The sequence below is a fragment of the Marinobacter mangrovi genome (assembly GCF_016798325.1).
GTDB classification, from domain to species: domain Bacteria; phylum Pseudomonadota; class Gammaproteobacteria; order Pseudomonadales; family Oleiphilaceae; genus Marinobacter_A; species Marinobacter_A mangrovi.
Genome location: NZ_JAERVO010000002.1, coordinates 286,372 through 398,747 on the forward strand (window position 1 = coordinate 286,372; position 112,376 = coordinate 398,747).

111 protein-coding genes (2 of these 111 only partly in view) are annotated in these 112,376 nt (G+C 61.2%); 61 read left to right on the forward strand and 50 right to left on the reverse strand.

Features of this window, described 5'->3' with window-relative positions; all coding sequences use genetic code 11:
* Positions 1–806, reverse strand: partial view of a sterol desaturase family protein gene (locus JL474_RS07280; protein WP_203141534.1) — the 5' portion only. 64 nt of this gene lie to the left of the window's left edge; 806 of the gene's 870 nt are visible here — the first part of the coding sequence; its start codon is at positions 804–806; the stop codon falls past the left edge of the window.
* An 87-nt stretch (positions 807–893) separates the two neighbouring features.
* Here JL474_RS07280 and JL474_RS07285 point away from each other — a divergent pair, with 87 nt between their 5' ends.
* Together JL474_RS07285 and cysQ are read left to right on the forward strand one after the other, a co-directional pair.
* On the forward strand, positions 894–1,799 hold the full coding sequence (locus JL474_RS07285; RefSeq protein ID WP_203141535.1) for a LysR family transcriptional regulator: 906 nt from the start codon (positions 894–896) through the stop codon (positions 1,797–1,799).
* A gap of 99 nt (positions 1,800–1,898) precedes the next feature.
* Positions 1,899–2,675 carry a 3'(2'),5'-bisphosphate nucleotidase CysQ gene (gene cysQ / locus JL474_RS07290; protein ID WP_123632820.1) on the forward strand — a complete coding sequence of 259 codons (777 nt, stop codon included), beginning with the start codon at positions 1,899–1,901 and terminating at the stop codon, positions 2,673–2,675.
* Positions 2,676–2,721: 46 nt separating this feature from the next.
* On the opposite strand, the gene JL474_RS07295 is transcribed toward cysQ, so the two are convergent.
* The gene (locus JL474_RS07295) at positions 2,722–4,071 is read right to left on the reverse strand and encodes an 8-oxoguanine deaminase (protein WP_123632818.1); all 1,350 of its coding nucleotides are present in this window, start codon (positions 4,069–4,071) and stop codon (positions 2,722–2,724) included.
* Between the two features lie 400 nt (positions 4,072–4,471).
* Here JL474_RS07295 and JL474_RS07300 point away from each other — a divergent pair, with 400 nt between their 5' ends.
* Positions 4,472–5,863, forward strand: coding sequence for a uracil-xanthine permease family protein (locus tag JL474_RS07300; protein ID WP_203141536.1), 1,392 nt, complete (start codon positions 4,472–4,474; stop codon positions 5,861–5,863).
* 35 nt (positions 5,864–5,898) lie between these two features.
* Here the strand turns inward: JL474_RS07300 and JL474_RS07305 are convergent, their stop codons facing one another.
* Complete coding sequence (locus JL474_RS07305; RefSeq protein WP_203141537.1) at positions 5,899–6,126, reverse strand: hypothetical protein; 228 nt, start codon at positions 6,124–6,126, stop codon at positions 5,899–5,901.
* 326 nt (positions 6,127–6,452) lie between these two features.
* On the opposite strand from JL474_RS07305, the gene JL474_RS07310 reads away from it, so the two are divergent.
* Positions 6,453–7,613: an AI-2E family transporter gene (locus tag JL474_RS07310; RefSeq protein ID WP_203141538.1), complete on the forward strand. Its 1,161-nt coding sequence runs from the start codon at positions 6,453–6,455 to the stop codon at positions 7,611–7,613.
* A gap of 44 nt (positions 7,614–7,657) precedes the next feature.
* Here the strand turns inward: JL474_RS07310 and JL474_RS07315 are convergent, their stop codons facing one another.
* Positions 7,658–9,064: a sodium-dependent transporter gene (locus JL474_RS07315; protein ID WP_203141539.1), complete on the reverse strand. Its 1,407-nt coding sequence runs from the start codon at positions 9,062–9,064 to the stop codon at positions 7,658–7,660.
* 305 nt (positions 9,065–9,369) lie between these two features.
* Positions 9,370–10,470: a Glu/Leu/Phe/Val family dehydrogenase gene (locus JL474_RS07320; RefSeq protein ID WP_123632807.1), complete on the reverse strand. Its 1,101-nt coding sequence runs from the start codon at positions 10,468–10,470 to the stop codon at positions 9,370–9,372.
* A gap of 884 nt (positions 10,471–11,354) precedes the next feature.
* On the opposite strand from JL474_RS07320, the gene JL474_RS07325 reads away from it, so the two are divergent.
* The 4 genes from JL474_RS07325 to JL474_RS07340 all read left to right on the forward strand — a co-directional run bounded on the left by JL474_RS07325 (position 11,355) and on the right by JL474_RS07340 (position 16,455).
* Entirely contained in the window at positions 11,355–12,128 is a 774-nt protein-coding gene (locus JL474_RS07325; protein WP_203141540.1) for a sulfite exporter TauE/SafE family protein, read from the forward strand.
* 365 nt (positions 12,129–12,493) lie between these two features.
* Positions 12,494–13,366, forward strand: a complete 873-nt coding sequence (locus JL474_RS07330) for an MBL fold metallo-hydrolase (protein WP_203141541.1) — start codon at positions 12,494–12,496, stop codon at positions 13,364–13,366.
* Between the two features lie 79 nt (positions 13,367–13,445).
* A complete protein-coding gene (locus JL474_RS07335; RefSeq protein WP_203141542.1) occupies positions 13,446–14,693 on the forward strand; it encodes an NAD(P)/FAD-dependent oxidoreductase in 1,248 nt (415 codons plus the stop codon).
* Positions 14,694–14,697: 4 nt separating this feature from the next.
* Positions 14,698–16,455 carry a SulP family inorganic anion transporter gene (locus tag JL474_RS07340; RefSeq protein ID WP_203141543.1) on the forward strand — a complete coding sequence of 586 codons (1,758 nt, stop codon included), beginning with the start codon at positions 14,698–14,700 and terminating at the stop codon, positions 16,453–16,455.
* Positions 16,456–16,846: 391 nt separating this feature from the next.
* Here the strand turns inward: JL474_RS07340 and JL474_RS07345 are convergent, their stop codons facing one another.
* From JL474_RS07345 to JL474_RS07355, 3 genes are read right to left on the reverse strand one after another with little or no spacing between them, the layout of a single operon-like run.
* Complete coding sequence (locus tag JL474_RS07345; RefSeq protein WP_203141544.1) at positions 16,847–17,950, reverse strand: DUF4340 domain-containing protein; 1,104 nt, start codon at positions 17,948–17,950, stop codon at positions 16,847–16,849.
* A 3-nt stretch (positions 17,951–17,953) separates the two neighbouring features.
* The gene (locus tag JL474_RS07350) at positions 17,954–20,848 is read right to left on the reverse strand and encodes a Gldg family protein (RefSeq protein ID WP_203141545.1); all 2,895 of its coding nucleotides are present in this window, start codon (positions 20,846–20,848) and stop codon (positions 17,954–17,956) included.
* On the reverse strand, positions 20,841–21,749 hold the full coding sequence (locus JL474_RS07355; RefSeq protein ID WP_123632792.1) for an ABC transporter ATP-binding protein: 909 nt from the start codon (positions 21,747–21,749) through the stop codon (positions 20,841–20,843). The genes JL474_RS07350 and JL474_RS07355 overlap by 8 nt, the downstream gene beginning before the upstream one ends.
* Positions 21,750–22,137: 388 nt before the next feature.
* On the opposite strand from JL474_RS07355, the gene JL474_RS07360 reads away from it, so the two are divergent.
* The 4 genes from JL474_RS07360 (at position 22,138) to JL474_RS07375 (ending at position 27,521) form a co-directional block, all read left to right on the forward strand.
* Positions 22,138–23,118, forward strand: a complete 981-nt coding sequence (locus JL474_RS07360) for a helix-turn-helix transcriptional regulator (protein WP_203141546.1) — start codon at positions 22,138–22,140, stop codon at positions 23,116–23,118.
* A 226-nt stretch (positions 23,119–23,344) separates the two neighbouring features.
* The gene (locus JL474_RS07365) at positions 23,345–25,369 is read left to right on the forward strand and encodes a TonB-dependent siderophore receptor (RefSeq protein WP_236012104.1); all 2,025 of its coding nucleotides are present in this window, start codon (positions 23,345–23,347) and stop codon (positions 25,367–25,369) included.
* Positions 25,370–25,531: 162 nt separating this feature from the next.
* Positions 25,532–26,086, forward strand: coding sequence for an isochorismatase family protein (locus JL474_RS07370; protein WP_203141548.1), 555 nt, complete (start codon positions 25,532–25,534; stop codon positions 26,084–26,086).
* 76 nt (positions 26,087–26,162) lie between these two features.
* Positions 26,163–27,521, forward strand: a complete 1,359-nt coding sequence (locus JL474_RS07375; protein ID WP_203141549.1) for a nicotinate phosphoribosyltransferase — start codon at positions 26,163–26,165, stop codon at positions 27,519–27,521.
* An 18-nt stretch (positions 27,522–27,539) separates the two neighbouring features.
* On the opposite strand, the gene JL474_RS07380 is transcribed toward JL474_RS07375, so the two are convergent.
* The 8 genes from JL474_RS07380 to JL474_RS07415 all read right to left on the reverse strand — a co-directional run bounded on the left by JL474_RS07380 (position 27,540) and on the right by JL474_RS07415 (position 37,615).
* Entirely contained in the window at positions 27,540–27,815 is a 276-nt protein-coding gene (locus tag JL474_RS07380; protein WP_203141550.1) for an ACT domain-containing protein, read from the reverse strand.
* Positions 27,812–29,533 (reverse strand): acetolactate synthase 2 catalytic subunit, encoded by a 1,722-nt coding sequence (ilvG, locus tag JL474_RS07385; RefSeq protein WP_203141551.1) that lies wholly within the window; start codon positions 29,531–29,533, stop codon positions 27,812–27,814. Before ilvG ends, JL474_RS07380 begins: the two co-directional genes overlap by 4 nt.
* Positions 29,534–29,834: 301 nt before the next feature.
* On the reverse strand, positions 29,835–31,673 hold the full coding sequence (locus JL474_RS07390; RefSeq protein WP_203141552.1) for a protein kinase domain-containing protein: 1,839 nt from the start codon (positions 31,671–31,673) through the stop codon (positions 29,835–29,837).
* 67 nt (positions 31,674–31,740) lie between these two features.
* Positions 31,741–33,339, reverse strand: coding sequence for a dihydrolipoyllysine-residue acetyltransferase (locus JL474_RS07395; protein WP_203141553.1), 1,599 nt, complete (start codon positions 33,337–33,339; stop codon positions 31,741–31,743).
* Between the two features lie 26 nt (positions 33,340–33,365).
* The gene (locus JL474_RS07400; RefSeq protein WP_123632776.1) at positions 33,366–34,343 is read right to left on the reverse strand and encodes an alpha-ketoacid dehydrogenase subunit beta; all 978 of its coding nucleotides are present in this window, start codon (positions 34,341–34,343) and stop codon (positions 33,366–33,368) included.
* A gap of 1 nt (position 34,344) precedes the next feature.
* On the reverse strand, positions 34,345–35,541 hold the full coding sequence (locus JL474_RS07405; protein ID WP_203141554.1) for a thiamine pyrophosphate-dependent dehydrogenase E1 component subunit alpha: 1,197 nt from the start codon (positions 35,539–35,541) through the stop codon (positions 34,345–34,347).
* Between the two features lie 274 nt (positions 35,542–35,815).
* Positions 35,816–36,991, reverse strand: a complete 1,176-nt coding sequence (locus JL474_RS07410; RefSeq protein ID WP_203141555.1) for a GNAT family N-acetyltransferase — start codon at positions 36,989–36,991, stop codon at positions 35,816–35,818.
* A gap of 66 nt (positions 36,992–37,057) precedes the next feature.
* Complete coding sequence (locus tag JL474_RS07415; protein ID WP_203141556.1) at positions 37,058–37,615, reverse strand: Spy/CpxP family protein refolding chaperone; 558 nt, start codon at positions 37,613–37,615, stop codon at positions 37,058–37,060.
* Between the two features lie 210 nt (positions 37,616–37,825).
* Between JL474_RS07415 and JL474_RS07420 the strand changes: the two genes are divergently transcribed.
* A complete protein-coding gene (locus JL474_RS07420; RefSeq protein WP_203141557.1) occupies positions 37,826–38,512 on the forward strand; it encodes a response regulator transcription factor in 687 nt (228 codons plus the stop codon).
* Positions 38,509–39,855 carry a sensor histidine kinase gene (locus JL474_RS07425; protein WP_203141558.1) on the forward strand — a complete coding sequence of 449 codons (1,347 nt, stop codon included), beginning with the start codon at positions 38,509–38,511 and terminating at the stop codon, positions 39,853–39,855. The genes JL474_RS07420 and JL474_RS07425 overlap by 4 nt, the downstream gene beginning before the upstream one ends.
* Here JL474_RS07425 and JL474_RS07430 read toward each other — a convergent pair.
* Positions 39,811–40,023, reverse strand: coding sequence for a hypothetical protein (locus JL474_RS07430; RefSeq protein ID WP_203141559.1), 213 nt, complete (start codon positions 40,021–40,023; stop codon positions 39,811–39,813). The two genes, JL474_RS07425 and JL474_RS07430, sit on opposite strands and share 45 nt — an antisense overlap.
* Positions 40,024–40,108: 85 nt before the next feature.
* On the opposite strand from JL474_RS07430, the gene JL474_RS07435 reads away from it, so the two are divergent.
* The 9 genes from JL474_RS07435 to JL474_RS07475 all read left to right on the forward strand — a co-directional run bounded on the left by JL474_RS07435 (position 40,109) and on the right by JL474_RS07475 (position 46,346).
* Positions 40,109–40,729, forward strand: coding sequence for a YigZ family protein (locus JL474_RS07435; RefSeq protein ID WP_203141560.1), 621 nt, complete (start codon positions 40,109–40,111; stop codon positions 40,727–40,729).
* 92 nt (positions 40,730–40,821) lie between these two features.
* Complete coding sequence (locus JL474_RS07440) at positions 40,822–41,343, forward strand: DUF4136 domain-containing protein (protein WP_203141561.1); 522 nt, start codon at positions 40,822–40,824, stop codon at positions 41,341–41,343.
* A gap of 13 nt (positions 41,344–41,356) precedes the next feature.
* A complete protein-coding gene (locus JL474_RS07445) occupies positions 41,357–41,707 on the forward strand; it encodes a putative signal transducing protein (RefSeq protein ID WP_203141562.1) in 351 nt (116 codons plus the stop codon).
* Between the two features lie 44 nt (positions 41,708–41,751).
* A complete protein-coding gene (locus JL474_RS07450) occupies positions 41,752–42,111 on the forward strand; it encodes a translation initiation factor Sui1 (RefSeq protein ID WP_328797805.1) in 360 nt (119 codons plus the stop codon).
* A 26-nt stretch (positions 42,112–42,137) separates the two neighbouring features.
* Complete coding sequence (locus JL474_RS07455) at positions 42,138–42,896, forward strand: glutathione S-transferase family protein (RefSeq protein ID WP_203141564.1); 759 nt, start codon at positions 42,138–42,140, stop codon at positions 42,894–42,896.
* A 77-nt stretch (positions 42,897–42,973) separates the two neighbouring features.
* A complete protein-coding gene (locus tag JL474_RS07460; protein WP_203141565.1) occupies positions 42,974–44,227 on the forward strand; it encodes a D-amino acid dehydrogenase in 1,254 nt (417 codons plus the stop codon).
* 91 nt (positions 44,228–44,318) lie between these two features.
* Entirely contained in the window at positions 44,319–45,185 is an 867-nt protein-coding gene (locus JL474_RS07465) for a DMT family transporter (protein ID WP_203141566.1), read from the forward strand.
* Positions 45,186–45,286: 101 nt separating this feature from the next.
* Positions 45,287–45,952, forward strand: a complete 666-nt coding sequence (locus JL474_RS07470; protein ID WP_123632762.1) for a glutathione S-transferase — start codon at positions 45,287–45,289, stop codon at positions 45,950–45,952.
* On the forward strand, positions 45,939–46,346 hold the full coding sequence (locus JL474_RS07475) for a hypothetical protein (RefSeq protein WP_203141567.1): 408 nt from the start codon (positions 45,939–45,941) through the stop codon (positions 46,344–46,346). Before JL474_RS07470 ends, JL474_RS07475 begins: the two co-directional genes overlap by 14 nt.
* 46 nt (positions 46,347–46,392) lie before the next feature.
* On the opposite strand, the gene JL474_RS07480 is transcribed toward JL474_RS07475, so the two are convergent.
* The 3 genes from JL474_RS07480 to ppnP form a co-directional block, all read right to left on the reverse strand.
* A complete protein-coding gene (locus JL474_RS07480) occupies positions 46,393–46,911 on the reverse strand; it encodes a DUF2780 domain-containing protein (protein WP_203141568.1) in 519 nt (172 codons plus the stop codon).
* A gap of 189 nt (positions 46,912–47,100) precedes the next feature.
* Positions 47,101–48,747, reverse strand: a complete 1,647-nt coding sequence (locus JL474_RS07485) for a fatty acid--CoA ligase (protein ID WP_203141569.1) — start codon at positions 48,745–48,747, stop codon at positions 47,101–47,103.
* 155 nt (positions 48,748–48,902) lie between these two features.
* Positions 48,903–49,184 carry a pyrimidine/purine nucleoside phosphorylase gene (ppnP, locus tag JL474_RS07490; RefSeq protein WP_123632758.1) on the reverse strand — a complete coding sequence of 94 codons (282 nt, stop codon included), beginning with the start codon at positions 49,182–49,184 and terminating at the stop codon, positions 48,903–48,905.
* Between the two features lie 66 nt (positions 49,185–49,250).
* On the opposite strand from ppnP, the gene JL474_RS07495 reads away from it, so the two are divergent.
* On the forward strand, positions 49,251–49,757 hold the full coding sequence (locus JL474_RS07495) for a DUF4112 domain-containing protein (RefSeq protein WP_203141570.1): 507 nt from the start codon (positions 49,251–49,253) through the stop codon (positions 49,755–49,757).
* 15 nt (positions 49,758–49,772) lie between these two features.
* Here the strand turns inward: JL474_RS07495 and JL474_RS07500 are convergent, their stop codons facing one another.
* From JL474_RS07500 to JL474_RS07525, 6 genes are read right to left on the reverse strand one after another with little or no spacing between them, the layout of a single operon-like run.
* Positions 49,773–50,105 (reverse strand): Na+/H+ antiporter subunit G, encoded by a 333-nt coding sequence (locus tag JL474_RS07500; RefSeq protein ID WP_203141571.1) that lies wholly within the window; start codon positions 50,103–50,105, stop codon positions 49,773–49,775.
* Between the two features lie 17 nt (positions 50,106–50,122).
* A complete protein-coding gene (locus JL474_RS07505; protein ID WP_203141572.1) occupies positions 50,123–50,392 on the reverse strand; it encodes a K+/H+ antiporter subunit F in 270 nt (89 codons plus the stop codon).
* Positions 50,389–50,880 carry a Na+/H+ antiporter subunit E gene (locus JL474_RS07510; protein ID WP_407944051.1) on the reverse strand — a complete coding sequence of 164 codons (492 nt, stop codon included), beginning with the start codon at positions 50,878–50,880 and terminating at the stop codon, positions 50,389–50,391. The genes JL474_RS07505 and JL474_RS07510 overlap by 4 nt, the downstream gene beginning before the upstream one ends.
* A gap of 5 nt (positions 50,881–50,885) precedes the next feature.
* Entirely contained in the window at positions 50,886–52,409 is a 1,524-nt protein-coding gene (locus JL474_RS07515) for a monovalent cation/H+ antiporter subunit D (protein ID WP_123632753.1), read from the reverse strand.
* Positions 52,406–52,777 (reverse strand): Na+/H+ antiporter subunit C, encoded by a 372-nt coding sequence (locus tag JL474_RS07520; RefSeq protein WP_203141573.1) that lies wholly within the window; start codon positions 52,775–52,777, stop codon positions 52,406–52,408. Before JL474_RS07520 ends, JL474_RS07515 begins: the two co-directional genes overlap by 4 nt.
* The gene (locus JL474_RS07525) at positions 52,777–55,572 is read right to left on the reverse strand and encodes a monovalent cation/H+ antiporter subunit A (protein ID WP_203141574.1); all 2,796 of its coding nucleotides are present in this window, start codon (positions 55,570–55,572) and stop codon (positions 52,777–52,779) included. The genes JL474_RS07520 and JL474_RS07525 overlap by 1 nt, the downstream gene beginning before the upstream one ends.
* Before the next feature lie 531 nt (positions 55,573–56,103).
* Between JL474_RS07525 and JL474_RS07530 the strand changes: the two genes are divergently transcribed.
* Together JL474_RS07530 and JL474_RS07535 are read left to right on the forward strand one after the other, a co-directional pair.
* On the forward strand, positions 56,104–56,478 hold the full coding sequence (locus JL474_RS07530) for an EF-hand domain-containing protein (protein WP_203141575.1): 375 nt from the start codon (positions 56,104–56,106) through the stop codon (positions 56,476–56,478).
* Between the two features lie 334 nt (positions 56,479–56,812).
* Positions 56,813–57,133, forward strand: a complete 321-nt coding sequence (locus JL474_RS07535) for an EF-hand domain-containing protein (RefSeq protein ID WP_123632749.1) — start codon at positions 56,813–56,815, stop codon at positions 57,131–57,133.
* An 84-nt stretch (positions 57,134–57,217) separates the two neighbouring features.
* On the opposite strand, the gene JL474_RS07540 is transcribed toward JL474_RS07535, so the two are convergent.
* The gene (locus tag JL474_RS07540) at positions 57,218–58,030 is read right to left on the reverse strand and encodes a crotonase/enoyl-CoA hydratase family protein (protein WP_203141576.1); all 813 of its coding nucleotides are present in this window, start codon (positions 58,028–58,030) and stop codon (positions 57,218–57,220) included.
* Positions 58,031–58,117: 87 nt separating this feature from the next.
* On the opposite strand from JL474_RS07540, the gene JL474_RS07545 reads away from it, so the two are divergent.
* Entirely contained in the window at positions 58,118–60,172 is a 2,055-nt protein-coding gene (locus JL474_RS07545; protein WP_203141577.1) for an NADPH-dependent 2,4-dienoyl-CoA reductase, read from the forward strand.
* Between the two features lie 4 nt (positions 60,173–60,176).
* Here JL474_RS07545 and JL474_RS07550 read toward each other — a convergent pair whose 3' ends face one another.
* The 9 genes from JL474_RS07550 to JL474_RS07590 all read right to left on the reverse strand — a co-directional run bounded on the left by JL474_RS07550 (position 60,177) and on the right by JL474_RS07590 (position 67,557).
* On the reverse strand, positions 60,177–61,721 hold the full coding sequence (locus JL474_RS07550) for a polyamine aminopropyltransferase (RefSeq protein ID WP_203141578.1): 1,545 nt from the start codon (positions 61,719–61,721) through the stop codon (positions 60,177–60,179).
* Positions 61,722–61,724: 3 nt separating this feature from the next.
* Positions 61,725–61,949, reverse strand: a complete 225-nt coding sequence (locus tag JL474_RS07555) for a hypothetical protein (protein ID WP_123632745.1) — start codon at positions 61,947–61,949, stop codon at positions 61,725–61,727.
* 18 nt (positions 61,950–61,967) lie between these two features.
* On the reverse strand, positions 61,968–62,546 hold the full coding sequence (locus tag JL474_RS07560; protein WP_123632744.1) for a hypothetical protein: 579 nt from the start codon (positions 62,544–62,546) through the stop codon (positions 61,968–61,970).
* Positions 62,547–62,549: 3 nt separating this feature from the next.
* Entirely contained in the window at positions 62,550–63,404 is an 855-nt protein-coding gene (locus JL474_RS07565; protein WP_328797799.1) for a DUF350 domain-containing protein, read from the reverse strand.
* Positions 63,401–64,024 carry a DUF4178 domain-containing protein gene (locus tag JL474_RS07570; RefSeq protein WP_203141579.1) on the reverse strand — a complete coding sequence of 208 codons (624 nt, stop codon included), beginning with the start codon at positions 64,022–64,024 and terminating at the stop codon, positions 63,401–63,403. The genes JL474_RS07565 and JL474_RS07570 overlap by 4 nt, the downstream gene beginning before the upstream one ends.
* A gap of 9 nt (positions 64,025–64,033) precedes the next feature.
* The gene (locus tag JL474_RS07575) at positions 64,034–64,756 is read right to left on the reverse strand and encodes a PspA/IM30 family protein (protein WP_203141580.1); all 723 of its coding nucleotides are present in this window, start codon (positions 64,754–64,756) and stop codon (positions 64,034–64,036) included.
* A complete protein-coding gene (locus JL474_RS07580) occupies positions 64,753–65,163 on the reverse strand; it encodes a YbjN domain-containing protein (RefSeq protein ID WP_123632741.1) in 411 nt (136 codons plus the stop codon). The genes JL474_RS07575 and JL474_RS07580 overlap by 4 nt, the downstream gene beginning before the upstream one ends.
* Positions 65,164–65,205: 42 nt before the next feature.
* Entirely contained in the window at positions 65,206–66,309 is a 1,104-nt protein-coding gene (locus JL474_RS07585; RefSeq protein WP_203141581.1) for an ion channel, read from the reverse strand.
* A gap of 180 nt (positions 66,310–66,489) precedes the next feature.
* A complete protein-coding gene (locus JL474_RS07590; RefSeq protein ID WP_203141582.1) occupies positions 66,490–67,557 on the reverse strand; it encodes a YeiH family protein in 1,068 nt (355 codons plus the stop codon).
* Between the two features lie 105 nt (positions 67,558–67,662).
* Here JL474_RS07590 and JL474_RS07595 point away from each other — a divergent pair, with 105 nt between their 5' ends.
* On the forward strand, positions 67,663–68,571 hold the full coding sequence (locus tag JL474_RS07595; protein ID WP_203141583.1) for a LysR family transcriptional regulator: 909 nt from the start codon (positions 67,663–67,665) through the stop codon (positions 68,569–68,571).
* Here the strand turns inward: JL474_RS07595 and JL474_RS07600 are convergent.
* Complete coding sequence (locus JL474_RS07600; protein WP_203141584.1) at positions 68,554–69,528, reverse strand: GlxA family transcriptional regulator; 975 nt, start codon at positions 69,526–69,528, stop codon at positions 68,554–68,556. The genes JL474_RS07595 and JL474_RS07600 overlap by 18 nt on opposite strands.
* A gap of 125 nt (positions 69,529–69,653) precedes the next feature.
* On the opposite strand from JL474_RS07600, the gene JL474_RS07605 reads away from it, so the two are divergent.
* From JL474_RS07605 to JL474_RS07625, 5 genes are all read left to right on the forward strand, one after another.
* Positions 69,654–71,459 carry an acyl-CoA dehydrogenase gene (locus tag JL474_RS07605; RefSeq protein WP_203141585.1) on the forward strand — a complete coding sequence of 602 codons (1,806 nt, stop codon included), beginning with the start codon at positions 69,654–69,656 and terminating at the stop codon, positions 71,457–71,459.
* Positions 71,460–71,587: 128 nt separating this feature from the next.
* On the forward strand, positions 71,588–71,830 hold the full coding sequence (locus JL474_RS07610) for a hypothetical protein (protein ID WP_123632735.1): 243 nt from the start codon (positions 71,588–71,590) through the stop codon (positions 71,828–71,830).
* A gap of 217 nt (positions 71,831–72,047) precedes the next feature.
* Positions 72,048–72,365 carry a hypothetical protein gene (locus tag JL474_RS07615; RefSeq protein WP_123632734.1) on the forward strand — a complete coding sequence of 106 codons (318 nt, stop codon included), beginning with the start codon at positions 72,048–72,050 and terminating at the stop codon, positions 72,363–72,365.
* 190 nt (positions 72,366–72,555) lie between these two features.
* Positions 72,556–72,960: a hypothetical protein gene (locus tag JL474_RS07620; RefSeq protein WP_203141586.1), complete on the forward strand. Its 405-nt coding sequence runs from the start codon at positions 72,556–72,558 to the stop codon at positions 72,958–72,960.
* Between the two features lie 108 nt (positions 72,961–73,068).
* Positions 73,069–74,700, forward strand: a complete 1,632-nt coding sequence (locus JL474_RS07625) for a methyl-accepting chemotaxis protein (protein WP_203141587.1) — start codon at positions 73,069–73,071, stop codon at positions 74,698–74,700.
* On the opposite strand, the gene JL474_RS07630 is transcribed toward JL474_RS07625, so the two are convergent.
* The gene (locus JL474_RS07630; protein WP_203141588.1) at positions 74,697–75,605 is read right to left on the reverse strand and encodes a LysR family transcriptional regulator ArgP; all 909 of its coding nucleotides are present in this window, start codon (positions 75,603–75,605) and stop codon (positions 74,697–74,699) included. The two genes, JL474_RS07625 and JL474_RS07630, sit on opposite strands and share 4 nt — an antisense overlap.
* A gap of 88 nt (positions 75,606–75,693) precedes the next feature.
* On the opposite strand from JL474_RS07630, the gene JL474_RS07635 reads away from it, so the two are divergent.
* Positions 75,694–76,326 carry a LysE/ArgO family amino acid transporter gene (locus JL474_RS07635; RefSeq protein ID WP_203141589.1) on the forward strand — a complete coding sequence of 211 codons (633 nt, stop codon included), beginning with the start codon at positions 75,694–75,696 and terminating at the stop codon, positions 76,324–76,326.
* A gap of 49 nt (positions 76,327–76,375) precedes the next feature.
* Positions 76,376–76,738 (forward strand): DUF4870 family protein, encoded by a 363-nt coding sequence (locus JL474_RS07640; RefSeq protein ID WP_123632729.1) that lies wholly within the window; start codon positions 76,376–76,378, stop codon positions 76,736–76,738.
* A gap of 40 nt (positions 76,739–76,778) precedes the next feature.
* Here JL474_RS07640 and JL474_RS07645 read toward each other — a convergent pair whose 3' ends face one another.
* Positions 76,779–77,099 carry a DUF6316 family protein gene (locus JL474_RS07645; RefSeq protein WP_203141590.1) on the reverse strand — a complete coding sequence of 107 codons (321 nt, stop codon included), beginning with the start codon at positions 77,097–77,099 and terminating at the stop codon, positions 76,779–76,781.
* Between the two features lie 795 nt (positions 77,100–77,894).
* Between JL474_RS07645 and JL474_RS07650 the strand changes: the two genes are divergently transcribed.
* Together JL474_RS07650 and JL474_RS21770 are read left to right on the forward strand one after the other, a co-directional pair.
* Positions 77,895–78,899 carry an OmpA family protein gene (locus tag JL474_RS07650; RefSeq protein WP_203141591.1) on the forward strand — a complete coding sequence of 335 codons (1,005 nt, stop codon included), beginning with the start codon at positions 77,895–77,897 and terminating at the stop codon, positions 78,897–78,899.
* Positions 78,900–78,919: 20 nt separating this feature from the next.
* Positions 78,920–80,407: a thrombospondin type 3 repeat-containing protein gene (locus tag JL474_RS21770; RefSeq protein WP_236012105.1), complete on the forward strand. Its 1,488-nt coding sequence runs from the start codon at positions 78,920–78,922 to the stop codon at positions 80,405–80,407.
* Positions 80,408–80,496: 89 nt separating this feature from the next.
* Here JL474_RS21770 and JL474_RS07675 read toward each other — a convergent pair whose 3' ends face one another.
* From JL474_RS07675 to JL474_RS07695, 5 genes are all read right to left on the reverse strand, one after another.
* Complete coding sequence (locus JL474_RS07675; RefSeq protein WP_203141592.1) at positions 80,497–81,804, reverse strand: MFS transporter; 1,308 nt, start codon at positions 81,802–81,804, stop codon at positions 80,497–80,499.
* Between the two features lie 85 nt (positions 81,805–81,889).
* Positions 81,890–82,993 carry a DUF1513 domain-containing protein gene (locus JL474_RS07680; RefSeq protein ID WP_203141593.1) on the reverse strand — a complete coding sequence of 368 codons (1,104 nt, stop codon included), beginning with the start codon at positions 82,991–82,993 and terminating at the stop codon, positions 81,890–81,892.
* Between the two features lie 3 nt (positions 82,994–82,996).
* Positions 82,997–84,031, reverse strand: a complete 1,035-nt coding sequence (locus JL474_RS07685; protein ID WP_203141594.1) for an imelysin family protein — start codon at positions 84,029–84,031, stop codon at positions 82,997–82,999.
* 16 nt (positions 84,032–84,047) lie between these two features.
* Positions 84,048–85,451, reverse strand: a complete 1,404-nt coding sequence (locus JL474_RS07690) for a di-heme oxidoreductase family protein (protein ID WP_203141595.1) — start codon at positions 85,449–85,451, stop codon at positions 84,048–84,050.
* Positions 85,452–85,604: 153 nt separating this feature from the next.
* Positions 85,605–86,903 (reverse strand): imelysin family protein, encoded by a 1,299-nt coding sequence (locus JL474_RS07695; protein WP_203141596.1) that lies wholly within the window; start codon positions 86,901–86,903, stop codon positions 85,605–85,607.
* A 166-nt stretch (positions 86,904–87,069) separates the two neighbouring features.
* Between JL474_RS07695 and JL474_RS07700 the strand changes: the two genes are divergently transcribed.
* The 5 genes from JL474_RS07700 to JL474_RS07720 are packed head-to-tail and all read left to right on the forward strand — an operon-like array spanning position 87,070 to position 91,440.
* A complete protein-coding gene (locus JL474_RS07700; protein WP_203141597.1) occupies positions 87,070–87,912 on the forward strand; it encodes a 23S rRNA (adenine(2030)-N(6))-methyltransferase RlmJ in 843 nt (280 codons plus the stop codon).
* A gap of 39 nt (positions 87,913–87,951) precedes the next feature.
* Positions 87,952–88,362 carry a DUF1330 domain-containing protein gene (locus JL474_RS07705; protein WP_203141598.1) on the forward strand — a complete coding sequence of 137 codons (411 nt, stop codon included), beginning with the start codon at positions 87,952–87,954 and terminating at the stop codon, positions 88,360–88,362.
* A gap of 1 nt (position 88,363) precedes the next feature.
* On the forward strand, positions 88,364–89,563 hold the full coding sequence (locus JL474_RS07710; RefSeq protein ID WP_203141599.1) for a hypothetical protein: 1,200 nt from the start codon (positions 88,364–88,366) through the stop codon (positions 89,561–89,563).
* Between the two features lie 21 nt (positions 89,564–89,584).
* Positions 89,585–90,385: a mechanosensitive ion channel family protein gene (locus tag JL474_RS07715; RefSeq protein ID WP_203141600.1), complete on the forward strand. Its 801-nt coding sequence runs from the start codon at positions 89,585–89,587 to the stop codon at positions 90,383–90,385.
* 29 nt (positions 90,386–90,414) lie between these two features.
* Entirely contained in the window at positions 90,415–91,440 is a 1,026-nt protein-coding gene (locus JL474_RS07720) for an META domain-containing protein (protein ID WP_203141601.1), read from the forward strand.
* An 83-nt stretch (positions 91,441–91,523) separates the two neighbouring features.
* On the opposite strand, the gene JL474_RS07725 is transcribed toward JL474_RS07720, so the two are convergent.
* A complete protein-coding gene (locus JL474_RS07725; RefSeq protein ID WP_203141602.1) occupies positions 91,524–92,642 on the reverse strand; it encodes a TRAP transporter substrate-binding protein in 1,119 nt (372 codons plus the stop codon).
* Between the two features lie 66 nt (positions 92,643–92,708).
* Here JL474_RS07725 and JL474_RS07730 point away from each other — a divergent pair, with 66 nt between their 5' ends.
* Positions 92,709–93,452 carry a TRAP transporter small permease gene (locus tag JL474_RS07730; RefSeq protein ID WP_203141603.1) on the forward strand — a complete coding sequence of 248 codons (744 nt, stop codon included), beginning with the start codon at positions 92,709–92,711 and terminating at the stop codon, positions 93,450–93,452.
* A gap of 43 nt (positions 93,453–93,495) precedes the next feature.
* The gene (locus tag JL474_RS07735; protein WP_123633032.1) at positions 93,496–94,776 is read left to right on the forward strand and encodes a TRAP transporter large permease; all 1,281 of its coding nucleotides are present in this window, start codon (positions 93,496–93,498) and stop codon (positions 94,774–94,776) included.
* Between the two features lie 71 nt (positions 94,777–94,847).
* On the opposite strand, the gene JL474_RS07740 is transcribed toward JL474_RS07735, so the two are convergent.
* Positions 94,848–95,228: a DUF4168 domain-containing protein gene (locus JL474_RS07740; RefSeq protein WP_123632714.1), complete on the reverse strand. Its 381-nt coding sequence runs from the start codon at positions 95,226–95,228 to the stop codon at positions 94,848–94,850.
* A gap of 271 nt (positions 95,229–95,499) precedes the next feature.
* Between JL474_RS07740 and JL474_RS07745 the strand changes: the two genes are divergently transcribed.
* Positions 95,500–96,402, forward strand: coding sequence for a DMT family transporter (locus JL474_RS07745; protein ID WP_123632713.1), 903 nt, complete (start codon positions 95,500–95,502; stop codon positions 96,400–96,402).
* Complete coding sequence (locus tag JL474_RS07750; RefSeq protein ID WP_203141604.1) at positions 96,399–96,677, forward strand: GIY-YIG nuclease family protein; 279 nt, start codon at positions 96,399–96,401, stop codon at positions 96,675–96,677. Before JL474_RS07745 ends, JL474_RS07750 begins: the two co-directional genes overlap by 4 nt.
* On the opposite strand, the gene JL474_RS07755 is transcribed toward JL474_RS07750, so the two are convergent.
* Entirely contained in the window at positions 96,678–97,445 is a 768-nt protein-coding gene (locus JL474_RS07755) for an SDR family oxidoreductase (protein ID WP_236012106.1), read from the reverse strand.
* A 2-nt stretch (positions 97,446–97,447) separates the two neighbouring features.
* The gene (locus tag JL474_RS07760; RefSeq protein WP_203141605.1) at positions 97,448–98,344 is read right to left on the reverse strand and encodes an alpha/beta hydrolase; all 897 of its coding nucleotides are present in this window, start codon (positions 98,342–98,344) and stop codon (positions 97,448–97,450) included.
* Between the two features lie 302 nt (positions 98,345–98,646).
* Between JL474_RS07760 and JL474_RS07765 the strand changes: the two genes are divergently transcribed.
* Positions 98,647–99,681, forward strand: a complete 1,035-nt coding sequence (locus JL474_RS07765) for an alpha/beta hydrolase (protein WP_203141606.1) — start codon at positions 98,647–98,649, stop codon at positions 99,679–99,681.
* 25 nt (positions 99,682–99,706) lie between these two features.
* A complete protein-coding gene (locus JL474_RS07770) occupies positions 99,707–100,366 on the forward strand; it encodes an OmpA family protein (protein ID WP_203141607.1) in 660 nt (219 codons plus the stop codon).
* A 219-nt stretch (positions 100,367–100,585) separates the two neighbouring features.
* Here the strand turns inward: JL474_RS07770 and JL474_RS07775 are convergent, their stop codons facing one another.
* Positions 100,586–100,870: a sll1863 family stress response protein gene (locus tag JL474_RS07775; protein ID WP_203141608.1), complete on the reverse strand. Its 285-nt coding sequence runs from the start codon at positions 100,868–100,870 to the stop codon at positions 100,586–100,588.
* Positions 100,871–101,077: 207 nt separating this feature from the next.
* Positions 101,078–102,307 (reverse strand): phosphoglycerate dehydrogenase, encoded by a 1,230-nt coding sequence (serA, locus tag JL474_RS07780; protein ID WP_203141609.1) that lies wholly within the window; start codon positions 102,305–102,307, stop codon positions 101,078–101,080.
* Positions 102,308–102,530: 223 nt separating this feature from the next.
* On the opposite strand from serA, the gene JL474_RS07785 reads away from it, so the two are divergent.
* The 13 genes from JL474_RS07785 to JL474_RS07840 all read left to right on the forward strand — a co-directional run.
* Positions 102,531–103,925, forward strand: a complete 1,395-nt coding sequence (locus tag JL474_RS07785) for an FAD-binding oxidoreductase (protein WP_203141610.1) — start codon at positions 102,531–102,533, stop codon at positions 103,923–103,925.
* Between the two features lie 155 nt (positions 103,926–104,080).
* Positions 104,081–104,761, forward strand: coding sequence for an SIR2 family NAD-dependent protein deacylase (locus JL474_RS07790; RefSeq protein WP_203141611.1), 681 nt, complete (start codon positions 104,081–104,083; stop codon positions 104,759–104,761).
* A gap of 266 nt (positions 104,762–105,027) precedes the next feature.
* Positions 105,028–106,536, forward strand: coding sequence for a hypothetical protein (locus JL474_RS07795; protein WP_203141612.1), 1,509 nt, complete (start codon positions 105,028–105,030; stop codon positions 106,534–106,536).
* A 364-nt stretch (positions 106,537–106,900) separates the two neighbouring features.
* Positions 106,901–107,599 carry a hypothetical protein gene (locus JL474_RS07800; RefSeq protein ID WP_203141613.1) on the forward strand — a complete coding sequence of 233 codons (699 nt, stop codon included), beginning with the start codon at positions 106,901–106,903 and terminating at the stop codon, positions 107,597–107,599.
* Between the two features lie 91 nt (positions 107,600–107,690).
* Positions 107,691–108,068 carry a hypothetical protein gene (locus JL474_RS07805; RefSeq protein ID WP_203141614.1) on the forward strand — a complete coding sequence of 126 codons (378 nt, stop codon included), beginning with the start codon at positions 107,691–107,693 and terminating at the stop codon, positions 108,066–108,068.
* 125 nt (positions 108,069–108,193) lie between these two features.
* Positions 108,194–108,454, forward strand: coding sequence for a DUF7683 domain-containing protein (locus JL474_RS21790; protein ID WP_456238191.1), 261 nt, complete (start codon positions 108,194–108,196; stop codon positions 108,452–108,454).
* Between the two features lie 99 nt (positions 108,455–108,553).
* The gene (locus JL474_RS07810; protein ID WP_203141615.1) at positions 108,554–108,949 is read left to right on the forward strand and encodes an ester cyclase; all 396 of its coding nucleotides are present in this window, start codon (positions 108,554–108,556) and stop codon (positions 108,947–108,949) included.
* Between the two features lie 107 nt (positions 108,950–109,056).
* Positions 109,057–109,401 carry a VOC family protein gene (locus JL474_RS07815; RefSeq protein ID WP_203141616.1) on the forward strand — a complete coding sequence of 115 codons (345 nt, stop codon included), beginning with the start codon at positions 109,057–109,059 and terminating at the stop codon, positions 109,399–109,401.
* A 196-nt stretch (positions 109,402–109,597) separates the two neighbouring features.
* Positions 109,598–110,416: a prolipoprotein diacylglyceryl transferase gene (gene lgt / locus JL474_RS07820; protein WP_203141617.1), complete on the forward strand. Its 819-nt coding sequence runs from the start codon at positions 109,598–109,600 to the stop codon at positions 110,414–110,416.
* 212 nt (positions 110,417–110,628) lie between these two features.
* Positions 110,629–110,847: a hypothetical protein gene (locus JL474_RS07825; protein WP_203141618.1), complete on the forward strand. Its 219-nt coding sequence runs from the start codon at positions 110,629–110,631 to the stop codon at positions 110,845–110,847.
* 190 nt (positions 110,848–111,037) lie between these two features.
* On the forward strand, positions 111,038–111,520 hold the full coding sequence (locus tag JL474_RS07830; protein ID WP_123632696.1) for a cupin domain-containing protein: 483 nt from the start codon (positions 111,038–111,040) through the stop codon (positions 111,518–111,520).
* A gap of 54 nt (positions 111,521–111,574) precedes the next feature.
* Positions 111,575–111,826, forward strand: coding sequence for a YciI family protein (locus JL474_RS07835; RefSeq protein WP_203141619.1), 252 nt, complete (start codon positions 111,575–111,577; stop codon positions 111,824–111,826).
* Between the two features lie 241 nt (positions 111,827–112,067).
* Positions 112,068–112,376 carry the 5' portion of a septal ring lytic transglycosylase RlpA family protein gene (locus JL474_RS07840; protein WP_123632694.1) on the forward strand. The gene runs 84 nt beyond the window's last position, so the window shows 309 of its 393 coding nt (coding positions 1–309); its start codon is at positions 112,068–112,070; its stop codon lies off the right edge, out of view.

Consider the following 112,376-nt stretch of genomic DNA (forward strand, 5'->3'; position numbering starts at 1 on the left):
TTCTCGGACTGGCGCCAGCCGTAGATCTCCGGCCGCTGGGTCTCGATGGCCAGGGTATCGAACACCAGCCAGTCGTACAGAGCCAGCGAGCCGCAGACGTTCCTGGCGGAATTGCGGCCGCGCGCATGGTGATGATGGTGCTGGGTGGGGAAGGTAATCACATGGGCCAGCGCCCACATGATTTTTCGTACCCAGGCCCACTTGTGGTTGTGGAAATACAGGTCGTAGTTCCACGCGGTGTGGGTGTGCGCGGCCCAAAGCCCCTTGATCGCGGTGCCCCAGAGGAAAACTTCCGTCAGCCCCAGGTACAGGCACAGCAGGCTGAACCAGTAGTTGGGCATGATCAGCCACCAGAGGAAACCGTTGGTGAACGTCTGGGTGGCGGTCAGTTTGCCGCGATCGTCGTCCCCGCTGAAATGGTGGGGGCGATGGGAATGTTTGTACACCGCTTGCACCTTCTGGGCCCAGCGCCAGCGCGGTCGACGGCAATGAGCAAAGTAGTGGCCGGCGCCGTGGATAAACTCTTCCAGACAGAAATACACCACCAGGGTGATCCAGAAATGCTCGTGCTCCAGCCAGGCCAGTGAGCCCGCGCTGCCGGGCAGGGCCAGGGTCATCAGGTAGCCGATCAGGAACAGCACCAGCGGACGCTGGATACCCACCATCATCGCGGTCGTCAGACCAGCAATCTTCCAGTCCCGGGCGGTGCGGGCGCCGTTGGCACTGCGTCCACTGAGCCGCTCGAACAGGGCAGACATCAGGACCAGGAAGAGGACGGACAGGCCGATGAGATTATTTTCGTTCATTGTTGTTCTCCGATAATTCACCTCAGGCCTCATCGTCGCCCGTTCCACTCTTTTTTGGCCAATCAATATCCTGTATATGTAATATCCATGAAGCTGAATTTTAGGTCTGTCGATCTGAACCTGTTGCCGGTCTTTGCCGCGGTGGTGGAAGAAGGGCAGTTATCACGCGCTGCTGATCGTCTGGGTATGAGCCAGCCGGCGGTGAGCGCGGCCCTCCAGCGCCTTCGACTGACGGTGGGGGATCCGCTGTTTACCCGCAGTCGCAGCGGCCTGAACCCGACGCCGCGGGCGCGGGAGCTGTACGAGCAGGTCAGCAACGGGCTGGGAGCGCTGGCGGATGCGCTGGAACCCGGGCAGGCGTTCGATCCCTCCCGGTCGGCCCGGACCTTCCGGATTGTTGCCATCGACTACTTCGAGTCCCTGATGCTGGGGCCGGTGATCAGCGCGTTGCGCGAACACAGTGCCGGCATGGGCATCCAGATTCTGCCGCAATTGGAGAACTGGTCGGCGCTACTGACCAGTGCCGAAGCGGATCTGGCATTCGACACCCGGCGTCCCGCCGACGAGCGCCTGACTGCCGAGCAGGTGGCGGAGGAGTCGCTGGTGGTGGTAGCCCGGCAGGATCATCCGCACATCCGGGGCGAGTTGTCGCTGGACGACTATCTGTCCGCCGAGCATGTGGTGCTGCCCGAGCGTGAACAGCGGACCCTGCCGCTGGACCTGATCCTGGGGCGGCCCGGATGGCAACGGCGCATCGGGGCACGGGTGGTTCAATACAGCAATCCGCTCTGGGTGGCCGCGTCCAGCGATCTGATTGCGACGGTGCCGTTGCGCCTGGCCGAGCGTCTGGCAGACACCCTGCAATTACAGATCCTGCCGTTCCCCACGGAAACGCCGACGGTTCCCATCTTTCTCATCTGGCCTGTGGCGTTGGACAAGGACCGGGCGCACCAGTGGTTTCGCGGGTTTCTCAGGGACAATCTGCCGTTCTGAAGAATGACAGCGACCGCGGGTCTGCGTCGCAGTTGCTATCCCGTTCCGTTAAACTCGGGCCTGATCCCAATGACATTTGCCAGCCAGGAACCTCTACACATGGCTTCGAACTCTTCACTGCTTCCCGAAGTGGTCCGCATTGCCGAAGCGGCCAGCGCCAAGGTGCTCGACATCTACGAGACGGACTTTTCCGTCGATCACAAGGCGGACAAATCGCCGATCACCGAAGCGGACATCGCTTCCCACCACGTGATTGTCGAGGGGCTGCAGTCGCTGACCCCGGAGATTCCTATCCTGTCGGAAGAGTCTGCCAACGCGCCCTGGGACGAGCGCAAACACTGGACGCGTTTCTGGCTGGTCGATCCGATCGACGGCACCAAGGATTTCGTCAATCGCAGCGGCGAGTTCACCGTCAATATTGCGCTGATCGAGAATGGTGAGCCGGTGATGGGCGTGGTGACCGCACCCGCATTGGACGAGGTTTATTGGGGGCTGAAAGGCGAGGGCGCCTGGAAGCGCAATGGCGCCGGTGAGACGCGCCAGCTCAGCGTGGTCGAGCCGCCGCAAAGCAAACGGGTCGTCGCCAGCAAGAACCACCTGAACGACGACACCCGGGCCTTCATCGAGGCGCTGGGGGAGCACTGCCTGGTCCAGGCTGGCAGCTCGCTGAAATTCTGCCGGATCGCCGAGGGCGAAGCGGACATCTACCCACGTCTGGGGCCGACCTGCGAATGGGACACCGGCGCGGCTCAGGCGGTGCTCGAAGCCGCCGGCGGCAAGGTGCGCAAGCTGGACGGCTCGCCCATCGAGTATGGCAAGGAAGACGTGCTCAATCCGTTCTTTGTGGCGTCCGGCAGTTGGTACAGCCACGACTGATTGATCGAAAAGCCGGAGCCCGGTCCGGGCTCCGTCGTTCATTCGATCAGCCGTTAAAAAGTCGCCGCGCAGCCTCCCGGTGCCGGGCCATCAGTGCCTGGGTGTCGCCACCGAGCCACTGTCGATCCCGCACCTTCCATTCCCCGCCAATCATGACCGCATCGGCCTGACTGGCGCCGCAAAGCACCAGGGCGGCTAGCGGATCATGGGCGCCGCTGAAGCGTGGTTCGTCCAGTTTGAACAGGGCCAGATCGGCCCGTTTGCCCACCGCCAGTTCGCCGATATCATCCCGCCGCAAAACGTCAGCCGACCCCTTCGTGGCCAGTGACAGGGCATCGGTGTGCGTAAACTCGTCCGCCTCATAACGCAGCCGCTGGATCAGCAGCGCCTGCCGAATTTCCTGCATCAGGTTGCTGTGGTCGTTGGAGGCGCTGCCGTCCACGCCCAGCCCGACCGGCGCGCCAGCCGCCTTGAGCTCGTTGATGCGGCAGATGCCCGAAGCCAGCACCATGTTGGAGGACGGGCAGTGGCAGATGCCGGTACCTGCCTCGCCGAGTCGGGCAATCTCCTCGTCGTTGAAGTGAATGCCGTGGGCCAGCCAGGTCCGGTTGTGCAGCCAGCCGACGCTGTCCAGGTAGTCCAGCGGCCGCTGGCCAAAGGTTTTCAGGCAGAAGTCGTTTTCGTCCCGGGTCTCCGCCAGGTGCGTGTGCAGGCTGACGCTATATTGGGCAGCCAGCTCGGCACTCGCCCGCATGAGGTCCGGCGTCACGGAAAAGGGTGAGCAGGGCGCCAGGGCCACTTCCAACAGGCCACCCGCGTCCTGCTTGTGGTACTGGCGGATCAGGCGTTCGCTGTCTTCGAGAATGGTCGCCTCATCCTGCACCACACGGGGTGGTGGCAGGCCACCGTCATCGGTGCTCAGGCTCATGGAGCCGCGCGTCAGCGTGGCTCGCATGCCCAGCCGGGTCGCGGTTTCCGCCTGGATGTCGATGGCGTTCTCGAGTCCGTCCGGGAACAGGTAGTGGTGATCGGCCACGGTGGTGCAGCCGGACAACAGCAACTCGACCATCGCCAGTTCGGTGGCTGCAGCCAGGGCATCGGGCGTCAGGCCGGCCCAGATCGGGTAGAGGGTTTGCAGCCAGGGAAACAGTTTCTTGTTGAGCGCCGGCGGACAGGCCCTAGTCAGCGTCTGGTAGAAATGATGGTGGGTATTGACCAGGCCGGGCAGGAGGACGTGTTCGCTGGCGTCCCAGTTGAGATCGACCGGTTGGCTCGGATAGGTCCCGGACGCGACAAGCTCGGTGATCACGCCGTTCTCGACGACGATGCCGTTACCGGCGTCCTGGTCGTTGGCCGTCCAGGCGGCCATCGGGTGGCGTATCCAAAGTGCACTCATTGCAATGCTCCGTATGCCGTGAGCATGGCTTCACGCAGACACCATGCACACTGAGGGTCAGGTACATGGCAGTGACTTGGGGAGCTTCTGGTGAACTCCGGCGTGTTAATCTGCCAACCGCGTCGATGGTACCACGTTCCCTCCTGCTGGAAAGGCCCATCCAGACCGCTGGGGGGCGAATGTGCATAAACGGTGCGATGTGCTACCCAAAGGCACTGTTCTGGTACGTATTTTCACGTACCGGCACAATTTTTGTTCATTTGTTGTCCAGTCGATTATTTTTAATTTGCTGAAATTTAAGGATTAATAATAAAAGTTAACCGGTTGGTCAGGTTGTTGCTTGCAGTTTGCACGACAAATGCAGACGACTTTTGCTGAACCATCAACCGGAGACCCGCTCATGGCCTCAAACGCCGACACACCCCCGGAACTACTCTACGGACTGAACGACCGTCCGCCGCTGCCTGCCACCCTGCTGGCCGCGGTCCAGCACATGCTGGCGAGTTTTATCGGCATCATCACGCCGACGTTAATCATTGGGGGGGTGCTCGGGCTGGGCAGTGAGGTGCCCTATCTGATCAGCATGGCGTTGATCGTCTCCGGTGTGGGGACCTTTATCCAGGCGCGTCGCATCGGGCCGATCGGTTCAGGGTTGGTGGCGTTGCAGGGCACCAGCTTTGCGTTCCTGAGCTCGATTCTGGCGGCCGGCTTTATTGCCAAGGCGAAGGGCGGCGGACCGGATGAGATTCTCAGCCTGATCTTTGGGGTGTGTTTCTTTGGCGCCTTTATCGAGATCGTACTGAGCCAGTTCCTGCACAAGCTGAAGACGTTCATCAACCCGCTGGTGACCGGCATTGTCATCACCACCATCGGGCTGTCGCTGATCAAGGTGGGCATCACCGACCTGGCCGGCGGCTTCAAGGCCCCGGATTTCGGCAGTCTGACCAATCTGGCACTGGGTGGCGGCGTGTTGCTGCTGATCATCATCATGAACCAGAGTCGCAATCTTTATCTGCGTTCCGGCGCGATTTTTTTTGGTCTGGTGATTGGCTTTGTCGTGGCCATGGGGCTCGGCAAGGTGGATTTCTCCGGGCTGTCCAAGCTGGATTGGTTCGTCCTGCCGGTGCCGTTCAAGTACGGTATTTCCTTCGACTTCGGGGCGTTTCTGCCGGTCGCCCTGATCTATCTGATTACCGCTATCGAGTCTTCCGGCGACCTCACCGCCACGTCGATGATCTCCAAGGAACCCATCCGTGGCGATGTCTATCGCAAGCGCATCCGGGCCGGGGTTCTGGGTGACGGTGTCAATTCGATGCTGGCGGCCATCTTCAACACGTTTCCCAACACCACGTTCAGCCAGAACAACGGTGTGATCCAGCTGACCGGCATTGCCAGTCGCTACGTGGCGTATTGGGTGGCGGGCATCCTGGTGTTGCTGGGTCTGTTCCCGATGATCGGCGGGGTATTCCAGCAACTGCCCAAGCCGGTTCTGGGCGGCGCCACGCTGGTGATGTTCGGCACGGTGGCTGCGGCGGGTATCCGCATCCTCGCGACCGTGAATCTCGATCGGCGCAGCATGCTGATCATGGCCGTCTCGTTCGGTCTTGGTCTGGGTGTGGCGGCCGTGCCGGACCTGTTCCAGCACTTTCCCAAGATGGCCCAGAATGTTCTGGGATCAGCCGTGACCATGGGTGGCCTGACGGCGATCATCCTGAATACCGTACTGCCAGGCCGGGCTGTGGAGGATGCCGAGCCGGAAGCCGACAGGGCCTCGCTTGCGACATCGGTCTGATGCCGGAACCAGGCGGACCGCCGGGTCCGCCATCGTCACTCCTTTCGCAGTTGGCGCTCCCTTCTGCCAATGATGTAGAACATCAGGGCGCCAACCCCGATCAGGATCAGGAGCCAGCCGACGTTTTCGGCCATATCGGTGTGTCCTGAACCTGGCGACAGCAGCGCCACGATGCCAATCACGATGCTGAACACCGCCCCGAGAAAGAGAACAATCAGACTCTTCCTGGGTTCCCCGGTCACGACTTTCCTGGGACTGTCCATATTGACCTCCATCCGCTGTTGGCCGAATTGCGGCCTCCAGCGATACTGAGAGCGACAGATGGCAATCGACTGCCGGATCGATCCCTGACCCCTCTACCATCGGCGGCTCCTGCTAGTCATTGTTGTATCGACGGCGCGTTATTCAAGGGTTCCTGCGGCACCGCCTGGAGCTACCATACCGCGGTGCCGGGCCCTTGAGAGCAGGGATGACGTAACCGAAATGTTGTTACCGGTCGTTAAGCAGTACCGTGTGTCGTTATATCTGACGGAAAGATAAGCAGTTAGCCGGAAGCCCAAGCCGGTCGCTGCCAATCGAGGGTGGATAAATGGACACGAAGGCCGAAACACGCCGTGCGGAGGAGGCTGGGGCGGAGGGTAAAGAAGCGCCAGCCCTGATGGATGCGATCAACATCCGCAGCACGGCTTTACTGATCCTGACCAGTATTGCTGCCCTGTACTTCATTGACTGGGCCCAGCCCATTCTACTGCCGCTGGTGGTCAGTGTACTGATCAGCTATGCGCTGGATCCACTGGTGTCCCTGCTGGACGCGATTCGCGTCCCGCGGCCGGTCGGTGCCGCAGTGGTGCTGGTGGCGATGATCGGGGTACTTGCCGGCGCCAGCGTGCCGTTGCAGCAGGAAGCCACCGCCATCCTCGACAAGGTGCCTGCGGCGGTCCAGAAGCTGCGCCACGATGGCGATGCCCGCGACAGCGAAGAGGGCATGATGGAAAAGGCCCAGAAGGCCGCCAAGCAAATTGAGGAAACTGCCAGCCAACAGTCTGCCCGGACGGCCAACGTGCCCGCTGGCGTGACGCCGGTGCAGATCATCAACAAACCCCTGGATATCCAGGCCTACCTGCTGCAGGGCTCGCCGGCTGCGCTGGTCCTGATTACCCAGTGTTTCTCGGTACTGTTGCTGGTGTATTTCCTGCTGGCGGTGGGCTCGCTCTACAAACGCAAGGTGGTGCGGATTTCCGGGCCGTCCTTCGGCCGGATGCGCAAGGCGACTCGCATCATGAACGAGTTTCATCACCAGGTGCGCCGGTTCCTGTTCGTGATGCTGCTGGGGGCTATCTTTGTCGGCGTGTTGACGTGGTTGGCGTTCCTGATGATCGGCATGGAACAGGCGGCTTTCTGGGGCGTGTTGGCGGGGGTTGCCAGTGCGATTCCCTACCTGGGGCCGTTCCTGGTTCTGATTGGTTGCAGCATCGCGGCGTTCATCCAGTTCGGCGGCATGGACATGGCGGTCATTGTCGGCGGCACATCGCTGATCATCACCAGCATCCAGGGTTATCTGCTGACGCCCTGGCTCACCAGTCAGGTGTCCAGCCTGAATGCGGTGGCGATCTTCATCGGGCTGTTGGTGTGGGGCTGGCTGTGGGGGCCGGTGGGGCTGATTATCGCCACGCCGCTGCTGATGATCGTGAAGACGCTGTGCGACCACGTGATCAATCTCAGGCCCTTTGGCGAACTGCTGGGGAAATAGGGAAGGGGAAGACCGGGACCCGGACGGGTCCCGGTGAAACCGGCTTACACCAGGTTGTAGATAAAGACGATGGCAACGGCCACCGGCGTCAGGAACCGGATGGTGTTGTACCACAGGTTGAAGCCGGAAGCCGGCAGGCTCAGCTCATTTTCCAGCGCCTGGCGGGACATGAACCAGCCGGTGAAGACCGCCACCAGCAGGCCACCCAGAGGCAGCAGGATGTTGGCCGTCAGGAAGTCCAGCAGATCGAAGATGGTCTTGCCTTCGAACATGGTGAACATGCCCAGCGGATGCACGTCGGACCACAGGTTCAGGGACAGGATGGAAGCAATGCCCAGCGCCCAGCAGGCGATGCCGGCACCCAGGGTGCTGACGGTGCGGTTCATGCCTTTCTGCTCTTCCAACCACTCCACCAGCGGCTCCAGCAGGGAGATGCCCGAGGTCCAGGCGGCGAAGATCAGCAGGATGAAGAACAGCGTGCCGAAGAAGCTGCCCATCGGCATCTGGCCGAAGGCGAACGGCAGGGTCTGGAAAATCAGGCCTGGACCGGCGCCCGGTTCGAGGCCGTTGGCGAAGACCACCGGGAAGATGGCCAGACCGGCCAGCAGCGCCACGACGGTATCAATGATGGACACCGTAATGGACGTCTTGGCAATGGAAATGCCCTTCGGCAGATAGGAGCCGTAGGCCATCATGACCGCCATGCCCAGGCTCAGGGTGAAGAACGCGTGGCCGAGGGCAATCAGGACGCCCTTGGTGGTCAGCTTGGAAAAGTCAGGCTCGAACAGGAACGCCACGGCATCGCCGAAATGACCGGACGTCATCGCGTAGCCAACGGTGATCAGCAGGAGCACGAACAGGGCCGGCATCAGGATGCTGACGGCTTTCTCCAGGCCGGCGCTGACGCCGCGGGCCACAACCACCATGACCAGCGCCATGAACACCGTGTGCCACAGCAACAGGGTGCCGGGATCGCTCACCAGGCCTGAGAAGATGGCGCCGATGGCGTCCGCGTCCTTGCCCGCCAGTTGGCCCGTGGCCGCGGTGCCCACGTAGGACACGGCCCAGCCGCCGATGACGGAGTAGAACGAGAGGATCAGGAAGGCAGCCAGCACGCCGACGGCGCCGACAAGCGGCCAGGCTTTGGACAGGCTGTCACGCTCGGCAATCGCGCGCAGGCTGTTGACCGGGCTGTGCCCACCGCGGCGACCGATCATGACTTCCGCCATCATGATGGGAATGCCGATAGCGGCGATACAGACCAGATACACCATAACGAAGGCGCCGCCCCCGTTCTCACCGGTGATGTAGGGGAACTTCCAGATGTTCCCGAGACCGACCGCGGACCCCGTAGCGGCCAGGATAAAGGCAAGACGTGACGACCAGTGGCCGCGTTTCTCTGCGTTGGCTTCCATGACGCCCTCTGCGTTGCCGGAAGAAGTGGTAGACATAAGCATAGTCTCCTGCGAATGCATTGTTGTTGTAGGTCATCCCCGGAAGTTGCGGGCAAACGGTGGGCAAAACCGCCCGGTCAGTGGCACGACAACTTCCTGCTCTGTGCGCTCCTGCTGCGAGGGAAGCACCCTAGAGGGCTTCCGGGTCCAGTGTCTGTCAGGGATTCCCAGGGGACTCAGCGTTCCGTCCGGTTAACCCGTCGCCCGACGGCGCGGCGAACGCCCAGTCGGGCGACGGGTTGGTCTTGAGGAACACCAAGCCGGGTGTAGCCCCGGCCTCATCAACGGCTAACTCAATGATTTCAGCTCACTTTGGACAAGGTCTCCTTGGTGTGCCGAGGTTGAGCGGGGGTGTGGCGGAAGCGCTCCTCCGCCAGAAGGTTCGCGATGGTACCCGTTGGCAGGCCCTCGCGGCTAGAGCGTCGGAAAATTTCGTCCAGGGTGTCGCCAATGGATTCCACGTGGGCACGGACCTGGTTGTGGTCATGGTCGGTGCGTTCGTGGAAAACATCGATGATACCGCCGGCGTTGATGACGAAATCCGGCGCGTACAGGATGCCACGCTTGAGCAGCGCCGCATCGTGTTCCGGGTGTTCGAGCTGGTTGTTGGCGGCACCGGCGACCACCTTGGCCTGCAGCTTCGGAATACTGCGGTCGTTCAGGACGGCGCCCATCGCGCAGGGCGCCACCACATCCACCGGCAAGGTCAGGATTTCTTCAGCGGACACCGGCGTCGCGCCCAGTTCATCGACCGCGCGCTGCATCTGGTCCTGGTGAATGTCATAGACCCACAGTTTGGCGCCGGCGTCCTTGAGATGGCGCGCCAGACGGAAGCCCACGTTGCCGATGCCCTGGACCGCAACCTTCAGGCCTTCCAGGTCGCTGCGGCCCAAGCCGTGCTGCACGGCCATGCGCAGCCCCACGTAGGTGCCGTAGGCGGTAGCCGGTGAGGGATCGCCGTTACTGGGCAGACCGTCAAAGCCAATGTGTTCCTTGATGCCGGCTACATGACTCGTGTGGCGGCCCATAACCTTCAGGTCGGGCACGCTGGTGCCGGAGTCCTCGGCGGCGATGTATTGGCCGCCCAGTTGTTCGAGAAACTTACCCATGGACTCGAGCAGGGCTTCGCTCTTGTGCTTGCGCGGATCGCCGATGATGACGGACTTACCGCCGCCCAGGTCCAGGTTGGCCAGCGCGGACTTGTAGGTCATGCCGCGGGACAGGCGCAGCACGTCACGCAGCGCCTCTTCGTCGCTGGCGTAGGGGAACATCCGGCAACCGCCCAGGGCCGGACCGCGGGAGGTGTTGTGGATGGCGACGATGGCCTTGAGGCCGGTTTCCGGATCGCAGAAAAAGGACAGGTGTTCGTGGTTGTCGAACTCGGGATGGCTGAATACGTTCATGGCGTTTCACCTTACTTCCGGGGCCATCTGTACCCTTGTGGGGCTGACAGGAGGCTGGTGGTTTAACGAGCGGCAGTGGGATTGCCATCTGCCGCCTGCTTTTAAGTTTAGTCCGCGTGAGCTGCTCAGGGTTCAGGCGGCCGCGCTGGCTTTGTGGCGATGTCGCTGGCTATTCGGGCCGGGCAATGCAGAACATCGGTAGCGACGGGCGCGGAGACACGACCGGTCGTTGCCGGGTGTGTCGATACAAAAACCGGGCGCATCAACTGCTGGAGGTGATGTCCGCGCGTTGATCCGGTGTTATTCGCGATGAGGCGATAAGCGGTAGAGCATCGTTCAGGGGTAATCGGCGAGCGATCAGGGGCATACGGGGTGCGGTAGAGAGTGCGGTAGAGCGTGCTGAGGAAAGCGCCCTGGCCAGGCACAGTCCCATCAGGGGTGCGGTCAATTGACTCATTGTTGAAATCCTTTCCACGTCGCCGGATCTCGGCTGCCGTGGTCGTGTTGTTTTTGTAGACCCGCTCGTGGCCGGGTGTTCGATTTCAGGGGCCGGCTTGATGCCCTTGTGGGGCGCCGGCCAGCCAACAACCTAGAGGGTTCGGCAGTCGGCGTCAATGCCCAAAAACTGACCAGTCTGTAACGCATCGTGACGGTGTCGCCGGGTTCATGGGAATAGTTTCAGTGAATACAGATGGTTAGAAAAATGAACGACTCGTCGGCGCTTTTCCGGGCCGCACCAGATTGGACCAAAGGCGAATAGGGCCGCGGCAGGTCGGCGGGCATCGGGCAAGTGGTTTCGGGATAGTTGCCGATGTGAATATCAATCACCGGCAACCGCCGATACACTGCATTGTTTTCATTGGGGTTGTCGGCGCCGGGGTGTTATGTCTGATCTTACCGCAGTCCAGTATGTCCTGATTGGTCTGATCTTTGTCTGGAGTGGGTTCGTGCGCTCCGGGCTGGGGTTCGGCGGGGCGGTCCTGTCGTTGCCGTTCCTGCTGCTGGTCCACGACAATCCGCTGGCTTTCCTGCCGATCATCGCCATTCAGCTGTTGGTGTTTTCCGGCCTGACCATCGTCATGAACAACCGTAAGAGCCAGGCGGCCAGGCAGCCGGACGGTGGAACCGTGGACTGGCGCTATCTGGGCCGCATCCTGGCCATCATGATCGTCCCCAAGCTGATCGGCGTGTTCGGGCTGGTGACGCTTCCGCCGACCGTCATGAGCACGATCATCTTCGGCATCGTGACCGTGTACTCGATTTCCTACCTGCTGGACCGCCCCTTCCGCAGCAAGAACAAGGTGGTGGATGTCGTCTTCCTGATGCTCGGCGGCTACGTCAGCGGCACGTCGCTGATCGGCGCGCCCCTGGTGATTGCCGTGGTGGCCCAGCACCTGCCCAAGGAAAAGCTGCGGGATACCCTGTTTGCGCTCTGGTTCATCCTGGTCACCATCAAGATGGCGGCGTTTATCGCGGTGGGGGTCGATCTTGAGTTGAAACAACAACTCTGGCTCTTGCCCTGTGCCGCGGTCGGCCATGTGATCGGCCTGCGGTTCCACGACTACATGCTCAAAGCTGAGACGCCGGTCTTCTTCCGGGTGCTGGGCGGTGTTTTACTGGTGGTCAGCTGCGTTGGTCTGTGGAAAGGGCTGGGCTGACCCGTCCAGTGTGCGAATGCCGTTTTCGGGTCATCCGGATTCGTCGGCGATTCGGGATCCATTTTCAAGACCCTGAAGCGGGTCTTCCTGTCTAAAATTCAGTCAGGCGCTCTACCACTCCTGATCGGGTGGCGTGGTTTCAGGGTGCCCTATTATTGATCGTTAAATCAATGTGTTGTGATGTTTTTGGGCGGCTTTCATTCGGATGGAATCTGTCCCTGAATCTTTATATTCATTTTGGGAATATATTAATTCTAAAAAATGATTTGACACATTGAAAAATGCAATTTTACGTGTTATTCATAATTCATCTAAGCTTATAACATCGAAGCAAGCGTTGGCCCTGGCCAGCAAGGTGAATAGCCATGACGACACAGAAACCTCAAGTACAGATGTTTTTCGACGAGCCAACGAACACGTTCAGCTACGTCGTACGCGATCCCGACAGCCGCGCCTGCGCCATTGTCGATTCGGTCCTGGATTTCGATTACGCCGCAGGCCGGACGGACGTGCAGTCGGCGGATGCGATCATCGACTACATTCGCACCAACGACCTCTCCGTTGAATGGATCCTCGAGACTCACGTGCATGCGGATCACCTGTCCGCGTCGCCCTACCTGCATGAAAAGCTGGGTGGGCAGACCGGCATTGGGGCGCACATCATCGAGGTCCAGAACATTTTCGGGAAAGCCTTCAACGCCGGCACCGAGTTCGCCCGGGACGGCAGTCAGTTCGACCACCTGTTCCGCGAGGGTGATACGTTCCGAATCGGCGGTCTGGAAGGTCGGGTCCTGCACACGCCCGGTCACACACCGGCCTGCCTGACCTACGTGATCGGTGACGCGGCTTTCGTGGGCGACACGCTGTTCATGCCCGATTACGGTACTGCGCGCTGCGATTTCCCGGGCGGCGATGCGCGCACGCTGTACCACTCGATCCAGAAAGTGCTGTCCCTGCCACCGGAAACCCGCCTGTTCCTCTGTCACGACTACAAGGCGCCCGGGCGGGAAGAGTATGTCTGCGAGACCACCGTCGCTGAGCAGAAAGCCAGCAACGTCCATGTGCACGATGGCATTTCCGAAGATGATTTTGTGAGCATGCGTCGGGAGCGCGACGCCACCCTGGGCATGCCGCGACTGATCCTGCCGTCAGTCCAGGTCAACATGCGGGCCGGTCACATGCCCCCCGCCGAAGACAATGGGCAGGTGTACCTGAAGGTGCCACTCAACCTGTTCTGAACCAGCCTTGTCCCCATCGACCTGAAGCGGGCCCGGTCGGCGATCGGGCCCGCCCTCACAACAACAAGGAACCCTCATCATGAACACAGCACAGCGGCGACACGATGTTGTCATCATCGGCGGTGGATCGGCGGGCATCTCCATGGCCGCGAGCCTTCATCGACGGCGTCACAGTCTCGATATCGCCATCATCGAGCCCTCCGAGCGCCACTGCTATCAACCGGGTTGGACGATGGTCGGCGGCGGGGTATTCAGCCTCGCTGAAACCATCAAGCCGATGAAGTCAGTGATGCCGGAGCACGTCACCTGGTACCGCGCCGAGGCCCGGGCCTTCCGGCCGGACGAGGACCAGGTGGAGCTGTCGGATGGCACGATACTGGGATACCAGAGGCTGGTTGTGGCCCCGGGCCTAGAGCTCAACTGGGACGCCGTTGAAGGGCTGTCAGAAACCCTGGGAACCAACGGGGTGACTTCCAACTACCACCCGGATACCGCGCCCTACACCTGGCAGCTGATCCAGAACCTGAAGTCCGGGACAGCGCTGTTCAGCCAGCCGCCGATGCCCATCAAATGCGCCGGAGCGCCACAAAAAGCCATGTACCTGGCCTGTGATCACTGGATGCGTCAGGGGGTGCTTGGCAGTATGGACGTGCATTTCAAGAACGCCGGCGGCGTGATGTTCGGGGTGCCGGACTATGTTCCCGCCCTGGAACGTTATGTCGAACGCTACCACATTCACAAGGACTTCCAGCAAAACCTGATAGCGGTCAACGGGCCGGCGAAAAAGGCGACCTTCCGTGACCTGTCGGTTGAGGGCGAGGAGCGTTTCATAGAGTGCCGCTTCGATATGCTGCACGCGGTACCGCCCCAACGGGCGCCGGCGTTTGTCAGGGAATCCGTTCTGGCCAATGAGGCCGGCTGGCTCGATCTCGACAGCGAAACGCTCCAGCATCCCCGCTACCCGAGGATCTTTGGGCTGGGGGATGTGAGCGGCACCGCCAACGCAAAAACCGCGGCCGCCGTGCGCAAGCAGGTGCCGGTGGTGGCGGACAATCTGTTGGCCAGCCTGGATAACCAGCCCCTGACGGCAGCGTACTACGGTTACGGATCCTGTCCGCTGACCGTCGAGCGTGGGCGCATCGTGCTGGCCGAATTCGGCTACGGTGGTCAGCTCCAGCCGACGTTCCCGAAGTGGATTAATGACGGCACTCAGCCCACCAGGCTGGCCTGGATGCTGAAGGCGAGATATTTGCCCTACATATACTGGCACGGCATGCTCAAGGGCCACGAATGGCTGGTGAAGCCCGGCCGGCGCAACGCCGCGTAATGCCATGAAAGTAGCGCGCTATCTTCCGTTCCTGCAGTGGCTGCCTGAATACAACCGCTCGGTGTGCGTCAGCGATGCGCTGGCGGCGGTGATCGTCACCATTATGCTGATTCCGCAGTCGCTGGCTTACGCGCTGCTGGCCGGTCTGCCACCGCAGGTCGGGCTGTATGCCTCGATCCTGCCGCTGATCCTGTACGCCCTCTTCGGCACCAGCCGCACGCTGTCGGTGGGGCCGGTGGCCGTGATTGCGCTGATGACGGCGGCGGCCCTGGACGGTATCGCCGTACCGGGGAGTCCGGAGTACCTGGTCGGCGCGATTCTGCTGGCGGTAATGTCGGGACTGATTCTGGTGGTGATGGGATTGCTTCGCTTGGGCTTCCTGGCCAATTTCCTCAGCCACCCGGTGATCTCCGGGTTCATCACGGCGTCGGGTATTGTCATCGCGGCCAGCCAGCTCAAGCACATCCTCGGGGTCGACGCGGACGGTCATAACCTGATCGAGCTTGGTCGCGGCCTGTTTGGACAACGCCATGCCATCCACTGGCCCACCGTGCTGATGGGTGTGGGCACCCTGGCGTTCCTGATGCTGTGCCGCAAGCGGCTGAAGCCCTTGCTCAAGCGCTTTGGAGCCGGAGACCGGCTGGCCGATATCGTGTCCAAGTCGGCGCCGATCCTGGCGGTGATGGTAACGACGCTGGTTACCTGGGGGTTGGGATTGGCTCAGCAGGGGGTGAAAGTGGTCGGGCATGTGCCGGCGGGATTGCCGGATCTGAGCCTGCCCTCAATGGATCCGGGGTTGTGGCGGGAGCTGTTCGTCGGTGCGCTGCTGATCAGTATCGTTGGCTTTGTGGAATCCGTTTCCGTGGGCCAGACCCTGGCTGCAAAGCGTCGGCAGCATATCGACCCGGACCAGGAGTTGATTGGTCTGGGTATGGCCAACCTGGGGGCGGGGGCCTCCGGCGGCATGCCGGTAACCGGTGGTTTCTCGCGTTCCGTGGTCAACTTCGATGCCGGTGCCGAAACGCCGGCTGCCGGCGCGTTCACAGCCGTCGGCATTGCCCTGGCGACCGTCACCCTGACGCCGGCCATCGCCTTCCTGCCCAAGGCCACGCTGGCCGCCGCGATCATCGTCGCGGTGTCGACCCTGATCGACCTGAAAGCCCTGGTGCGCACCTGGCGGTACTCGGCGGTGGATTTTGTGGCCATGCTGGCGACCATCGTGCTGACGCTGACCTACAGTGTTGAGGCGGGCATCCTGGCGGGTGTGGGGTTGTCCGTCGGGTTGTTCATGTACCGCACCTCCCGCCCGCACAGCGCGGTGGTCGGCCGTGTGCCCGGCACGGAGCACTTCCGGAATGTGCAGCGCCATCAGGTTGAGACTCACCCCCGCGTGGCCATGCTGCGGGTGGATGAGAGCCTGTATTTTGCCAATGCGCGCTTTCTGGAGGAGTGCGTGATGGACTTGGTGAGCCGGCAGCCGGCATTGCAGGATGTGGTGCTGGTGTGCGCCGCGGTGAACCTGATCGATGCGTCGGCTCTGGAGAGCCTGGAAGCGATCAACGAACGTTTGCGGGACAGCGGCGTGCGTTTGCACCTGACGGAAGTGAAGGGGCCGGTGATGGATCGGCTTGGGAAAACCGACTTTCTCAAGGACCTCAGTGGCCGGGTGTTCCTGAGTGCCTATGAGGCTTGGGAGGCGTTGACGCATGAGACGCTGGTGGAGGCTGAATCCAAGAGTGTGCCGTTAGCGGTGGGCCCATAAGGCGCTGGAGATTCGTAGGTTGGGCTGACGCAGGAAGTCCAACATCGAGTGGCCCATTCCCAGGCTGGACGGCTCTCAACGCGACTTGTGTGGCTAAATCCAGGATGGAATCAGGTAGCCCGTTATTGTTGGGCTTCCTGCGTCAGCCCAACCTACGCGCTACATGTTGAGGAGACCTCGAGGCCGGTTTTCGGCAGCCTTGCAGGCTGCTCCGAAGCTAAAGCATCGGCTACATTTTGAGAAAACCTCGAGCGTGTAGCAGACGCTTTAGCTTCTGAGGCGCCGAAGGTGCCCCTAAAAGACACGCCGTGGATAACATCGATACCAAAAGAAAAGCGGGTGCCCACCCTCGATGGTGCACCCGCTTTCTGTTTGTGGGAACGGGGCCGGCTTATTCTGCCGGTTCGTCGTCCGCTTTCTTGGCCGTTGATGAGGCCGTTGCCGTATCGGCGGCCGGTTTATCATCTTTGGCGGCCACCAACAGCGTGTCCGGTGACGCCGCTTTCACCAGCGTTTGCCCCAGAGCGGCCGTGATCCGGAATGTCCGGTCCTGATCGGACACGGACAGGAACCACGGCTCATGCTTTGGCGCCTTGCCGGGCTTGGACTTTGCCTTGGCGTCGTCCGCGGAGTCTGGCTTCGACTCTGCCTTGGCAAACGTGTAGGTCACCGTTTTACCGTCTGACTTGTCGAGCTGGATCGTCAGCGTCTGGTCGGCCAGGGCCTGTTTGGCCGCATCGGCATCCGCCAGGGACTGGATCCGCAGACCGGACAGCTGCCCCGCGAGGGTCGCCGCCGCCTTGGTGTCCAGCGTCTTGCCGGCGGGCAGGTTATCCACGTGCCACGGCGCCGGTGCTTTGCCTTTATCGGTGTTTTCGCTGTCTGACTTGTCCGCCGGCTTCTTGGTGGTTTGCGTCAGCTTCAGGTCACCGACTTCCACCGCGGCGATCTTGTCGATCGGCGTGGTCAGGATCTCCTTGTCCAGCCAGCTGTCGCTTTCCACCGGCGCCTGGTAGGCGGCCAGCTTCACCCGGTAGATGTTGCTGTCACCCTTGAGGCGCGCGTAGGACTGGTCGGTTCCCGGCGAGCTGCCCAGGTAGACCGTGGCCACATCCTGGCCGTCGCGACGCAGCACCAGACGACGTTTGAAGTCGTCCTTGGCCACCTTGAAGCGGCTTTGGGCGCTGGGCGAGGTCGCCACCGGAATGCCCTGTTTGGCCGCGACCAGCGCGTCCACCAGTTGGTTTGCCTGATCGCTGCTGGCCGGAAAGCCATCCAGGGAGGGCAGTTGCCACTGGTCGCCCTTACGTTTGATGGTCAGGGACGAGTCCGGCCCGTCCGCGATGACCATCTCGTCCAGGTCATCCAGCGACGCGCTCAGCAGTGGCTGGTCCGGCGATACATCACTGATGTCTTTGTGGGACATGTTCAGGCCGAAGGCCAGCAGGACCTGGACCCCCAGCAGAACGGCGAGTATTCGAACTGTTTTCGCCATCACTTAAACCTCCGCAAGAATCCGTTGATAGCGACGACGGTCGCCGGCTCGCACGCTACGACGCCACAGCCAGACCAGCAGCAGGGCGAGGGCCGCCAGGCCGTAGTTCAGGTACTCCCAGAAACGCTGGGTGTCGTTGTCCATCGGCACCAGGGTGCGGGCAAACTGGGTCTGGCCACGCAAGGCGAGCAGGCCCGGATCTTCCAGCGACCAGTCGATGGCGTTCTGCACCATGTCGATCGGCTTGGTGTAGACCGTGCCGAGTTCCTGGGACACCAGGTTCACCATGGTGTCGGACGCAAAGGCGTTGCTGGCGATCAGCACCAGCCGCGACGAATCCGGCGACTGCTTGATCACGCTGGTGAAGGTCGGCTTGTCAGCCTGCTTCTTGCCCTGGGCGTTTTTCGCGTTCTTGCTGCCTTTGTCATCCGCAGACTGGGCCAGCGGCGACTGGCGGTCGGCGTAGTAGGACTGGAACTGCCCCTTGATCGCCACGGCCAGCGTCTGCGCTTTGGGCTCGCCGTGGGTGGCGAAGCCAAGCTGCGGGTACTGGTTCATGTTGGGGATGGCCTGGGTGCTGTCGGTGGTCCAGGTCTGTGGCGAGCTTTCCAGCAGCCGGGTGACGTTGCGATCGCCCATCGCTTTCTTGTCGATGGTGATCGGTGACGCCCAGCCGAGGGTCATCTGGTCCAGCGAACGGGTCACCGGATGCTTCGGATTCAGCTCGTCGCCGCGCAGATCCGGGAAGGGCGCGTAGGGCACCATCTGGATCTCGCGGAAATTCATGCCGCCCACGTTGCGGGTGACGGGCACCGGCAGCGAGGAACTTTGGGCATCCAGCACCATCTTCGGCTGGATGGTGACGCCCATCCTGGCGAGCCAGTCTTCCAGGCCGGACTTGGTTTTCTCCATGCTCAGGGAGCGGCCCGCGCTGACCTTGAACGGGGAGGTGGCCATCACGATCCGGCCGCCACGCATCAGGAACTGGTCGATGGCAAAGCGCTGCTTGTCGTCCAGGTTCTGCGGGGCGAGTACCAGCAGCAGGTCGGTTTCCGCCGGGACCTTGCCGTCAGACAGCTGGCTCTGCTTGACGCGGACATTGTCCTTCAGCGCCGTCATCAGCTTCTGGTACTGGGACTGCGGCGGCATACCCCGCATCTGGCGCATGCGGGCCATCGGGTCCTGCGGTGCCACCACGGTCACCGTTTTCAGCACGCCCGGTGTGAGACGCTGCAACGCGGACTTGATCGACCGCTTCATGGCGGCCTTGTCCAGCGTGTCGGGCAGGGGCACCGGCACCACGTTGTCACCGCTCTGCAGGGTCATGTTGAACCAGAACGGCTGCGGGTCGGTGAGGCTGGCGATGCGCGGCTGGTAACCGTACTGCTCGGTGAGCTGATCGCCGAGCTTGCCGCCGTTGGCGTCCGGATCCTCAATCTGGACCGAGAGCTTGTCCTCGTGGCCCTTGGCCATGTCCTTAAGGATGTCGGTCACGTTGCCTTTCAGCTGAACCAGTTCCTTCGGCAGTTTCTGCTCCGACGAGAAATAGCCGTGGAAGGTGACCGGCTGGTCGATCGACGCGAAGGCGTTATCGCCGGCCCGGTAGGTACTGACCAGTTTGTGGATGGTGCGGGTCAGTTCGTATTCCGGGCTCTTCAGGGCGACGTCGAGCTTGTTATCGCTCTGGGATTTCACGTCGATCAGGTCGCGGAAACCGAGCACCTGGTACTGGTCGCCGTAGGACACCACCACGTTGAAGTAGGCGTTGACCACCGACGACTGGTAGCGGCTGGCGGTCTGGAACGGCACCGGCTTGATGCCGTACTGGGACGCGGCCTGCTCTTCGACGTCGTGATCCTTGGTGGGATCGAGGAACTGCACCTGGACGTTCTTGCCGCCGGCAATGGCGTATTCCTGCAGCAGGTCGCGGATGCGCGGCACCAGCGGCGCCAACAAGGGATGCGTCTTGTCCGAGAAGTAACCGCGAATCACCAGCGGTTCGTGCAGCTGGTTCAGCTCATGGTAAGTGGCGTCGGACAGGGAATACATCTGGCTCTGAGTGATGTCGGCGCGGGCGCTGCTGACCGGCGTCAGCCAGGCGTTGGCGACGACGAAGTTGGCGATGGCCAACGCACAGACCCAGGTCCAGCCCCGGTGACGGCGATTCGGCGGGTTGCCGGCCCAGCGCATGCGCTCCAGGCTCAGGCGGTTCAGCACCAGGAATACGCCGGTGATGGAAACGTAATAGTACAGGTCACGCAGATCGATCACGCCGCGGGTGATGGAATCGAAGCGGCTGCCGGTGCCGATTTCCTCCAGGAAATGCGCGACCTGATGACCGAACAGGTTGGTCAGCAGGCTGGAGCCCAGCAGGTAGAAAATGCCGCAGACCAGCGTGGTCAGGATCAGCGACACGATCGGGTTGTCGGTGCGGCTGCTCATGAACAGGCCGATCGACAGGTAGGCCGCGCCCAGGAACAGGGTGGCCACGTAGCCGCCGATGACCGGGCCCCAGTCCAATGGGCCGATGAAGGACACGGTGATGGGCAGCGGCAGCGTCATGGCCAGCGCCAGGGCCAGCAGGCCCATGCCCGCCAGGAACTTGCCGCCAATCAACGGCAGCGGACCGACCGGCGAAGTCAGCAGACTTTCCACGGTGCCGGATCGGCGCTCCTCGGACCAGCTGCGCATGGTCAGCGCGCCAATCAGGAAGATCAGCAGGACGGGCATCCACTCGAAGAGGGGGCGTACATCGGCGATGTTGCGGGCAAAGAAAGCCTCGCCCCAGAACACCACGAACAGGGTGACCGCCAGGAAAACGCCCAGGAACAGGAAGGCGGCCGGCGAGGCAAAGAAGCCCCGGAATTCCTTGCGGGCGATCGTCATCAGATCATGCATGAGCGGTCTCCTCGTTCACCTCGGCAAAGACTTTTTCCAGGTCGCGGCGCTGGGGTTCGAGTGCGTGCAGCGGAATGCCGGCACGGGTCAGGATTTCGACCACTTTGGGGGCGCAGTCCAGCGGGGCATCCAGGTGGTAACGGCCGGGCTGGTCGTCCACCGCTGTCAGCGCCCGGATCTCGTCCAGGGACTTCAGGTGCGGGCGCGGGTCGCCCTCGACACTGAGCAGCAGGCCGCCGGATTGCTGCAACTCTTCGAGCTTGGCGTCGACCACCAGTTCGCCGGCGCGCATGATCAGCACCCGCTCACACACCGCCTGCACTTCCTGCAGGATGTGGGTGGAGACGATGACCGTGGCGTGCCTGGCCAGGTCCCGGATCAGGTCCCGCATCTGGCGGATCTGGGTGGGGTCGAGGCCATTGGTGGGTTCGTCGAGGATCAGGATGTCCGGCGAATGCAGCAGCGCCTGGGCCACGCCGACACGCTGGCGATAACCCCGCGACAGGGTCTGGATGCTGGCGGTGGCCTTGGCCTTGAGATCGGCCCGGCGGATGGCGTTGGCGATGGCCTTGTCGCGCTTGTCTTCCGGCACGTCGTGCAGGGCGGCCTGGAAGGCCAGGTAGTCGATGACCGTCATCTCCGGCCAGACCGGGCAGTTCTCCGGCAGGTAGCCGATGCGTTTCTGCATCATGCGGGTGTCGGGGCCGAGCACGAGATCGTCGATCTTCACAGTGCCGGCCGTGGGTTCGAGATAGCCGGTCAGCATCTTCATGATCGTGGTCTTGCCGGCGCCGTTGTGGCCGAGCAGGCCGACCACTTCACCGTGACCGATCCGGAAGCTGACATCCCTGACCGCGGTCAGGTCGCCGTAGCGGCGTGTCAGGTTTTCCACCTGAATCATGTTGGTTTCTCCGTTGATTCCTGGAATGGGGTTGCGTTTCGCCCTGCCAGCGCAGGGTGGCGGTCAGATGGGCGGTGGAGGATGGTGGTTGAGGAAGCAACGGTTTACCGGATGAACGGTCGATCTCGCATCAGTCATTGCAGATTCCGTATGTCCTGTTGTTTGAATGGGATTGCTCGAAAAAGTCCCGACGCGGTTCCGGGAACGGTCCGGTTTGGAAGGACTGACGCGTGTCACTGAAGTTCCGACCGGCAATTGAGCAAGATCAACTGTCGTCGGATGCGGGAGGCATTGATCGAACACACTTAAAAATGAGAATTATTTGCGGTAAATTGTGGCGCTCGGATCAGAGGCTGATAGGGCCGTTGTGACTGGCGAGGCGTCTCTCATGAATTCTGCGAACAGTGCGATTGCAGCGCGTTCTTTCCGGGTTCGGGATTTTCTCGATTTCGGGAAGCAGTACGGTATGGATTATTGCTTCGATGGTCTGCCTTCAGGTGGGGACTATGTCGATAACGGGGCGGGAGAGACTGTCGTGGCCCGGGGGCGGATTCGGGAGCTGGCCCTGCCATCGGGGTTCCGGTTTACCGGATCGGAGCTGGAGGTGTTCCACCGCTACCGTTCGATCTCGTTGGGGCATGCGCCTCTGCTGATCGTCGTCGTCCTGGAAGGACGCATCGATCTGTCCGTAGGTGCTGTGCGTCGTTCGCTGCACGCTGGCGAGGCCGTCAGTCTGCAACTGCGTCCGGAGCACGCGCTGGAAGCCTCCCAACCGGCGGGGCAGATATTGAAGACGCTGACCCTGGCTTTCGATCCGGCGTGCCTGCATCGGGCCAGTCCCGAAAGCAGCACCCTCACGTCCTTGCTGCAGGGCATCCGGCGTCCGGTGTTGGGCTGGCGGGTTTCGTCAGCCTTGCTCTCCCAGTTGGAGCATGGTCTGGATATGGCCGTACCGGCGCTTCAGAAAAACCTGATCCTCGAGGGACTTGCGCTGCAGCTGGTCGGCCACGGTTTGCCGGAAGAGGGCGAATTTCCGGACCGCGACCAAAACGGAAGCGCCCGCGAACGCCAGCGACTGGAAGCCGTCCGGCAATTGCTGGAGTTTGCGCCGACGGAGGAATATACCCTGGAGGGGCTGGCCCAGCACGCCGCCATGAGTGCCAGCAGTCTGCGTAGCAAGTTCCGGGCGACTTACGGTGTCTCGGTGTTCGACTACCTTCGCCAATGCCGTCTGGAACTGGGTAAACGCTATCTGGAGCAGGGCTACAGCGTCCAGCAAGCCGCCCATCGCGCCGGCTACCGGCACGCCACCAACTTTGCCACGGCCTTCCGCCGTGTATTCGGTGTGTCTCCCCGCGCACTGCACTGACCAGGGGCTTCTCGAGCCCATTTTGTCATCAGGCATACAAACCCTGTCATTCCGCATACCTATCTCAGATAAAAAAGAGAATAATTCGCATTAACGTTTTTTCATTGAAAATGAGGTATGCATGTTCCGACCTTCCAGTTTGTCCCTTGCCGTCGCAGTTGCTCTCTCCGGTATGACCGGTGCGACTGCTGTTCTTGCCGCCGGGAATCAGGACGATTCCGTTGCGTTGGATGCATTGGAAGTGACCGCCACCCGCGGGGCGACCAAAACGGAAACCCCGTTTGTTGAAACCCCGCAGTCCATCTCCGTCATCACCGACGACCAGATCGAAGAACAGGGCTCCAAAAGCGTCCAGGAAGCCACCCGTTACACCGCCGGTGTCTTTACCGAACAGTATGGCGCGACCGCCAGCCGTTACGACGCCATCAAGCTGCGGGGGTTCGGCAGCGACAGCATCGACAACCAGTACCTGGATGGCCTGAAGCTGCTGAACGACAAGGGCACCTACAGCATCATGCAGATCGATCCGTACTTCCTGGAGCGGATCGAGGTGGTGAAGGGGCCGTCGTCCGTCCTGTACGGTCGTGCGGCGCCGGGCGGCATCGTGGCCCTGACCAGCAAGAAGCCCCTGTTCGAATCTCACTATCAGGTCCAGGCGGGCGTGGGGACGCAGGGGGAGGCCAGTCTCGGCTTCGATATTGGCAGTGAAGTCGGGGACTCGGGCAATGCGGCCTATCGACTGGTGGGGCGCGTCTATCACTCGGACACCCAGTGGGACAAGGTCCAGGAAGAGCACTACACGCTGGCGCCGTCACTGACGCTGGATCTCAGTGATGCCACCACCCTGACGCTGATGGCCTACCTGCAGAAAGACCCGGAAGGCGGCTTTTATGGCGGCTTCCCGGCGGATGGCACCCTCTACAGTCATAACGGCCAGAAGATCCCGACCGATTTCTACGACGGCGAACCGGCCTACGAAGAGTTTGATCGCGAACAGGCGATGATCGGCTATCAGCTCGAACACCGTTTCAACGACGTCTGGTCCGCTCGTCAGAATTTTCGCTATCTGAACAGCAAGGTGGATTATGGACAGGTCTACAACTCAGGCGTCTGGTCCGGCGATGAGCTGCCCCGGACCTATTTTGGCGCCGACGAAGAGCTCAATGCCCTGGCCATCGATAACCAGTTGATCGCGGAGTTCGGGTGGGGCGCAACCGATCATACCGTCCTCACCGGGCTGGACTACCAGAAGCGCGACACCGATGCCGACTGGTCCTACGGTTCCGGATTCGCCGCCATCAATCCGTTTGACCCGGTCTATGGCAGTTCCGGCACCGTCGTACCCTATCAGGACAACGATCGGGAGCTGGAGCAGACCGGCGTCTACCTGCAGGATCAGGTTGCCCTGGATCATTGGCGTGTGACACTGGGCGGTCGCTACGACTGGGTGGACATCGACAACACGAGCGACTACCTCCTGACCGGTTCATCCACGCGCCAGAGCAAGGACGACGAGCAATTCAGTGGCCGTGCGGCCCTGATGTACCTGTTCGATAACGGTGTTGCGCCGTACGTCAGCTACTCCGAATCGTTCAGCCCGAGCGCGAACCTGGATGAGAATGGTGATCTGCTCGACGCGACCGAAGCGGAGCAGTATGAGCTTGGCCTCAAGTACCAACCGGTCGGTACGGCGGATCGCTACAGCGTTGCCGTGTTCCAGATTGACCAGGACAATGTGGCCAACCTGATCCAGACCGAAGGCAACAACCCCAGCTATTACCGTCCGATCGGCAAGGTTCGGTCACAAGGGCTGGAGCTGGAGGCCGCGACACGGGTTACCCAAAACGTCACGCTTCAGGCCAGCTACACCTACACCGACGTGGAAGTGCAGAAATCCACGACGGGCACGGAAGGCAAGACACCGGTCGCTACGCCGGAACACATGGCTTCTGCCTGGGGTTCCTACGAATTCCTGGACGGTGTGCTGAACAGTCTCAGGACCGGGTTGGGTGTCCGTTACATCGGCACCAGCTGGGCCAACGAGTCCAACACCCTGAAAGTGCCGCACTACACGGTGGTGGATGCCAGCATCAAGTATGATCTGGCGAACGTCGGACTCAAGGGCGTAACGGCGCAACTGAACGCCAATAACCTGTTCGACAAGGACTATGTGGGGGCCTGCTACAGCGAGTATCGCTGCTATTACGGCGCCGAGCGCAGCGTCAAAGCCACCGTAACCTACGATTTCTAATTCCGTCCAACTCAGGGCCGGGCAACGGACTGTCCGGCCAGCCGATCCCGCTGCCAACCGGCTTGCAATTTCCCCGCAAAAACCCAACGCTGTACTCAGGGACAAACGATATCCACTTATAAACCTGTCGAGCCCTCCCCGTTTGGGGGCAAGGAGTTCAGCATGGTTGGTTCCAACGATTCGGCATTGCTCCTGGTCGATATCCAGAACGATTTCTGCTCCGGCGGCAGCCTGGCGGTTCCCGGTAGCCAGGAGATCTTTCCCGTCGTCAACGCGGCCATTACCGACGCCCAGGACAAGCACTGGCCCATCATCGCCTCCCGCGACTGGCATCCGGTGGACCATTGCAGCTTCAATCACCGCGGCGGCCCGTGGCCGGTGCACTGCGTGCAGGACACTCACGGTGCGGCTTTCCACCACGAGCTGGATTTGCCGGCCACGGCCATTCGCGTCAGCAAGGGCACGGCTTTCGAGACCGACGCCTACTCCGCCTTCGATGGCACCCAGCTTGAGCAGTTTCTGGCACGTCGTGGCATCAAGCACCTGCAGGTGATGGGGCTGGCACTGGACGTGTGTGTACGGGCGACCGTGCAAGATGCGCTGCGGCTGGGGTTTGGCGTGGAGTTGCTGGCGGCAGGCACCCGCGCGGTGGAATCCGGCCAGACCGACGATGTCCTGGATCAATTGGCGGAGGCCGGAGCCAGCGTGAGCCGCTGATTCGCTTCTGATACCCCATCCAATCGACAAAGCGACTGACAGACACACCCGACACCGGACCCGGAGGAACACGTTTATGGTCGAAGAGAAAGACCTGGCATTGCTGGTTGACCTGTACGAGTTGACCATGGCCCAGGCCTACTGGGCGGAATCCATGAACGACACCGCCGTTTTCAGCCTCTTCTTCCGTAAGCTGCCGCCGCATCGCAATTTCATGCTGGCCTGTGGACAGCAGCACATCGCCCACATCATCGAATCCCTGCGTTTTTCACAGGAACACATCGACCGCCTGCGCCGTCTGGATCGTTTCGACAACGACTTCCTGGACTGGCTGCGCCGGTTCCGTTTCACCGGTTCGATCCATGCCTTGTCGGAGGGAACGCCGGTGTTTCCACAGGAGCCGCTGCTGGAAATCGAGGCGCCCATTGCCGAGGCCCAGTTACTGGAAACCCTGGTAATGAACTACGTGCATCTGGAAACGGTGCTCGCGTCCAAGGCCGCTCGCCTGACCCTCGCCGCCAATGGCAAGCCGGTGATCGATTTCGGCACCCGCCGAATGCACGGCACAGATGCCGCTTACCGGGGCATCCGCGCGTTCCGGATGGGAGGCCTGTCCGGCACCAGCAACGTGCTGGCCGGCCTGGATTTCGACCTGCCCATCCGCGGCACCATGGCGCACAGTTTCGTTCAGGCCTGTGGTGACGAGATGGCGGCCTTTCGCACCTACGCCCGCTTGTATCCGGGGACAACGCTGCTGGTGGACACCTACGACACAGAAAGGGCCGTCGCCGACATTATCGACTGGCTGAAAGCCGAGCCGGAGGTGGACATCGGCGCCATCCGGCTGGATTCCGGCGACATGGCGGAGATGGCCATTCGCTGTCGCCGGATGCTGGACGACGCCGGGCTGACGCAGATCCGCATCCTGGCCAGCGGCGGGCTGGACGAATACAGGATCGATGACTATCGCCGCAACGATGTGCCCCTGGATGGCTTCGGGGTTGGCACCGCCGTAGGCGTGTCCAACGATGCCCCGACGCTGGAGCTGGCCTACAAACTGACCGAATACGCCGGCAAGCCGCGCATGAAGAACTCGCCGGGCAAGCAATCCTACCCCGGGCGCAAGCAGGTCTATCGTCGCCAGGACGCCGATGGCCGGTATCTCGGAGACCACATTACCCACCGTGAGGAAGCGGCTGACGGCACACCGTTGCTCGTCCCCACCATGCGGGCCGGCCGCGCCATCGTGGACGCGATCCGGCCGCTGGCGGAGGCCGCCGAATACTGTCGCGATGCGGTTGCGGCCCTGCCGCCGGCCCAGCGTGCGCTGGAGGACGCCGAGCCCTATCCGGTGGTCATCAGCGACCGCCTCAGGGATCTTCAGTCCCATACCCTGCAACAGGTGCGGCCGCACCCGCCGGCCTCCGATCAGTGACCCGGAATTGATGGGGCGTCAGGCGCTCTGGCGGATGCCCGTCAGGGCCTGCTCCGGGCTTCGCAGGGAACACACCGTGTGCAGCTTCTCGATCTGGCGCCGCAGCATGTCGATGGAGCGCTGGCCGCTGAGCACCATGTCGATGGCCAGACCGTCGGCGTCGGTGCGCACCTGCATTTCCTCGATCCGGAAGCCCCGAATGCGGGCCACCTGGCACAGGCGCTCCAGCGCGGCCGGTTCCGGCTGCATGCGGCAGGAGAGGGTATGGGTCGTGTGATCGGCTGAGGCGGTCATGCTGCACTTTCCTTGTTTTTCGCGGTGGTTGAGGTTGGGCGCTGGCTCTCGTCCAGCATGTCCCGGTTGGAGGCACCGGGTTTGACGATGGGCCAGACGTTTTCCGAGCGATCGATGCTGACATGCAGGAGCATCGGCCCGTCGTAGGCCAGGATAGTCTGGATGCCCCGGCGAACCTGATCGGTGCGCTGGATGGCCAGGGTCGGGATATCGAAGGCCCGGGCCAGGGCCAGGAAGTCCGGGTTGTCGTCCAGGTTGATCTGGCTTTCCCGGTTCTCGTAGAACAGTTCCTGCTGCTGACGGACCATGCCCAGGCACTGGTTATCCATGATGATCAGCTTGATGGGCAGACGATGGCGGCGAATGGTGGCCAGCTCCTGGGCGTTCATCATGAAGGACCCGTCGCCGGTGACGTTGATGACCGGTCGGTCCGGGAACGCAAACTGGGCGCCGATGGCGGCCGGCAACCCGAAACCCATGGTGCCGAGACCGCCACTGCTCAAGTGGTTGCGGGGGTGATCGAAACGACAGTATTGCGCCACCCACATCTGGTGCTGGCCCACATCGCAGGCGACGATCGCATCCCGCGGGGCAATATCGGTCAACTGGCGCATGAATTCGGGACCGGAAATCGGCGCATGCGGGTCTTCGTTGATGGCCGCCTGGAAGCCCTGGGTCTTGCGCCAGGTGGCGCACTGCTGGCGCCAGTTCTCGATGGTCAGAGGCTGGCGGACCAACGCGTCGGCCATGCCGTTCAGGATGGCGCCCAGCTCGCCGCGAATGGCCAGGTCCGCGGCCCGGAGCTTGCCGAATTCGGCCGCGTCCGTATCGATATGGATGACTTTGGCGTTGGGTGCGAAGGTCGATACCGCACCGGTGGCCCGGTCATCCAGCCGGGCCCCGACGACCATCAGCAGGTCGCAGGTGTCGACGGCCATGTTGGCTGCCTTCGAGCCGTGCAGGCCGAGCATGCCCATCTGGTCCGCGTTGTCGTAGCCCGGGTTGCCGATGCCCTTGAGTGTGACGACGTTGGGCAGGCGCGACGCTTTCGCAAACCGTCGAAAGGCCGATTCGGCATGGGCCAGGCTAACGCCGCCACCGCTGTAGAGCAGCGGCATGTTAGCCTCGCGCAGCATGGCGAGCGCTTCGTCGATCTCCGCCGTCGGGTCCGGCAGTGGGGTGGCGGTGGTCGGCGCCGGGGCTGTCGGCTCGCCGATATCGGTCAGCAGGATGTCCTTGGGAATATCGATCCAGACCGGACCCGGCCGACCGGACTCGGCCAGTTGCAGGGCTTCTTCCATGATCGCCGGCAGGTCGGACGCCTCGGTCACCAGGTAGCTGTGCTTGACGATGCCCAGCGTCATGCCGAGCACGTCCGTCTCCTGGAACGCATCGGTGCCGATCAGGCTGGAGGGCACCTGGCCGGTGATGACCAGCATCGGGATCGAATCCCGATGGGCGTTGGCCACACCGGTGATCAGGTTGGTGGCGCCGGGGCCGGAGGTGGCAATGCACACGCCGGTGCGGCCGCTGGCCCGGGCGTAGCCGTCGGCGGCCAGGGCACAGGCCTGTTCATGCCGGCAGAGCACATGCTCGACACCCACATCCTCGGCGACCAGTGCGTCGTACAGCGGCATGATGCAGCCGCCGGGATAGCCGAATACGGTGTCGATCTGGTGACGCTGGAGCGCGTCGAGTATGTGCTGTGCGGCGTTCACGTTCGTCTTCCTTCTTTCAGTTTTTCGAAGCCAAAAAAAAGCCCCCGGGACCTTTCGGTGCCGGGGGCTTTCGGTGTTCTGACTGGTTGTGGTTTAGCTCATCCTGTCATCCACGCAAAAGCCCCCGGTTGGCACCACGACCACCAGGACTAGCTTTACGATGACGACGACAGAATTGAAATTCATGGAATCAGTCTTTTGACCACAACAGTTTGATTGGCAAAAACATAACCTGAGGTTCTGCCTGGGAGCAACCCTTTTTTTATAGAAAGGGAAAATTTGGGACATTGCGCAGATGGCATCAGGCTTTTTCAGCCCTTGGATTCTTAGGGTAGTAACGGTCCGGCAGGCGCTCGATGTGGGGGAAGAAGCGCGTGTCCTTGTAGGGCATCTTCATGAAGCCGGACACGCCCAGCCCGGTGATCTGGTCGACGGCGGACAGAATATCGTCCAGATACCGGCGGAATTCCGCCTCCCGGTCGGGATCCAGCAGCCGGTAGTGGCTGTGGATCTTCAGGTGGCGGGGCAGGGCCTCGAAGATGATCATGCCGGTGTGGTGGATCGTGTTCAGGGCTTCCAGGGCCTGGATGATGGTGTCCGGCAGGACCAGGAACTCCTCCGGGTCCGGGCCGTCCTCGAAGTAGGAATGCACTCTCGAGTCGTCCTCGATCTCCGGGGCGGCGCTGACCTCGTAGGGCAACTGCATCTCCGGTGCAATCCGGAAGGGCTGCTCGGGATTGTCCCGGTCGACGTGCAGGGTGTCCCGGGCGTTGAACAGGCAGCTCTTGAAGATCCCCTGCCGGTAGATGGCCTGGGCCAGACTGACCATGTTGTTCACCGCCGTGACGAACGCGTCCCGCAGCGACGGATCGTGCAGGTTCAGGGACGTATCGACGTAGATACCCTCGGTTTCCCAGCGAATCGCCAGGCCGCCTTCCACCGGGTACTGACCCAGCCGGCTCACCGCGGCGAGGAACGCCTTTTCGGTTTCCCCCATGCCCTGCATGAAGTTCTTGTAGTAGCGGTCCAGCTGCACATCGTTGACGTCGCTCAGGGTTTCCGGCGCACCTTCCTCACGCAGGAAGGCCTTGCGCGAACTGTAGACGACCGTGTCGATCTCCCGGTCGGAGTGGCGGGTCCAGACGGGCACCATCGGGTTGGGCGGCGAATCCGGCAGGTCGATCATGACGGTGCGCGCCATCCGCGGCATTTCCCGCAGGTAGTAGTCGCCGGCCTTGCGGCGTGTGTCCGGATCCGGGTCGAGCAGGCCGTCGAGCATGCGCGCAAACTCCATCGGCAACCCCAGTGACGTAGCCGGGATCGCCCGGTGGCCGAAGCGGCAGGACTGCCCGGAGGCCAGGGCGTAGAGTGTCCCGGCGGCGCCCTGTTCGTCGAAGCGTGGGGACGACAGCCCGCCGTAGAGCTGTTCTTCGCCGATGAAGTAGACGTCTCCCAGGCGCGCGTTGGTCTGCTGGAGGTTATCGGACATCAGCTCCATGACGTTGGCGGTGACGAACTGCTGGTTGGCGTCCAGCTGTGCGTACACGGCAGACCCCCAGTCGATCAGGGCGATGTTCTCGGTCTCGGCGTCGAAGACGAGATTGGAAGGCTTGATGTCGCCATGGACGATGGGGCGGCCGGCGGGACCGGACTCCAGGCGCAGGTTGCGCAGGATATCGGCCAGCTGGTCGGCGATGCGCATCACCAGGCGGGGGCGAAGACGGCCCTCGCGCAGGGACACTTCCTCCAGGTTGATCCCGGGCGCCCGTTCCATCACCAGGATGGGCTGGTTGCGGGCCCGCTGGAAGGCAATCAGTCGCGGCACACGGGGATGCTCGACCTGCTCGAGGATATAGGCTTCATCCTCAAGCCGGTCCTGCAGGTGCCGGGGCAGGTTGACGCGCGTGAACTTGAAAACGTGTTCCAGGTCACGCGCGCCTTTCAGGGCGAGTCGCCCGGAGAAGACAAACCCGTAGGCGCCCTTGCCGATCATTTCGATGTCGCGATAGCCCAACTGGCGGAGCTGGTCGGTACACAGCTCGACCCAGTCCTTCAGCTTTTTGGCATCGTCCTGGCTGAGCAGGTAGATCGACTGCTCTTCCGGGATGTAGAACTGTTGCAGTTGGGCCTGTTGCGACATTCGGGGCTTCTCCAGCGCCCCGGCTCAGTGGCCGGGGCAACACACCATCAGCGGTTATCAGGCCTCATCAGCCGAGATGAAGCAACATGGTTTGCGGTGACTCCAGGTAGCTCTTCCAGAGGTTGCTGAAGCGGGCCATGGTGCCGCCGTCGATGATGCGGTGATCACCGCCCCAACTGGTGGTCATGATCGCCCGTTCCACCACCTGGCCATGGGCGTCGAATCGCGGCAGCTTCTGCGTCCGGCCCAGGGCGACAATGGCCACTTCCGGCGCGTTGATGATGGGTGCGGCGTAGGTGCCGCCCAGCGCACCGATGTTGGAGATGGTGATGGTGCCGCCCTTCAGGTCCTCCTGGCTGACGCGCCCGGATCGGGCCGCTTCGGTCAGGCGCGCGACTTCATCCGCAATCTCCAGCAGGGTCAGCTGTTCGCAGCCTTTGACGTTGGGGACGATCAGGCCAACCTTGCTGTCCACGGCCATGCCGATGTTGCACTGCGGCTGGTAGTGGATTTCGGTGACGTCCTCGTTGATCTGGCTGTTGAGGATTGGATACTCCTGAATCGCCAGCGCCATGGCTTTCATGATGAACGGCATCAGCGTCAGGCGGCTGCCGCGGGCCTCGGCCTCCGGCTTGAGTTGTTGACGCAGGGCCAGCAGATCGGTGACGTCGATGTCCTCGCTGAAGTTGAAGTGGGGAATGGTCGACGCCGACTCCACCATGCGTTTGGCCATGACCGCCTGCATGCCCCGGATCGGTTCGACGCGCACCTCTTTTGAAGCGGTGCCGGCGCGACGGGCCTGGGGCTTGTCTTTCGTGGCAGCTGCAGTGGTGGTCTCTCGTGCTGTCGGCTGGGGATTTTCCAGGTGGTTCAGCACGTCGGCCTTGAGCACGCGGCCGTCCTTGCCGGTTCCCGGAATATCCGCCAGCGTCAGCTCGTGTTCCCGGACCAGGCGCCGGACGGCCGGACTGGCCGGGATGCGCTGACGTTCGCCGGACTTTGCCTGGGCGGACGTTTTGCTCGCCGGTGCCGGCTCAGTGGCCTGGGGGCGCGACTCGGCCCGGGGCGTCTCGCCATCGTCTTCCCGGTCGCGGGGTACGAACGCGAACAGCGGGGAATGGACCCGGGCCAGCTCGCCCGCCTGGTAATACAGTTGGGTGACGCGGCCGGCCTTGGGGGCGGTGATCTCCACCATGGCCTTGTCGGTGGTGACGTCCACCACCGGCTGGTCCTCTTCGATCTCGTCACCCTCGGCGACGCGCCATTCCACCACCTCGCACTCGACGATGCCTTCGCCGATGTCCGGCAGGATAAAGTCTTCGGTCTCGCCATCGGCGGACGGTGCGGTTTCGCCCTGATGGTCGGCTTCGGCGGCCGGTGCGGTCGTCTCCGTCGCCTCGTCCTTCTCCGGTGCCGGGGCGTTGTCGCCGTCCACTTCCACCAGCTCAAACAGCGGCGCGTGGACCTTGGCGATGTCGCCTTCCTGATGATACAGACGCGTCACGCGCCCCTTGTACGGGGCGGGAATTTCCACCAGCGCCTTGTCGGTCATGACCTCGGCGACCGGCTGATCCTCTTCGATGATATCGCCTTCGCTGACCAGCCATTTGACCAGCTCGCACTCCACGATACCTTCGCCGATATCGGGCAGTATAAAATCACTCATGGTTGCTCTCCTGTGCTGGCAACGATCTAGAATTCAACGCTTTCCCGGATGGCCTCGTAGACCTTCAGGTGATTGGGCAGGTGCTCTTTTTCCAGCACCAACGGGAAGGGGGTGTCCATCCCGGTGACCCGTGCGATGGGTGATTCCAGATACAGGAAGCAGCGTTCCTGGATGGTCGCGGCGATTTCGCCGGCAAAGCCGCCGGTCAGCGGCGCTTCATGAGTGACCACCAGGCGACCGGTCTTCAGGACCGATTGCGCGACGGTTTCCACGTCCCAGGGGAGAATGGTGCGCAGGTCGATGACTTCGCAGGAGATGCCTTCTTTCTCGGCCTGTTCGACCGCCTGCTCGATCACTTCCATTTGCGCGCCCCAGCCCAGGACCGTGATGTCGGTGCCTTCCTTGACGATCTCGGCCTCGCTCAGCGGAAGCTCGTATTCCCCTTCCGGAACCTCGCCGACCGACGCCCGGTACAGGCGTTTGGGTTCGAAGAAGAGGGTCGGGTTGGGATCGTGGATCGACGCCAGCAGCAGGCCCTTGGCCTGGTGCGGGTTACGGGGCACGACAATCTTCAGGCCGGGGGTGTGGGCAAAGTAGGCTTCCGGCGACTGGGAGTGATACAGGCCGCCGGCGATGCCGCCGCCATAGGGCGCCCGAATCGTCAGACCGCCCACGTTGAACAGGTTGCCGGAGCGGTAGCGGTACTTGGCCGACTCGTTCACGATCTGGTCGAAAGCCGGGAAGATGTAGTCCGCAAACTGGATTTCGGCCACCGGCGTGGCGCCCTGGGCCGCCAGGCCGTTGGCGAACCCGATGATGCCCTGTTCCACCAGCGGCGTGTTGAAACAGCGGTCTTTGCCGTACTTCTGTTGCAGGTGGCTGGTGGCCCGGAAGACACCGCCGAAAACACCGACGTCCTCACCAAAACACAGCACCCGGTCATTGGCCGCCATCGCGATGTCGAGGGCATCGTTGATGGCCTGCAGCATGTTCATCTTGGCCATGTTATGCCCCTCCTTTTTTGGTCTCTGATACCGCGCCGGCGCTCTTCGGATAGGCGTCCGGATATTTGCGGATATGCGCCTTCAGCTTCTCGAACTGACGGTTCAGGGACGGAGGGACCTCGTCATACACGTCGGTGACGAGGGATTCGAGCGGGGGTGGCGGGCGTTTCTGGGCGCGCTTCATGGTTTCCAGGACTTCCTTGCGGAGGCTTTCCTGAAGCTGCTTTTCTTCGTCCTCGCTCCACCACTTGTGCTTCATCAGCCAGCGTTGCATGCGCAGGATCGGATCTTTCTCGCGCCAGACGGCTTCCTCATCCTTGCTGCGGTAGCCGGACGGGTCGTCCGAGGAGGAGTGAGCGGCCAGGCGATAGGTCATGGTCTCGACCAACACCGGCCGATTTTCCTCAACGGCCAGCTTGCGGGCGGCCTTGGTGGCCTCATGGACGGCCAGGATGTCGTTACCGTCGACCCGGATCACGTCCATTTTGTAGCCGTAGGCACGCGGGGCCACCCCGTCAGCGGCGAACTGCTCGGTAGCCGGGGTAGAGATGGCGTAACCGTTGTTCCGGCACAGGAAAATCACCGGCACCCGATGGACGGCGGCCATGTTCAGCGCGGCGTGGAAGTCGCCTTCGGAGGCGGCGCCCTCGCCGAAATAGGTGATGGTGCAATGGCCGTCGCCGGCCAGCTTCTGCCCGTAGGCATAGCCGGTGGCCTGGGGAATCTGGGTGGCCAGCGGGGAGGAGATGGTCATGTAGTTCAGCTTGCTCGACCCGTAGTGAACCGGCATCTGACGGCCCTTGCCGTAGTCCAGTTCATTGCCGAACAGCTGGTTCATGAACTCATCGATGGTAAAGCCACGATAGGCCAGGGCGCCCTGTTCCCGGTACTGCGCCATGATCATGTCGGCGTCGTCCAGGGCGGCAGCACTGCCGATCACGGCCGCTTCCTCACCCGTACACTGCATGTAAAAGCTCAGGCGGCCCTGGCGCTGGGCGGCGAGCATGCGCTCGTCCAGTACGCGGGTCATCACCATCGCCTTGTAGATGCGAAGGGCTTTCTCCTTGTCGAGGTCCGGCTTCTTGCCGCCCTTGTAGAGCGTGCCGTCCTGTTTCAGGAGCTTGAAGGTGGGAATCCGGAATTCCGCACCGTCGGTAAACACCGGAGAGTAAACAACCTTGGATTTTGTTGTTGTCATAGTCCTCTTCCTGGGGTAATGGCTTGAGGAACAAAATGCCCCTTGTGAGGGCATCGTTGTCAGTCGAGCGTTCACTGAATGATCAGCGCGTCCGGGCCATACAACACCCTCACACCCTGACCATCAGGATAGCTCTTTTACGTCCACTCATCGGGTTTGGGTAAAACCGTCAGGTCGAGCGCAGAGTTGACCTTAACGTAAACTGCGAGATTTGCACAGACTTTGATCGTGACAAAATTCAGGGTGCTTCTGATGGGCGCTCCAGGGGGGCGGACTAACCTTCCTGCCGGTAAGGCAGCGCTTCCAGCGCCGCATCCCGATACCGTTCGATGTCCTCAGCTTCCTCGGCACAAAAATCCGCAATCGCGTCGGCAAAGCCGGGGTGGGCGACCCAGTGCCAGGAATGGGTCAGCTGCGGTTCGAAGCCGCGAACCAGTTTGTGCTCGCCCTGGGCGCCGGCATCGAAACAGCGCAGGCCGCGATCGATGGCCAGTTCGATACCCTGGTAGTAGCAGGTCTCGAAGTGCAGGTGCTGGTATTCCTCCAGGCAGCCCCAGTAACGACCATAGAGTGTGTCTTCTCCGATCAGGAACAGGGCGCCGGCAATCATTTCGCCGTCTTTCACCGCCATGATCACGTGCATCTGCCCGGGCTGCTGTTCGCGCAGCATCCGGAAGAAATCGCGGTTGAGGTAGGGCCGCTGCCCACGCTTGAGGTACGTGGCCTGATAAAACACAAAGAAGGCATCCAGCACATGATCGGGCAGGTCGCTGCCGGGGAACTGTGCGAACTCAATGCCTTGTTCCGACACCTGCCGGCGTTCCTTGCGGATGGACTTGCGCTTGCGGGACGTCAGCTGGCCGAGGAAATCGTCGAAGTCGGCGTAGTCGCGATTGAACCAGTGGAACTGGCAGCCCTGGCGATGAAGGCGGTCCGGCGCATCCAGCAGGGCCTGGTCACTGGCATTGGGAAACAGCAGGTGCCAGGAATGGCAGCCCAGTTCAGCAGCGGCCTGATCCAGCAGTTTGTGCAGAGCATCGGGTGTCAGACTCTCGCGCAGTTCGGCATCGAACAACAGACGGCGACCCTGGGATGGGGTGAACGGCACCGCCATCAGAAGCTTCGGATAGTAATCCAGGCCGTAGCGGGCATAGGCATCGGCCCAGCCCCAGTCAAACACGTACTCGCCCATGGAATGGGATTTCCGGAAGGCCGGAATGATGCCGGCCAGCCGGTCGCCCTGGAAGAACATCAGGTGGGCCGGTGCCCAACCGGTGTCAGCCGTCGTGCAGCCGCTGTGTTCCAGGGCGGCAAAGAACGCATGGCGCAGGAAGGGGTTGCCTGTGCCGCTCAGTCGGTCCCAGTCTTCTGCCTGGATGTCATCGATGGAACCGGCTGACTCCAGGCGAAAGACAGGAACGTCACTGACAGAGGTTGAAGAGTCGGTCATGCGTGGTCAGGGAGCTCATTTTAGTGAGAAACGCTCCCCAACCATACGCTATTTCCTGACGTCCGATCACGCTCCGTCGCGATCATCTGGACCGTGGGGGCCTTTCGGACCCGGGCCGTGATGCTCCGGGCCGCCGAAGAGCTCGCGTTCTTCCTGCATGTTGGCCCAGGCCTGGCGTTGTTCATCGTTCAGGACTTTGTAAATGGCCTGATATTGCTCGGCGCGGGCTTCGACACGCTGACGGGCAGCGTCAGCGGCCTGTTTGGCGGCGGCTTCCACGCGATCCTTGTACTCATCGCTGGTGGGATCACCGCTGTTCAGTATCGGGCGATCCTGGTCACGCATGGCTTCGAACTGCGCCTTGCGCTCCTCCCTGGACTTCTTGAAGATGTCGAGGACCTGGCCGCGCTGTGCCTCGGTGAGCTTCAGGCGCTCGGCCATCTCGTCGAAGCGGTGCTTCATCATCTCACCGCGGTCGCCGCGATGGTCCCGGTCGCCATGGTGCTGTGGAGGCATGTCGCCGGGGCCGCAGTCCCGGTGTTCACCGGACCAGGCCAGCGGACTGGCGACGAGGGCGGCGGCGAGGGCGGCCGGAACGAGCAAACGATGTTTTATGGCTCTCATGGATGTGCTCCTTGATTGCTGGGTGGGCAAGCGGGTGCTGCCCGGTGACCTATTCCATGCTACGCCGCACTGTGTCAGTTTCTGTCAGGCCCGTGTAAAGGTTGGGTAAAGCTGCCGGGGCGCTCTGCCTGCGTGCTAGACTGCGTGGCGAGTATGGTCCGGGACGACCGGCCACGCTGGATTTCCGCTTCCTGAGGAGATGGTTGGGCGATGCAGAACCGGATTCTGCTGGTTGAAGACGACGAAGAGTTGCGCACCCTGCTGTCGCGCTACCTGAGTGGACAGGGCTTTACCGTTCGCGAAGCGGCCAACGGCAACGACGGCCTGGCACTGGCCCAGGAGGAGATGGCCGATCTGGTGGTTCTCGATATTATGCTGCCGGACATCAATGGTCTCGACGTGCTGCGCAAACTGCGGGCCCGCACCCGACTGCCGGTGATCCTCCTCACCGCCCGCGGCGAAGAAACCGATCGCATCGTGGGTTTCGAGGTCGGCGCCGACGATTACATCCCCAAACCTTGCAACCCCCGGGAGCTGGTGGCCCGTATCCAGGCGACACTGCGCCGCGTGGCCTGGGATCAAGAGGGCCAGCTGGACCAGAGACGCCGTATTGGCGATCTGCGCATCGAACCGGACCAGCGCCGGGTGTACCAGAACGACAAGCCGGTGGAACTCACCGCCACCGAATACGAGATCCTCCAGGTCCTACTCAGCCGCGCCGGCTCGGTGGTGCGCAAGACCGACCTGATGCAGTGGGCGCTGGGCCGTCGCCTGACGCCCCACGACCGCACCCTCGACATGCACGTCAGTAACCTGCGCCGCAAACTCGATCCCGAGGGCGAAACCCGCATCGAGACCATTCGCGGGCTCGGTTACAGCTATCGGAGCCCGCAATGAAGTGGCGTTTCTACTGGCCGCTGTCCTGGCGGATCTTTTTCCTGGTGTGGTTCGCCATGGCCATGGCGGTGGTGTTGAGCAATGTGGCGATTCAGGAGCTGGCTCGCCAGGAACGCCTGCAGTTGGAGCAGCGTGCGGACCTAGTGAAGTTGGCCGAGCGAGCCGTCATGATCCGGGAGTCGGGCCATCCCCGCGAAGCTTTCCGACTGTTGCGCGAACAGGGCGAACGTCATCATCTGAGGTTATTGCTGGTGGAAGGCGATAACCTGCGCCGGGAGCCGGATCGGGTCCGAGACCGAGACCGGGAAATGCCACCGCCGCACCGACACGGTGATTTCCTCGACCGTCAGCCTTTCCAGCCCGCCGTGATTGAGGCGCCCGATGGCTATCGCCTGATCGTCTGGCCCCAGGCCGGCGGCGATGGCTGGCTGGATCCACGCCTGTTCCGCTCGTTCGAGTTGGCTCTGACGTTCCTGCTGATTACCCTGGCCTGCTGGTGGATTGCCCGCCGGATCAGTCGACCGCTGCGGGATGTGGAGGAGACGGCGCGGTCGATTGCCGCCGGTGACGGCTCGCTTAGGGTCGGGGATAAAATCGCGAATCGCCGGGACGAGATCGGCGCGCTGGCCCGGGCCTTTAACGCCATGACGGACCGGCTCTGCACGCTGCTCGATCGTCAGCAGCAACTCCTGCGGGATATCTCCCACGACTTGCGCACGCCTCTGGCACGTCAGAGGGTGGCCATCGAGCTGGCGCGGGACAACAGCGTAGGCGACCCGGAGATCCTCGACTCCATTCAGCGCCAGAATGAGCGCCTGGAAGCGATGACCGCCCAGATCCTGACGCTGCATCGGGTAGGGCAGCAGGGGCAGTCCATGGCCCAGGAGCCGGTCAACATGACCCGGGTGCTCAACGAGGTGTTGCAGGGCGCCACGGATTACGCCGAACAGCAGCGTGTCGACTGTCACCTGGAAATTGCCGACGAGGCCCGCAATGCCACCGTGTTGGGGGATGAGGCCCTGATTCACCGGGCGCTGGATAACGTGCTGCAGAATGCGCTGGATCACACGCCACCGGATCGCGCCGTGAACATTCACCTGATGCTGACGGATCGCTGGCTGACCTGCGAGATCGCCGACCAGGGCCCCGGCGTTTCGGAAAAGGACCTGCCCAATCTCTTCGAACCCTTCTTCCGCTCCGACCAGGCCCGCGGCGGTCAGGGCTGGGGTCTGGGGCTGGCGATCAGCCACGACATCATGCAGGCCCACGATGGCCGGATTTCAGCCAGCAATGGCCTGTCAGGTGGTTTGGTCGTCCGGCTCGACTGGCCGGTCTTCACCTGAGTCGTCGGCCGAGGGACGCAGGCGCTCAACGCCTTCGAAAGCGATCCCCTCGGCCAGCTCCTCCTCATCGAAACGAATGCCGCAACCGGCCTTGACGGTCCGCGCCGCCGGCGCCGTGCCGGGCGCGGTACTGTCAAGATCGTCACTTTTTTCATCGTTTTGGCGCATGTCGATTCCCCGGTCACACTGTTACTATCCGGTGATACGGTCTGTTCCGGTTGAACGGACCTGCTGAACAAACACAACAGGTCGCATGTCCAAAGATTATCCCATTCCCGCCGAATCGATCGAGCGGGAAATCGACATCAAGAAAAGCCGCTTCATCGCCCGGGTGGCGCCGGTCAACAGCCGGGAAGAGGCCATGGCGTTCCTGGAACGGGCTCGGGCGGATTTTCCCGATGCCCGCCACCATTGCTGGGCCTACCAGATCGGTCGACCCGGTGCCGCGACGCAGGCGGCCATGAACGACGACGGCGAACCTTCGGGCACGGCCGGCAAGCCCATCCTGAATGTGATCCAACACAAGGATATGGGCGATATCATGGTGGTGGTGATCCGCTATTTCGGCGGCATCAAACTGGGAGCCGGCGGTCTGGTCCGGGCCTATGCCGGCGCGACCGAGGCGGTACTGTCGGAGGTGACGCGGCGCACCCAGGTTCCGGTGCGCCGGCTGGCGATCACACTGGGTTTTGCATTGGAACAGCCGGTCCGACACTGGTGCGAGCAGCATGAGGCGCACGTCGAGGACGTAGGCTATGGTGAAGGTGTATCCATGCAGGTTGCGGTCCCGGAGGCTTCTGTTCAGGCGTTTGTCGCCTTCTGTCGGGCCGAGGGGGTGACGCTGCCGGTGACCGAAGAAGATGACTCCGAATAGCGAAGAGTCACGTATGCGCTTGGTCACGTATGCGCTTGAGAGTGACGTGCTGAGAGGGACTGCGTTTCCAGACTGATACGACGGAGGAAACTATGCGCTACCTGGTCTTGGTGATGTGTCTGGGCTTGCTGTCGGGCTGTGCCAGCATCGTGTCGACCGACTACGATGCCGGGGCCACGTTCAGCCAGTACCAGACCTGGGCGTTCGCCCCGGATAAAGGGCAAGGCAACTACCTGAGCCTGGACGGTGCCCGGGTGGAAACCGCGCTGGAGCGCGAACTGCAGGGCGAATCCCTGAAGAAGGCGGACCCGGCCACGGCCGACCTGCTGGTCACGTACCGCGTGGAAGAAGCCGATAAACTGGAAAGCAGCGGCTTCACCTACGGCCTGGGCTTCGGTCGCAGCAACTGGGGCTGGGGTGTGGCCACCGCGCCGGATGTGCGCCAGGTAAAGCAGGGCAAGCTGGTGGTGGAACTGGTGGATCGCTCCACCCAGAAAGTGGTGTGGCGAGGCGTCAGCCGCCGTTACCTGGACGAGCGCCAGTCACCGGAAGACCGGGTCGAACTGATCGACGAGGTGGTGACGGCCATGTTTGAACGCTACCCGCCGGCCTGACCGGCAGGTGACCATGAGCTGGGTCACAGTCGCCCGTTATTCGCTGCCTTTCGAGGCCCATATGGCGCGGGCGCGCCTGGACTCCGAGGGCATCGAGTCGATGGTGGTGGACGAGCACACCATCGGCATGCAGTGGCTATTCTCCGACGCCATGGGCGGTGTTCGCCTGCAGGTGGACGAGGCGCTGGAGGACCGGGCTCGGGCCATTCTGGACGAAGACCGTTCCGACCTGGTTGACGAGTCCATTGCCCCAGGCCAGGCCTCGCGGGATTGCGGGGACATTCCACCCCTGTCGAGACTGGCCGACACCCGTCGCCGCAAAGGCTTTTTTCTGGCGTTCCTGTTCTGGTTTATCGGCTCGTGAGGTAGGGTTTGCCCGGTCATACTCTATTTGCTGTTGGAGATCGTATTTTGAAGAAGAACGCATCAGGGGGTCTGGTCTTTTCAACGGATCAGGGCCGAATGTGCCCGGATTGCCGGCAGCCCCTGTCGGACTGTACCTGCGGAGAACCCCAGGCACCGGCCGGTGACGGTGTGGTTCGTGTCAGTCGCGAGACCAAGGGCCGCAAGGGCAAGGGCGTGACGCTGATCACCGGTATCCCGCTGGCGGGCAAGGCACTGAAAGATTACGCCAAGGTTCTCAAGGCGCGCTGCGGCACCGGCGGAACGGTCAAGGACGGCGTGGTGGAAATCCAGGGGGATCATCGCGACCTGCTGGTGCCCCTGTTGAAGGAAAAAGGCTGGACCGTCAAAAAGGCTGGCGGCTGAGTTCGCCCAACAGGAACGGAACGCTTATGGCCAAACCCGTGCTTTATCAGTTCCCGGTCTCCCACTATTGCGAGAAAGTCCGCTGGGCCCTGGATCACAAGAAAGTGGACTACGAGGCGCGCAACCTGCTGCCGCTGTTCCACATGCCCGTCATCTTCCGTCGCACCCGTCAGAACAAGGTGCCGGTGCTCAAGCTGGATGGACGCTACATCGCCGATTCAGCCACCATCATCCAGACGTTGGAGGAGCGTTTCCCCTCCGCACCGGCCCTGTTTCCGAAAGACGAGGCCGAACGGGAAGAGGCGCTGGAATGGGCGGCGTTTGCCGATCGTGAGATTGGCCCGCACATGCGCCGGACCGCCTATTATTTCCTGCTCGATCATCCGCACCTGATGTTCGAGATCCTGACAGAAGGGCAGAATACGGTGGGCCGCATGGCCTTTCGCACCAGTCAGCGGATGGTGATTCGTGCGATGAAAGAAGGCATGGGGATCACCGAGCGCGGCTACACGCGCAGTCGGGACCGCCTGATAGCGGCGCTGGATCGTCTGGACAATGCCCTGGCGGACCGGACGTATCTGGTGGGCGAGCGCTTCAGCGTGGCGGACCTGACGGTGGCGGCGTTGCTCTCGCCCCTGGCCTTGCCGCCGGAGGCACCGTTCCAGTTTCCCGGAGAGATCCCGCCGGAGTTGCAGCAGTTCCTGGACGAGTTTGCCGAGCGTCCCACCGTGGACTGGATCCGGCGGATGTACCGGGAGCACCGCGGACGACCGGCCAAAAGCTGACCCGACACTATCAATACGGTTATCCTGAGTGCCCCTGCCGGAAGCGGGGGCATTGTTGTTTGTTCAAGGAATCATTCATGCACATGATTGTTCTCGGCGCGGGTGTGGTCGGCACGACCACCGCCTGGTACCTGCGCCAGGCCGGGCACGATGTGACGGTCGTGGACCGTCAGCCCCGGGCCGGACTGGAAACCAGCTACGCCAACGGCGGCCAGATTTCCGTCTGTCATGCCGAACCCTGGGCCAACCCCGCCACACCGGCAAAAATCCTGCGCTGGTTGAATCGCCCGGATGCCCCCTTGCGGTTCAGGCCCCGTCTCGACCCGCACCAGTGGCGGTGGGCCCTGTCGTTCCTGCGTGAGTGTCTGCCGTACCGGACCGAGTACAACCTGCGCCAGATCGTCAATCTGGGCCTGTACAGCCGGGCTCAGTTGCAGACGTTGCGGGCCTCCCTGAACCTGGATTACGACCATCTCACCCGCGGCATCCTGCATCTCTACACCGATCAGGCCGAGTTGGAGCAGGCGCGGGAACCCGCCTGTCGAATGCGGGAGTTGGGTTGCCAGCGGGATGTGATCGACCTGGAGCGGATGCTGGAACTGGAACCGGCCCTGGCGTCGGCGCGTGTCCAACTGGTGGGAGCCACCTACACGGCGGACGACGAATCCGGTGACGCCCATCGCTTTACCCGGGCCTTGGCGGAGCGGGCCGAGGCGGCCGGCGTGCGCTTCCTGTACAGCACGGACATTGTCGGGATCGATGCGGAACACGGCGATATCCAGGGTGTGCGCGTTATCCAGGACGGCCACCACGACCGGCTGGCGGCAGACGGTTACGTGCTGAGTCTGGGCAGCTTCAGCGCCTGGCTGGGGCGGTCTATCGGCCTACGGCTTCCGATCTATCCTGCCAAGGGGTACTCGATCACCGTGCCGGTCCGCTCCCGTGAGGCGGCTTACTCGGTGAGCCTGATCGACGATGAATACAAGCTGGTTTACTCACGCCTGGGGGACCGACTGCGGATCGCCGGGACGGCGGAGTTGAACGGGTATGAACGGCATCTCGATACGATGCGCTGTCAGGCCATCGTGAAACGGGCGGCGTCGTTGATGCCGGACGCCGGCTATTGGGACAAGGCGGAATTCTGGAGCGGACTGCGACCGCTGACACCGTCCAACGTCCCGTATATTGGCCGCACGCGCTACCGTAATCTCTACCTGAACACCGGACATGGCTCCCTGGGATGGACCCATGCCTGTGGCTCGGCCTCGGCATTGGCGGATATCGTCGGCGGGCGCAAACCGGAAGTGGATTTTGCCTTTGCCGCCGGATAGGGCTCTAAAGTTCAATACCAAAAGCGGCCCGGGCTGATAGCGTCACAGGGTGTTTCGGACTAAAAATAAAAAACAACCAAAAGGAGAGGGTATGGCGTCCCCGGGTTCATTGCGAATTGTCGTGCTGACGGTCCTGGCCATGCTGGCGTTCGCCGCCAACTCGGTACTCGGCCGCCTGGCGCTGGATTCCGGAACCATTGATGCCGCCTCCTTCACCTTCATCCGATTGCTGTCCGGTACCTTGATGCTGGCCCTGCTGGTGCGTCTGCGCAAAGCATCCGGCAACGACAACAGCCGCGGCAGCTGGCTGTCCGGCGCCATGCTCTTCCTCTATGCCATCTGCTTTTCCTACGCCTACCTGTCGCTGAATACCGGGATTGGTGCGTTGATCCTGTTCGGCATGGTACAGCTCACCATGATCGGCTGGGGGCTGGTGCGTGGGGAGCGCCCATCGATGATGCAATGGACCGGCTCGGTGACGGCCGTCGCCGGACTGGTCTATCTGCTGTCGCCCGGCGTCACCGCGCCGTCGCTGGTCGGGGCCCTGCTGATGGCGCTGGCCGGCGTGGGGTGGGGCGTGTATTCGCTGCGCGGCCGCGGGGTGAGTCAGCCCCTGCGGGTGTCCGCCGACAATTTCCTGCGCGCGGCGCCCATGGCGCTGGTCGCCCTGTTGTTTGCCATGCCGGCCTGGGAGGTGGATCTGCACGGCGCCGTGCTGGCGATCCTGTCCGGAGCCGGCGCTTCCGCCATTGGCTACGCCATCTGGTATACCGTGCTGCCCTCGTTGAGCGCTACCCTGGCCGCCAGTGTCCAGCTTTCGGTACCGGTGATCGCTGCGGCGTTCGGGGTCATCCTGATGGCCGAGCCGGTCACGCTGCGTCTGGTCGTATCCATGGTGGTGATCCTCGGTGGCATCGGTCTGGTGATCCTGTCGAAACGTCCGTCGACGCCCCGGTGATCCACAACCGGTCACGGATCGAATAACGGACGGTCGAAACGCGGCTCCAGATTCCGTAAATTGTCTCAGCGAGTTGCTTACTTACCCTGCAGGGAGGCTGAATGCTCACCGTCCACCACCTGAACAACTCCCGTTCCCAACGGGTTCTCTGGATGCTCGAGGAAATCGGGCAGCCCTACGAGATCAAGCGTTACCAACGCGATCCCAAGACCATGCTGGCTCCGGCCAGCCTCAAGGAGGTCCACCCGCTGGGCAAGTCACCGGTGATTACCGACGGTGACCTGACCATTGCTGAATCCGGCGCCATTATCGATTACCTGGCCCATCGCTATGATACGTCGCTATTGCCGGAGCCGGGCACGCAACAATGGATCGACTACACCTACTGGCTGCATTACGCCGAAGGTTCGCTGATGCCGCCGCTGCTGTTGCGGCTGGTGTTCGAGAAAGTGAAGACCAATCCCATGCCGTTCTTCGTGCGACCGGTGGCCAAGGGCATTGCAGACAAGACCAACGAGATCTTCATCTCGCCGCAGATTCGCAACCACATGGACTTCGTCGAGAACCATCTTTCCAGGAACGAGTGGTTCCTCGGTGATACGCTGAGTGCAGCCGATATCCAGATGAGCTTCCCGCTGGAAGCGTCCCTGGCGCGCGGTATTGTCGGTCGCAACCGGCCGGCGATCCGCAACTACGTAAAACGGTTCCAGGCCCGGCCGGCCTACCAGCGGGCCCTGGAGAAAGGAGGCACTTATGATTTTGCGTAAATCCGGTGTACGAACTGCGGCGCTGATATCGTCCGTCCTGCTGCTCGGGGGTTGCGCCGCCATGCAGCCGGACCTGACCGACAAACAGCGCGCCAAACTGCAGGGCAGCCTGCAGAGTCAGTTTGGGGCATACCAGGACTGCATGGTGGCCCAGGCCGATCCCTATGTGACGGTGACATCGGCGCCGCCTTCGGATATTGCCGAGGCGGCCCAGGGGGCTTGTGATGGCGCCTATCAGGCTTATGAAAAGGCGGTCGTCCGTTACTTTACATCGGTCGTGTCCGGATCCGGGCAGGATGCGGCTCGTCAGCGGGCGCATGAGCATGCCGCCGAAGCCGGCTTGCAGACCCGGCGCCAGATCATCAAGCGGGTTCTGGATCAGCGTCCCGAGTAGTGGGGCGTTGTCTGTTGACAGGGGCCGCCAACGGCAGCCCCGGTCGTCAGGCCGATGACGACGGCATCCACAGGGAGCTGAGGTTGCCCAGCATCTCTGTGCCTACGCCCTGACCTTTGAGGAAATCGAGCACCAACGGTGCAAACTGGTCAATGGCGCTGGATTGCAGCCCCAGCGCGCTGAAGGCCTTCTCCACGCCGTCCATCGACGAGATGTTCGACAAGGCGGAACTCAGCAGATTGTTGGACTGATCTCCGGAACCGCCCAGCAGGCTACCCAGGCCCGATACCCTGTCATTGATATTGTCGAACGAGGATGCGCCGAGCTGGCTCTTGGCCAGTTGCAGCAGGGCGCCCGCACCGCCGGCTGCCTGGGTCTCTGTAACGCCCAGTTGATCCTGGATGTTGTTGACCAGCGTACTGGCCTCACCGGTGACTTTGACCGCCTCTTCGGGCATCAGCCCGCCAGCCGACTCCAGTTTGTTACCCAGGTCCAGAGCACCGACGGATGGCGCCAGCAGGTAAAGGCTCGAGACAATCAGAAAGCGTTTGAGAATGGTGTTCATGGTGGCTCCGGCATGTCCATTGTGGGAGAGGAGGGGAAGACGCGGGACACACTGCAGGCTCCGTCTTCGCAACGCATAGTCAGTCTTATATATAAGGACTGTGTCGCTGGAATGAAAGTTCCTGCGGGTTACGGAAACGCAAGAATAGGACGGAGTTGCCGACACCCGCAGCGGGGTGCCGGCGGCGGGTCAGGCCAGCTCGTCGCGGATCAGTTTCTTGTTGATCTTGCCAACGCTGGTCTTGGGGATGTCGTCCACAAAATCGATCTGCCGCGGGATTGCCCACTTGTTGATCTCGCCGCTGTCGACGAACTGCTGCAGGTGCTGCTGGATGTCTTCCAGGCTTGCCTGCTGGCCCGGGATCAGCACGATCAGTGCGTGTGGGCGCTCGCCCCACTTGTCGTCCGGCACGCCGACCACGGCCGCAGCCGCGACAGCCGGATGTTGGCTGATCAGGTTTTCCAGGTCGAGTGACGACAGCCACTCGCCGCCGGTCTTGATCACGTCCTTGATGCGGTCACGGATCATCAGCGTGCCGTCCGGATCGATGGTGCCGACGTCCCCGGTATGGAGCCAGCCGCCGTCCCAAAGGGCCTCGCCTTTCTCCGGCTCCTTGAAGTAGCCCTGGGTCAGCCAGGGCGTGCGGGCCACGACTTCGCCTTTGGATACCCCGTCGTGAGGCTGCGGCTGCCCATTGGCATCGATGACTTCCAGATCCACCATCGGATTGGCGATGCCGGTTTTCACCCGTTTACTGATCTGCTCATCCAGCGGCAGCCTGGCGTCCTCCTCGGTGAGGTAGGTCGTGCTCAGTAGCGGACAGGTTTCCGACATGCCATAGCCGGTATACAGGTGGATGCCCAGTTTCGAACCGGCCCGGCACAGCCCCTCGGTCATGGCACTGCCGCCAATCAGCACATGCCAGTTGCTCAGGTCGGCGGTCTTGATGGACTCGGTGTCCAGCATCATCTGCAGGATGGTGGGCACGCAGTGGGAGAAGGTGACCTTGTGCTTCTTGAGCAGGTCCACCAGAAGTTCCGGCTCATAACGGCCCGGATACACCTGCTTCACGCCCATCATGGTGGCGGCGTAGGGCACGCCCCAGGCGTGCACGTGGAACATCGGCGTGACCGGCATGTAGACGCTGTTGGAGCGCAGCAGCGGCATCTGCTCGTTGAAGCCCAGAGTGCCGGTCTGGGTCAGGGTGTGCAGCACCAGCTGGCGATGGGTGAAGTAGACGCCCTTGGGGTTGCCGGTGGTGCCGGTGGTGTAGAAGGTTGTGGCGACGCTGTTCTCGTCGAAATCCGGGAAGTCGAAGTGGTCGTCGGCCTGCGCCAGCAGGGCTTCGTATTCCCCCTTCACGTTGTCGAGGGCCGTGCTTTTCGCTGAATCGTTGTCGGTGAGCTGGATATAGCCCTTCACGGTTTCCAGGTTGTCGCTGACCTGTTCCAGCAGCGGCACGAAATCGTCATGGACCAGCACCAGGTCGTCCTCGGCGTGGTTCATGGTGTAGACCACCTGGTCCGGCGACAGGCGGATGTTCACCGTGTGCAGGATGGCGCCGATCATCGGAATGGCGAAGAAGCACTCCAGGTACCGGGGCGTGTCCCAGTCGAGCACGGCGACGGTGTCACCTGCCTGGACGCCAGCGGCGGTCAGTGCGTTGGCCAGCTTGTGGATGCGGGTCACCAGGTCGCTGTAGGTGTATTCGCTGCGGTCTGCGTAGACAATCTTCTGGTCGGGGGCGTAGCGTGGTCCGGAAAGCAGTAACCGTTTGATCAAAAGCGGGTAGTTATAGGCATTGCTGACCGGTGGAATTATTTTTGTCTGCGCCATCGTGAAACAACCTCTTCATTATTCGGAAGTGAGTTTTATTTTGGTTGTAGAGGTAATCTGACACAGTTCACGAAAAAGGCAAGGCTGGAAAAGAGAGGACGAGGCAGGATCGGGAGGGGAGTCGGCGGCACCCAGGGCGCCGCCGCAGAAAACCGTTACTCGTAGGTGCAGAGATACGCCGTGTCGACATCAGCCTTGGCCTTGAAGCTGGCCTGGCCGGCCACTTCAAAGGTTTCGCCCGCACCGTAGGTCATCCACTTGTCCATTCCGGGAAGGAGGACCTCCAGGGCACCACTGATCACCGTCATGACTTCTTTCTTGGTGGTGCCGAACTCATACTCACCCGGGCTGATCACGCCCACGGTGGCCGGCAGGTCCGCCGTCTGGAAGGCAATGGACTTCGCGTTGCCATCGAAGTATTCGTTCACTTTCAACATAGAGATGTCTCCTGAAAATCGGATCGCCTACTATACGGGAAATTTATGGCTCTTGGATGAAAAAATATGGTTGATCACAGGCCGCCGAATACCCCGCCAGACCCCCAGGAACGGGAGAGGCTGGAGAGCGCGCTGACCCGCCTGGAAAGCTCGGCCCGGCTTCTGGACAGCCAGTTCCGGATTCCGTTCACCCGCATCCGTTTCGGACTGGATCCGTTGATGGGGTTGCTGCCCGGCATCGGCGATGCCGCGGGGCTGGTCCTGTCGTTGTACCTGATGGTCGAGGCCGTTCGCCTGGGCGCCGGCACCCGCCAGGTGACGCGGATGGCGGGCAATGTCCTGCTGGAGTTTGTCATCGGCATCGTGCCGATCGTCGGGGATCTGTTCGATTTCGCCTGGAAGGCCAACGACCGCAATGCCGCCCTGTTGCGCCGTCACATTGAAAAGCGGCTGGATCCCGGTCCCCGGCGTCGACCCTGGATCCAGTACACGCTCATCGCCGTTTTCGGGGCGTTGTTGCTGTTCCTGCTGGTGATGATCTGGCGGGCATTGTTTGTCGCCAGCGGGGCATAGCCGACCGGCGTTCGCTTACTGCTCCCAGGGGTGTCCCTTGGTGTCTTCCATACGACCCACCTTCAGGTGCATCGCTGCCTTGGCCAGCATGTTGGCGCTGATCGGTGCCGTCAGGAACAGGAACATCATGATCAGGATTTCCTCCACCTCCAGCGATTTGTCACCGAACGAGAAAAAGATCATGGAACTGAACACGATGCCGCCGACGCCGAGCGTGGTGGCCTTGGTCGGGGCGTGCAGCCGGGTATAGAAGTCCGGCAGAGACAGCAGGCCGATGGCTCCGGCCAGGGCAAACAGGCCGCCGGTAATCAGCAGTACGACAATCAGTATTTCCAGGGCAATGTGCATGGGGCCTCCGTCGTTGCCTATTCGATCACGCTGCCGCGCTTGAGGTGCTTGGCCAGCGCGATGGTGCCGACAAAACCCATCACCGCGATCAACAAGGCCGACTGGATATACAGCCGGGAGTGGATCAGCATGCTGAACAGCACGATCAGCGCGATGGCGTTTATGTAGAGACTGTCCAGGGCGAGAATGCGATCCGGGGCATCCGGCCCCTTGAACAGCCGGATCACGTTCAGGATCACCGCCAGGGTGACCATCGCCAGGGTGATTTCCAGTGCGATCGTAATCATTTGAATATCTCCCGCAGCGGGCGTTCGTAGTGTTTCTTGATGGTTTCCACCAGATCGGCTTCGTCTTCCATATCCAGCACGTGGATCAGCAGCAGCGTGTTGTCGTCGCTGATGTCGGCGCTGACGGTGCCCGGGGTGAGCGAGATGGTGCCGGCGAGGGTGGAAATCGCCAGCGGATGCTCAAGCTCCAGCGGGAAGGCCACAAACGCCGGCCGTGGTTTGCGCGTCGGATTAAGGACCAGCAGCGCCACGCTGATGCTGGCCACGACAATGTCCCACAGGACCCGCACGATGTAGGTCAGGAAGCGGAACGGCCGTCGGATCGCCGGGTTGTTGGGCCAGAAGTTCCGCGTGAACAGGGGCAGCAGCCAGGCCAGGATCAGGCCCAGTACGATGCTGCCGCCGCTGATGCCGTTGCTGAGCGCCTGCCAGATCAGGAACAGGGTGACGCTCAGCATCGGGTGCGGCAGGCCGAAGCGTCCATTCAGTGCCTTCATAGTGAATCCCCCCGACTGACCACAGGCGTCTGTAAAATCTCGATGTAGGCTGACGGCGTGTGCAGCTGCTCGGCGGTGGCATCGGCATACCGGCTGATGGGACCGGCGAGGGCGACAATGACCAGGCTCAGGCTGATCAACGCGCCGGCCGACACGGTCACCGGCAGCGTCAGGTGCCCCGGATCCTTGACGTGGCCTTCCACGTTACGCCAGAACACGATGCTGCCCGCCCGGCTATAGGCCACGACGCTCAGGAAGCCGCCAACCAGGATGACACTCCAAAGCCAACCCATTTCAGCGCTGGGTTTGACCGACTCCAGGATCAGCACCTTGGCGAAGAAGCCGCTCAGTGGCGGCAGTCCGGCAGCGGCGGTCGCGCCGATCAGGAACAGCACGCTGAGGAGGGTCCGGCTGCGCATGCGCGGCGCGGTAACAATCCGGTCTGAGGCGCTGCCCCGCTGACGGGCGATCAGGTCGGTCACCAGGAACAGGCCACCCACCACCCAGGTGGTGTTCAGCAGGTAGAACAGCGCGGCCGACGTGCTGGCTTCCGAGTGCAGGCTGATGGCGGCGAGCAGCGTGCCGACGGAAATGATCACCTGCCAGGCCACCAGCTTGCGCAGACCGTCAGCGCCCAGCGCGCCGATAACGCCGAACGCGAGGGTGATCAGCGCCAGCGGGAACAGCCAGTCCATGCCCAGGTTGGCCAGCGGACCGGCCTGGTCGCCGAAGATCAGCGAGTAAACCCGCAGGATGGCGTAAATGCCCACCTTGGTCATCACCGCAAACAGGGCGGCCACCGGCGCCGTGGCATTGGCGTAGGCCTTGGGCAGCCAGAAGCACAGCGGCAGCAGGGCGGCCTTGAGTGCGAACACCACCAGCAACATCATCCCGGCAGCCTGCACCAACGGCAGGTCTTCCGGCGCCACCTGGGGCACTTTGACCGCCAGGTCCGCCATGTTGAGCGTGCCCACCACGCTGTAGAGCAGCCCCACGCTGATCAGGAACAGGGACGAGCCGATCAGGTTGAGCACCACGTAATGCAGCCCGGGGACCGTGCGGGCCGTTCCACCGCCATGCATCAGCAGACCATAGGAGGCGATCAACAGGACCTCGAAGGCAACGAACAGGTTGAACAGGTCGCCGGTCAGGAAGGCGATGTTCAGACCCATGAGCTGGAACAGGAACAGCGCGTGGAAGTGCCGGCCCTGGGCATCGGTGCCGCGGGTCGAGTAGATGTGGCAGAACAGGGCCAGCAGCGCCGTCATGAACAGCATCAGCGCGGACAGGCGGTCCAGCACCAGCACGATGCCGAACGGCGGCGCCCAGTTACCCAGTGCATAAACCCGGTAGGTGCCGTCATCCGCCAGCAACAGCAGGCTGATGGAGACCACCAGGATCAGGGTGGTCGTGGCCAGGCCCAGTGTTCGGCGCAGGCCCAGCGGGGCGAAACTCAGGAAGATCTGGAGGATCCCTCCCAGCAACGGCAATAGGATGGGGGCGGTCAACCAGTGATTCATCGAGTCTCCTCCGGAGCTTTGTCGGCGCCGGGTTCGGGCCAGAGGGCTTCTTTCTGACCGTCCACATGGTCGTCACCGGTGTCGGCGCGACTGCGCAGGGCCAGAACCACGACGAAGGCGGTCATGGCAAAGCCGATGACGATCGCCGTCAGGACCAGGGCCTGGGGCAGGGGATCGGTGTAGTTTTCGGTGCTGCCAATAATGGGCTGACCGGCGGTGACCAGTCGCCCGGTGGAGAACAGGAACAGGTTCACGGCGTAGGACAGCATGGTCAGCCCCAGCACGACCGGAAAGGTCCGGGCGCGCAGGATCAGGTAAACACCGGAAGCGGTCAGCGTGCCGATGATGAGGGCAAACAGAATTTCCATTACGAGTCCTCCGGCATGGCATCGGATTTGATGGACAGGCGTCCCAGGCTCGCCAGGATGGTGAGCGTGGCGCCGACAACGGCCAGGTACACACCAATATCGAAGGCCATGGCCGAGGCCAGCTCGAAGTCGCCGACCACCGGCCAGTGAATGTGGCTGAACGTGGACGTCAGGAACGGGAAGCCGAAGGCGAAACTCGCCATACCGGTCACCGTGGCGGCCAGCAGCCCCAGCCCGATGGGCGTACGCAGGCTGAATGGCATGCGCCGGTGGCTCCAGCGCATGCCGCTGGCAATGTACTGGACGATCAGTGCCACCGAAGTGACCAGGCCGGCAATAAAGCCGCCGCCGGGCAGGTTGTGCCCGCGCAGGAAGATGTAGACCGACACCATCAGGGCGAGCGGCAGCAGCGGCCGGGAAATCTGCTGCAGCATGGTCGGGTGGGCGTCCGTGGACCAGGGGTGCCCCTGGCCGTCCGTCGGCGGCGCCGTCAATTTGGTGTCACGTAGCATGGCGAAGATCCCCAGCGCGGCAATGCCCAGCACGGTGATCTCGCCCAGGGTATCGAAGCCCCGGAAATCCACCAGGATCACGTTGACCACGTTGGAGCCGCCCCCACCGGAGACGCTGTTCTCCAGGAAGTAGCTGGAGATGGAATCGAACGGCCGGGTCAGCATGGCCAGGGTGACCAGGAACATGCCTGCGCCGGCCAGCAGCGCGATCACGATATCCCGCCAGCGCCGGAAGCGGCTGGCTTCCATTGGCGTCCAGGAGGGCAGGTAATACAGCGCCAGCATCAGCAGCACAATGGTGACCACCTCGACGGACAGCTGGGTCATGGCCAGGTCCGGTGCCGAGAAGCGGGCAAAGCCGAGCGCCACCATCAGCCCCACGACGCTCAGCAGAATCAATGCATACAAACGTTCCCGATGCATGGCGGCTGTCCCGAGCGCGCAGACGATCAGGATCACACCGCCCACGGCGGTGGGGGCATCGACGGGTGAAACGCCCATCGAACCGATCGACACGCCCAGGTCGACCACCGGGTAGAGCGCGACCGCGATGGCCGCCCCGATCAGCAGCAGGGCATAGCGTTGCAGTGAGCCGTTTTCGATCAGGGCCGTCAACGCCCGGGCCTTTTCGGAAATTCGGGCAACAATCGCCTCGAACACGGCTTTCTCGTCGATCTCCCTGAAACGAGCGTGAAAGTCGAAGAATTTCTGGCGCTGGGTGTACATCAGCAGCCCGCCGAAAAAGGCGATGAAGCTCATCATCAGCGGCAGGTTGAACCCGTGGATCACCGCCAGCTGGTAGTCGGGTACGTCGCCGGCAAGAGTGGCGGCCGACGCGGCATTGAGCAGCGGCCCCACAGAAATGGCCGGGAACACCCCGACCATCACACACGCGAATACCAGGATCTCCACCGGAATCTTCATGTAGCGCGGCGGCTCGTGAGGCGGGTAGATCGGCAGGTCCACCGGTTTGCCGTTGAAGAACACGTCGTGGATAAAACGGGCTGAGTAAGCCACCGCAAAAATCCCCGCCAGGGTGGCGATCACCGGCGGCAGGTAGGCCCACAGTCCCGGCAGGTTCAGTTCCAGCGACTCGGCAAAGAACATCTCCTTGGAGAGGAAGCCGTTCAGCAGCGGTACCCCGGCCATGGAGGCCGCGGCCACCATCGACAGCGTGGCGGTGTAGGGCATGAACTGCCACAGCCCATTGATACGGCGCATGTCCCGGGTGCCGGTCTCGTGGTCGATAATGCCGGTGGCCATGAACAGCGACGCCTTGAAGGTGGCGTGGTTGATGACGTGGAATACGGCGGCCACGGCAGCCAGCTTGGTCCCCATGCCGAACAGCAGGGTAATCAGGCCCAGGTGGCTGACGGTGGAGTGGGCCAGCAGGCCTTTCATGTCGTGTTTGAACAGGGCCACATAGGCGCCCAACAGCAACGTCACCATGCCGGTGAAGCTCACCAGGTAGAACCACTCCGGTGTGCCGGCCAATACGGGATAGAGCCGCGCCATCAGGAAGATGCCGGCCTTGACCATGGTGGCCGAGTGTAGATAGGCGGACACCGGCGTGGGGGCCTGCATGGCGTGAGGCAGCCAGAAGTGGAAGGGGAACTGGGCGGATTTGGTGAAGGCCCCCAGTAGCACCAGTACCAGGATCACCGGATAGAGCGCGTGGGCCTTGATCAGGTCCGCCGCGGCCAGGACGTTGTCCAGCTCGTAACTGCCGACCACCTGACCAATCAACAGCACGCCGGCCAGCAGGGCCAATCCGCCGCCGCCGGTGAGCGCCAAAGCCATGCGGGCGCCGCGCCGGGCATCCTGTTTATCGTTCCAGAAACTGATCAACAGGAAAGACACCAGGCTGGTCAGCTCCCAGAAGATCAGCATCAAAATCAGGTTGCTGGACAGCACGATACCCAGCATCGACCCCATAAAGGTCAGCAGCAGGGAATAGAACTTGCCGACATTTTCGTGCTTTTTCAGGTAATAGCGCGAATACAGGATGATCAGCAGGCCGATGATCAGGATTAGCAACGCAAACAGCAGGGACAGGCCATCCAGCCGGAAACTGAGGGACAGGCCGATGTCCGGCAGCCAGCTGTGGGTCTGCACCAGAACGTGACCGGCTTCCAGCGCCGGCCAGAGCGGATAAAGGGCCGCCAGGGCGATGACCGGCGGCACCGACGAGGCAATGGCAATCGTTGTGCGCCCGGCCTGGGCAAATAACGGCGCCACAATAGCGCCCAGAAAAGGCAGTAAAACGACCAGCGCGAGGGTCATTGAAACCTCATTCTTCTTGATTCGTGGATGCTGACGCCCATCGACAGGAGCAGCCTGAGTTTAGTCCTCAGACAAACGCCCTGCACACCATCAGCGCAATCGACTTGAGATCAGAGGGCGCTGGGCGGATCGGGGAAATAGGGGAGGCGGCCGGGACGCAGGGGGATAAAGGCATCCGGCTCGGCATGGGTCATGATCGATGTACGGGGCGGTTCGGACATGAATGCTCCGTTAGGTGAGTCCGGGGATTCGGGCTCATCCTCGTTAATCCTGAGCGATGATGATACGTGGCGTGGCCGGCAGGTCAAGCAATTGCGGCGATTGCCGACGGCTTACAGAGGTTTCATTGGCCAGTGAGGCTGATGGCGTCTTCAATAGATGCAGGGCTTACGGTGAATCCAGATGACGTGAAAAACCGTAGTCCCCAATAAGCCCGCCGTGGTGTTTCGCGGTCGCGGTGGGGTTGTCGAGGTCGGCTTACACCGGCCAAAAGCGACGAATCATAAAGTGCCACCAAGAGAAGGAGGCGTTATGAAGATCAGGACGATAACGTTCGCTGTCACGGCATCAATGATGATGGCTGCACCGGCCGTCTGGGCGGGCAGCATGAGCAAGGAAGGCTCCAGTCATGCGGATCGCCAGGAGTCGGCGATGAGTCATGGCGAAGGGAAAGCGATGCAAACCATGCACGAAGATTTCGATACCCTGGATGCCAACAACGATGGCGCGATCACCGAAGATGAGCTGAACGTCTACGGCAGCACCGCCGCCGGCATGGGCGACACCGAGGCCGAGCGCAACCGCATGATGCTCAAGGCCCGTGATCGCAACCAGGATGGCAAGATCACCCGGGGTGAGTTCCAGAAGGGGGCTGACGCCGAAAAAACCGCGGATATGAAACAGTAAATAGTTCATTCCCTATCGGATTCCGACGATTGAGCCCGGCTTTTGTCCGGGCTTTTTTGATTCGGATATCCGAGCAGCGTCAAGATTCGTGCGAATGATCGTGCTTTGGTGGTTGCCGATTGCACCGGCTTAAACTTCAATAGGAATGACAGCCGCTATAATCCGGTTGGGCTTCAACGACCGCACGAGCGGACTGTCGGAGACCAGGCCCGGTGGCAGTCGAACCTGGGTGTCTTAAACCCCGATCAAATGCAGTCCAGCCGTTTTGATCTCTGTTGCATGACGTGGAGTCGGTTCACCTCGCTGTGAGGCGGCTTCAGGCAGGAGACTCATTATGAAAATCTGGATGTTCCCCCTTGTCGTTCTGTCGTTCGCTTTTTCTACTCTGACCTACGCCGGGGATGCCGGCGACAAATCGGGCGGCGAAGCCGACCGGATGAGTGAAAAGATGGGGCACGCGCCGACCTTTGAGGAAATGGATAAAAACGGTGATGGCATGATCAGCGAGGATGAGCTGAACGTTTATGGCAGTTCCGCCGCAGGCAAGGCCCACTCCGAAGAAGAAAGCCGGATGATGAAAATGCATGAAATGGATACGGACGGGGATGGCAATATCAGTAATGAAGAATTCGAGAAAGGCATGATGTCCAAGTAATCGCATTACTGGAATGCAGGCACCCGGGCGCCGAGTTCGGGTGCTTCTGCCCGATCCTTCTTAACCACTCTTTGACATCACGGATCAGAAACTTCGCCGATCTGCGTATTCCTTGTCGGGTTGCCCACTGTTGCGCGCGATCGCAGTGCGTTGGTTGGCGCGGGCAATGATCTTCTTCTGCAGTCGGGTTTCCCAATCCAGGCTGGTCTTGTCATCGGCCTGCCAGGCGCGATTGAACAGCAGCTTGGCCGCGGCCACGGCATCCGGCGATTGCTGCGCCAGGGTTTCGGCGAAAGCATAGGCTTCGGCCACCGGATCGTCGCAGACGCGGGTCACCAGCCCCATCGCCTTGGCTTCTTCACCGTTGAAACGGCGTGCCGTCATGGTCAGTTCCTTGGCCAGATCGATGGGGATCAGCTCGGGCAGGGTGACGGTCAGGCTCATGTCCGGAATCAGTCCCCACTTGGCTTCCATGATGGAAAATTCACAGTCCGGCGTGGTGTAGCGGAAGTCGGCGCCAAGGGCGATCTGGAAGCCGCCGCCAAAGCAGTAGCCGTGGGTCGCCGCAATCACCGGAGCCGGTACCTCACGCCAGAGGTAGCCCACGTCCTGGGCCAGATTGCTGATCCGGCGACCGGGTTTGACCAGCAGTTTGAGAAAGTTGACCGGTTTCTTGCTGACGCCTTTCACATCCAGACCGGAGCAGAACGCCTCGCCGTTGCCCTTGAGCACGATTGCGCGCACCTGCCGTTCCTTGCGAAGGGTGCGGGCAGTGGCTGCAACGGCTTCAAACATGGGCATATCCAGCCCGTTGTACTTGTCCGGCCGATTGAGTGTCACGGTGGCGATACCGCCCTCGATGTCGAGCAGGACCCGATCTGATTGATTATTGGCCATAAATACCACGCTTCTTATCCATTAGTCGTAGATGGGCATGCTACCATGTCGGCTCCTGATGAGAACGCGATAAAAGGGCACCGAGACATGACAACCGCGTATCCCAATCTTCTCAAGCCCCTCGACCTGGGCTATACCGAACTGAAGAACCGGGTGCTGATGGGCTCCATGCACACCGGCCTGGAAGACCGATTCTGGAACACCCACAAACTGGCCCGCTATTTTGCGGAACGGGCCGAAGGCGGCGTCGGGCTGATGGTGACCGGTGGCTTTTCGCCGAACCTGGTCGGGCAGTTGGCCCCGCTGTCGTCCACCATGAACAACCGGGCCACGGCCTTCCTGCACCGCCAGGTCACCGGCGCGGTCCACGAAGCCGGCGGCAAGATCTGCCTGCAACTGCTGCATGCTGGCCGCTATGGCTACCAGCCGTTGATCGTCTCGGCTTCGGCCACCAAAGCGCCGATCAGTCCGTTCAAGGCGCGGGCACTGTCCACCAAGGGCGTCGAGCGTCAGATCGACGATTTCGTCAACGCCGCCAAACTGGCCAAATTTGCCGGCTACGACGGCGTCGAGGTGATGGGCTCGGAAGGCTACTTCATCAACCAGTTCCTGTGCGAGCGCACCAACAAGCGCACCGACAAGTGGGGTGGCCCCTACGAAAACCGGATGCGCCTGCCGGTGGAGATCGTGCGCCGTATGCGTGAAGCGGTAGGGCCGGAGTTCATCATCATCTACCGGCTCTCCATGCTGGATCTGGTGGAAGGCGGCCAGACCTGGGATCAGATCGTGACCCTGGGTAAAGCCATTGAGCAGGCCGGTGCCACCATCATCAACACCGGCATTGGTTGGCACGAGGCCCGGGTGCCGACCATCGTCACCTCGGTCCCCCGCGGCGGCTTTGCCGATGTAACCGCCAAGTTCTATGGCGAAGTGGACATCCCGGTCTGCACCACGAACCGCATCAACACGCCGGAAAAAGGCGAAGAGATCCTGGCGGGCGGCAAGGCGGACATGGTGTCCATGGCCCGGCCGCTGCTGGCGGACAGTGAGTTCGTGCGCAAGGCCGAGCAGGGCCGGTCCGACGAGATCAACACCTGCATCGCCTGCAACCAGGCGTGCCTCGACCACGTGTTCCAGGCGAAGAAAGCGTCGTGCCTGGTCAATCCGCGAGCCTGTCATGAAACCGAATTGACGCTGACGGTCGCTCCGGTCCGCAAGCGCGTGGCCGTGGTGGGTGCCGGCCCGGCCGGATTGGCAGCAGCGACTACCGCAGCCAAGCGTGGCCATTGGGTCACCCTGTTCGAAGCAGACGGCGACATCGGCGGGCAGTTCAACTACGCCAAGCGCATTCCCGGCAAGGAAGAGTTCTACGAGACCCTGCGCTACTACCGACGCCAGATCGAGTTGCTGGGCGTTGACCTGCAGCTGAATACCCGGGTGGATGTCGAGGCCCTGAAAGCCCAGGGCTTTGATGAGGTGATCGTCGCCACCGGTGTGCGGCCCCGCACCCCGAAAATCGACGGCATCGACCACCCCAAGGTGCTGGGCTATCTCGACGTGCTGCGCCGCAACAAGCCGGTGGGCAAGACTGTCGCGGTGATTGGGGCCGGCGGTATTGGCTTCGACGTCAGTGAATTCCTGACCCACGATTTCAATCACCAGCCGGAAGGCGAACAGGTCAGCGTGCTGGCGTGGCAAAAAGAGTGGGGGGTAAACCCCGAGTTTGAAGGCCCTGGCGGTCTGGCAGAACGGGAGCCCACATCGTCACCCCGCAAGATCTACCTGATGCAGCGCAAGACCACTAAGGTCGGCAAGGGCCTGGGCAAGACTTCCGGCTGGGTCCACCGTAACAGCCTCAAACACCGTGACGTGGAAATGCTGCGGGGCTGCTCCTACGACCGGATTGACGACGAGGGGCTGCACATCACCGTCACCGAAAAGGACGGCGGACCGGGCGAGAAGCGGCTGCTGGCGGTGGATAACGTGGTGATCTGCGCGGGTCAGGAGTCGTTTCGCGAGCTCTTCGACCAGCTTGCCGGCGCCGGCATCCAGGCCCATCTGATCGGCGGTGCCGATCTGGCGGAAGAATTGGATGCCAAACGGGCCATTCGTCAGGGCACGGAAGTGGCGGCGGGAATCTAGGCCGTCAATGCCAGTACTGCCAACCGTTCATGTAGTAATCGTGAACGGTTGGATTGTCCAGGGAGCTGACCCGCACATCAGCTTGGGGTTTCAGGTCACGGGCGAACGTCAGGGCTTCCCGGAAGCTGGTCTTGTCCAGGTAGCGGGTGTCGACCAACGGCGCCTTTGGCGTCAGCGGTTGAGCGCTGGTCCTGGCAAAGACAAACCCCCATTCCCCGAAGGACGGAACCTGCACATGGTAGGGCGTCACCGTCGTGAAACCCGCCGCCTTCACCGAGTGGTCCACGGACCAGAACGCGTTGGTGGCGAAGTAAGGGCTGGTGGCCTGTGTTGTAAATATCCCGCCGGCGTTGAGGTGCTGACGGACCAGCCTGTAGAACTCCCGGCTATACAGCCGCGCCAGCGAGACGTTGTTGGGGTCGGGCAGGTCCGCAAGGATGACGTCGTATTGGCTGTCAGTATCCCTGAGGTAGACCATCGCGTCGCTGGAGATCGTCTTGACGCGAGGATCGTTAAGGCTGTTCCGGTTCAGCTCGGTCAGGCGCGAGTCATGGCGGGCCAGGTTCACCACGGCCGGATCCAGGTCCACCAGGGTGATGTGCCTGATGCTGTCGTACTTGAGCAGCTCACGTGCGGCCATGCCGTCGCCGGCGCCCAGCAGCAGGACGTTCTCCGGATCCGGATGCTGTGACAGCGGAATATGGACCAGGGCGTCGTGGTAGCGGTATTCGTCCACTGACGAGAACTGGAGATTGCCGTTGAGAAACAGCCGCAGGTCGTCCTTGTACTGAGTGAGCACAATGGTCTGGTAGGGCGTCTGCTTGCGATAGACGACTCGGTCGCTGTACAGGCTGTTGCTCCAGTCCGCCACCAGCCATTGGGAAATGCTGAGCAGGACCACCAGAAATCCGGTGACCATGGTGCCTGAAAGAGTGAGCAGTCGCTTTCGGCTGAGATCGAGCTGGGGCGCGAAGTACCACAGGTTCAGCAGACCCAGGGCGATGTTGATCAGGCCAAACACCAGGGACGACTGGAACACGCCCAGCCAGGGCAACACCGCAAACGGGAAGGCGATGGTTGCCACCAGCGCGCCCAGGTAATCCAGCGACAGGACGTTCGACAGGTTTTTGGCCAGGATGTCCTGGTTCTCCAGCAACCGGGTGAGCAGCGGCACCTCGAGCCCCGTCAGTACCCCCACGCCCAGGATCAGCAGGATCATGATCGGCTGGACCAGGTCCGTATAGGCGTAGGCGAGATACAGCAGCGGCACGCAGAGCCCGCCCAGGAGCCCCAGTACCAGCTCCACGGCGATGAACGCGAACAGCAGGTTGCCATTGATCCACCGGGACAGCCAGGACCCCAGCCCCATCGCCGCCATATAGACGCCGATGGTGATGGAGAACTGGCGAATGCTGTCGCCCAGGAAGTAGGACGCGGTGGTGCTGATCAGCAGTTCGTAGATGATCGAGCACAGTCCGGCGATCAGGATCGAGCCAATCAGCACCCGCTTCTGACGGTTTGCTCTGTTGTCGGATACGTCGGTTGTCATGACTTATTTACCGTAATGGATGCCTGCGCCACGATCCCCCGGGCCGCCGAGACTGCCGTTACGCAGGCTGCGGTTGGGATAGTAGCTCGGGCCGCCGAAGTACCAGAAGGACGGGCCGTGGCTGTACCCGTTGTAGCCGGTGTAGCCGTACCCATCGTTACTGAATGAGAAGAGCGCAAGATAGATCACGCCAAGCAGGGCCAGCGTGACGCCTGTTCCGAGTCGCATGTGGGAATTCCTTTCCAATCAGTGTTCGCGAAGCGCCGCCAGGGGACTGGTTCCGCCGCCGATGAAGCCAAGGACGAACCAGGCGATGATGGCGATGATGCCGGCGGCCAGGTGCGGGATGGGGCTGAAGGACGCCGTCTTCACGCTGACGGCAATGTTGCCGGTGCGCTTTTGCCCGCTGCTCAGATTGCTTTCCGGCTTGACCTTCAGGTAGTAGTCGCCGGCCTTGGGGACCGTGACGCGGGCCTTGTAGGTGCCTTCGGATTCCCGCCAGTAGTAGCCGTCGGAGTCGTAGCCGTCTTCAGACCAGAACTCGTCGCCGAAACCGGTGAGGTAGCGTTTCTGATCGTCCAGCAACTCCAGGGTAACGTAGCTCCAGTGGTTGAGCGGCAGGTTCTGCCGGACGCGGACACGCAGGATGGTATTGGGCTCATCGATGTGGATGGGGCCAAGGGTGCCGCCCGCTGCAAGGACGGTGTCGCTGACTTTCGGCTGTCCGCCGGCGAGGTTGATCACCAGGGATGTGAAGAGCGACAGCGCCGCGAACAGGAAAAGCAGTCGACGAATGATGGCTTTCTGGGATTTGGTCTCGGTCATGGTTCACCCGATCATGAAATACAGGACGGCGGCAAAACTGATGGCGATGGCGAACTCCAGGAGTCCCGCGCCGGTATTGCGGTCTTGCGCGATTTCGCGATTGAGGTCATCCCGGCTGATCAGGACCTTGTCAAAGAACAGCCGGGCGCCGATCAGGTAGACGAACACGCCCAGGATGTTGATGCCGAGCCAGGACAGGTTGGCCGTCCAGCTGACGAAGTCGTCGTTCGTGGCGGCCATGATGACCAGGCTGATGGCGACCATGCTGCCGCCAAAACCCAGGCCCGCGGCGAGATTCGCGCCCGCGATCTCATCCTGGATACGGTAGGGGGTCAGCCACTCGTAAAGACGACTGAACAGCAGCAGCGCTACCTGGCCGATGGCGTAGAAGACCAGGGCCGTGATAACGCCGCCGCCTTCTCCGTGAATCGCCCCGGCGACGACAAACGCCGACGCCAGATAGTTGGCCCCCTGGACGACGCCGGCCGCCTTGTTGTGATCGTCGCGGATGGCCGCCGCGATGGAGAATTCGTGCAGGATGAAGCGGTCATTAAGGTAACGGGAGACCGTGAGCAGGACCAGGCCAAGGCCGGTATAGCCGGCCACCACCGCCAGGTCCATCAGCCAGCCCTGGCTGGGCCCCAGATAGGCGCCGCAGAACAGCACGGTGAAGCCCGCGTAGTAGCCGGCGAGGCCGCACGCCTGGGCGACGTTGTCGTTGCCGGTCAATTCACGGTCAATGTCGTAGGGCGTCAGCCAGCGCTTCAGGCCCTTGGCGACAACAAACAGGACAAGGAAAAGGGCCAGCATGCTGGCCCCCCGTCCCAGGTGTTGAAAGTCCATCTCCAACAGATTCACGTTGTTCCTCCGAGACTGTAAATTCTGATCCGTTCAGGGTTGATGCGTTCGGTGAGGTAGGCGCGGCAATCGTCGCCCCAGCGCTCGATACCCAGGTCGTGGCGATCGTCGTCGCCTTCGTAATCCCAGAACGTGACGTCCTCGGCCTGGTCCGGATCGCTCTCACGCAGGAAGCGGGCACGACCCTGTTCCGAGAAACGGAACGTGATGCCATCAACCACCAGGGTTTTCGCCGGCGCCTGATGGCCCGACAGCGAAGACGGCGTGAGGCCGAGCTCTTCCAGCGACAGGCGTTTCAGTGTGACGCTCGCTTCCAGTTCATCGTCGCGCTCGACATCCACCCAAACGGTGCCATGGCCCGCCTCACATTCCAGCTCCAACCAGGCGTAGTCGTCCTGACGGTAAGTGTGCCGGGCCCTCACCCGGACATCCTGTTCTTCGCGGTTCGGACCATGGGGTGGCAACTGCAGGACGCCGCCCGGACCGGCCTGTTCAATCGTTCCCGACCCCGGAGAGACCGGGGCTTCCGGGCCGGTCCGGGGTGTCCGGTCCGCTTGCCAGGTCCGGTAGCCAATCACGCCGAGGGCAATGAACCCGATCACCAGTAGCAGGTTAACCACGACGACTCCTTAGGCTTTATCCGACCGGTTGCCGTCGCCGTTCAGACCCATTTCCTGTTTCAGCGCGTCCAGCGAGGCGGAACCGCCGGACGAACCCAGCGCCTGATCGATCTCGTCATCCAGGCTGCGGGTGGGTTTGGCCATGTCGCCGTAGGACTCGGCCAGCGCTTCCTCTTCCTCAACGCGGGACCGCATTTTCTCGAGCGTGGCAATGGTCGAGGACGAGTCGATCTGGGCCATCTGCCGGTTGATCTTCTTGGTGGCGCTGCTGACCTTGGCGCGGGCTTTGAGCGTCTTCAGCTCGTTCTCCCACTGGGTGATCTGGCTGCGCAGGTCCTGGATCCGGTACTCCAGGTCGGCCGCCATACGATCGTACTTGTCGCGTTCGCCCTTGGCGCGCTCGGCATTCGACTGGGCCTGTGTCTGCTGTTCCAGCGCGCGGCTGGCCAGTCGGTCGGCTTCTTCCTGTTCCAGCTCTCCGGAAGAGGCGCGCTGCAACAGACGCATGGCCTTGTGCTTGTAGTCGTCGGCTTCGGCGCCGGCCTGTTCGGCTTCGCGCCGGCTGCGGATGGCGATGGCTTTGACCTCGGCCAGACTTTGCAGGCTGTTGTCCAGGTCTCCCTTGAGATCCCGGATAGCCTGCTCACTCATCTTGATGGGGTCTTCCATCTTGTCGATGGCGGCGTGCGCCTCGGCAGAGCCGAACTTGAAAAGACGTTTGAACAGGTTCATGCGACGTCACCTCCTTGGCGGGCGTAAGTAATCAACTGGTCAGCGTGTTCGGCCAGCATCAGGCTCAGGGCATTGATGGAGCCTTCCAGTTCGTTGAGGTCAATGTTTTCCAGCTGCAGCGTGTCCCGGAAAATCAGTGTGCGACCGGTTTCATCCAGGCACAGGGCGCCGTGGACGGTTTCCCGGTTGATCTGCAGCAGGGTCCGCAGACAGTCGGCGTCCGGCTGCGCAAGCTTTGCGATGACCTGCTCGATGACGAGGATGTCGTCCTCGCAGTCGAGCACCAGGTTATGGATGCCGCTTGTCGGCGCCTCGACGATCAGCATCTGCTCGTCGGCGTGTTCTTCCAGCACGGTCAGCGGCAACTGCTGGACCAGCGATTTAAGGGTGTCGAATGAATGGCTCATATCGGGGCTCCTGATGATTGGATCCTGTGGCAGCGTATTGGCTCAGTCGGTCGCGCCGAGTGCTTCGCGAACCTCGTACTCGGTGGGAATGCGATCCTCATGCACCATCATGATGAGGGCGCAGGCATCAAACCGGTGATCGGCGGCCGGGTGGCATTGCACGTGTCCGAGATCGTCCACGTACGCCAGCAGCGTTCCGAGTCCCTTTTCCATCAGCCGGCAGACGCTCGTTGACCAGGTTGCGTCGCTCAGTGGGATGTCAAAGCGGAGCGTGTGGTCGTCCTGGTGGGTAAACAGGTTCTCCAGGATTTTCTCGGCGCCGGGGGCGACGATGGAACGGACCAGAATTTCGGGATAGGCCCGCACCGGACGGATGGTGGTGTTGGCGCCGGCCCGTTCGAGGCGGGGTCGATTCCGCTCCTGGACACACTCGGCCACAGTGTAGGGCGGGTGGCCCTCGCACATTTCGGAAAGCTGCAACAGGACGTCCAGCGTGATGCTATCCGACGCGCGCTTGTATTCATCGCCCGCCAGCACGATGATCGCTTTGGCGGCAGCGGGTGTTGTTGCGGCCAGCGCCTGTTGTTCGGAAGGGCTGCCGTGGTAATGGACAACGCCCATCTCCCTCAGTTGCGTGGGCAGTCCGTTCGGGAAAGCATCGGTCAGTAGCTGCACCGGCGCTTCAGAAAAGCCGTCCGCGGCCCGGATCTGGCCCACCAGCCGTTCAAAGTACAGTGCCGCGTTGGCCTTTGGACTGTTGATGATAAGAATGTGATCGGACATGTCCCACCTCCACAAGCCTTTGATCATGTGATCTTTTCGTTTGATTCGAAAATCGATGTAGTCGCTCGCCAGCTCCGCCAGCAGTGTAATGCCAGCGATGTACAGTAGGAGTGTGGTGCAAAGGCGCCCCATGGCAGTAGACGCCGAAAGGTCGCCATAGCCGACGGTCGTCAGTGTGGTAACGGTCAGCCAGAGGGCATCGCCGATGGTGAGTTGCTCGAAATAGAGCATCGCCAGGACATGCAGGCTGGACAGCAGCGCCAGCCATCCGGCTGCACGTAATAAACGTGTCCGCATGTCATTCTGGAGGCGGCGGGTAAAGCGGGTGTAAACGCGTCTTCGCTGGAACAGACGTAAAAACATAAGCGGTGCTGGCCCTTCCTGAGCCGGGAACTCCTGTCACTGCACGCAAGAAAGTCCGGATGTGGGGCCGGCGTGGCTGGCCGACAACACCCTGACTGGATTAAGGCGATCGCGACGCATACTACCCATTCTTGCGGGCGGGCGCCATACAAACCGGATGGTTCCGGGCTTGTGTGGCCCTTATGACAGGGCGGAAATGGCCAGGTTTATGCCGTACCCTGCGACCACCAGGAAGCCAAACAGCAGACCGCTCAATAACAGCGGCCGTACCCCCGCCTGACGCACCGCCCCGATGTGGGTGCGCAGTCCCAGAGCGGTCATGGCCATGGTCAGCAGTACCGTATCCAGCGCAATCAAACCATTGACGAGCTCTGCCGGCACCACGTGGATTGAGTTGAGAGCGCTGATGGCCAGGAAAATGACCGCAAACCAGGGAATGCCCAGACCGGCTCTGGTTTGATCGCCGTGTTGCTGGTGCCGCCGCAACCACTGGCCCAGCAACAGCAGGAACGGCGCCAGCATCATCACCCGCAACATCTTTTCGATCACCGCGGTATTGCCGGCGGCCGGGCTGATGGCGTTGCCTGCCGCGACCACCTGCGCCACTTCATGGACGGTGGAACCCACATAAAGTCCGTACGCGTGCTCGGACAGGCCCAGCCAGGGGTAGATCGCCGGGTAGAGGAACATTCCCAGTGTTCCGAAGACGACGACCGTTGCCACGGCTACCGAAACCTTGTGCGATTGGGCGCGGACCACCGGCTCGGCCGCCATAATGGCCGCGGCCCCGCAGATCGAGCTGCCGGCACCGATCAGGATAGCGGTTTCCCGATCCAGACCCAGCAGGCGGCGCCCCAGGAGCAGGGCGAGCATGAACGTGAGCGTCAGGGTCGCCACGTCGGTCAAAACCCCGCTCCAGCCCACGGCGGCAATCGCCTGAAACGTGATGCGGAAGCCGTAGAGAATAATCCCGAGTCGAAGCAGGCTATTCTTGGAAAAGTCCACGCCGGCTGCGGTTTCGTGGGCGATGCGGGGAAAGACGGTGTTGCCCAGGACAATCCCGAGGACGACCCCGATCGTCAGCGGGCTGAGACCATGGGTCGCCACCCAGGGCTTATGAGCCAGCCACAGGCTGATCACAGCCACCGCCAGAACCAGGATCACACCCAGTCGGAACTCGCGATGGCGAAGCCCGGGCAGGGGGTTGTGGGGTGTCGTCAGCAGGGCGTGCGTCAATCGACCCATCATGGCCGTGTCCTCCGAAGTGGTCTCGATGTTAAGGACACGGTAGGGTTTGCTTATAAATAAAACGAATATATAGTTTTCATTTTGGAATAACTTCAGGTTATGGCCATGAATCTGCACCTGCTACGCATCTTCTTCAACGTGGCCCGTGAGGGCAGTTTTTCGCGAGCGGCGGAGGCCCTTCACATCAGTCAGCCGGCCGTGTCCAAGGGCGTGCGCGAACTGGAACATCAGCTGGACGTGGCCCTTGTTGAGCGCGCACAACGCCAGGGCGGCGCAAAATCGCGGGTGATGCTGACGCCGATCGGCGAGGTGTTGTTCGAGCATGCCCGGGGCATTTTTGCCCTGGAGAAAGCGGCCATCGACGATATCCACGCCCGGATTGGCCTGCGCAAGGGCGCGCTGGTGGTGGGGGCCAGCACGACGATTGCCGGCTACTGGCTGGGTCCTTACCTGGCGCTGTTTGCCGATGCCTGGCCGGACATCGCCATCGAAGTGCGGGCGGGCAATACGGAATCGGTCAGTCGCTGGCTGATTGACTGCGAAGTGGATGTGGCCCTGGTGGAGGGCGCGGTCGCCGACGAACGCCTGGAGAGTCGCCACTGGCAGGACGATGCCCTGGTCATTATCGGGCCGCCGGATTGGGAGCAGAGCCTGTCCGGATCGTCTTTGGACGCGTTGAACGGCGAACGCTGGGTCATGCGTGAACCCGGGTCCGGAACCCGGGAAGTGGCCCGGCAGATGATGGCGGATCTGAAGATCGCACCGGCGTCCCTGATGGAAGCCGGCAGCAACGAAGCGATTGCCCGGTCGGTCGCCTGTGGCGCTGGGTTGGCGATTTTGCCACGGGTCGTGGCCGCCGACCTTCTGGAGCTCGGTCGCGTCACGTTGATCGAGCCGCCGGCGATGCCGGCCCTGTCCCGGCCCCTGTATCAACTGTTCCACCGGGACCGTCGCCTATCGCCCGCTGCGGGACGTTTCGTGGATTTCCTGGAAGGCTCAACGGCCGAGTCGTGACCGGTACGCATTGGGGGACAGCCCGGTGCTGTCCTTGAACAGCCGGGAAAAAGAACTGACGTCCTCATAGCCCACCGCCTGGGTAATTTGCTCCACCGATCGCGCGGTGGTTTCCAGCAAGTGGCGGGCGGATTCGACTCGTAACAGCTGTAAATAGCGATGGGGTGTTTCGCCGGTCGCCGCCTTGAACCGGCGCAGCAGCGAGCGGGTGCTCAGTCCCGACTGATGCGCCATATCCTCCATGCTCAGCGGGTGGGTGAAGCGGCCATCGAGCCAGTCCTGCAGCGCCAGGATGGTGTCGTCCTGGTGATAACGCCGGATCTGCAGAGCCGCATACGGCGCCTGGCTGCGTCGGCCCGCATCCACCACAAACGCCTTGGCCAGTTCGCGGGCGACCTGTGCGCCGGCATAACGCTCGATCAGCAGGATACCCAGATCCCACCAGGCGGTTCCGCCCCCGGCGCAGGCAATCGGGCCATCCACTGTGACCAGCTGTTCCGGCACGCAATCCACGTTGGGGTAGCGTTGCCGGAACAGCGGGCTGAATCCCCAGTGAGTGGTGGCCTTGCGCCCATCCAGCAGACCCGCTTCGGCCAACAGGAAGGCGCCGGTACAGTTGCTGGCGATCGATTTGCCCTGATCGGCCTGCTGTCGCAGCCAGTCGAGCAGGGGACCTGCCTGTTCCAGCGTCTCCTCGATCGGGCCGCCGATGGTCGGCACCAGGATCAGATCCCCGGGGTCGGCATCGGCCAGGCTGCCGTGGGCCAGTAGCGCGATACCGTTCAGGCACTGGCAGGGGCCGCCGTCACTGGTCAGCAGGCGGACTTCAAAACGGCGTTCCGGACGCTCGCCCTGAATCCGCGCCCAGGTGACGCCGGCCAACTGGAACAGGTCGATCATGCCGGTGATGGTGCTGGCAAGGGCGCCGGGAAAACCGACGATGGAGACACGCTGCATGTGGCTTGAGTCGCTCTCGGATAGGATTGGCGATTTTCGCCAAGATTGTGTCAGAAATGACGGTTTTCACCAATGCCGGGGTGTGACACCCTTTGCGCTATTTCCCAACAAAGGCAACAACCACCATGACCGATACGCTGATTAACCGACGCGATCTGGACTTCCTGCTGTACGACGTGATGGATACGGCGTCGCTGAGTGAGCGGGAACGGTTCAATGAGCATTCCCGCGAGACCTTTGACGCGGTCATCGAAACCGCCGATCGCATGGCCCGGGAAAAGTTCGCGCCGCACAACAGCCAGGCGGACAAGGACGAGCCCCGGTTCGTGAACGGGCAGGTGGAGATGTTGCCGGAAGTGAAAGAGGCGTTTAAGGCCTACGCCGAAGCCGGCTTCATTGCCGGACGTTTCGACTACGACCTGGGCGGGATGCAGCTGCCGGAGTCGGTGATGGCCGCCTGCAACGGCTTCTTTACGGCCGCCAATCCGGGCACCGCGGGTTACCCCTTCCTGACCACCGCCGCCGCCAACCTGATCAAGGTGTTTGGCTCGGAGGAACAGAAGGCGAAATACCTGCCGCCGATGCTGGACGGCCGCTACACCGGCACCATGGCGCTGACCGAGCCTCACGCGGGCTCGTCCCTGAGCGATATCCGCACCACCGCATCACCGACCGACGACGGCCACTACCTGATCAAGGGCGCCAAGATCTACATCTCCGGCGGTGAGCAGTCCATCAGCGACAACATCGTTCACCTGGTGCTCGCCAAGATCAAGGGCGCGCCTCCGGGCGTCAAGGGCATCTCGCTGTTCATCGTGCCCAAATTCCTGACCGACGATCAGGGTGACGTGACCGGTCGCAACGGCGTGGCGCTGGCGGGTCTGATTCACAAGCTGGGTTATCGCGGCACCACCTCCACCGCGCTGAGCTTTGGCGACGATGCGCCCTGTCACGGCTATCTGGTGGGCGAGGCACACCAGGGCCTGAAGTACATGTTCCAGATGATGAACGAAGCCCGGCTGGGTGTGGGCTTTGGGGCGGCGGTGATCGGCTATCGTGGCTACCTGCACAGTCTGGAGTACGCGAAGGATCGGCTGCAGGGTCGCAAACCGTCCGATCCCGATCCCACCAAACCGCCGGTGCCGATCATCGAACACGCCGACGTGCGCCGCATGCTGCTGGCCCAGAAAGCCTATGTCGAGGGCGGGCTGGCACTGTGCCTGTATGGCGCGCGCCTGGTGGATGACCAGAACTCCCACCCGGATGCCACGGCTCGCGAAGAAGCCGGCAAGTTGCTCGACCTGCTGACCCCGGTGATGAAGGCCTGGCCGTCGGAATACGGGCCCAAGGCCAATGACCTGGCGATCCAGGTCTACGGCGGCGCCGGCTACACCCGGGAATACCCGGTTGAGCAGTGCTGGCGGGATAACCGTCTCAACCCGATCCATGAGGGCACCAACGGCATCCAGGCGCTGGATCTGCTTGGCCGCAAGATCTGGCAGGATCGCAGCCACGGACTGCAGCTGATGATGCAGCGCCTCCAGGTGGACCTGGAAGCGGCCACCACCTCGCGCTGCCAGCAGTGGGCGCTGTCGCTGAGCGAGACCCTGCAGCGGGCGGTGAAAGTGACCCAGGATCTGGGCGCGGCCCTGCAAAAGGAAAGCCCGGATCGCGTGCTGGCCAACGCGTCCTGTTACCTGCACCTGTTCGGCCATATCTCCGTGGCCTGGATGTGGCTGCGTCAGGCCAACGTGGCGGAAGCCCGTCTGGCAGACACCGGCATCGCCGAAGCGGACCGCAACTTCCTGGAAGGGAAGCTGCAGGCGGCCCAGTACTTCTTCCACTGGGAGTTGCCGACCGTCGCCCAGGACATCGTGTTGCTGCAGAATCGCGACGATACCTGCCTGGAAATGCGCGGGGAATGGTTCTGAGCATCGGGTGCTCCCGAGCCGCCGACCGCCCGGTTGGCTAAAAGTGCCATCCTGAACCAGACTGAAAGGTGTCCATTTGGACATCTTTCAGCACGTTCCCCGAGTCCTGGTCTGGATGAGAATGCTCCATGAGCCATGCCTACAAACCGATCGATTGTGCCTTCCACGATGCCTTGCTTGAGGCGGCCACCCTGCGCCGTCTGGTCGAGATTGTGTTCCGGGATGAAGCCGGGCAGATACAAACCTTCCATGACCGTATCCGGGACGTCTTTACCCGGGCGGGAGAAGAGTTCCTGGTGCTTGAGCGCGGTCAGATGATCCGGCTTGATCACCTGCTCCTTGTGGATGGACGCCCCGCCAACGGCGTCTGAAATCGCGGCGTTTCCCCCTTGAATTTTCGGGCGCCTTTCGGCGTTCTCGGAGGGTCTCCGTAACGGCCGATCGGGGCGTCATATCTTTCCTAACGTTTTGTCATAGTTAAAAAAAGCGTAATCGTCCGTTTATTGTGCTGACGTGCCGCTGGCCCCTACACTGCACGGGCAGTCAAACGATCGTTTGGAATCCAAATTTTTGCTGAGGGAAAGCAATATGAAGAAGCTGATCGCAGGTACGTTTGCCGTCATCATGGGCCTGACACTGGCTGGTTGCAGTGATGATGATTCGGCCGCTGAGAACATGCAGGAATCCGCAGAACAGGCTGCCGATAACGCTGGCGACATGATGGACGATGCCGGCGATTCCATGGAAGAAACCTATGAAGACGCGACTGGCCAGAGCGACAGTGCGTGGGAAAACACCAAGGAAGGTGCTGAGGAAGCCGGTGAAGCCGTTGAAAACGCAGCTGAAGACACCGCGGACGCTGCTGAAGAAGGCTACGACGACACCAAGGATGCCATGAGCAACTGATCCGGTCGTGTCGCTTGCGGGATGGTCTCCCCGGTGCTTTGATGGCAGCAATGCCAAAAGGAGATGCACCATGGCGACCATCCCGGTTGTTTTGCGCAGACGATCAGTCACAACCGATCGTCTGCCAGGAATCCTGCTGGCGCTCGTCCTGACTGCGCTGGCGGGCTGTTCCCTCCAACCTTTACCCCCCATGGCTCTGGATAAGGGTGCCCAACCGGTCCCCGAAACGGCACGGACGTTTGTAACCGAAACCCGACCGGCTCCCGGCCGCAGTCGTTTGCTGGATCGTGTCGAAAGTGAGGTCCTGCGACAGATGCAGGCACTGGGATACCGACCGGCCGACAAAGTGCCGGACTTGCGGGTGGGGATTCGCATCGATCGCACCGATGCCATCATACCGGTCATGGACACCGTCGAATCCGGGCGCCTGACCCTGGTGCTCTACAGCGGAGACGAGGTGCTTCGCACCGGCCGCTCCCCCAATCTCAACAGCATTGACCTGGACTTCATGAGCGACGACGAGATCGCCGCGCGCGTCAGCCTTTTCCTGGCCGGGATACAATCTGTTGCACCGGTCCCTGCAAAAAACAACTAAAGTACAAGTGACCTCCTGTGCCGTGTTGGTAGGCTTGGGGCAACGTCAAGAACAATAAACTGGATCGCAATCTGAGAGCGATTCGCTGTATTCAGAGGCTGGGGTTCCATGAAACTGATTGGTCGTCCGGCGGTGGTTCTCGCACTGCTCGCTGTTGTCTTGCTGGCGCTTGCCGGCTATTTCACAGGGCTGGATCTGACGGCGTTGCTGATCGGCCTGATCCTGGGATTGTCGGTCGCTACGCTGATCATCGTGGTGCGGGTGCTGGACCCGCTGGAACAGGGCCTCGCTCGTCTGGAGGCCGGCGAAACACCGGCGCCGCAGAACCCGGTTGCGCGGCTTTGCCCCTCGCTGATGGGGCGCGGGAGTGGCGGTGAGCTGATTCGTTCGTTGACCGCCGGTGCCGATGCCAATGCCATCTCCGCGGCGGAAGTGTCCTTTGCCGCCGACCATCTGAAGGCCCGCCTCGACCGTCAGGTGGAGGAAACCGGCCAGATGGCGGATTACGCCGGCCAGATCACCGCCACCGTCAAGCAATCTGCCGAGCAGGCCTCCCAGGCCGCGAGCATGTCCCGCCAGGTCAGTGACCTGAGCGCCCGTGGGCGTGAGGCGTTGTCCGGCGCCATCGACGAGGTGCGTCGGGTGCACGAGCAGTCCGCCGAAACCCTGCGCCAGATCCAGGAACTGAATGACAAATCGGAAAAAATCCAGGGTGTGACCAGCGTGATTCAGGGGATCGCCGAGCAGACCAACCTCCTGGCCCTGAACGCTGCCATAGAAGCGGCCCGGGCCGGCGATCAGGGCCGCGGCTTCGCCGTGGTGGCGGATGAAGTCCGTCAGCTGGCTGGCCGCACGTCACAGGCCACGGATGAGGTGGCCGAAACTCTGCAGGCCATCCGTGTCGACACCGGGTTGATCGTGCAGCAGATCGAGAACCTGGCGCAAAGCATCGAAAATGGACTGGAGTCCGTGGAGAACGTTGGTGAACGTCTGAATGAAATCCGCGCCCAGACCGAGCAGGTAGAACAGCAGGTGGCCAGTATTGCCGAAGGCGACCAGCACAACGAAGAAAGCCTGCAGCAGATGTTCCAGGCTATCGAAACGCTGCGGGACGAAATGACGGAAAGCGATACGGCCGTGCAGGGGCTGGCGCAGCAGGCGTCACGCCTGATGGACATCGCCGAGAACGCCAACGCCGCGTTTGCCCTGAACAGTGATGAGAGCTATCACCGCCAATTTTACGAGAAAGCCCGGGAAGGCGCTGATCGTATTGGCGAGTTGTTCGAGCAGGCTCTGAAAGACGGTTCGCTGACCGAATCCCAGTTATTCGACAGCCGGAGGGAGCCTATCCCCAACACCAATCCCCAGAAGTACCACTGCGGATTCGATCGCTTTACCGATCGTCACCTTCACGCCATTCAGGAGCCGGTCAAGCAGGCTCATGAATCGCTGGTGTTTGCCATCGCTACGGCTCCGGATGGTTACGTACCCACGCATAACCGTGACTTCGCCCACGAACCGACCGGAAAGCCCAGCGTCGATCTGGTGAAGAGCCGCAGCAAACGCCTGTTCAACGACCGGACCGGTGCCCGGTGCGGCAGTCACACCCAGGACATGCTGCTGCAAACCTACCGACGCGATACCGGAGAGATCATGCACGACCTCTCCGTCCCCATCTACGTCAAGGGCCGCCACTGGGGTGGTTTCCGGTTGGGCTACCGGCCTCGCGAACAACACTAACGATGATGGCCGGGTTGCAACAGGCGCTGCGCGGCCATCTCGATGCGACGGGTCAGGCGCTCCATGAAATCTCCGCCGTGGCGCCAGTAGTGCCAATAAAGGGGCACCGTCACGGTCGTGCCGGGTGAGAGGTCCACCAGCGCGCCCTCCGGGACTTTCAGCGTCGTGTCGTGGTTGCTCATCATGTTGTCGGGGATCATCCCGTAGCCCATGCCGGCCATGGCGAGGCGAATAAAGCCTTCCGAAGACGGGCACAGGTGATAGGGGAAGCGGCCGTGGTAGCCGCACTCGGCCAGGAAACGGTGCTGCAGTTGATCGTGGGGCCCGAAGACGATGGCCGGCGCTTCCTTGAAGGCGGCGGCCGTGAGGCCGTCCGGGAAGTAGCGGCGGACGTAGTCGTCTCTGGCCCAGGCTCGATAGGGCACATCGCCCAGCGCAATGCAGCGCCCGCCGGCCACCGGCTGGTCGCTGCTGCACAAACAGGCGGCCACATCCCCCTCGCGCATGCGACGCAAACCCACATCCTGGTCTTCCACCACCATGTCGAGCAGCAGCCCCTCCTCCTGACAGAAGGCGCCGACGGCCTCTCCCCACCAGGTGGCCAGGCTGTCGGCGTTCAGGGCAATGCGCAGGCGGGTGCGATCTTCCGACAGTTCCGGAATCTGGCGACGCAGGTCGCGTTCGAGTAACTGCACCTGCTGGGCATGGTTGAGCAGGCGCCGGCCGGCGGGCGTGGCCTGCAGGTGAGGGTGGCGGGTCAGTACCGGCTGGCCCAGACGGGATTCGAGCAGCTTGATGCGCTGGGACACCGCCGACTGGGAGAGTCCCAGGGCAATGCCGGCCCGTTCAAAACCGCCGGTTTCAACCACGGTAATCAGTGCTTCCAGGAGTTTGTAGTCGAGCATAAGAAAAAATGATGCAGTATTAGCAATATGATTTTTTAGTATAGCGGCATTCGATTAGCCTTGCTCTGCAACTCAAGGAGAATGTGCCATGTTACAGAGCTACCTCACCGGCCTCGTCGTATGCGGCGGCATCATCATCGCCATCGGTGCCCAGAATGCCTATTTGTTGGGGCAGGCGTTCCGACGCGAGCATCACTGGTCGGCGGCAGCCCTGTGCATGGGGTCGGATGTGGCGTTGTTTACCCTCGGCATGCTGGGCGTGAGTGCGGCCCTGATCGCCTTTCCGTCGGCGCTGGATGTCATGCGCTGGGCGGGCGTGGCCTTCCTGCTGTGGCTATCGATTACGGCGTTTATCCGGGCGGTGCAGGGACGTGGCGGACTGACTGCCGAAGAAACCCGGCGCCGGAGTCTCGGCGCGGTGTTGATGACCACGCTGGCGGTGACCCTGCTGAACCCGCAGGTCTATCTGGATACGCTGCTGCTGATTCCTTCAGTGGGCGCCCAGCAACCGGAACCGGTAGGCTTTGTGGCGGGCGCCTCCAGTGCCTCGATTCTGTGGTTTGCACTGCTGGCATGGGGCGGCTCGGCTTTGGCGCCGGTGCTGGCCCGGCCGATGGCCTGGCGGGTGATCGACAGTGTGATTTCGCTGATGATGCTCGCCATTGCGCTGCACCTGATTTTCAACGGCATCGAACTGCCGGCGACGGGGTCAACTGTCTGACGGATTCCTCTATACTGCGTGGAAAACGGAACCACCTGAGGTAGCGAACTTGACCGACTCCGACTTCCGACCCGCCGACTCAGATCCCATTGTCCGCCGTGGCGACTCCGGCCGGAATCTGGCGGTGACTGTCTACATCCTCCAGGCCCTGTCGTTCTTCGTGGGCGGCATCAGCGGCCTGGTGGGCGTCATCATCAACTACGTAAAGATGGACGATGTCGCCCAGACCTGGGTGGAGCCGCACTTCCGCTGGCAGATCAAAACATTCTGGATCGGGCTGGCCGGGAGCGTCATTGGGCTGATCACCCTGCCAATCATCATCGGCTGGTTCATCCTGTTGGGGATTTCCATCTGGGTGATCTACCGGATCGTCAAAGGGGCCCTGGCCTTGAACGACGGCAAGGCACCCTGACGCATCTTATCGATGGCTGTCCAGCGCGCGATCGGAGCACCTAGGCTCCGATCTGCAGGGTCTGGGACAGGATGTGAGCCTCCATGCAAATCGCACAGTTCTGCTTGTCGCAGCTTTCGGGGTCATGGATGTCCATGCCGTGACGCTGGGTGCCGTGATTGCGTCGCAGGACGCCCTGGAACTGTCGGATATGGCGGTTTAACGCCGCGGATGCATCGTCCCGGTTGGTGAACGGGCCCAGATCGATATTCTCCCGGGTGCGGACATACCAGCCGAGAAGCGTGTGCAGGAAACGTTCGCTGCGCAGGGGGGTAATTACCTGTTCGTTAACCGACATGCCGACCTCGCTTTGCTGATCCATTTGTTATCGTCTTATTCCCGGGCACTTGATGTCGGAGGGGGCCGTCCGACTACATGACCGATCCTTCCTGTCAGGGACGTCGCTGACTAGCTGATCGCTTCCCTGTGATGGCAGGCGCCTTACCTATCATCAACAACGTCGGGTTTTATGAATTGGCAGGTGTGACAAACGTCACATTTTTCTCGGTCAATTTACAATTCAACGTTGCCGGGTACGTCCGTTCGAACCCACCGGTTACATTTCTCCCCGCTTTTATCTCCCTGAGTACGCACCCATAGCGACGGCTCGACCGCAATGATAGCGAATAGAGTCAATCGTTTAGCGGCTTTTTGGCCGGCTTTCCAGATTTAATCCAGCGATCCGCAAAATTTGACAATATTTTACGTTTTAAGTTTTTGGTAATTTTGTACCAAAAAGTTACATTTTGTCAGGCAATTAGACATTCCTGCACACCGAACCTGACTTTGATGCCGGCGCAGGTGGTCACATGTGTCATGGCGAATCCGTGCAGACGTTCACTATTTTGCACAACAAGTGCTCACGGATAACCGCTCTCACCGGGGCAGAACCCGTGAACACGAAGAGGCCAGCAGTTGCCTCTTTCACAAGAAGACAGGCAACGGCTTTCGGCCACCGCCACAAGCGGTCGGCGGAACGGACTCTCAGAAACATGCTCCCACGACCGGGTTCGGTCAGTGAGGGGCACCCGACAATAAAAGGGATGAGCCGATGAGACGTCGAATAACTGAAGTACTTGCATGTAGCGCGTTGTGTTCTCTGTTGCCCGGTGGCGCCTTGTTGGCTGCGCCGGTGTCCTCTGACGATGGCCATCGTCAGGAATTTTCCATTCAGGGTGTCTATGTCATCGCCGATGACGACCGGACCGACGAGTACGGCTCGGGCGTGCGCGCGACCTACGGTTTCCAGTTGGACAAACAGCTCTGGCTCGAGCCGCATCTGTTCGCCAACGTGATCGAGACCGGCGATGAGGTGGGTGTCGATGCCTATCAGCAGGGTTTGGGAGCGGACGTGTCCTACCGCTTCCTGACCGACAGCGATCTGGATCCGTTTGTCTTTGCCGGCGGTGGTCTTTCCCGTAACGACGTGGATGGCAACTCCGCCAGTGAGTTTGGTGGATTCGCGAACGTCGGGGTGGGTGTGCTCAGCCCGGCCTTCACCGATAGCGGACTGCGGGTAAGGGCAGACGCCCGCTACCTGTACGACACCTACGATGACGGTTTCCAGGATATTCACCTGTCACTGGGGATCACCATTCCCATTGGCGCCGTCCGCGAGCGCGTTGTCGAGAAAACCGTGGTGGTGGAAAAGACCCGGGTAAAAGAACTGGCGGATTCTGACGGTGACGGCGTTGTCGATGGCGTCGACCAGTGCCCGAACACCCTGAGCGGTCTCGATGTGAATGCCGTGGGTTGTGTGGACTCCGGCCAGACCCAGACCGTCGTACTCAAGGGCGTAACCTTCGAATTCAACTCCGACCGATTGACCGCCAATGCCCGGGACATCCTCCAGCGCGCTGCCAGCGCCCTCAAAGGGCAGCCGGACCTGAGCGTCGAGTTGGCGGGTCACACCGATAACGTGGGCGCTGCCGCCTACAACCAGTCGCTTTCCCAGAACCGCGCTGAGGCCGTCCGGGACTACCTGATCGATCAGGGCGTCCAGGCCGGGCAGGTGACGGCCAAAGGGTATGGCGAATCACGGCCACTGATGTCGAACGACACCGAGGAAGGCCGGGAGCGTAACCGCCGGGTCGAGTTCAACGTGATTTCCGGGAATCAGTAAGGCGACAGGGAGATGTAACCATGAAATACGGAAAAGCGGGATTATTCATCACGTGTTTGTTCAGTCTGCTGATGCTGGTGGGGTGTAATTCCGACAGCAGCAGCGGTGATTACAACTCCGCCGTGGGCGGCGTTGTCGAGCAGAACCCGGGCGACGGGGACGGTGTTGCCGATGACGACGACAACTGCCCGACGATCTTCAACCCGTTGCAGTCCGACGCCGACGGCGATGGCATCGGCGACGCCTGCGATGTGGATTCCGACAACGACGGGCTGAATGATGCCGCCGACAACTGCCCGCTGGTTTCCAATGCCGGACAGACGGACGCAGACAACGACGGCATCGGCGATGCCTGCGATAACAACGACGACGGCGACGGTGATGGCATCGAGGACGTGCTGGATAACTGCCCGGCGATTGCCAATCCGGATCAGGAGAACGCAGACCGGGACTCAAAGGGCGATGCCTGTGACGAGGACCAGGACGGCGATGGCGTCAAGAACGGTCCGGACAACTGTCCGCTGATCGCCAATGCCAGCCAGGCCGACTTTGATGACGACGGCCTCGGCAACGCCTGTGACACCGACGACGACGGTGACGGCTTCAATGACGACGCCGACAACTGCCCCCTGGTGAGCAACGCGGACCAGACGGATAGCGACGGCGACGGCGTCGGCGATGCCTGTCAGGACGACACCGACGAGGACGGCTTGCCGGACGATGCCGACAACTGCCCGGCCATCGCCAATCCTGACCAGGCGGATCTGGACGGCGACGGCATTGGCGACGCTTGCGACGACGATACCGATGGCGACGGCATCAACGACGAGAACGCGCTGGGTCAGCCCAACGACAACTGCCCGCTGGTGCCGAACGCGGACCAGGCCGATACGGACGGTGACGGGATCGGCGACGCCTGCGACCTGATCGACAACGCCGATTACGCCTGCGCCATTTCCGGCGAACCGTTCTCGCCGCTGTTGGCGGAAAACGACGTCACCGCTTCCGCGGACGATTCCGGGTGCCTGCTGGGCGGCCTGTTGGGCGGTTCGACCTGTGGCGTCAACAATGCGGATTACGTGATCGACAGTGATCTGGGTAATTCGGCCACGGTCTACAACACCAACCTGTTGGGCCTGTCGGAAGCCGTACTGCGGGTATCGGACAATTCCGGCTTCGTCTACCCGGGACAGAACGTGCTGGGTGTTTCCATTGCCGAGAGCGCGCAGCTGGTGCAGCTGGACCTGCTGGCGAACAGCTCGCTGATCGTTCGCACATTGCTGGACGGCCAGGTGCAGGAGAGCTCCAACGGCGACCTGGGGGTTGACCTGGATCTGCTGGGTGTTTCCGGCACGCTGGGCGGCAACGAACAGGGCTTCCTGATCTTCCAGACCTCAAAGCCTTTCAACGAGGTGGAAGTGATTAACGGCGGCTTTGGCCTGTTGTCCGCGCTGGACGAATTCAATGTCTTCAGCGTCTGCGCCAGCCGCACGGAGGTTTCAAAGTAGTCAGGCGATCACGCCGCGAGTCGTGTTATCCATGATGTGACGCGCCATTGGGCCGGCCCTGCGCCGGCCCTTTTTTGTGGGGGCTGATTCTACTCCACTTCCCGCAGGCGCACGGCGCTGACGGTGCCGGCCAACCCCATCAACCCCAGAAGCACAATCACCGCGGTGGGTGAAATCAGCGACGCCAGCGCGCTGATCCCGCCGGTGACCAGCAGCAGGAGTCCGATCACGGTATTGCTCACCGAGGTATAGTCGGTGCGCTTGTTGCCGCCGGCCATGTCCACTAGGTAGGTCTTGCGGCCCAGTCGCACGCCGGCATGGGCGATGCTGAGAATAAAGAAGGCGAGGGGATAGAACCAGGCGCTGCGCAAGTCGCCATCGGACAGCAGATTCCAGAACCCGATCACCAGACAGACTGCGCTGGCCAGGGCGGCACCGCGGATCATCACCTGGCGGCTGGACTTGTCGGCCATCCAGCCCCAGACCGTGGCGCTCACCGAGCTGGCCAGGCTGCTGGCCAGCAGGAATCCGCCCAGCAGCCAGCCGTTGTTGCCCTGCTTCTGGGCCAGCAGCACAAAGTAGGGCGATGCCAGGGCCGAACACAGCAGCAGGGCGCGGGTGATGACGAAATGCCGGAATTGCGCATCGTCACGCAACAGCGACAAACTCCGGAACGCTTCCTTCAACGCATGGCCACCGCCACTGGTTTCGCCCGGTTCCTCGTCCACGCCTGCAAACAGCACGCTGGCAACGACCCAGAGCACCGCAGCCAGCACCAACAGGGTGACATAGAAGGTGATGCTCGGATCCGACTGGTTCCAGAACAGCGCGACGGTCAGGGCGACCGTGGCCGAACCGCCGATGGTCGTGGCCAGACCGCCCAGCCGGCCGCGGCGGGTTTTGGGGATGCATTTGCCCTGGACATCCTTCATGGCGACGGAGCAGAACCCCCGGGCCAGGGAAAACAGAATCAGGCAGCCCACCACGCCCAGTCCGGCCAGGGTGTCGTCCAGAAAGGCAACGCTGGCGGCCATGCCCGCGACGCTGAGGGCCTGGCCCAGACTGCCGCCCACCCAGAACCACTTGCGCACCGGCCGGCGCCGTACCCAGGCGCCAATCACCATCTGCGGGATCAGCGAGCCGGACTCCCGGATCGGCACCAGCCAGGCCACCAGTCCCGATGCGCCGACGGCCCCCAGGAGCCAGGCCAGCACGGTCTTGGGGCTGATCAGCAGATCCCCCAGTTTGGTCAGCACCAGGCTGCCCAGGATCAGGAAGAAATTGCGGGGCACCTCACGGCAGGCATCGTCCGAGATGTCCTTGCAGACGCGGGCATCCTCTTCGTTGGCAATCAGGCTGTAGAGCTTTTCGGTAGTATCTCGCTGCAATTCGGCCAAGATCGACTCCGTTCCCGGTTCAAAGGAACGGAATCATAGCAGCCACCCGGCTCACCCGACAGGTCGGCGTCCTTCCGTCGGGCGTTCAGCCGTAGAAGGTGAGGTGGTTGTCCCAGTGGATGTCGAGAGCCGCGAAGGATCGGGCGGACTGGCCGTCTGCCGCGATGCGGTGAAGTGAGCCGTTGCCGGAGGACACGACGAATCCGCCGTCTGGTAGCGCCAGCGCACCGGCCACATCCGGCACTTCGTGATCACCGACCCGCTCGCTGGTTCGATGGTTGATCACCACGACCCGGTCTCCCCGGGGCGCCGTCACCAGGCTGAGCGGACTGACCGGGCTGACCGCCACGCTCGCCACATAGTTGTGCAGGCTGCGTTGCAGTGACTTGGGCAGCGCGATTTCGCTGTAGGTGTCGGTGTTGGAATCGTAGCGGGCAATCAGCGGTCGGGATTCCCAGGTGGGGCCCTGGTATTGATAGCCGGCGATCACAATCCCCTCGGGGCTGATGCCCAGGTGCCGGCAGCTCAGTTGATGATGCGATGGCTTGAACCGTTGGCGGACGTCTCCGGAGTGGCGATCCATCAGCAGCAGGGCCGGTTCCATGGTGTCCGGGTTGAGCTTGATGCGGTCGTAGTCCGGGTGCGTCTTGATGCCGCCCAGGGCCACGACCAGGGTGTTGCCATCCGGGTGGAGCAGCAGTTCATGGGGGCCGATGCCGCCCACCGGCATGTCCCGGACAGCAGCGTAATTTCGCTCGGCATCGTAGACCCGGACGATGCCTTCCCCGGTGTCGTACTGGTTCACGGTGACGTACAGGTAGCGGCTGTCGTGACTGAAGGTGCCGTGCCCGTAGAAGTGATAGCCGTCGCCCGCCGCGATGGTGTGGGCGATCTCGCCCCGCCGGGTATCCACCACGTAGAAGTGGCGACCGGGACGACGGGCAAACAGGATGGCCTGCAGTGTGCCGGGGCGTTCACAACCCCCGTGACAGCGATCCCCGACGGGCAGCTGGAAATGCGTCTGGCCCTGCAGGTCGACCCCTGCAATTCGATGATGGCCCGCTTCGTCGTCCACCGCGCTGAGAATGAGCGGCCCCTGATCCGGGCCGGCAACGGCGAGTCGGCTGCTCAGGCTTCCTACGACCAGGGTGGCCAGGCTGGACTGGAGGAACTGGCGTCGGTTCAGCATGACTCAGTCGCCGTCGCTGGAGTTGAAGCCGCGAGTGATGCCCAGCGCCGGGGCGATCCGGTCCTCGACCACCTGTTCCAGCTGGATCACGTCGATAAACAGCGATTGCAGCTTGCGATACCCTTCATCGGTTTTCAGGAACGGGGCCATCGCATCTGGCAGGTCGTTGGCCTTGGCGAGGGCGCTGTCGGTCTGTTCCAACAGCTTGTCCGCCAGTTCCGGATGGCCCGTGTCGTTCAGGAGCTGGGTCAGCCCGGGCACCATATATTGCTTGAAACCGGCAATGGAAGCGCGCATGGCGGCGACGGAATTTTCGCTGCGCCAGGCGTCTCCCAGGTATTTATTGCGCTTGTGCGGCGGGCGTACGCCCATGGGCGCGGCGAGGCGCTTGTCCTGCAGAATCTCCAGGCCATTGATGGCGGCGGCGACGGTTTTCTCGGTGTATTCGTCCATCGACACGTAGTAGTCGCCGAAGGCCTGCCAGTCGCTGGCGAGTGCATCCGCCGTTCCTGCCAGGTGGGTGCTGATGGTATCAAGCAGATGGCAGGTGTCGGCGGCCGGCAGGGCCCGCTCTCCTTGTTGCATGTCGGCGTCGTACAGCAGGTATTCGATCGCCGGGAAGCCCTGCAGTGCAACGCCGGCCTGGTCGACGAACGCGGCATCCACCGGTTTGTCCTGCTTCAGGGCATAGCTCACCTTGCGGGCGACGAGATTTTTATGGTCGGGCCAGAACTGCAGTTGCCAGGCACGGCTGTTTTGCTCGATGGGGCCGAAATCAACAAAGCGGACCGCCTGCCAGTCGAGGAAAGCGGTTTTCCAGGCGGCTTCGAGCTGCTGCCGGGTATCCGCCGACGGGCTGTCACAGTAATGGGTAGCGGTCTGTTCCAGAACGTGAGCCGAGCTGGCCAGTTGCTGGTAACCCTGGCCGATATCCGTTTTCCATTGCTGGCGGGGCGTGGTGGCCGCCGAGGCCGTCGCGGTAGCCAGGCCCAGGGCGAATGGAATCAGATAGCGTGCGGAACGGGTCAGGGAAAGCATGAACCAGCGTCTCCTGTCAGAGCGAATGAAGGAACTGGAGCAGGGCATCGCGCCTGTCTGCGTCCAGTGAACGGTATTGGTCGGTCGCTGCCTCGGCCTCGCCACCGTGCCAGAGTATGGCTTCCTGGATGGTACGGGCGCGCCCGTCGTGCAGGAAGCCGGCCAGAGGGTTGACGGTCTGGGCAAGACCAATGCCCCACAGCGGCTGGGTACGCCACTCGGTGCCACTGGCCAGGAATTCCCCGCGATGGTCGGCCAGCGCCGGGCCCATGTCGTGCAGCAACAGATCGGTGTAGGGCCAGATGGTCTGCTGGCTCAGATCGGGCCGGTCAGCTACCGTCCCGGTGGTGTGCTTGGGAGTATGGCAGCCAGCGCAGCCGATGTCGTTGAACACCCGGGCGCCTTGCTGCACCGCCGGCTTGTCCATGTCCCGCCGTTCCGGCACCGCCAGACTGGCGGCGTAGAAACCGATGAAACGGGCAATCTTGTCGCTCACTTCCGGCTCGCCACCGTTGGCAAAGCGGTCGCATTGCTGCTCCGGTGAGCAGTCGGTGGCGGGCATAAGGGTGGAGGTCAGCCCCATATCCCCCGCAAAGGCGCCCATGGCCTGTTGCACCAGCGTCGGTTCGCCGGCTTTCCAGCCGAAGCGGCCCATGACGGTCTCTTCTTTCTCTATATCCCAGACCCGGTTGGGGCGACCGGAAATGCCGTCACCGTCCACGTCCTCCGGATCGGCGTAGGCCATTAGCTGCGCTTCCGGCACCGCCGACAGCAAGCCCAGGCCGATCATGGGCGGAGCGACCCGGGGCGAGGTCAGCAGATCCTTCGGCAGCGGGCCATAGTTCGGGTTCTTGATGTGATACACCGGGCGCTGCAGGATGACCGTCGAGCCGTCGGCCAGCGTCTGGGTGATGGGCTCCCAGGTGATGTCGAGATCCGCTTCCGGCTTCTGGCCGGAGATGGCCGCGGTCTGCAGTTGGCCGCCGTAGACCGGGGCCGGCTTCAAACCGATCTTTTTGATGATCTCCGCATCCTTTTTCGGATCCGTTGGCACGGACAATCGCAGAAAGAGCGACACGGAAGTCTCACCCTCGGCCGGCGGATTGCCTCGCCCGTCCTTGAGGTGGCAGCCCTGGCAGGAGTTCGTGTTGAACAGCGGCCCCAGTCCATCGCGGGCCGCGGTGCTTGAGGGCGCTTCTACCCAGGGGTTACGGAAGAAACTGTTGCCTACGCTGAAGTCCAGACGCTTGGTCATGGACAGGTTGCCCTGGGGCATTGAATAGGCGTTGTGGTCGAACTGCTTGACCGAACCGGCGCCACCACTCAGCGGCGTGTCCTGGATGGGCGGTTCGTCGGCAGCGAAGGCGGTGCCCGACAGGAGCAAACTGGTCAATAAGGCAAAACGGCGCGGGGTTGTCATGAAGCGGATACTGTTGTCGTTAAAACGGCAAAAGCCCGGTGTTCGATCGCCGGGCTTTTCGGTGCAGGGAGTCTACCAGAGCCAATGCGAAAGTCATCTATTTGGCAATGATTCGCATCAGCTTTGGCTGCCCCGTAATGAAGCCGGAGCCCTTCAGAAGGTGTGGCCTGCATCGTCCGGCTTCATCGACTGAATGCCCAGCGTTTCGGAGGCCTTTTCGATCTCGCCGGTCTGGGTAACCAATGCGGCGATGGCGTTGTTGATGATCTCCGCGCCTTGGGTGTTGCCCGGGGCGATCATCATGTCAAAGGGCATCGGGTGGGTTTTGTCCTCGGCGGCATCCTTCATGGCCTGCACGGCATCCATGGTGGCGGCCAGTTCGTTGGTCAGCTTGTCATCCAGCGCCGGATCCCGTTGGGCGACCAGGTCAGACAGGGACGGACCGGCCACAACGCTGCCGTCGATCCGCGTGTAGCGACCCAGGTAGACGTTCTGGATGCCCTTGGCGTCGTAATAGTGCGAGTTGTGGGTGTTGTCGCTGAAGCAGTCGTGCTCGTCTTCGAAGGAGTTGGCTTCCAGGGCCACTTTCATGCGCTCGCCGGCGAGCTCGCCCAGGGACAGGGAGCCCATGCCGAACAGCATTTTCTGGATCACGGCCTGCGGTTCCATGGCCAGCAGTTCGGCGCGGTAATTGTCGCTCTTGCCCGGTGCCCACTGGGCGGTCATCCACTCCAAGTCGGACACCAGCAGATCGGTGACGGCATCCAGATACGCGGCACGGCGGTCGCAATGGCCGTGGCTGCAGCCATCACCCTGGATATAGTCGGAGTAGGGGCGATCGCCGTTGCCGGCATCGAAGCCGTGCAGGTCCTGCCCCCACAGCAGGAATTCAATGGCGTGGTAGCCCGTGGCGACGTTGGCTTCGGAGCCACCGATCTCATTCAGGTCGGCCAGCAGGCCCGGTGTCAGGGTGGAAACATCGATGGTCTCGCCACCGATGGTGATGTTCTGGCTGGCGATGATGTTGACGGTGGCGCCGGCATTGCCCAACTCGTGCTGGTAGTCGCTGGTGTCGACGTAGTCGATCAGGCCTTCATCCAGCGGCCAGGCGTTGAGTTGGCCTTCCCAGTCGTCGACGATGGCATTGCCGAAGCGGAAGACTTCGGATTGCTGGTAAGGTACGCGGGAGGCGAGCCAGGCCTGTTTGGCGGCGGCCAGGGTGTCATCACTGGGGTTGGCAATGAGGGCGTCGGTGGCCTCATCCAGTGCCCGGGCGCTGATCAGCGCGTCTTCATAGGTGGCGTGGGCGATGTCGGCGTAGTTGGCGACGACATTGGCCGGTGTGGCCGGTTCCGAAGCCTCGGACGGGCCTTGCAGCGCACTGCAGGCGGCGAGTGCAACGGGTGCCGTAATAGCAACGGTCAGCGCCTTGAAAGGAAAGCGAGCCCCCATGAAATTCTCCCTGTCAACGATTCAAAGGTAAATGTTATTAATGAGATTAATTTGTATTTGCGATTATAGGGGCCTGGATGCGAAATGCAATCGTTTACGTCAGGTTGTTGCCCCGTTCCGGGCGTTGCGGCTTAATGGCCTTTTCTGACCCGGAGCACAGCGATTTATGCTGAGTTACCTTCACGCCTTCCACGCTGGCAATTTTGCCGACGTGCAGAAGCACCTGGGGCTTTTCCTCGCGCTGAAAATGATGCAGGCCAAGCCGTCCGGCATTGCCTGTTTCGATACCCATGCGGGCAGCGCCCGTTACGATCTGGCCAGCGAGCGACCCCGCAAGACCGGCGAGGCCGATTCCGGCATCCAGAGTCTGTGGCAGCATCGCACCCGGCTGCAGGATGCCGAATGGTCGGCTTTCTGGAACACCCTGGGGCTCGCAGGTGACGAGAAGCGCGTTCGTTACTATCCCGGTTCGCCGGCGTGGCTCGACACGCTGGCCCGGGAACAGGATTCGGTGACGGCCTTTGAACTGCACAGCGGTGAGAGCAGTCTGTTGCAGGACTGGGCCCGCGAGCATCAGGCCCGGGTGATCGCCGGTGACGGTTTCCGGGGGCTGTTGGCCGCCCTGCCACCACAGGCGCCCCGCCTGTTCACCCTGATCGACCCGCCCTACGAAGTGAAGGACGACTACATGACCACCGCGGAGACGGTCATCAAGGCCTGGAAGCGGTGTCGTCACGGCGTCTATCTTGTATGGTATCCCCTGTTACCCGAAGCGCGGCACGAGGCGATGATCCGCCGTTTGCAGGACAGCCCTGTACAGAAAGTGCTGCAGTGCCACTACGAACTGGATGAACGGCCGGCGCGGGGCATGTACGGCTCCGGACTGCTGATGGTGAATCCACCGTGGGGGTGGGGTGACCGCCTGCAATCCATGTTGGACGAGGTGGCGGCCGCGGGTGCGATCGCCGCACGACAACGGGTGACCTGGGCCGTCCCTGAAAAGGCCTGAGAGTTTCCGTTTCAAGTGACCTTCGAAAAGGAGTGTTTGATGTCATCAATTAACCCATCCCGATCGCGACTTGAATCACTGGTCAAACAGTTTGCGCCGGATGAGCCGGTCGTGATGCTGAACCTGCTTCGATTCCGTGAGGACGCGGAGTATGCCGATGAGGATAACGAGTCGCCCTGCAGCGGTCGCGAAGCCTACGCCCGTTACAGCAAGCTGGCTCTGAACCAGTTGGCCAAGGTGGAAGCCAGGCCGGAGTGGGTAGGCGAGGCCATGGTGCCGGTGATCGCCCCGGAGGATGAGGACTGGGATGAGGTCCTTCTGGTGCGCTATCCCTCGGCGCAGGCGTTCCTGTCGATGGTGTCCGACCCGGAATATCAGGCGATCGTTCATCACCGCACGGCGGCCCTGGCGGATTCCCGGCTGATTGCCATGCGCCCGAAGAAGACCTGATATGACAGCGGCCGAGGCCACACCCTCACCGCTGCGGGAACTGGTCAGCAAGGACCAGTGGGCGCTGCCTTCGGCGACGGTGAACCGCACCTTGCAGGACGCTCTCAAGGCGTTTGTCGAGCGCGTGCGCCAGCCCAACTGGTTGCAGGATGAGCCGGCTGGCGGGCAAGACGAGCTGCAGCCGTTGTCCCGCAGGCAGCTCGAGCGCTGGGCACCGGAACCGCAATGGCGTTCGAATCTGTCCGGTTTTGTCGATGCGCTGGACCACTGGTGCACGCGCTGGTCGGCCATCCAGCCTGTCGGATTCGTGGTGGCCCCGCCGTTTACCGGGCTGGCCGAATCGTTGGAGCAGGTAGCCGCCGATCGCGACTGGCGGCTGATAGCGCCGCCGGATCTGGATCGCATTCACCGCGGGCAGGCCTTGCAGGACTGGTGGTCCCAATTCGAGGGTGACACGCCCTGGGTGCTGCCGGAGCTGGGTCATTGCTGGTTGCGCACACCCGCCGGCCTGGCACTGGTGCGTCACCTGTTGGGTGCTATCGCGGCCGGTGAATTGGGGCGGGGACTGGTTGGTTGCAACAGCTGGAGCTGGACCTTCTGGACCCACCTGTTGCCGGAATTGCGATTCTCCACGCTGACCCTGCAGGCGCTCGATCATCAACGTCTGGGGCTGTGGTTGCAGGGCCTGGCCGGCACCGGACAGTTCCGGTTGACGACCAACGGCAGCTGGGTGGTCCCGCCGAAAGACGAGCCGGCCCGCAACGGCGCCAGGACCAGCGCCTTCCTGCGCGACCTGGCGGCCTGGTCACGCGGGATCCCTGAGGTGGCCTGGGCCATCTGGCGCGATTCGCTGCGAGCCCGGCCCGAAGCCGAGGTTGAAGAGCCGCCGGATGCCGAACCGACGCAGTCAACCTGTTGGGTGATTCCCTGGTCCCAGGTGAGCGTGCCAACCATGCCGCCGGGCGAGTCGCGGCCGCTGGCGTTTGTCCTGCATGCGCTGCTGTTGCACCAGGGGCTGGATGAGACGTATCTGCAGCAGACCACCGGACTGGCGCCGGACGACGTCCATATCGCCCTGCATTCGTTACATCGGGCTGAGCTGATCGGCCCGCATCCACGGGGCTGGTTCGTAACGCCCCGAGGTTATCCCGCCGTCCGCCGCTACCTGCATGCGGAAGGTTTTGCCGTGGATGGATTCTGAATCGTTAACGGGGAACATGGCATGGATGAATCGGGCCTGAAATCCGCCCTGGAGGCCATCACATCAACCGCGGTGCTGGATGCCGTGCTGCTGATCGTGGTGGCCTGGGTCATCATCGTTCTGGTACAAACCCTGGTGCCGCGGATTGCCGGTCGATTCTCGGGCAAAACCCGTCTGTATATCCTGGCCTCTGCGCCCCTGCTGCGGCTGTTGGTGATCCTGGCGACCATCCTGCTGATTGTTCCCATCCTGATCGAGCCGACCTTTGAGAACCTGATCGCGATTTTTGGCGCCCTGGCGCTGGCCTTGGGGTTTGCCTTCAAGGACTACGCCACCAGCCTGATCGCCGGCATCGTCACGCTCTACGAAATGCCGTACCGGCCGGGCGACTGGATCGAAGTGGACGGTTATTACGGCGAGGTCCGTTCCATCGGCACCCGTGCGGTGACCATCGTCACACCCGACGACACAGCCGTCGTCATCCCGCATGGCAAGCTGTGGGACTCGCTGATCGCCAATGGCAACGCCGGCAGCAGCAACCTGATGTGCGTAGCGGAGTTCTATCTGGCGCCGGACCACGATGCCGGAGAAGTCCGCGCCCGACTGCGGGAAATGGCGTTCACCAGTCCCTGGATCAAGACCTATCAGCCGGTGCTGGTGGTGTTGTCGGAAAAGCCCTGGGGGACCTGCTATCGGGTGAAAGCCTACCCGGTGGATCCCCGCGACCAATTCCAATTTATTTCCGATCTCACGGTTCGTGGCAAGGCGGTCCTGCGCCAGATGAATGTCCGCCAGGTCACCGCGCCCGTGGTAGCCGACTGAGATCGTCGATCGACCAAAGGATAGTGTCCATGAAACAACGTCCCCTGATGACCGCGGTGGTCGCGGCCACCCTGCTGGCCGGCTGCGCCAGCACTCCCGAGCCTGAGGCATCCGAATCGAAGGGCCCGCCGGCGTTGACGCCCGGTCGCTACGTCAGCGTCGATGACAGCCAGACCTGGGTGTTCTGGGGCAACGGCATGTACGAACGTCGCGTGGCCAGCGAGGATGGGCCGCCGCGTTACGATCACGGTCAGTGGTGGCGGGTAACGGGCAGTGGAGCGGTCGTGGCGCATGGCGGAGGCGACGCGCCCACCATGTTGCAGATTGCCGATGACGACACGCTGCGTCTGCAGGGCATCGGTCAGGGCGCGGCGACAGAGCTGACCCTGGATGATGACGAGCCCGAGCCATTGGCCGATGATCGTCCGATGGCGCTCTGCTTCATGACCCAGGCCGACGCGCCGCTGGCCTACGACCCGCAGACCATGCGCAACTGGCCGGTGACCATGACTCAGGCGTTTCCCCAACTGGAATCGGCCTATCGGCAGTCTGGCTTTCAGCCTCCCAGGCGCTTGCCAATGATCGTGCAGGGCCATTGGGTCGAAGGCGAGGCGCCGGATGGGGGGGGTACCCAGCTTTTCCTGGAAGCCAGTGGCCTGCAGCGGGTGATGGATCTGGGCGAGAACCGCTGCCCGTCAGCATCACTGCAGGATAACAACTGGTACCTGACCCACCTGAACGGGCACCCGGTCCAGGTAGAACCCGGTCAACAGCCGATTTTCATTCGCTTTGACGGTGAGCGACGGGTGGCTGGTCTGGCCGGCTGCAATCGGTTTTCCGGGCCCTTCGAGCGCCGTCGTGACGATCTGACGCTGGGGCCACTGGCCACAACGCGCATGATGTGCCCGCGCCGGGCCGAGACCGAACAGGCCTTCCTGAAGGTCTTGGATGAAACCGAGCGCTTTGCGATTGAGGGCGATACCCTGTTCCTGATGAAGCAGGCCGGGCAGGTGTTGGCTGTTTTGCAGATGCGCCCGGCTAAAGTGGAACCGTAAACATCCCATGGGGGCTCCAGTGAGCGCCCACAAAAAAGGCGTGGCCGGAGCCACGCCTTTCGAACAGGAAACCGGAGTGGGGATTACTCTCCCTGCTCCATTTGTCCTTCTTTCTCTTTCACCATGGACGTGATGGTGTCGAGAATCTTCTTGCCGCGGTCGCCCGCTTCTTTAATATAGATATCACGGACCGGCATGCTTGCCTTGCGGAAGGCTTCACGCTCTTCGTCGGTCAGCGTCACGATCTTGATATCGCTGCTTTCCTTGATCTTGTCCAGACGCTTCTGGTTGAACTCTTCCTGCTTCTTGTAGATGTAGTCCACCAGGTTGTCGCGCGCGTCATCCAGGATCTTGCGCTGGTCGTCCGGCAGGCCGTCATACCAGTCCTTGCCGGCAATCACGGTGGAGATGAACTGGGCGTGGTGCGCGATGGTCATCACGTCCTGTACTTCGTAGAAGCTCATTTCCTCGATGGCGAAGATCGGGTTGACCTGACCGTCGATCTGCTTCAGCTGCAGGCCGCTGTAGACTTCGGAGTAGGGCATTGGCGTCGGGTTGGCACCGTAGGCCTTGTAGGACTCGGTCAGGATCGGCGACGTCATGGTCCGCATCTTGAAGTCTTCGAAGTCCGCCGGGGTCTTCAGCGCCTTGGTACCGGTCCAGGTCATCCAGCCTTCCGGCACGATGCTCAGCAGCTCCAGGCCCTGGGAGTTGTAGCGGTCGGCGAACAGGTCATGCACCTTGTCGCTGGACAGCACTTCCTTGTTGACGTCGTTGTCGTCAGACAGGACGAAGTGCAGGGTGAACACGCCCACTTCCGGGATGACGGAAGCCAGGTGGCCCGGCGAAGCAAACGCCAGCTCGACGGCGCCCTGCTGGACCAGCTCGGTCAGCTGGGATGAGGTGCCCAGGGAACCGTAAGGGTAGATATCGATCTTGATACTACCGTCGGAGGCCTTCTCAACCTCTTTCTTGAATTCTTTCGCGTAGGCGTCCTGGACACTGCCTTCGATTTCTTCCAGGGCAAAACGCCATGTCACGGTATCGCTGCTCTTGGCAGCCGAGTCGGAGGATGAGCTTGAGGACTCCTGTTGTGTGTTGGCTTCCTTGTTCGCGCTGTCGTCACCTGAATCTGAACATCCGACCAGGATGAATGACATCAGAATGGTCAGGCTTCCAAGCCAGCGAATGAGTGTTCTCATGTTCTTATCTCCTTTGAGTTCTAACCAATGTGCCCACGATAACACACTATCAAATAGACATATTTCTTGAAGTCTGCCATCTATTACAACGTATACTGTATTTACCGGAAAAGAAAATGGAGCGAAACCATGGCAGAACCCAGGGGCGCGTCCGATGGCCCAAAGCAGGGAAAGGGAAAAAAGAAAGGGCCCTTTCATATGATCGATACCGGCCTCAATGTGATTGAGCAGGGTATCCTCATCGTCGGTATTCTCTTGATGGCCCTCGCGGCCATTGTCGGTGTGTTTGCCCGCAATATGGGGCACAGCCTGTCTTTCGTTGATGAACTGGCGCAATTGCTGGTCGTTATCGTTACGTTTGTTGGTGTCGGACACGGGGTGCGCAACGCGCGCCATATCCGGGTGTCGGCCGTCCACGACCTTCTGCCGCCGCTGGGGCAGAAAATCCTGCTGACGTTTGTCAGTTTTTTTTCGTGTGCACTGCTCGCCCTGCTGGCGGTATACTCCATCGACTATATCCAGAACCTGCATAAGTCGGGTCGCGTGATGCCGTCGATGCAGTTCCCCCTCTGGATTCCCTACCTGATTGTCCCCATTGGGCTGTTTGTCGGTTCGGTCCAGTTTTTCCTGGCGGGTGTGCGCAACCTGATCAGCGATGGCGCATGGCTGTCATGGCATCACCGGGATGAATACGAAGACGAGCTGGCCGTTGAAGGTGGCCTGTCGAAAGAAGAACAGGACTACTACGAAGAACAGGTGACGGCCGCCGAGAAGAAACACGCCGGCGAAGGAGGTCAATCCAATGGATAACGTGATGGCTGCATTGGGTTTGGCCGGCATGTCGACCGCCTCCATGGCCATTGTCGTGGCTGTGGTCATGATTGTGCTGCTGCTGATGGGGTTCCCCATGATGGTGCCGCTGCTGGTGGGCGCCATGGTGTTGTTGTTTTCCCAGTTCCCGTTCCTTGAAGGGTCGGTCATTATCCAGCAGATGATTGGGGGCATCTCCCAGTCGGTGCTGGTCGCGGTGCCCATGTTCATATTGGCCGCCGATATCATGATCAAAGGGCACACCGCGGATCGCCTGCTGGATCTGGTGCAGAAATTCGTCGGGCACCTGCGCGGCGGTCTGCCGATGACCACCGCGATGTCCTGCACGCTGTTCGGTGCGGTGTCCGGTTCCACCCAGGCGACGGTGGTCGCGATGGGTCAGCCGCTGCGCCCCAAGCTGATCGAGGCGGGCTACTCGGACAAGTTCGCCATCGCGCTGATCATCAATGCCAGTGACATTGCGCTGCTGATTCCGCCGTCCATCGGCATGATCATTTACGGCGTGGTTTCGGGCACGTCGGTGGGTGACCTGTTCATCGCCGGTATCGGACCGGGGCTGATGATCCTGGCGCTGTTCTCCATCTATTGCTACTACCGGTCAGTGCGGCTCAAGATTCCTGTGATGCCGAAGGCCAGTTGGTCCGAGCGCGTGACCGCCTTGAAGAAAGCCGCGCTGCCCATGGGCTTTCCGGTCATCATCATCGGCGGTATCTATTCCGGGATGTTCAGTCCCACCGAAGCGGCTGCCATGTCCGTGGCCTATGCCCTGTTGCTGGAGATGGTCATCTTCCGTCAGGTGAAAATCAGCGACCTGCCGTCGGTGGCGCTCTCCACCGGTCTGATTACGGCGGTGGTGTTTATCCTGGTGGCCGCCGGTACGGCGTTCTCCTGGGTGATTTCCTTCGCCAAGATCCCGGACCTGCTGCTGGGCGATGTGGTCGCCAACGCCGCTGACAGTCCCTATTTTATCCTCGCGCTGATCTCGATCTCGTACTTCGTCGGCTGCATGTTCGTGGACCCCATCGTGGTGATCCTGATCCTGACGCCGATCTTCTCGCCGGCTGTGGCGGCCGCGGGGATCGACCCGGTGCTGGTGGGGACACTGGTGACACTGCAGGCTGCAATCGGTTCAGCCACGCCGCCGTTCGGCTGCGACATCTTCACCGCAGTGGCGATCTTCAGGCGACCCTACCTGGATGTGATCCGGGGCACGCCGCCGTTTATCGTGCTGCTGTTGCTGTCCACGGTGCTGCTGATCGTGTTCCCGCAGATCGCACTGTTCCTGCCTGGTTTAATGAAATAGGGAAGAACAGACGCCCAAAAAAAACCCCGCTCGATGGCGGGGTTTTTTGTGCCTGAAGCAAAAAGCCGGGATTACATCAGCGCTTCGACGCGGTGACGGACTTTCGGCTGGCTCTGGTAGGCCTTGGCGATGGCATTATAGGTCGGGATGTCCATGCCTTTGTCCTGGATGGCCGCGACCATCTTGTCGTTCGCTTCGATCTGGAGTTTGCGAACCTTGGACTTGTCGCCTTCCTTCTTGATCTGCGGAATGTATTCCTCGCGGATCGATGAAATGTCTTTCTGGACCTTGATGAACTGCTTCAGCTCCTTGTCGGAGTAATCGGTTTTCTGAGTGCCGGTTGCAGCCGGGTTCTGGTATTCCTGGGATTGTGACTGGGTGTCTGCAGCCAGCGCCGGGCCGGATGCCAGAAGTGCCATGGATACAGCAACGGAAGTCATCAGGGTTTTCATCGGAGTCTCCTTCTGGAGGGTGAAGGACAGCTGCCGGCCCACGCCTTTGACCGGTCAGCAAGCCCGGTTCCCGGACGGAGCGCAAAAACAGGAAGGCCATCCGTCCGGATCGGATTGGGCTCACCTTGCCATGACCGGAAATCCGTTCAAATTAAGATTTCCACATACTCCGTCCATAAAATCGACAGGCATCCCGCGCGGTGGCGTCATACCGGGGTCTCCGCTATCCTGCGGCGTCTGGACCGTCCTCTGAAACCGAATCCGGAGTCCCATGAAGAACCAAAAACACGCCCTGATGTTTGGCGGTGCGACCGTATTGCTGTGGTCCACGGTGGCGACGGCCTTCAAGTTGTCACTGCGGGAGATGACGCCGGTTCAGTTGATGCTGATCGCCTGCAGTGTGTCCGTAGTCGTGCTGGCCGTGATTCTGGTGACGCAGAAGAAGGTGGGGGAGCTGTTCCGCCTGAACCGGAAGCAGTACCTGGCCTCTCTGGTGTTCGGGCTGATGAATCCGGTGCTCTACTATCTGGTGCTGTTCGGCGCCTTTGCCCGGTTGCCGGCGCAGGAAGCCCAGCCGCTCAACTACACCTGGGCGTTGACGCTGACCTACCTGTCGGTCCCGCTGCTGGGGCAGCGACTGGGGCGGTCGGATTTCCTGGCGGGGTTGCTGTGCTATGGCGGCGTGGTGGTGATTGCCACCCGCGGCGATATCCTGGGCCTGCATTTCTCCGACCCGCTGGGCGTGATCCTCGCCTTGGCCAGCACCGTCATCTGGGCGTTCTACTGGATCGCCAACACCCGGGACACCCGCGATCCGCTGGTGGGCCTGTTCCTCAATTTCCTGTTCGGCCTGCCGTTCATCATTGGCATCTGCCTGGCGACCGACGGGGTGCCCGAAGCCTCTTCCACGGCCATGCTGGCGTCTTTCTACATCGGGGTGTTCGAGATGGGGATTTCGTTCGTATTGTGGATGTTTGCCATGAAGCGGGCGGAGAACACGTCGCAGGTCAGTAACCTGATTTTTATCTCGCCCTTCCTGTCACTGGTGTTTATTCACTTCATTCTTGGCGAAACCATCTTCAACTCCACCTATGTGGGGCTGGTGCTGATTGTGGCCGGTCTCTGGTACCAGCAGCGTGGCCGCAAAGTCTCTCCGGAGACGACCGCCGCGTGAGCACCTGGCACCTTTACCTGGTAAGGACCCGGAGCGGGGCACTGTATACCGGGATCACCACGGATGTGGAACGGCGTTTTTCCGAACACCAGTCCGGCGGCCCGCGCGCTGCCAGGAGTCTGCGCGGCAAGGGACCGCTGACCCTGGCGTTCGCCGAAGCCATCGGCGAACGCACCCGGGCGGCGCGGCTTGAGTATGCGCTCAAACAGTGGTCGCGCAAGCGCAAGGAGGATCTGGTCGCCGGTCGCCTGCGTTTGCAGGACGTGGACGTGTGATCAGCGCTTGCTGAGCAGACCGATCAGCTGCCGTGTAAAGGCATTGGGCAACCACTTGCTGCCAAACACCAGGGATTTGAACTGCAGGCTCACCGGGTTATGCACCTCGTCACCCTGGTGTGCTTTCCAGACCGCCTCGGCAATGTCCTCGGCCTGCAGGTTCACGCCCAGTCGCTCGATGATCGGAGCCTGGAAGGTCTGATCGGTCAGCATCTTCGTTTTCACAAAAGGCGGCATCATGTCCTGCACGGTGATGTCGTGCGCCTTCCACTCGATATTGAGCGCTTCCGTCAGCCCGCGTACCGCAAACTTGGACGCCGAATAGCTGGCGAAGTGGGGCGTGCCATAGAGCGCGGAAGCCGAACTCATGTTGATCACCCGGGCACCCGGCGTTGCTTTCAGCAGTGGAAAGGCTTGCTGGGTGACGTCCATCAGGGCGATCACATTGATGTCCATAATGCGCCGATGTTCCGCGGCCGGGATGGTCTCGAATTCACCGATCCGCAGGATGCCGGCGCAGTTGAACAGCAGGTGGAGCTGGCCATGGGCGAATTCACCAAAGGCCGTGAGCGCATCGCCGACGGCTGCGCTGTCGGTAACGTCCACCTCCCGGTGCCAATGCTGGCCGCCAAGTTCCTCATTCAGGGCCGAAACGGCTGCTTCGTCAATATCGACCAGCCCCAGGCGCCAGCCTTCCCGGGCAAACCGCCGAGCCGTCGCGGCTCCGATGCCGGCGCCCGCACCGGTGATCAGCATCGTGTTCTGCATCGTCATTCCTTATTGTTTTGGCTGAGGAATCGGGCGATCTGCCCGACGGCCCGATTGGCCGCATCCAGCGGGCCCGCGTGGATCTGGAAAACGTGCCAGAGCTTGTCGAACTCCTGCAGGGTGACCGCCACGCCCGCTTCCCGGGCCTTCTCGGCCAGACGACGGGCATCGTTCAGCAGGATTTCCTGGCTGCCGACCTGGATCAGCATCGGAGGCAGGCCTGACAGGTCGGCGTTGATCGGCGAGATGCGGGGATCGTCCAGGGGCAGATCGCCCCGGTAGTCGTCCGCCGCTGCTTTGATCCAACCCAGTTGCAGGACCGGTTCCACTTCAGGGGTATGCATCTGGCGATGGGTCAGGTCGAGCCAGGGAGAGAGCATGACGAGCGCGCCCGGCAGGGGCAGCTTGTCCTGTTTCAGGCGCACGGCCAGCGCCAGAGCCAGGCTGCCACCCGCAGAGTCGCCGGCAATGCTGATCCGGTTCGGCAGGTAGCCCTGGCTCAGCAGGTGGCGATACAGGGTCAGGGCGTCTTCCAGCGCGGCCGGGTACACGTGCTCCGGCGCCAGCCGGTAATCCGGTGCATAGACCGCTGCACCCGTGGCCTGGGCCAGGTGCCCGGTCAGGCCCCGATGGGTGTCCGCTGAGCCGATGGTGAAAGCGCCGCCGTGCAGGTAGAGCATGGCACTCTCAGTCTCACTGGGGCCGCAGGTGACCCGGTTGTAGGGGACACCGTCGATCACCGACGCCTCGAATCGGGCCTCTTTCGGTGGCGGCGACAGTCGATAGGCCTGCCGGATCAGGGTCCGCAGCACCGAGACCGGCATCCGGGGCGTCAAAAAGGGTTTGACCAGGGTCTGCAGACTAAGCCGCAGACTGGCCTGCAACGCCGTTTGCAGCATCGCGATCTCCGATTGTTGTTAAGCGCTTCCCGGGAACAGGATCAGGGAAGCGAGCACGTGTCAGACAGGATGTTGTATATGATTATGCATCCACTCACCAGATCAGTTGGCTGGTTTCTGTTGCAAAGACACCATTTCAGTCAATCCGGCCTTCACGGGTCACTGAACGGAGGCTGTGATGTGCTAATGTAGACGTTTCCGCCTCCGGCGACTGGCCCGACGAGACCGCGCCTGAGATGACAGAGACGTAATACCGGGTTTTCAGCCCCCTACGTAGAATACGCAACCGACGGCGAACCACTGTGTATTGGAAGACAGACAACCTGGATATGCCCGACTGGGAACGGGCGAGCCTGATCGCCCAGCTGCCGGCCTTTGAGGTCAGCAAGCAGAAGGGAGCCTGTCAGGACGGACTCAGCCAGGAAGTGGCCGCTTACTGCCGCTTCTATGGTCTGGATCTGTGGGTTGAGCACCCGGCCGTGGAATACACCCTGGGTAACCTGGAAGCGGGTAAGCACCGGGTTGCGATCCACTATTACCGGATCCCCAAAGCCCGCGGCACCGTCTTCATCCTGCACGGTTATTTTGACCACGTCGGTCTTTACAGCCAGTTGATTGACCGCTGCCTGAGCGCCGGTTTCAACGTGCTGGCGTACGACCAGCCCGGACACGGTCTGTCCAGTGGCACGCCCGCATCCATTGGCAGCTTTGCCGAGTACCAGCAGGTGCTGCTGGATATCCTGGCGGCCGTGCGCCACCGGGTGGATGGACCCTGGTTTGCGGTGGGGCAGAGTACCGGTGGCGGCGTGCTGATCGACTACCTGCTCCAAAACGTTCCCAGGGGCACGGCCGAGTTCCGGCACGTGGTGCTGTTGGCGCCCCTGGTGCGACCCAACGGCTGGATTGGAGCCAAGATCCTGCACAGCCTGGTGCGACCATTCATGACCAGCTGGCGGCGGATGTTTTCGGAGAACAGCGGGAATTCCCGGTTTCTCCGGTTCCTGCGGGAACACGATCCGCTACAGGCCCGTGCGGTCCATGTGAATTGGGTGACGGCACTGCGCAAGTGGGTGCCGGGGATCGAAGCCGCCAAGCCGGTGCAGTATGCGGTGACGGTCATCCAGGGCGAGAAAGACATGACGGTTGACTGGCAACACAACCTGAGAATCATCAGGAACAAATTTTCATCGGTCACCGAGCGCCGCCTGCCGAACGGGCGCCATCACCTCGTTAACGAGGCGACGGATCTGCAGGCCACGGTGTTCAATGTGACCATTAACGCCTTCATTGAAGGATGTAGCGACCTGGCCGAGCCCCAGCGGGCCGCCGGCGCCTGATAGATGTAGAGGAAGGAGCAGTAGGATGAAAAAAACAATCATGGCCTTGTCCGTAGCGGTCGTTACGCTGAACGGGTGTATGACGTACGATCCCTACACGGGCGAAGAGAAAGTCTCCAACGCGACCAAGGGTAGCGTGATCGGTGCGGTCACCGGCGCGGCGATCGGCGCCGCCACCTCCAGCAAGAAAGACCGCGGCAAGGGTGCCCTGATCGGCGCGGCTGCCGGTGGCGCCGCAGGCGGTGGTATCGGCTACTACATGGACCGCCAGGAAGCCGACCTGCGCCACAAGCTGGAAGGCACCGGTGTGCGCGTCCAGCGCAACGGCAACCAGATCCAACTGATCATGCCGGGCAACATCACGTTTGACGTGGATCAGTCGTCCATCCGGTCATCCTTCACGGACGTGCTGGAATCCGTCTCACTGGTGCTGGAAGAGTACGACGAGACCATCATCCAGATCGACGGTTACACCGACAGCACCGGCTCGGCGTCCTACAACCAGCTGCTGAGCGAACGCCGCGCCTCATCCGTGCGCGACTTCCTGCTCAACCAGGGCATCGCCTCCAACCGTACCCGGGCCACGGGTCACGGCGAGAATAACCCGATTGCCTCCAACAGCACCGAATCCGGCCGGGCCCAGAACCGCCGGGTCGAGCTGACCCTGGTGCCGATGCAGGGTTAATCCCGAATCGGCCAACAAAAAAGCGGAGCCCTCCGGGAGGTCTCCGCTTTTTTTATGCCGAAAGATCCGTGATGGTTTTCGGTTTCCTCGAGCATGTAGCAGATGCTTCAGCTTCTGAGGCGCCGAAGGGGCCTTCTTTACCCTTCGAGGAAACCCGGCAGCCCGATGGGCTGCTCCGAAGCTAAAGCGTCGGCTACATGAGCGGGCGATACCTTCGCGTTAGTTGGTATTACTCGGCAACCACTCCTCAACCCGCTTCTTCAGGTCGCTGAGACGATCCTCACCGGCCTCGCGCAGCTCGCCCATTTTCTGACGGGCGCTTTCCACGTTGTCCTCCAGTTCCTGGATGCGCTTGGCGAAGTCTTCCTGAATCTCCGCCTCCGCTTGCTCATCCTTGGCCTTGGCCATCTTTTCTTCCGACTGGGCACGCAGGCTGTCGATCTGCTTGCTCCAGTACTCCGTCTGGGTTTCCAGTTTCGTCATGAGCGAGTCTTTCAAAGACATGGTCTTCTCCTTGTGACTGCAGAATTGGAGACGATTTTCCCCAATACACCCATAGACCTTAGGCCGATGGTGTGACGAAACAAGGTCAGATCGGGCCTGACGAGATTAACAATAGGAAAGGAAGAGGGTTCAGGGAGGCGACAGGTGGGCGTGCAGGCACAAAAAAGCCGGGCAGGGCCCGGCTTTCAATCAGCGAAACGCTGACACTCAGAACAGGACGCGGCAGCGGATGGTGCCACGGACTGACTTGAGCTTCTCCAGCGCCAGTTCGCCGTATTCCTTGTCGACATCGATCACGACGTAGCCGATGTCTTCCTGTGTTTGCAGGTACTGGCCACAGATGTTGATGCCGTTCTCGGAGAACACCTGGTTGATCTCGGACATCACACCCGGCACGTTCTCGTGGATGTGCAGCAGACGATGCTGGTTCGGGTGTGACGGCAGGGCCACTTCCGGGAAGTTCACGGAAGAGACGGTGGTGCCGTTGTCGCTGTACATGGCCAGCTTCTCGGCCACTTCGCGACCGATGTTCTCCTGCGCCTCGATGGTGGAGCCACCGATGTGCGGGGTCAGGATCACGTTGTCGAATTCGCGCAGCGGAGACACGAACTCTTCCTCGTTGGACTTCGGCTCAACCGGGAACACGTCGATCGCCGCGCCCAGCAGCTTGCCGCTCTTCATGGTCTCGGTCAGCGCTTCGATGTCCACCACGGTGCCGCGTGAGGCGTTCATCAGGATGCTGCCCGGCTTCATCTGGGCCAGTTGCTCGGCGCCGAACATGTAGCGGGTGGCCGGCGTTTCCGGCACGTGCAGACTCACCACGTCGGCAATGTTCAGCAGCTCCTTGAGGGAGTTGACCTGCTTGGCGTTACCGATAGACAGCTTGGAGACCACATCGTAGAAGTACACCTCCATGCCCAGCGCCTCGGCCAGCACGCTGAACTGGGTGCCGATGTTGCCATAGCCGATGATGCCCAGCTTCTTGCCACGGATCTCGTAGCTGTTCTTGGCCGACTTGATCCAGTCGCCGCGATGCGCCTTGGCGTTCTTCTCAGGGATACCTCGCAGCAGCAGGATGGCCTGGGCCAGAACCAGCTCGGCGACGGAACGAGTGTTGGAGAAGGGCGCGTTGAAGACGGCCACGCCACGCTGGGTAGCGGCCTTCAGGTTGACCTGGTTGGTACCGATACAGAAACAGCCCACGGCCACCAGCTTGTTGGCGGCCTCGAAGACCTCCTCGGTGAGCTGGGTGCGGGAACGGATGCCAATAAAGTGCGCATCGGCGATCTTTTCCTTCAGCTCCTCGTCCCCGAGGGAGTGCGTCAGGTACTCGATGTTGGTGTAACCCGCTTCATGCAGTGTATCCAGTGCAGACTGATGAACGCCTTCAAGCAGCAGGATCTTGATCTTGCTTTTGTCGAGGGACGTGTTTGCCATGGGCTTTCCAGACCTTTCGTCGCGTAATGTAAACCGTGCGCCTGCCGGGCTTTTTGACGGCAGGGTCGCAGAACAGGGCGGGTATGATACCATAATCGCCCGTTTGTACATTGTGTTCGGTGACGTCAGTCATCAGGCTGTGAAGCCGCTCGCGCAAGCGCTTTCACCCTGGGCCGCCACCGTCCATTGCCCCCTGTAATCCGACAGTGCGACCGAGAGTGCCATGACGCCCGACCAGATTGTTGACGCCCTCAAATCCCTCGTTGACGACGGTAAGGTCCTGACCGATCCCGCCGACCTCGACACCTACGGCAAGGACTGGACCAAGATTTACGCGCCCAAGCCAGTGGCGATCGTTTTCCCCAAGACCACCGAGCAGGTGCAGGCCATCGTCCGCTTCGCCAACGAGAACCAGGTCGCGCTGGTGCCTTCCGGCGGCCGGACCGGCCTGAGTGCCGGCGCCGTGGCCGCCAATGGTGAAGTGGTGGTGGCGTTCGATTACATGAACCAGATCCTCGATTTCAACGCCAGCGACCGGACGGTTCACTGCCAGGCGGGCGTCATCACCGAACAGCTGCAGAACTTCGCCGAAGAGAACGACTTGTATTACCCGGTGGACTTCGCCTCCGCCGGCTCCAGCCAGCTGGGCGGCAACCTCTCCACCAACGCCGGTGGCATCAAGGTCATCCGTTACGGCATGAGCCGCGATTGGGTGGCGGGCCTGACCGTCGTCACCGGCAAGGGCGACATCCTGAAACTGAACAAGGACCTGGAAAAGAACAACACCGGCTACGACCTGCGGCACCTGTTCATCGGCGCTGAAGGCACGCTGGGCTTCATCACCGAAGCCACCATGAAGCTGACCCGCAAACCGGACAACCTGACCGTGCTGGTCCTGGGTTTGAACGACCTGACCAACACCATGGACGTCCTGCAGACGTTCCAGAAGCAGATCGACCTGACCGCCTACGAATTTTTCTCGCACCAGGCCATGCAGCACGTACTCGCCCACGGCCAGGTGCAGGCCCCGTTCGAGACCGAAGCCCCGTACTACGCGCTGCTCGAGTTTGAAGCCATTTCCGACCAGGTGATGGACGAGGCCATGAGTCTGTTCGAACAGTGCGTCGAAAACGGCTGGGTGCTGGATGGCGCCATCAGCCAGAGCGAGACCCAGGCCAAGAACCTGTGGATGCTGCGTGAAGGCATCTCCGAGTCCATCGCCCCGCGCACGCCCTACAAGAACGACATCTCCGTGATCGTTTCCAAGGTGCCCGGCTTCCTGCAGGAAATCGATGCCGTGGTCACCGAGCACTACCCGGATTTCGAGATCATCTGGTTCGGCCATATTGGCGACGGCAACCTGCACCTGAACATCCTCAAGCCCGAGGACATGGCCAAGGAAGACTTCTTCGAGAAGTGCCAGCAGGTCAACAAGTGGGTGTTCGAGATCGTCGAACGCTACAACGGCAGCGTTTCCGCCGAGCACGGCGTGGGCATGACCAAGAAGCCCTACCTGCAATACACCCGCAGTGAAGCGGAGATCGCCTACCTCAAGGGCATCAAGCAGGTGTTCGATCCCAAGGGGATCATCAACCCGGGCAAGATTTTCGACCTGTAACACCGTGGCGGTGGATGGCCAAACCCCATCCGCCGCCTAATTCCTGCAGGATGTCGGTGAGCCTCGCGAACCGCGTCACAGTGCCTGCCCACGACTCCACGCCCAGGCCCTCAAGTGCTAAAGTCCCCGGAAAGCCAAGCATTCCGGAGACCTCCATGAAACAACACATCGTCGTCCTCACCGGCGCCGGCATGAGTGCCGAAAGCGGCATCGCCACCTTCCGCGACAACGACGGCCTCTGGGAAAAACACAACGTCCAGGACGTCGCCACGCCCGAGGCGTTTCAGCGCGATCCTGAACTGGTCCTGCGCTTCTACAACGACCGCCGCCGACAACTCAAAGACGCCCAGCCCAACCCGGCCCATCACGCGCTCGCGGAACTGGAGAAAGACTACCGCGTCACCATCGTCACCCAGAACATCGACGACCTGCACGAACGCGCCGGCTCCACGAGTGTGGTCCACCTCCACGGCCAGCTCACCCAGGCCCGCAGCGTCCACGACGAGAACCGCCTCTACGACATCGGCTACAACGACATCCATATTGGCGACACCTGCGAACGCGGCGGCCAACTTCGCCCCCACGTTGTCTGGTTCGGCGAAGCTGTCCCTATGATCGAAACCGCCGCCGAAGTCGTCAGCACCGCCGACCAGCTTCTGATCGTCGGCACCTCGCTGCAGGTCTACCCGGCTGCCGGGTTGGTCAACTGCGTGGACTTTGATGTGCCCATCACCGTGATCGATCCGGGGGAAGCGAGCGTGTCCCGGGCGAGGGTGATCCGCAAGACGGCGAGTGAAGGCCTGTTGGAGTGGATGGCGTCGCTGCGGCGCCCGTAGCCGGGATACTGGATGCAGAAAAGAAGAAGTCACGATATGGCATGGCGGTGAGGCTGGAGACTGGCTAAGCTGTTGTTCAGGTTGGATAAAGAGGAAACGCTGGGGCCGTCGATCCGGGATGTTAGAAACCGAGGTTGCAAAGCGCTAACGCAAGTATAGTTAATCCAGTCGCCAGGCTAGGCGATGGCGTTATTTGAACGCGAGTCTAGATGTGTTTGCAAACAACGCTTCTCTTCTCTCCGATTGTCGCTTTGAAGAAAATACTTATGATCACCAGAAAAATCGTTGGCGCGGAAGCTGAGGCGTTGGTCCAAGACCAGATTCGTCAGCACTCCGGAGGCATACAAGACTCGCTTTCGGTTTTTAATGCCGGAAGCGCCGTCTCGGCGTGGCTTGAAGCCCTGCGAGGCGTTGAAGAACTCATCAACTTGCCGTTGTTTGAACTTGACGATGAGCAAGTGGTTCTTGAGTTGGTTAGCCTGAGACTCGACCACCTCTATCCTGCCCAGGTCGCAAACCTGCAGGAATTGCTCGCCGGACAGTTTGAAGCTGGCGTCGCACGGCGGTTTGTTCAGACGGTGCTCAAGTCAGCCGCAATCGGCTTAGCCTTCCGCATGCATGGAATGGAGTGCGGGGAGGAGTTTCGAACCCTAGGCGGCGCTATCACCTACTTTCAGTCGAGGCGACGTCAAATGGTGGCCTTGCTGTACTTGATGCCACGCTCATGTATTGGCATTGAGTCCGTTGAGCCCTTGGACGCTCTGAATGTCTTACTGCCTATCGTTGAACATAGCTGCATCGGCCTTACGACCCTCTACCGCCATCTGGTACTGCTGCGAATTCATGATGACTACGAGCTGACTGTGGGCCAGCAGACGTTCAAAGGGAACTATTCGCTCAACACGCTTGATGAGTCATTCCTTGAGCCGGAGCGTGTTGGCATCACGGAGGTATCACACGACCAGGTCGACGCGACAGTACTCAAGCATAGGATGAAGTTAGATTCCGGTCGGGTGTTTTCGTCCACTGAACTATGCAATGACCTTTTGGCGATGGAAGCTGCATACGCCGAGTTCAAGCTCGGCGAGACCGAGTTTAGTGCGATGGCTCGGTTTGTCGTGGCTTGCTCCCGGCATGCACGTGATCAATTCCATATAGAACTTGAAGCAAGCACGTTCAAGAGCCTTATAGTTCTTTGCAAGCTTTCGAGTGCGGCAGAGCAACGCCTCCTGTATGCCGGGGCGAGCTATGCGGAAGCCATTAATTCGTTTGCGCCGTTCATCCTCGTTGGTAGCAACTACGTGACAACAGTGACCCTACTTAGCCGGTTCGCATACAGCTACAAGACGTCTTGCTTGAACAAGATCAAGAGGTTCCAGGTTCGTTCTGGTTTCATCTTTGAGCAACGAGTAAAAGATGCCCTTGAACAGCAGGGATTTATTATCACCGACGTTAAGCGCATCGAGCGTAAGGAGTTTGATGTCGTTGTAACCAAGGACAGTGTCATCTACAACGTTCAGTGCAAGAATAATCTCGTCGAACTTAGGCGTATAGAAGAAAATCCGACCCTATTCGTGCGCTACAACCAGAGACTTGATCGCTACTACGCCAATGCACTGCGCAAGGAGGAAGGAAGGGAAGGGCTGCTAAAGGAAAGATTTGGTTCGGAGGTGGTTAAGCACGTCGTACTGAGCAAGTTCCCCGTGGCAACCAAGAACCCGCGGATACTGGCATTCCGCGAGATCAGTCAGTTCGGCGAGAGGTTCGCGAGATGAATTCCTTTCCCCCGGGCGAGCCGGTGGCAGTGAAGTTGTTTTGGCCGATAGTGGCGCCAGGAACGGTGGCTCGGAACCGTTTTTTAGTCCGCGGTACCATTTGGTTTTGTGGTAATCAATTGTTTTCTAACGAGTGCGTGAACCCGACAAACCCTTCCGTGCCCTTCGGGCACTCCAGGCTTTGCGGGTTACGCTAGCGTTAGTTTGAGGGGAAGATATGGGGGGATACGCAAAAAACCTGAGGAAGCGAATCCAAAACAAGGGCCAAAAGGTTGGGTTTTGCGTTATCTGCGGAGATAAGGGGCCCCTCTCGAGGGACCATGTGCCTCCAAAGGGATGCAATAATCTGAATGACGTTGAGATCATGGCTCTGCTCCCCTCAGAAAACTCCGCCAAAGTTGGCACCACATCTCAAGGAGGAACCCATTACCGAACGTTATGTGGGACATGCAACAACACCCGGCTTGGAATCGACTATGACCCTGCGCTTATCGATCTGTCTAACGCAATCACTGCCTTAGCTTTGGGGGCGAAGAGACGAAAAATAGCACTGCCTCAAACGATTTATCCGTTCATAAAACCACAACGAATAGCTAGGGCCGTTATTGGTCACGTATTGGCTGGTTTGGCCGTAGAGGAAACAGCCCAAGGGTTGCTCTCGAGTCCAATCAGTGATTCGTTGAGAAGTTATTTCTTAGATGATACAGCAGACTTCCCCGAGAATCTGGGAATTTACTATTGGGTGTATCCCTCCAGAAGACAGGTGCTGATCAAAAACGTAGGGAAGTCCTTAATTAACAGTGCTGGGAATAGAGAAGTGGTCGTCGGCCATATCTTTAAGTTTCTTCCGCTTGGATTCTGGTTGGTTTTCGACGGCTCGAACCAGGAGTCGGATTTGGTAAAACCTCTTATTAAAGATAAAACGATGTCCCTAGATGGTGTAGATCAGGTTGAAATAGACTTGCACCGTGTTCCTTCATTGGACTTCCCTGAGGGGCCAAAGGGAAACGAGTTTATTGCGCTCAATCGAGATTATGCTGCACACACGCGGGATAAAAACTAACAAGGGGCTGTTTTGGAGATTGGACTTCCCCCGCTGCCGCTCCACAAACCGGCCCGTTACGCCAGCGTTAGGCACCCGAGTTACCAACGAAATGATTGAGCACATACCATACGAAGAGAAAAACGGAAGGCAGCCAGATTTCATAGTCGAGTATGAGATTGACCTTGCCGATGAGCTGAAGAATGCGAAACCTGGGCAAGGGATGAGGGTGGATTTCCTGTATGAAGGGGATAACCCTCAGATTGAGGGCGTCCATATGATCTGGCCGGAAATTCTGGATAAGCACGGTAAAGTCATTCGAGATACCACTCCGGGCAATATACCAAAAAAGGGATATGCAAATATGTGGGTCGTAATGGAGGAGCGCCGTAAATACCATCACAAGCGGCTTCGATGTGGAACAAAGGGTTTCTGGTGGCGCGGTGGTCGTGTGGCGTATGTAACCGTAGTTCAGATTAATGCCCTGTAGTGCTAACAAATTGCTGCATGAGGGCTCATGCTACGCGGCAAAAATTTGTGGCTCACATCATTCACGCTATAGCAAATTTCCGCCGCTCCGCATGGGGAACTGAGCAAGGCGTTATAAGTTCACAAATGATTGATTCGAAATTTGGTCTCAGCCGTTTCCTAGCTGAATACTCAGAGCAATCGGAAGAGTTGATAGCTCGATACGAATTCGCGAAATTCGATCTGGACGCGTTCCAGTCCGAGTTCCAGGTCGAATCTTCAGATCCAATGTTCGATTGTTACGAAGTTGGGCAGCGGCACCTTCGCTTTCTGGAGTCATGTCTGGCGCGGGTTCCAAGCTGGGATTTCGACGATAATTCCTATTTCCTAGAGTCTCATACGGTATAACAAACCATTCAATAATGACGCCACAAGCGGCGCATAAAAGCTGAGCGTTATGCAGCCTTCCAATCAATGATCGAGCCTTGCTGCATAGAGGAATCGCAGATGACCAAGTCCGAGCTATCGAACATCTATCAAGATTACATTGCCTGCTTGAACAGACAGGATTGGCCATCGTTGGGACGCTTTGTTCATGAAGACGTCAAGCACAACGGCAAGCAACTTGGAGTAACAGGCTACCGGCGGATGCTGGAGAGAGACTTTTCCGAGATACCGGATCTAGCCTTTAACGTTGAGTTGCTGGTTTCCGATCCGCCCCACATAGCCAGCCGACTCCACTTCGACTGTACGCCAAAGGAGCGGTTTCTTGACCTGGATGTTCACGGCAGAAGGGTGTCCTTTGCCGAGAACGTCTTCTATGAGTTCCGCGACGAAAAGATCGTGCAGGTATGGTCCGTCATCGACAAAGCGGCTATCGAGGCGCAACTCCAGGCGACCTGAGCGACGCCTGCCCCCTCCATTGAGCGGACGCCTGCTGGTGAGCTTCGCCCGTCGGCCAACGCCGCTCACGTCAAACGGTCAGGCGGATACCGCGTTGAGGAGTAAACATGAAAGTTCATTATCTCGAGATCGTATCTCATGACGTAGATGCCGTTTGTCGGGCTTACGAAGAGGCGCACGGTATTCGTTTTGGTGATCCGGACGACCTCCTCGGCGGAGCCAGAACCTGTGAACTACCTGATGGCTCTATCGCTGGAGTGAGGGGGCCTTTGAGGGTAGATGAAGATCCCGTTGTTCGGCCTAATTGGCTCGTGGAGGATATAGACGGGGCTTTGGCCGCAGTTGAATCCAAGGGTGCCCAGGTTGCTGTGCCTCCTACCGACATTCCGGGGAAAGGAAAATTCGCAATATACTTTCTCGGCTCGAACCAGCATGGATTGTGGCAGCGCTGACGTCATGCCATTCAACCAGGCCATGCATTGGATACCCCTTTCAGGGAGCCCTCGTCGCTGGCGTTGATATGGTTCCCCGTGCCAAGAGGCACACGCCGAGCCAGGCCCGTTTTTCATAGCGGTGGTTTCGCCGTTAAAGGGCGGTTCAGGGCAGGCACCAGCCCCCCTCGACAGTTTTCATGAGATACGCGAGAACATGATAATTCATTGGAATTTCGATCCTGTTTTGATTGCCGTCGGACCATTGGTTATCCGGTGGTATGGCCTCCTGTTCGTTGGAGCCTTTCTGGCCGGCCAAGCGCTGCTCACTCGGATGTTCAAGGCCGAAGGGATTCCCCAGGAAAACGCCGAGCGCCTGTTGCTGTATGCACTGCTGGGAACCATTGTGGGCGCGAGATTGGCTCATTGCTTGTTCTACGATCCGCAGTACTACCTTTCACACCCGTTGGCGATTCTTCGTCTATGGGAAGGCGGTCTTGCGAGCCATGGTGGCGCTGCGGGAATGCTGCTCAGTCTTTGGCTTGGTACCCGGGTGCTAAGGCCCAGAATGCCATTTCTCTGGCTCGTTGATCGGGTGAGTGTTCCGGCCGCATTAGGAGCTGTGTTTGTACGGGTTGCCAATTTCCTCAACTCGGAAATTGTCGGTATTCCCACCTCCGGGGGATGGGGCGTGGTGTTCGAAGCGGTCGATAAGTTGCCTCGCCATCCCGTACAGCTCTATGAAGCGGTCGCGTATCTGGTCGTATTCTTGATATTGGCCGTCCTATACCGGCGGTTAGGACAGCGCACACCACACGGTCTCCTGTTTGGTGTATTCCTGATGCTCGTATTCTCTGCGCGCTTCGCACTTGAATTCTATAAGGTTCACCAGGCCGCCTATCCGTCAGGGCAATTATTGAGTGTCGGCCAATATCTGAGCTTGCCGTTTGTGGTTTTGGGGGCTGTCATGGTGTTGTGGTCAACCGGGTACCTAAAAGGTCGTTCCGTCGGACGCGAAAAACCAGCGCGCCTGTAGGTTAGACGTCGAGGCTGCAGGAAATCTTTTGGCAAAAGGCTTGACGGTTTTACGGCTACCTCGTTATCTGTCTGAAGCGGCCGCGGCAATGAATCAGGGAGGTTTTATGCGTGGGTATCTGATTGACCACTTCAATTGGTGTACGACCTTTTCTCTGCTTCGCAGATCCAGAATGGCCTAAAAGCTTTGCCGGATAAGAGCATGAGATTCCCATGAAAGAGAGTGATTGGAAGACATTCAAAGTGATCAAAGAGAAAGCCATCGAACGCTTCTGTAGCCAAGCGCTTGAAGAGTTCGAAGAGGTCATATCGAACACGGAAGAACATGTCCACAATCGCTATCTTCTTCTGTACAAGCTCGTTCAAAATCGAGACAAAGAGATGGCGCTCATATCGATTATCACAGTCGGTCGAAGGCCGCGATGCAATTGACGGCCATGAGGGCTAAAGGTCTCGCCGATGAATCCTTGTTGGCTGGGCTGTCAGAGGAATTCCTTGAGCAAACAGACCCTAAACTGCTTGGTTGGAATTAGCGTTTTAGGTTGGCCCGTGCGGGCGAGACTGGAAGCAGGTCAGGATCGTCCGGGAGGCGGCTTGCTTCATCGAACAACAGGCAAACACCATGGACAAATACCACCTCACCAAAGCCGACATCGACCAGTTCGAAGGCATCGAGAAAACCCATTTCCTTAATGACAACGCCAGGCGGACCAACAAGTCCCTCGGCGATCTGACCGGCATTACAGGCTTCGGTTTTCACATCATCGAAGTGCAGCCGGGTCGGGAGTCCACGGAATTTCACCGGCACTATGATGAGGATGAGTGCGTCTACATCCTGGAAGGCACTGCCGAGGCGCGGATTGGCGATGAGACCGTGCAGGTGAGCGCCGGGGATTTTATCGGCTATCGGGCCGGCGGCGAGGCCCATGCGCTGCGGAATAACGGCGACGCGGTGCTAAAGTGCATTGTTGTCGGCGAACGCCGGGACCACGATATGGCCGACTACCCCGACCTCAAGAAGCGTATCTATCGCAGCAAGGCACGGCCCTGGAATCTGGTCGACTTTGATGCGATCGCCGAGCCGAGTGGTGGCAGGAAGGTTTAGGATCTTATTCCACCCGAGTTTTGCACCGATTTACAACCCAAGAGAGCCAATACCATGTTCTACCTGGTCACCACCTTTCGGACTCCGGAATTCGATCCGGGCGTCATCGATGCCCACTATGCTTTCCTCGACGACCTTCGCCAACAGGGCAAACTGGAACTCGCCGGCCCGTTTACCGACAAATCCGGCGGTGCCTACCTGATCCGGGCGGCCAGTAAGGATGAGGCCGAGACTCTGGCGTTCCTCGATCCGGTGCACACCTCCGGGTCGTCGGTCGTGACCGTCTATGAGTGGAACGCAAAGTAGGACAAGCCACGCGCGTTTTTTGCGGGCCATCGTCTGGTTTGAATTCATTGAAGCGGTGAAACAATTTGCCGGCGACCCCGTTGATCAGGCGGCCGTGCCCGAGGACGTCCGGGAGATCCTGACTCGGTTTGAGAGCAGCGTTCATCACGACGAGACTGTTCTCTAACCTTCTTTTAACTCGTCATTGCCCGCCGTCGCCGCCAGGATAGGTCCCACCTGACCATCGTCAAAGACTCACATCATGGCATTCACTCCAAGAACGATATGGGCTATTGCGGTCCTCACTCTGATGGCAGGGTGTTCGACCGTCCAATCCGGGGCTGGCGGCAACCGCGTGGGCTATACGGAAACAGGGCAAGCCTCGTATTACGCGGACAGCCTGCAAAACCGAAAAACGGCCAGTGGGGACATCTACAAGCACGAGCGCCTTACCGCTGCCCATAAAACATTGCCGTTCGGCTCGACCGTCAAAGTCACCAACGTCCAAAACGGTAAAAGCGTCGTCGTCGAAATCAACGATCGTGGGCCGTTCGTATCGGGTCGCATCATT

What these genes read in the sequence shown, in the direction of transcription:
- JL474_RS07285 (WP_203141535.1), top strand. Translation starts at nt 894, where the DNA reads ATGAAGCTGAATTTTAGGTCTGTCGATCTGAACCTGTTGCCGGTCTTT.
- cysQ (WP_123632820.1), top strand. Translation starts at nt 1,899, where the DNA reads ATGGCTTCGAACTCTTCACTGCTTCCCGAAGTGGTCCGCATTGCCGAA.
- JL474_RS07295 (WP_123632818.1), bottom strand. Translation starts at nt 4,071, where the DNA reads ATGAGTGCACTTTGGATACGCCACCCGATGGCCGCCTGGACGGCCAAC.
- JL474_RS07300 (WP_203141536.1), top strand. Translation starts at nt 4,472, where the DNA reads ATGGCCTCAAACGCCGACACACCCCCGGAACTACTCTACGGACTGAAC.
- JL474_RS07305 (WP_203141537.1), bottom strand. Translation starts at nt 6,126, where the DNA reads ATGGACAGTCCCAGGAAAGTCGTGACCGGGGAACCCAGGAAGAGTCTG.
- JL474_RS07310 (WP_203141538.1), top strand. Translation starts at nt 6,453, where the DNA reads ATGGACACGAAGGCCGAAACACGCCGTGCGGAGGAGGCTGGGGCGGAG.
- JL474_RS07315 (WP_203141539.1), bottom strand. Translation starts at nt 9,064, where the DNA reads ATGTCTACCACTTCTTCCGGCAACGCAGAGGGCGTCATGGAAGCCAAC.
- JL474_RS07320 (WP_123632807.1), bottom strand. Translation starts at nt 10,470, where the DNA reads ATGAACGTATTCAGCCATCCCGAGTTCGACAACCACGAACACCTGTCC.
- JL474_RS07325 (WP_203141540.1), top strand. Translation starts at nt 11,355, where the DNA reads ATGTCTGATCTTACCGCAGTCCAGTATGTCCTGATTGGTCTGATCTTT.
- JL474_RS07330 (WP_203141541.1), top strand. Translation starts at nt 12,494, where the DNA reads ATGACGACACAGAAACCTCAAGTACAGATGTTTTTCGACGAGCCAACG.
- JL474_RS07335 (WP_203141542.1), top strand. Translation starts at nt 13,446, where the DNA reads ATGAACACAGCACAGCGGCGACACGATGTTGTCATCATCGGCGGTGGA.
- JL474_RS07340 (WP_203141543.1), top strand. Translation starts at nt 14,698, where the DNA reads ATGAAAGTAGCGCGCTATCTTCCGTTCCTGCAGTGGCTGCCTGAATAC.
- JL474_RS07345 (WP_203141544.1), bottom strand. Translation starts at nt 17,950, where the DNA reads ATGGCGAAAACAGTTCGAATACTCGCCGTTCTGCTGGGGGTCCAGGTC.
- JL474_RS07350 (WP_203141545.1), bottom strand. Translation starts at nt 20,848, where the DNA reads ATGCATGATCTGATGACGATCGCCCGCAAGGAATTCCGGGGCTTCTTT.
- JL474_RS07355 (WP_123632792.1), bottom strand. Translation starts at nt 21,749, where the DNA reads ATGATTCAGGTGGAAAACCTGACACGCCGCTACGGCGACCTGACCGCG.
- JL474_RS07360 (WP_203141546.1), top strand. Translation starts at nt 22,138, where the DNA reads ATGAATTCTGCGAACAGTGCGATTGCAGCGCGTTCTTTCCGGGTTCGG.
- JL474_RS07370 (WP_203141548.1), top strand. Translation starts at nt 25,532, where the DNA reads ATGGTTGGTTCCAACGATTCGGCATTGCTCCTGGTCGATATCCAGAAC.
- JL474_RS07375 (WP_203141549.1), top strand. Translation starts at nt 26,163, where the DNA reads ATGGTCGAAGAGAAAGACCTGGCATTGCTGGTTGACCTGTACGAGTTG.
- JL474_RS07380 (WP_203141550.1), bottom strand. Translation starts at nt 27,815, where the DNA reads ATGACCGCCTCAGCCGATCACACGACCCATACCCTCTCCTGCCGCATG.
- JL474_RS07390 (WP_203141552.1), bottom strand. Translation starts at nt 31,673, where the DNA reads ATGTCGCAACAGGCCCAACTGCAACAGTTCTACATCCCGGAAGAGCAG.
- JL474_RS07395 (WP_203141553.1), bottom strand. Translation starts at nt 33,339, where the DNA reads ATGAGTGATTTTATACTGCCCGATATCGGCGAAGGTATCGTGGAGTGC.
- JL474_RS07400 (WP_123632776.1), bottom strand. Translation starts at nt 34,343, where the DNA reads ATGGCCAAGATGAACATGCTGCAGGCCATCAACGATGCCCTCGACATC.
- JL474_RS07405 (WP_203141554.1), bottom strand. Translation starts at nt 35,541, where the DNA reads ATGACAACAACAAAATCCAAGGTTGTTTACTCTCCGGTGTTTACCGAC.
- JL474_RS07410 (WP_203141555.1), bottom strand. Translation starts at nt 36,991, where the DNA reads ATGACCGACTCTTCAACCTCTGTCAGTGACGTTCCTGTCTTTCGCCTG.
- JL474_RS07415 (WP_203141556.1), bottom strand. Translation starts at nt 37,615, where the DNA reads ATGAGAGCCATAAAACATCGTTTGCTCGTTCCGGCCGCCCTCGCCGCC.
- JL474_RS07420 (WP_203141557.1), top strand. Translation starts at nt 37,826, where the DNA reads ATGCAGAACCGGATTCTGCTGGTTGAAGACGACGAAGAGTTGCGCACC.
- JL474_RS07425 (WP_203141558.1), top strand. Translation starts at nt 38,509, where the DNA reads ATGAAGTGGCGTTTCTACTGGCCGCTGTCCTGGCGGATCTTTTTCCTG.
- JL474_RS07430 (WP_203141559.1), bottom strand. Translation starts at nt 40,023, where the DNA reads ATGCGCCAAAACGATGAAAAAAGTGACGATCTTGACAGTACCGCGCCC.
- JL474_RS07435 (WP_203141560.1), top strand. Translation starts at nt 40,109, where the DNA reads ATGTCCAAAGATTATCCCATTCCCGCCGAATCGATCGAGCGGGAAATC.
- JL474_RS07440 (WP_203141561.1), top strand. Translation starts at nt 40,822, where the DNA reads ATGCGCTACCTGGTCTTGGTGATGTGTCTGGGCTTGCTGTCGGGCTGT.
- JL474_RS07445 (WP_203141562.1), top strand. Translation starts at nt 41,357, where the DNA reads ATGAGCTGGGTCACAGTCGCCCGTTATTCGCTGCCTTTCGAGGCCCAT.
- JL474_RS07455 (WP_203141564.1), top strand. Translation starts at nt 42,138, where the DNA reads ATGGCCAAACCCGTGCTTTATCAGTTCCCGGTCTCCCACTATTGCGAG.
- JL474_RS07460 (WP_203141565.1), top strand. Translation starts at nt 42,974, where the DNA reads ATGCACATGATTGTTCTCGGCGCGGGTGTGGTCGGCACGACCACCGCC.
- JL474_RS07465 (WP_203141566.1), top strand. Translation starts at nt 44,319, where the DNA reads ATGGCGTCCCCGGGTTCATTGCGAATTGTCGTGCTGACGGTCCTGGCC.
- JL474_RS07470 (WP_123632762.1), top strand. Translation starts at nt 45,287, where the DNA reads ATGCTCACCGTCCACCACCTGAACAACTCCCGTTCCCAACGGGTTCTC.
- JL474_RS07475 (WP_203141567.1), top strand. Translation starts at nt 45,939, where the DNA reads ATGATTTTGCGTAAATCCGGTGTACGAACTGCGGCGCTGATATCGTCC.
- JL474_RS07480 (WP_203141568.1), bottom strand. Translation starts at nt 46,911, where the DNA reads ATGAACACCATTCTCAAACGCTTTCTGATTGTCTCGAGCCTTTACCTG.
- JL474_RS07485 (WP_203141569.1), bottom strand. Translation starts at nt 48,747, where the DNA reads ATGGCGCAGACAAAAATAATTCCACCGGTCAGCAATGCCTATAACTAC.
- ppnP (WP_123632758.1), bottom strand. Translation starts at nt 49,184, where the DNA reads ATGTTGAAAGTGAACGAATACTTCGATGGCAACGCGAAGTCCATTGCC.
- JL474_RS07495 (WP_203141570.1), top strand. Translation starts at nt 49,251, where the DNA reads ATGGTTGATCACAGGCCGCCGAATACCCCGCCAGACCCCCAGGAACGG.
- JL474_RS07500 (WP_203141571.1), bottom strand. Translation starts at nt 50,105, where the DNA reads ATGCACATTGCCCTGGAAATACTGATTGTCGTACTGCTGATTACCGGC.
- JL474_RS07505 (WP_203141572.1), bottom strand. Translation starts at nt 50,392, where the DNA reads ATGATTACGATCGCACTGGAAATCACCCTGGCGATGGTCACCCTGGCG.
- JL474_RS07515 (WP_123632753.1), bottom strand. Translation starts at nt 52,409, where the DNA reads ATGAATCACTGGTTGACCGCCCCCATCCTATTGCCGTTGCTGGGAGGG.
- JL474_RS07520 (WP_203141573.1), bottom strand. Translation starts at nt 52,777, where the DNA reads ATGGAAATTCTGTTTGCCCTCATCATCGGCACGCTGACCGCTTCCGGT.
- JL474_RS07525 (WP_203141574.1), bottom strand. Translation starts at nt 55,572, where the DNA reads ATGACCCTCGCGCTGGTCGTTTTACTGCCTTTTCTGGGCGCTATTGTG.
- JL474_RS07530 (WP_203141575.1), top strand. Translation starts at nt 56,104, where the DNA reads ATGAAGATCAGGACGATAACGTTCGCTGTCACGGCATCAATGATGATG.
- JL474_RS07535 (WP_123632749.1), top strand. Translation starts at nt 56,813, where the DNA reads ATGAAAATCTGGATGTTCCCCCTTGTCGTTCTGTCGTTCGCTTTTTCT.
- JL474_RS07540 (WP_203141576.1), bottom strand. Translation starts at nt 58,030, where the DNA reads ATGGCCAATAATCAATCAGATCGGGTCCTGCTCGACATCGAGGGCGGT.
- JL474_RS07545 (WP_203141577.1), top strand. Translation starts at nt 58,118, where the DNA reads ATGACAACCGCGTATCCCAATCTTCTCAAGCCCCTCGACCTGGGCTAT.
- JL474_RS07550 (WP_203141578.1), bottom strand. Translation starts at nt 61,721, where the DNA reads ATGACAACCGACGTATCCGACAACAGAGCAAACCGTCAGAAGCGGGTG.
- JL474_RS07555 (WP_123632745.1), bottom strand. Translation starts at nt 61,949, where the DNA reads ATGCGACTCGGAACAGGCGTCACGCTGGCCCTGCTTGGCGTGATCTAT.
- JL474_RS07560 (WP_123632744.1), bottom strand. Translation starts at nt 62,546, where the DNA reads ATGACCGAGACCAAATCCCAGAAAGCCATCATTCGTCGACTGCTTTTC.
- JL474_RS07575 (WP_203141580.1), bottom strand. Translation starts at nt 64,756, where the DNA reads ATGAACCTGTTCAAACGTCTTTTCAAGTTCGGCTCTGCCGAGGCGCAC.
- JL474_RS07580 (WP_123632741.1), bottom strand. Translation starts at nt 65,163, where the DNA reads ATGAGCCATTCATTCGACACCCTTAAATCGCTGGTCCAGCAGTTGCCG.
- JL474_RS07585 (WP_203141581.1), bottom strand. Translation starts at nt 66,309, where the DNA reads ATGTTTTTACGTCTGTTCCAGCGAAGACGCGTTTACACCCGCTTTACC.
- JL474_RS07590 (WP_203141582.1), bottom strand. Translation starts at nt 67,557, where the DNA reads ATGATGGGTCGATTGACGCACGCCCTGCTGACGACACCCCACAACCCC.
- JL474_RS07595 (WP_203141583.1), top strand. Translation starts at nt 67,663, where the DNA reads ATGAATCTGCACCTGCTACGCATCTTCTTCAACGTGGCCCGTGAGGGC.
- JL474_RS07600 (WP_203141584.1), bottom strand. Translation starts at nt 69,528, where the DNA reads ATGCAGCGTGTCTCCATCGTCGGTTTTCCCGGCGCCCTTGCCAGCACC.
- JL474_RS07605 (WP_203141585.1), top strand. Translation starts at nt 69,654, where the DNA reads ATGACCGATACGCTGATTAACCGACGCGATCTGGACTTCCTGCTGTAC.
- JL474_RS07610 (WP_123632735.1), top strand. Translation starts at nt 71,588, where the DNA reads ATGAGCCATGCCTACAAACCGATCGATTGTGCCTTCCACGATGCCTTG.
- JL474_RS07615 (WP_123632734.1), top strand. Translation starts at nt 72,048, where the DNA reads ATGAAGAAGCTGATCGCAGGTACGTTTGCCGTCATCATGGGCCTGACA.
- JL474_RS07620 (WP_203141586.1), top strand. Translation starts at nt 72,556, where the DNA reads ATGGCTCTGGATAAGGGTGCCCAACCGGTCCCCGAAACGGCACGGACG.
- JL474_RS07625 (WP_203141587.1), top strand. Translation starts at nt 73,069, where the DNA reads ATGAAACTGATTGGTCGTCCGGCGGTGGTTCTCGCACTGCTCGCTGTT.
- JL474_RS07630 (WP_203141588.1), bottom strand. Translation starts at nt 75,605, where the DNA reads ATGCTCGACTACAAACTCCTGGAAGCACTGATTACCGTGGTTGAAACC.
- JL474_RS07635 (WP_203141589.1), top strand. Translation starts at nt 75,694, where the DNA reads ATGTTACAGAGCTACCTCACCGGCCTCGTCGTATGCGGCGGCATCATC.
- JL474_RS07645 (WP_203141590.1), bottom strand. Translation starts at nt 77,099, where the DNA reads ATGGATCAGCAAAGCGAGGTCGGCATGTCGGTTAACGAACAGGTAATT.
- JL474_RS21770 (WP_236012105.1), top strand. Translation starts at nt 78,920, where the DNA reads ATGAAATACGGAAAAGCGGGATTATTCATCACGTGTTTGTTCAGTCTG.
- JL474_RS07680 (WP_203141593.1), bottom strand. Translation starts at nt 82,993, where the DNA reads ATGCTGAACCGACGCCAGTTCCTCCAGTCCAGCCTGGCCACCCTGGTC.
- JL474_RS07685 (WP_203141594.1), bottom strand. Translation starts at nt 84,031, where the DNA reads ATGCTTTCCCTGACCCGTTCCGCACGCTATCTGATTCCATTCGCCCTG.
- JL474_RS07690 (WP_203141595.1), bottom strand. Translation starts at nt 85,451, where the DNA reads ATGACAACCCCGCGCCGTTTTGCCTTATTGACCAGTTTGCTCCTGTCG.
- JL474_RS07695 (WP_203141596.1), bottom strand. Translation starts at nt 86,903, where the DNA reads ATGGGGGCTCGCTTTCCTTTCAAGGCGCTGACCGTTGCTATTACGGCA.
- JL474_RS07700 (WP_203141597.1), top strand. Translation starts at nt 87,070, where the DNA reads ATGCTGAGTTACCTTCACGCCTTCCACGCTGGCAATTTTGCCGACGTG.
- JL474_RS07705 (WP_203141598.1), top strand. Translation starts at nt 87,952, where the DNA reads ATGTCATCAATTAACCCATCCCGATCGCGACTTGAATCACTGGTCAAA.
- JL474_RS07710 (WP_203141599.1), top strand. Translation starts at nt 88,364, where the DNA reads ATGACAGCGGCCGAGGCCACACCCTCACCGCTGCGGGAACTGGTCAGC.
- JL474_RS07715 (WP_203141600.1), top strand. Translation starts at nt 89,585, where the DNA reads ATGGATGAATCGGGCCTGAAATCCGCCCTGGAGGCCATCACATCAACC.
- JL474_RS07720 (WP_203141601.1), top strand. Translation starts at nt 90,415, where the DNA reads ATGAAACAACGTCCCCTGATGACCGCGGTGGTCGCGGCCACCCTGCTG.
- JL474_RS07725 (WP_203141602.1), bottom strand. Translation starts at nt 92,642, where the DNA reads ATGAGAACACTCATTCGCTGGCTTGGAAGCCTGACCATTCTGATGTCA.
- JL474_RS07735 (WP_123633032.1), top strand. Translation starts at nt 93,496, where the DNA reads ATGGCCATTGTCGTGGCTGTGGTCATGATTGTGCTGCTGCTGATGGGG.
- JL474_RS07740 (WP_123632714.1), bottom strand. Translation starts at nt 95,228, where the DNA reads ATGAAAACCCTGATGACTTCCGTTGCTGTATCCATGGCACTTCTGGCA.
- JL474_RS07745 (WP_123632713.1), top strand. Translation starts at nt 95,500, where the DNA reads ATGAAGAACCAAAAACACGCCCTGATGTTTGGCGGTGCGACCGTATTG.
- JL474_RS07755 (WP_236012106.1), bottom strand. Translation starts at nt 97,445, where the DNA reads ATGCAGAACACGATGCTGATCACCGGTGCGGGCGCCGGCATCGGAGCC.
- JL474_RS07760 (WP_203141605.1), bottom strand. Translation starts at nt 98,344, where the DNA reads ATGCTGCAAACGGCGTTGCAGGCCAGTCTGCGGCTTAGTCTGCAGACC.
- JL474_RS07770 (WP_203141607.1), top strand. Translation starts at nt 99,707, where the DNA reads ATGAAAAAAACAATCATGGCCTTGTCCGTAGCGGTCGTTACGCTGAAC.
- JL474_RS07775 (WP_203141608.1), bottom strand. Translation starts at nt 100,870, where the DNA reads ATGTCTTTGAAAGACTCGCTCATGACGAAACTGGAAACCCAGACGGAG.
- serA (WP_203141609.1), bottom strand. Translation starts at nt 102,307, where the DNA reads ATGGCAAACACGTCCCTCGACAAAAGCAAGATCAAGATCCTGCTGCTT.
- JL474_RS07785 (WP_203141610.1), top strand. Translation starts at nt 102,531, where the DNA reads ATGACGCCCGACCAGATTGTTGACGCCCTCAAATCCCTCGTTGACGAC.
- JL474_RS07790 (WP_203141611.1), top strand. Translation starts at nt 104,081, where the DNA reads ATGAAACAACACATCGTCGTCCTCACCGGCGCCGGCATGAGTGCCGAA.
- JL474_RS07795 (WP_203141612.1), top strand. Translation starts at nt 105,028, where the DNA reads ATGATCACCAGAAAAATCGTTGGCGCGGAAGCTGAGGCGTTGGTCCAA.
- JL474_RS07800 (WP_203141613.1), top strand. Translation starts at nt 106,901, where the DNA reads ATGGCTCTGCTCCCCTCAGAAAACTCCGCCAAAGTTGGCACCACATCT.
- JL474_RS07805 (WP_203141614.1), top strand. Translation starts at nt 107,691, where the DNA reads ATGATTGAGCACATACCATACGAAGAGAAAAACGGAAGGCAGCCAGAT.
- JL474_RS21790 (WP_456238191.1), top strand. Translation starts at nt 108,194, where the DNA reads ATGATTGATTCGAAATTTGGTCTCAGCCGTTTCCTAGCTGAATACTCA.
- JL474_RS07810 (WP_203141615.1), top strand. Translation starts at nt 108,554, where the DNA reads ATGACCAAGTCCGAGCTATCGAACATCTATCAAGATTACATTGCCTGC.
- JL474_RS07815 (WP_203141616.1), top strand. Translation starts at nt 109,057, where the DNA reads ATGAAAGTTCATTATCTCGAGATCGTATCTCATGACGTAGATGCCGTT.
- lgt (WP_203141617.1), top strand. Translation starts at nt 109,598, where the DNA reads ATGATAATTCATTGGAATTTCGATCCTGTTTTGATTGCCGTCGGACCA.
- JL474_RS07825 (WP_203141618.1), top strand. Translation starts at nt 110,629, where the DNA reads ATGAAAGAGAGTGATTGGAAGACATTCAAAGTGATCAAAGAGAAAGCC.
- JL474_RS07830 (WP_123632696.1), top strand. Translation starts at nt 111,038, where the DNA reads ATGGACAAATACCACCTCACCAAAGCCGACATCGACCAGTTCGAAGGC.
- JL474_RS07835 (WP_203141619.1), top strand. Translation starts at nt 111,575, where the DNA reads ATGTTCTACCTGGTCACCACCTTTCGGACTCCGGAATTCGATCCGGGC.